Annotated in this window: 83 protein-coding genes, 2 tRNA genes and 1 riboswitch (1 of these 86 cut by a window edge); of the genes, 58 read left to right on the top strand and 27 right to left on the bottom strand. The window is 64.3% G+C overall.

Annotated elements, in window-relative coordinates; genetic code table 11:
* Positions 1 to 129 precede the first annotated feature (129 nt).
* The 11 genes from ACT531_RS14875 (at position 130) to ACT531_RS14825 (ending at position 12,207) form a co-directional block, all read left to right on the top strand.
* A complete protein-coding gene (locus ACT531_RS14875; protein ID WP_476017895.1) occupies positions 130 to 882 on the top strand; it encodes a 16S rRNA pseudouridine(516) synthase in 753 nt (250 codons plus the stop codon).
* A gap of 271 nt (positions 883 to 1,153) precedes the next feature.
* Entirely contained in the window at positions 1,154 to 2,140 is a 987-nt protein-coding gene (locus ACT531_RS14870; RefSeq protein ID WP_476017894.1) for a YncE family protein, read from the top strand.
* Positions 2,141 to 2,163: 23 nt separating this feature from the next.
* A complete protein-coding gene (locus tag ACT531_RS14865) occupies positions 2,164 to 2,985 on the top strand; it encodes a polysaccharide deacetylase family protein (protein WP_291445845.1) in 822 nt (273 codons plus the stop codon).
* A 96-nt stretch (positions 2,986 to 3,081) separates the two neighbouring features.
* The gene (locus tag ACT531_RS14860) at positions 3,082 to 4,095 is read left to right on the top strand and encodes a sterol desaturase family protein (protein WP_291445843.1); all 1,014 of its coding nucleotides are present in this window, start codon (positions 3,082 to 3,084) and stop codon (positions 4,093 to 4,095) included.
* Positions 4,096 to 4,130: 35 nt separating this feature from the next.
* The gene (locus tag ACT531_RS14855; RefSeq protein ID WP_291445841.1) at positions 4,131 to 5,081 is read left to right on the top strand and encodes an EI24 domain-containing protein; all 951 of its coding nucleotides are present in this window, start codon (positions 4,131 to 4,133) and stop codon (positions 5,079 to 5,081) included.
* Complete coding sequence (locus ACT531_RS14850; protein ID WP_476017893.1) at positions 5,078 to 5,899, top strand: competence/damage-inducible protein A; 822 nt, start codon at positions 5,078 to 5,080, stop codon at positions 5,897 to 5,899. The genes ACT531_RS14855 and ACT531_RS14850 overlap by 4 nt, the downstream gene beginning before the upstream one ends.
* Positions 5,900 to 6,071: 172 nt before the next feature.
* Positions 6,072 to 7,487 carry a type I glutamate--ammonia ligase gene (gene glnA, locus ACT531_RS14845; protein ID WP_015013432.1) on the top strand — a complete coding sequence of 472 codons (1,416 nt, stop codon included), beginning with the start codon at positions 6,072 to 6,074 and terminating at the stop codon, positions 7,485 to 7,487.
* A 220-nt stretch (positions 7,488 to 7,707) separates the two neighbouring features.
* Entirely contained in the window at positions 7,708 to 8,235 is a 528-nt protein-coding gene (locus ACT531_RS14840) for a hypothetical protein (protein WP_015013433.1), read from the top strand.
* An 81-nt stretch (positions 8,236 to 8,316) separates the two neighbouring features.
* On the top strand, positions 8,317 to 9,342 hold the full coding sequence (gene glnL, locus ACT531_RS14835) for a nitrogen regulation protein NR(II) (protein ID WP_043566259.1): 1,026 nt from the start codon (positions 8,317 to 8,319) through the stop codon (positions 9,340 to 9,342).
* A gap of 51 nt (positions 9,343 to 9,393) precedes the next feature.
* Positions 9,394 to 11,031, top strand: a complete 1,638-nt coding sequence (ntrC, locus tag ACT531_RS14830; RefSeq protein WP_110959111.1) for a nitrogen regulation protein NR(I) — start codon at positions 9,394 to 9,396, stop codon at positions 11,029 to 11,031.
* 228 nt (positions 11,032 to 11,259) lie between these two features.
* Positions 11,260 to 12,207, top strand: coding sequence for a ferritin-like domain-containing protein (locus ACT531_RS14825; protein ID WP_110959110.1), 948 nt, complete (start codon positions 11,260 to 11,262; stop codon positions 12,205 to 12,207).
* A gap of 167 nt (positions 12,208 to 12,374) precedes the next feature.
* On the opposite strand, the gene xth is transcribed toward ACT531_RS14825, so the two are convergent.
* The 4 genes from xth to ACT531_RS14805 form a co-directional block, all read right to left on the bottom strand.
* Complete coding sequence (gene xth / locus ACT531_RS14820; RefSeq protein WP_015013437.1) at positions 12,375 to 13,154, bottom strand: exodeoxyribonuclease III; 780 nt, start codon at positions 13,152 to 13,154, stop codon at positions 12,375 to 12,377.
* 79 nt (positions 13,155 to 13,233) lie between these two features.
* Positions 13,234 to 13,722 carry a dihydrofolate reductase gene (locus tag ACT531_RS14815; protein ID WP_476017892.1) on the bottom strand — a complete coding sequence of 163 codons (489 nt, stop codon included), beginning with the start codon at positions 13,720 to 13,722 and terminating at the stop codon, positions 13,234 to 13,236.
* Between the two features lie 32 nt (positions 13,723 to 13,754).
* Entirely contained in the window at positions 13,755 to 14,363 is a 609-nt protein-coding gene (locus ACT531_RS14810; protein ID WP_476017891.1) for a DUF4337 domain-containing protein, read from the bottom strand.
* 70 nt (positions 14,364 to 14,433) lie between these two features.
* On the bottom strand, positions 14,434 to 15,303 hold the full coding sequence (locus tag ACT531_RS14805; protein ID WP_309823296.1) for a thymidylate synthase: 870 nt from the start codon (positions 15,301 to 15,303) through the stop codon (positions 14,434 to 14,436).
* A 112-nt stretch (positions 15,304 to 15,415) separates the two neighbouring features.
* Between ACT531_RS14805 and ACT531_RS14800 the strand changes: the two genes are divergently transcribed.
* Complete coding sequence (locus ACT531_RS14800; protein WP_209820338.1) at positions 15,416 to 15,928, top strand: GNAT family N-acetyltransferase; 513 nt, start codon at positions 15,416 to 15,418, stop codon at positions 15,926 to 15,928.
* A 103-nt stretch (positions 15,929 to 16,031) separates the two neighbouring features.
* Here ACT531_RS14800 and ACT531_RS14795 read toward each other — a convergent pair whose 3' ends face one another.
* Positions 16,032 to 16,325 (bottom strand): hypothetical protein, encoded by a 294-nt coding sequence (locus tag ACT531_RS14795; RefSeq protein WP_015013516.1) that lies wholly within the window; start codon positions 16,323 to 16,325, stop codon positions 16,032 to 16,034.
* A 438-nt stretch (positions 16,326 to 16,763) separates the two neighbouring features.
* On the opposite strand from ACT531_RS14795, the gene ACT531_RS14790 reads away from it, so the two are divergent.
* The 11 genes from ACT531_RS14790 to ACT531_RS14740 all read left to right on the top strand — a co-directional run bounded on the left by ACT531_RS14790 (position 16,764) and on the right by ACT531_RS14740 (position 27,670).
* On the top strand, positions 16,764 to 18,095 hold the full coding sequence (locus tag ACT531_RS14790) for an ABC transporter substrate-binding protein (RefSeq protein WP_209820341.1): 1,332 nt from the start codon (positions 16,764 to 16,766) through the stop codon (positions 18,093 to 18,095).
* Between the two features lie 148 nt (positions 18,096 to 18,243).
* Positions 18,244 to 19,107: a carbohydrate ABC transporter permease gene (locus ACT531_RS14785; protein WP_110959103.1), complete on the top strand. Its 864-nt coding sequence runs from the start codon at positions 18,244 to 18,246 to the stop codon at positions 19,105 to 19,107.
* Between the two features lie 13 nt (positions 19,108 to 19,120).
* Positions 19,121 to 19,960 (top strand): carbohydrate ABC transporter permease, encoded by an 840-nt coding sequence (locus ACT531_RS14780; protein ID WP_476017890.1) that lies wholly within the window; start codon positions 19,121 to 19,123, stop codon positions 19,958 to 19,960.
* Positions 19,961 to 20,009: 49 nt separating this feature from the next.
* Entirely contained in the window at positions 20,010 to 21,053 is a 1,044-nt protein-coding gene (locus ACT531_RS14775; RefSeq protein ID WP_476017889.1) for an ABC transporter ATP-binding protein, read from the top strand.
* Positions 21,054 to 21,058: 5 nt separating this feature from the next.
* Positions 21,059 to 21,793, top strand: a complete 735-nt coding sequence (locus ACT531_RS14770; protein WP_476017888.1) for an SDR family oxidoreductase — start codon at positions 21,059 to 21,061, stop codon at positions 21,791 to 21,793.
* A 19-nt stretch (positions 21,794 to 21,812) separates the two neighbouring features.
* Positions 21,813 to 23,204 (top strand): D-arabinitol 4-dehydrogenase, encoded by a 1,392-nt coding sequence (dalD, locus tag ACT531_RS14765; protein WP_476017887.1) that lies wholly within the window; start codon positions 21,813 to 21,815, stop codon positions 23,202 to 23,204.
* A gap of 30 nt (positions 23,205 to 23,234) precedes the next feature.
* The gene (locus tag ACT531_RS14760; protein ID WP_291445812.1) at positions 23,235 to 24,170 is read left to right on the top strand and encodes an AraC family transcriptional regulator; all 936 of its coding nucleotides are present in this window, start codon (positions 23,235 to 23,237) and stop codon (positions 24,168 to 24,170) included.
* Between the two features lie 124 nt (positions 24,171 to 24,294).
* Positions 24,295 to 25,779, top strand: a complete 1,485-nt coding sequence (xylB, locus tag ACT531_RS14755) for a xylulokinase (RefSeq protein WP_476017886.1) — start codon at positions 24,295 to 24,297, stop codon at positions 25,777 to 25,779.
* Between the two features lie 21 nt (positions 25,780 to 25,800).
* Positions 25,801 to 26,835, top strand: a complete 1,035-nt coding sequence (locus ACT531_RS14750) for a PfkB family carbohydrate kinase (RefSeq protein ID WP_476017885.1) — start codon at positions 25,801 to 25,803, stop codon at positions 26,833 to 26,835.
* Positions 26,836 to 26,909: 74 nt separating this feature from the next.
* Positions 26,910 to 27,185 (top strand): hypothetical protein, encoded by a 276-nt coding sequence (locus ACT531_RS14745; RefSeq protein WP_476017884.1) that lies wholly within the window; start codon positions 26,910 to 26,912, stop codon positions 27,183 to 27,185.
* On the top strand, positions 27,182 to 27,670 hold the full coding sequence (locus ACT531_RS14740) for a GNAT family N-acetyltransferase (protein WP_476017883.1): 489 nt from the start codon (positions 27,182 to 27,184) through the stop codon (positions 27,668 to 27,670). Before ACT531_RS14745 ends, ACT531_RS14740 begins: the two co-directional genes overlap by 4 nt.
* A 144-nt stretch (positions 27,671 to 27,814) precedes the next feature.
* On the opposite strand, the gene ACT531_RS14735 is transcribed toward ACT531_RS14740, so the two are convergent.
* From ACT531_RS14735 to ACT531_RS14720, 4 genes are read right to left on the bottom strand one after another with little or no spacing between them, the layout of a single operon-like run.
* Positions 27,815 to 28,435 carry an SMI1/KNR4 family protein gene (locus ACT531_RS14735; protein ID WP_476017882.1) on the bottom strand — a complete coding sequence of 207 codons (621 nt, stop codon included), beginning with the start codon at positions 28,433 to 28,435 and terminating at the stop codon, positions 27,815 to 27,817.
* A gap of 21 nt (positions 28,436 to 28,456) precedes the next feature.
* A complete protein-coding gene (locus tag ACT531_RS14730; RefSeq protein WP_476017881.1) occupies positions 28,457 to 28,924 on the bottom strand; it encodes an N-acetyltransferase family protein in 468 nt (155 codons plus the stop codon).
* A gap of 19 nt (positions 28,925 to 28,943) precedes the next feature.
* Entirely contained in the window at positions 28,944 to 30,359 is a 1,416-nt protein-coding gene (locus ACT531_RS14725) for an FAD-binding oxidoreductase (RefSeq protein WP_295943952.1), read from the bottom strand.
* Positions 30,360 to 30,416: 57 nt separating this feature from the next.
* Positions 30,417 to 30,866: a DUF2069 domain-containing protein gene (locus ACT531_RS14720; protein ID WP_476017880.1), complete on the bottom strand. Its 450-nt coding sequence runs from the start codon at positions 30,864 to 30,866 to the stop codon at positions 30,417 to 30,419.
* Positions 30,867 to 30,887: 21 nt separating this feature from the next.
* On the opposite strand from ACT531_RS14720, the gene ACT531_RS14715 reads away from it, so the two are divergent.
* Positions 30,888 to 32,138, top strand: coding sequence for a YihY family inner membrane protein (locus ACT531_RS14715; protein ID WP_476017879.1), 1,251 nt, complete (start codon positions 30,888 to 30,890; stop codon positions 32,136 to 32,138).
* A gap of 104 nt (positions 32,139 to 32,242) precedes the next feature.
* Here ACT531_RS14715 and ACT531_RS14710 read toward each other — a convergent pair whose 3' ends face one another.
* From ACT531_RS14710 to ACT531_RS14700, 3 genes are all read right to left on the bottom strand, one after another.
* Positions 32,243 to 32,590, bottom strand: a complete 348-nt coding sequence (locus ACT531_RS14710) for an Mpo1-like protein (RefSeq protein ID WP_060987349.1) — start codon at positions 32,588 to 32,590, stop codon at positions 32,243 to 32,245.
* Between the two features lie 161 nt (positions 32,591 to 32,751).
* Positions 32,752 to 33,570: an alpha/beta fold hydrolase gene (locus tag ACT531_RS14705; protein WP_476017878.1), complete on the bottom strand. Its 819-nt coding sequence runs from the start codon at positions 33,568 to 33,570 to the stop codon at positions 32,752 to 32,754.
* Between the two features lie 2 nt (positions 33,571 to 33,572).
* Positions 33,573 to 34,883, bottom strand: a complete 1,311-nt coding sequence (locus ACT531_RS14700) for an O-acetylhomoserine aminocarboxypropyltransferase (protein ID WP_476017877.1) — start codon at positions 34,881 to 34,883, stop codon at positions 33,573 to 33,575.
* 158 nt (positions 34,884 to 35,041) lie between these two features.
* Here ACT531_RS14700 and ACT531_RS14695 point away from each other — a divergent pair, with 158 nt between their 5' ends.
* Positions 35,042 to 35,491, top strand: a complete 450-nt coding sequence (locus ACT531_RS14695; RefSeq protein ID WP_015013536.1) for a CBS domain-containing protein — start codon at positions 35,042 to 35,044, stop codon at positions 35,489 to 35,491.
* A gap of 84 nt (positions 35,492 to 35,575) precedes the next feature.
* Here ACT531_RS14695 and ACT531_RS14690 read toward each other — a convergent pair whose 3' ends face one another.
* Positions 35,576 to 37,759, bottom strand: coding sequence for a sensor domain-containing protein (locus tag ACT531_RS14690; RefSeq protein ID WP_476017876.1), 2,184 nt, complete (start codon positions 37,757 to 37,759; stop codon positions 35,576 to 35,578).
* Positions 37,760 to 38,026: 267 nt separating this feature from the next.
* On the opposite strand from ACT531_RS14690, the gene aroC reads away from it, so the two are divergent.
* Together aroC and ACT531_RS14680 are read left to right on the top strand one after the other, a co-directional pair.
* A complete protein-coding gene (aroC, locus tag ACT531_RS14685; protein WP_309823344.1) occupies positions 38,027 to 39,124 on the top strand; it encodes a chorismate synthase in 1,098 nt (365 codons plus the stop codon).
* 36 nt (positions 39,125 to 39,160) lie between these two features.
* Entirely contained in the window at positions 39,161 to 40,975 is a 1,815-nt protein-coding gene (locus ACT531_RS14680; RefSeq protein ID WP_476017875.1) for a bifunctional metallophosphatase/5'-nucleotidase, read from the top strand.
* A gap of 197 nt (positions 40,976 to 41,172) precedes the next feature.
* Here ACT531_RS14680 and ACT531_RS14675 read toward each other — a convergent pair whose 3' ends face one another.
* The 4 genes from ACT531_RS14675 to ACT531_RS14660 form a co-directional block, all read right to left on the bottom strand.
* Positions 41,173 to 42,075 (bottom strand): DMT family transporter, encoded by a 903-nt coding sequence (locus ACT531_RS14675; protein ID WP_476017874.1) that lies wholly within the window; start codon positions 42,073 to 42,075, stop codon positions 41,173 to 41,175.
* 274 nt (positions 42,076 to 42,349) lie between these two features.
* Entirely contained in the window at positions 42,350 to 42,799 is a 450-nt protein-coding gene (gene nrdR / locus ACT531_RS14670; protein WP_015013541.1) for a transcriptional regulator NrdR, read from the bottom strand.
* A gap of 21 nt (positions 42,800 to 42,820) precedes the next feature.
* A complete protein-coding gene (glyA, locus tag ACT531_RS14665) occupies positions 42,821 to 44,065 on the bottom strand; it encodes a serine hydroxymethyltransferase (RefSeq protein ID WP_110959082.1) in 1,245 nt (414 codons plus the stop codon).
* Positions 44,066 to 44,100: 35 nt separating this feature from the next.
* A riboswitch (ZMP/ZTP riboswitch) is annotated at positions 44,101 to 44,254 on the bottom strand.
* An 80-nt stretch (positions 44,255 to 44,334) separates the two neighbouring features.
* Positions 44,335 to 45,180: a lytic transglycosylase domain-containing protein gene (locus ACT531_RS14660; protein WP_422849245.1), complete on the bottom strand. Its 846-nt coding sequence runs from the start codon at positions 45,178 to 45,180 to the stop codon at positions 44,335 to 44,337.
* Between the two features lie 920 nt (positions 45,181 to 46,100).
* Between ACT531_RS14660 and ACT531_RS14655 the strand changes: the two genes are divergently transcribed.
* Positions 46,101 to 48,857, top strand: a complete 2,757-nt coding sequence (locus ACT531_RS14655) for a DUF349 domain-containing protein (RefSeq protein WP_476017873.1) — start codon at positions 46,101 to 46,103, stop codon at positions 48,855 to 48,857.
* A 152-nt stretch (positions 48,858 to 49,009) separates the two neighbouring features.
* Here ACT531_RS14655 and ACT531_RS14650 read toward each other — a convergent pair.
* Positions 49,010 to 49,094, bottom strand: a tRNA-Leu gene (locus ACT531_RS14650).
* 266 nt (positions 49,095 to 49,360) lie between these two features.
* A tRNA-Leu gene (locus ACT531_RS14645) sits at positions 49,361 to 49,445 on the bottom strand.
* Between the two features lie 19 nt (positions 49,446 to 49,464).
* On the opposite strand from ACT531_RS14645, the gene rnr reads away from it, so the two are divergent.
* The gene (rnr, locus tag ACT531_RS14640) at positions 49,465 to 51,798 is read left to right on the top strand and encodes a ribonuclease R (RefSeq protein WP_476017872.1); all 2,334 of its coding nucleotides are present in this window, start codon (positions 49,465 to 49,467) and stop codon (positions 51,796 to 51,798) included.
* Positions 51,799 to 51,902: 104 nt separating this feature from the next.
* On the opposite strand, the gene ACT531_RS14635 is transcribed toward rnr, so the two are convergent.
* Positions 51,903 to 52,874, bottom strand: a complete 972-nt coding sequence (locus ACT531_RS14635; RefSeq protein ID WP_309823358.1) for an alpha/beta fold hydrolase — start codon at positions 52,872 to 52,874, stop codon at positions 51,903 to 51,905.
* Positions 52,875 to 53,127: 253 nt separating this feature from the next.
* Between ACT531_RS14635 and ACT531_RS14630 the strand changes: the two genes are divergently transcribed.
* Positions 53,128 to 53,727, top strand: a complete 600-nt coding sequence (locus ACT531_RS14630; RefSeq protein ID WP_476017871.1) for a helix-turn-helix transcriptional regulator — start codon at positions 53,128 to 53,130, stop codon at positions 53,725 to 53,727.
* 6 nt (positions 53,728 to 53,733) lie between these two features.
* Here the strand turns inward: ACT531_RS14630 and ACT531_RS14625 are convergent, their stop codons facing one another.
* The 3 genes from ACT531_RS14625 to ACT531_RS14615 all read right to left on the bottom strand — a co-directional run bounded on the left by ACT531_RS14625 (position 53,734) and on the right by ACT531_RS14615 (position 57,997).
* Positions 53,734 to 55,272: an NAD(P)H-hydrate dehydratase gene (locus ACT531_RS14625; RefSeq protein WP_476017870.1), complete on the bottom strand. Its 1,539-nt coding sequence runs from the start codon at positions 55,270 to 55,272 to the stop codon at positions 53,734 to 53,736.
* 84 nt (positions 55,273 to 55,356) lie between these two features.
* Positions 55,357 to 56,589: an FAD-dependent oxidoreductase gene (locus tag ACT531_RS14620; protein WP_476017869.1), complete on the bottom strand. Its 1,233-nt coding sequence runs from the start codon at positions 56,587 to 56,589 to the stop codon at positions 55,357 to 55,359.
* Positions 56,590 to 56,641: 52 nt separating this feature from the next.
* Positions 56,642 to 57,997: an amidase gene (locus tag ACT531_RS14615; protein WP_476017868.1), complete on the bottom strand. Its 1,356-nt coding sequence runs from the start codon at positions 57,995 to 57,997 to the stop codon at positions 56,642 to 56,644.
* A 187-nt stretch (positions 57,998 to 58,184) separates the two neighbouring features.
* On the opposite strand from ACT531_RS14615, the gene rpsB reads away from it, so the two are divergent.
* The 20 genes from rpsB to ACT531_RS14515 all read left to right on the top strand — a co-directional run bounded on the left by rpsB (position 58,185) and on the right by ACT531_RS14515 (position 79,086).
* A complete protein-coding gene (gene rpsB / locus ACT531_RS14610) occupies positions 58,185 to 58,937 on the top strand; it encodes a 30S ribosomal protein S2 (protein ID WP_015013551.1) in 753 nt (250 codons plus the stop codon).
* Positions 58,938 to 59,043: 106 nt separating this feature from the next.
* Complete coding sequence (tsf, locus tag ACT531_RS14605) at positions 59,044 to 59,970, top strand: translation elongation factor Ts (RefSeq protein ID WP_015013552.1); 927 nt, start codon at positions 59,044 to 59,046, stop codon at positions 59,968 to 59,970.
* A 59-nt stretch (positions 59,971 to 60,029) separates the two neighbouring features.
* On the top strand, positions 60,030 to 60,752 hold the full coding sequence (gene pyrH, locus ACT531_RS14600) for a UMP kinase (protein WP_015013553.1): 723 nt from the start codon (positions 60,030 to 60,032) through the stop codon (positions 60,750 to 60,752).
* A 49-nt stretch (positions 60,753 to 60,801) separates the two neighbouring features.
* Positions 60,802 to 61,362: a ribosome recycling factor gene (frr, locus tag ACT531_RS14595; RefSeq protein ID WP_015013554.1), complete on the top strand. Its 561-nt coding sequence runs from the start codon at positions 60,802 to 60,804 to the stop codon at positions 61,360 to 61,362.
* Between the two features lie 23 nt (positions 61,363 to 61,385).
* Entirely contained in the window at positions 61,386 to 62,117 is a 732-nt protein-coding gene (gene uppS / locus ACT531_RS14590; RefSeq protein ID WP_476017867.1) for a polyprenyl diphosphate synthase, read from the top strand.
* 27 nt (positions 62,118 to 62,144) lie between these two features.
* Positions 62,145 to 62,999, top strand: coding sequence for a phosphatidate cytidylyltransferase (locus ACT531_RS14585; RefSeq protein WP_476017866.1), 855 nt, complete (start codon positions 62,145 to 62,147; stop codon positions 62,997 to 62,999).
* Positions 62,996 to 64,177, top strand: coding sequence for a 1-deoxy-D-xylulose-5-phosphate reductoisomerase (gene ispC / locus ACT531_RS14580; protein WP_476017865.1), 1,182 nt, complete (start codon positions 62,996 to 62,998; stop codon positions 64,175 to 64,177). Before ACT531_RS14585 ends, ispC begins: the two co-directional genes overlap by 4 nt.
* Positions 64,178 to 64,206: 29 nt before the next feature.
* Entirely contained in the window at positions 64,207 to 65,571 is a 1,365-nt protein-coding gene (gene rseP / locus ACT531_RS14575) for an RIP metalloprotease RseP (protein WP_476017864.1), read from the top strand.
* Positions 65,572 to 65,616: 45 nt separating this feature from the next.
* Positions 65,617 to 67,914: an outer membrane protein assembly factor BamA gene (gene bamA, locus ACT531_RS14570; RefSeq protein ID WP_015013559.1), complete on the top strand. Its 2,298-nt coding sequence runs from the start codon at positions 65,617 to 65,619 to the stop codon at positions 67,912 to 67,914.
* Positions 67,914 to 68,435 (top strand): OmpH/Skp family outer membrane protein, encoded by a 522-nt coding sequence (locus ACT531_RS14565; protein ID WP_209820379.1) that lies wholly within the window; start codon positions 67,914 to 67,916, stop codon positions 68,433 to 68,435. Before bamA ends, ACT531_RS14565 begins: the two co-directional genes overlap by 1 nt.
* A 24-nt stretch (positions 68,436 to 68,459) precedes the next feature.
* Positions 68,460 to 69,443, top strand: coding sequence for a UDP-3-O-(3-hydroxymyristoyl)glucosamine N-acyltransferase (gene lpxD, locus ACT531_RS14560; protein ID WP_060984097.1), 984 nt, complete (start codon positions 68,460 to 68,462; stop codon positions 69,441 to 69,443).
* Between the two features lie 16 nt (positions 69,444 to 69,459).
* On the top strand, positions 69,460 to 69,900 hold the full coding sequence (fabZ, locus tag ACT531_RS14555; RefSeq protein WP_060984096.1) for a 3-hydroxyacyl-ACP dehydratase FabZ: 441 nt from the start codon (positions 69,460 to 69,462) through the stop codon (positions 69,898 to 69,900).
* Between the two features lie 21 nt (positions 69,901 to 69,921).
* Positions 69,922 to 70,710 (top strand): acyl-ACP--UDP-N-acetylglucosamine O-acyltransferase, encoded by a 789-nt coding sequence (lpxA, locus tag ACT531_RS14550; RefSeq protein ID WP_476017863.1) that lies wholly within the window; start codon positions 69,922 to 69,924, stop codon positions 70,708 to 70,710.
* A 10-nt stretch (positions 70,711 to 70,720) separates the two neighbouring features.
* Entirely contained in the window at positions 70,721 to 71,884 is a 1,164-nt protein-coding gene (gene lpxB, locus ACT531_RS14545; protein ID WP_476017862.1) for a lipid-A-disaccharide synthase, read from the top strand.
* Positions 71,850 to 72,482 carry a ribonuclease HII gene (gene rnhB / locus ACT531_RS14540; protein WP_476017861.1) on the top strand — a complete coding sequence of 211 codons (633 nt, stop codon included), beginning with the start codon at positions 71,850 to 71,852 and terminating at the stop codon, positions 72,480 to 72,482. The genes lpxB and rnhB overlap by 35 nt, the downstream gene beginning before the upstream one ends.
* Before the next feature lie 20 nt (positions 72,483 to 72,502).
* Positions 72,503 to 73,276, top strand: a complete 774-nt coding sequence (locus ACT531_RS14535; RefSeq protein ID WP_209820383.1) for a TrmH family RNA methyltransferase — start codon at positions 72,503 to 72,505, stop codon at positions 73,274 to 73,276.
* A gap of 265 nt (positions 73,277 to 73,541) precedes the next feature.
* Positions 73,542 to 74,705, top strand: a complete 1,164-nt coding sequence (gene carA, locus ACT531_RS14530; RefSeq protein WP_476017860.1) for a glutamine-hydrolyzing carbamoyl-phosphate synthase small subunit — start codon at positions 73,542 to 73,544, stop codon at positions 74,703 to 74,705.
* On the top strand, positions 74,705 to 77,950 hold the full coding sequence (gene carB, locus ACT531_RS14525) for a carbamoyl-phosphate synthase large subunit (RefSeq protein WP_110959065.1): 3,246 nt from the start codon (positions 74,705 to 74,707) through the stop codon (positions 77,948 to 77,950). The genes carA and carB overlap by 1 nt, the downstream gene beginning before the upstream one ends.
* A 201-nt stretch (positions 77,951 to 78,151) precedes the next feature.
* Positions 78,152 to 78,628, top strand: a complete 477-nt coding sequence (gene greA, locus ACT531_RS14520) for a transcription elongation factor GreA (RefSeq protein ID WP_209820385.1) — start codon at positions 78,152 to 78,154, stop codon at positions 78,626 to 78,628.
* Positions 78,629 to 78,639: 11 nt separating this feature from the next.
* Positions 78,640 to 79,086 (top strand): DUF4149 domain-containing protein, encoded by a 447-nt coding sequence (locus ACT531_RS14515; RefSeq protein ID WP_476017859.1) that lies wholly within the window; start codon positions 78,640 to 78,642, stop codon positions 79,084 to 79,086.
* A gap of 76 nt (positions 79,087 to 79,162) precedes the next feature.
* Here ACT531_RS14515 and ACT531_RS14510 read toward each other — a convergent pair whose 3' ends face one another.
* Positions 79,163 to 79,948 (bottom strand): glycosyltransferase, encoded by a 786-nt coding sequence (locus tag ACT531_RS14510; protein ID WP_209820387.1) that lies wholly within the window; start codon positions 79,946 to 79,948, stop codon positions 79,163 to 79,165.
* Positions 79,948 to 80,421, bottom strand: a complete 474-nt coding sequence (locus ACT531_RS14505; protein ID WP_015013572.1) for a YhbY family RNA-binding protein — start codon at positions 80,419 to 80,421, stop codon at positions 79,948 to 79,950. Before ACT531_RS14505 ends, ACT531_RS14510 begins: the two co-directional genes overlap by 1 nt.
* Positions 80,422 to 80,526: 105 nt before the next feature.
* On the opposite strand from ACT531_RS14505, the gene ACT531_RS14500 reads away from it, so the two are divergent.
* The 4 genes from ACT531_RS14500 to glmM all read left to right on the top strand — a co-directional run bounded on the left by ACT531_RS14500 (position 80,527) and on the right by glmM (position 85,665).
* The gene (locus ACT531_RS14500; protein ID WP_476017899.1) at positions 80,527 to 81,219 is read left to right on the top strand and encodes an RlmE family RNA methyltransferase; all 693 of its coding nucleotides are present in this window, start codon (positions 80,527 to 80,529) and stop codon (positions 81,217 to 81,219) included.
* Positions 81,220 to 81,364: 145 nt separating this feature from the next.
* Complete coding sequence (gene ftsH, locus ACT531_RS14495) at positions 81,365 to 83,284, top strand: ATP-dependent zinc metalloprotease FtsH (protein ID WP_015013574.1); 1,920 nt, start codon at positions 81,365 to 81,367, stop codon at positions 83,282 to 83,284.
* A gap of 125 nt (positions 83,285 to 83,409) precedes the next feature.
* A complete protein-coding gene (folP, locus tag ACT531_RS14490) occupies positions 83,410 to 84,240 on the top strand; it encodes a dihydropteroate synthase (RefSeq protein WP_476017858.1) in 831 nt (276 codons plus the stop codon).
* A gap of 90 nt (positions 84,241 to 84,330) precedes the next feature.
* Positions 84,331 to 85,665: a phosphoglucosamine mutase gene (gene glmM, locus ACT531_RS14485; RefSeq protein ID WP_291445732.1), complete on the top strand. Its 1,335-nt coding sequence runs from the start codon at positions 84,331 to 84,333 to the stop codon at positions 85,663 to 85,665.
* Between the two features lie 52 nt (positions 85,666 to 85,717).
* Here the strand turns inward: glmM and ACT531_RS14480 are convergent, their stop codons facing one another.
* Together ACT531_RS14480 and ACT531_RS14475 are read right to left on the bottom strand one after the other, a co-directional pair.
* Positions 85,718 to 87,949 (bottom strand): sensor domain-containing protein, encoded by a 2,232-nt coding sequence (locus tag ACT531_RS14480; RefSeq protein WP_476017857.1) that lies wholly within the window; start codon positions 87,947 to 87,949, stop codon positions 85,718 to 85,720.
* Between the two features lie 199 nt (positions 87,950 to 88,148).
* Positions 88,149 to 91,100: a bifunctional diguanylate cyclase/phosphodiesterase gene (locus tag ACT531_RS14475; protein WP_476017856.1), complete on the bottom strand. Its 2,952-nt coding sequence runs from the start codon at positions 91,098 to 91,100 to the stop codon at positions 88,149 to 88,151.
* 200 nt (positions 91,101 to 91,300) lie between these two features.
* Between ACT531_RS14475 and ACT531_RS14470 the strand changes: the two genes are divergently transcribed.
* From ACT531_RS14470 to ppk1, 4 genes are all read left to right on the top strand, one after another.
* Complete coding sequence (locus ACT531_RS14470) at positions 91,301 to 92,140, top strand: GNAT family N-acetyltransferase (protein WP_209820393.1); 840 nt, start codon at positions 91,301 to 91,303, stop codon at positions 92,138 to 92,140.
* Positions 92,141 to 92,143: 3 nt separating this feature from the next.
* On the top strand, positions 92,144 to 93,013 hold the full coding sequence (locus ACT531_RS14465; protein WP_422849264.1) for a UDP-2,3-diacylglucosamine diphosphatase: 870 nt from the start codon (positions 92,144 to 92,146) through the stop codon (positions 93,011 to 93,013).
* On the top strand, positions 93,010 to 94,101 hold the full coding sequence (locus tag ACT531_RS14460) for a glycosyltransferase family 4 protein (protein WP_476017855.1): 1,092 nt from the start codon (positions 93,010 to 93,012) through the stop codon (positions 94,099 to 94,101). Before ACT531_RS14465 ends, ACT531_RS14460 begins: the two co-directional genes overlap by 4 nt.
* A gap of 174 nt (positions 94,102 to 94,275) precedes the next feature.
* Positions 94,276 to 95,566 carry the 5' portion of a polyphosphate kinase 1 gene (gene ppk1 / locus ACT531_RS14455; RefSeq protein WP_209820396.1) on the top strand. Its footprint extends 770 nt past the window's final position, so only the first 1,291 of its 2,061 coding nucleotides appear in the window; the start codon lies at positions 94,276 to 94,278; its stop codon lies off the right edge, out of view.

Below are 95,566 nucleotides of genomic sequence, written 5' to 3'. Positions count from 1 at the left end.
GTGTGAAAGTAGGTCATCGTCAGGCTCTTACAGCCCAGAAAACCCCAGTCTCATAAAGACTGGGGTTTTTTGCTTTGGAAAGGCGGAAGTTAATCACCGCTGTCACAGCATCTTCTGCAACTATTGGCCATGCAACTGCAAGACATTCTTTATTCTCAGGGCTTTGGTACGCGACGTGTCTGCGCGGGGCTGATTCAGCAGGGATGGGTTTCGGTGTGTGATGCGTCATCGCCCAATGCTGACTACGTGCTTTGTTCGGAGGCAACGGCCGATTTCGAAACCGAAGGACTGCTGCTTCGCGTGCAAGGCGTGGACTGGCCTTTCCACGCCAAGGCTTACGTACTGCTGCACAAGCCCGCCGGTACGGAATGCTCTCAAAAGCCTTCTACCTATCCCAGCATCTACACCCTATTGCCTCCGCCGTTGCGCCAGCGGCCCACAAAGAGTGCCGTGCAAGGCGTGCAGGCAGTGGGGCGTCTTGATCAGGACACCACCGGCATGCTGCTACTGAGCGATGACGGGCAGTTCATCCACCGCTTGAGTTCGCCCAAGAAGCATGTGCCGAAGGTCTATCAAGTCACGACGAAACACCCTGTGGATGAGGCGCAGGTATCGAAACTATTGGCAGGAGTTGTTCTGGACGACGACCCCAAGCCAGTGCGTGCAGCACATTGCACCATGGTGGACACCCATCGCTTGGATATGACACTGACCGAAGGTAAGTACCACCAGGTCAAACGGATGATTGCAGCTGTTGGTAACAGGGTGGAAGGGTTGCACCGCTCTCGCATTGGAGGCATGGACTTGCCGGCTGATTTGGCGCCCGGGCAATGGCGATGGCTCAGTGCGTCGGATCTTGAGCTTCTGAACAGCAACACTTGAGTCGTTCTTTAGGGGGGAATCGTTGTTGTTTGGCGCCAAGCGTGCGGTCGATGCATGGTGCTCCCTATCCTTGAAGGTCCAGTCATCTAAGCGAATTCGGCCCTTCTGGTGTAGTGCGACGGCATCTCTCAGCGCGCCCAGCATCCTTGCTCGTTCCAGTGCCGACATGACTTTGGTCAAAGAGTGCACGATCACCCTGATGTTACGTCTTGTCGCTCAAGACCGCTGCAGGCGCGGCGCTACACTCCAAGGCTGTGTTGAAAGTGGTTTTGTGAAGATTCTCTCGATTGCACGCACCTGCGTTGTGGCCCTCTGTGGGTTGTGGTATTCCGTTGCCAGTGTCGCATCGGGCGCGCCGCCTCTTTTTGTGCTCAATTCGCTGGAGGCCAACGTCAGCGTCATCGACCCGGTGACCTGGGCCGAGACAGCCCGAATTCCCACGGGCAAAGAGCCGCACCATCTGTATCTGACGCCCGATGAAAAATCGATCATCGTGGCCAACGCGCTCGGCGATACCCTGACTTTTGTAGACCCCCGTACCGCCGAGGTGCAGCGTACGGTGCGCGGCATTGTGGACCCCTACCACCTGCGCTTCAGCCCGGACATGAAATGGTTCATCACGGCCGCCAACCGCCTGAACCATGTGGATTTTTACCGCTGGGATGGCAAGGACTTGACGCTGGTGCAGCGTGTGGCCACCTCCCGCACGCCCAGCCATCTGTGGATCGATAGCCGCAGCACCACCGTCTACTCGACCATGCAGGACAGTGACGAACTGGTGGCGATTGACATTGCCACACAGACCATCAAATGGCGCGTCAAAACAGGCCCTATGCCTGCGGATGTGTATGGCAGCCCCGATGGCAAGCACCTGTTTGTGGGCCTCACGGGCGGTGACAGCGTGGAGGTATTCGATATCTCCGGGCGTGAAGCGGTCAGCGTCAAGCGGATCAAGACAGGCAACGGTGCACACGCTTTTCGTGCCGCTGGCGACGGGCGCCACCTGTATGTGAGCAATCGCGTAGCCAATTCGATCAGCAAGATCGACATGAACACCCAGCAGGTCGTCGAGTCGTACCCGGTGCCAGGCGGACCTGATTGCATGGATGTTTCGGCGGACGGACGCTACATCTACGTCAGTTCGCGTTGGGCACGGAAGCTGTCCGTGGTGGACACCCAGGCCAAGAAGGTGGTGCGCCAGGTCAACGTGGGCAAATCGCCCCACGGCGTGTGGACCTTGCAGCACGCGCCGCGTTGAGCACTGTACAGCCGGTCAGAGGTATGTTTCTCAGCGCTCTTCGTGCAACACACGGCAGGCGCCGCAATGCTATTGTATTGATAGCTGCTTGGGCATGTTTCACTAGCGCTACTGCGCAAAATGACTGCAAAAAGCCTCTCTACCTGACCTTTGACACCGGCCACATGGAGGTGGCGCCTTTGGTGGCGGAGGTCCTCAAACGCCAGCAGGTGCACGTGACCTTCTTTGCCGCCAACGAGCGCACGAAGGAAGGCGATGGAAGCCTGGGAGACCATTGGGCTCCGTGGTGGCGTGCGCGCGCTGCGGAGGGGCATGAGTTTGCCTCCCATACCTGGAACCACACCTACTGGCGCGCCGATGCCGGCAACGCGCAACACCTGGCGTTTCGGGTTCGCCCCTCGGCGGGACCGCGTGAGGGGCAGAGTTTTGTGATGTCGGCGGCGGAATACTGCGAAGAAATCACCCATGCAGCGGATCGCTTGAAGGCCATAACCGGCAAGACGCCTTTGCCCCTGTTCCGCGCGCCGGGCGGCAAGATCTCTGCGCAATTGATTGCTAGTGCAAAGGCTTGCGGTTATGCGCATGTGGGTTGGTCGCCCGCCGGCTTTTTGGGCGATGAGCTGCCCAGTGAGACGGCCAGCAACGCCGCGCTGCTGAACAAGGCGCTGCGCGATGTGCGCAGTGGCGACATCCTGCTGGCCCACCTGGGGATCTGGTCGCGCAAGGACGCCTGGGCGCCCGCTGTGCTGGAGCCTTTGATTGAAGGGCTCAAGCAGCGAGGGTTTTGCTTTCGCACCCTGCGGGACCATCCGGACTATGCAGCCGCAGTGGTGCAGGTTCGCTAGAGGGCTGTGGGGGCCAGTGCGACCATGTATGCAGTGGCGCAGGGCACAGGTGCCGGATGGGTGCATGAATAAACGGGTGCCAGGGAGCGCAACACGATGGGATGGCTAGGCGGCGTATTTGACAGCGTGCAGCAATGGCTTTTTGAAAGCGTGCTGCAACCGCTGATGTTCACCACGGGGTTGGCCAGCCTGCTGGAGAACGGCTATGAGGCTTCTGGATGGCTGCTGGTGGGCTTGCTGCAGCTGGTGGTCATCGTGGCCGTGATTGGTCCGATGCAGCGCTGGTGGCCAGTGGAGGAGATCAATGACCGCGCCACCATACGCACCGACATCCTCTACACCCTGATCCACCGGCTGGGGCTGTTTCGTCTGGCGCTGTTCTTCACAGTAGACCCGCTCGCGGATTCGTTGTTTGGTGCGCTGCGTGTGGCAGGTGTCAGTACCTTCCAGCTCGACGGTATCTGGCCGGGTGTGACGGACATCTCCTGGGTCAGCTTGCTGCTGTACCTGGTGGTGTTCGATTTTGTGGACTACTGGATCCACCGGGGGCAGCATCACTTCGAGTGGTGGTGGCGACTGCATTCGCTGCACCATGCGCAGCAGCAGATGACGATGTGGAGCGACAACCGCAACCACCTGCTCGACGACCTGCTGCGCGACGTGATTCTGGTGACGGTGGCGCAGCTGATTGGTGTTGCGCCGGGGCAGTTCATCGCCATTGTGGCCATCACCCAGCTCAGCGAGAGCTTTCAGCACGCCAACGTGCGGCTGTGGTTCGGTCAGGTGGGAGAGCGGCTCTGGATCAGCCCCCGGTTTCACCGCCGGCACCACAGCATTGGTATTGGCCACGAGACGGTCAAACCCTCGACCGAGGCGACATCAGGCCAACCTGCAACGCCACCGCGCGTGGTGCTCGGCGGGCATAACTTCGGGGTGCTGCTGCCCTGGTGGGACATGCTGATGGGTACGGCCAACTTCGAAAAGCGGTTTGACCCGACCGGCGTGCGCGACCAGGTGGAGCCGGGGCCTGATGGCCGGGTGCGCGACTACGGTAGAGGCTTCTGGTCCCAGCAATGGCGGGGCGTACTGAGGTTGCTGGGCAAGGCCTGAGCGACCCGGCGGGCGCTGCCTGTATGCTTGCCGCCATGGGATTACTGCTTGATTCTTTCTGGCGTGCCGCCGCCTACTGCCTGCGTCCGCGTGTGATCGCGCTGTCGCTCCTGCCCCTGGTCTTGATGGCCTTGTTGGCGATGGGCCTGGGCTATTTTTACTGGGACGGGGCAGTGCAGGCAATGCGCACTTTGCTCGACGCCTCCTCGTTGCTGGCCAGCGTCTGGGGCTGGCTCCAGGGCTGGGGGTTGGGGGATGTGACGGCCGTCATGGCGCCGTTGATGGTGGTGCTGGCTGTGGCACCTGTACTGGTGGTGGTGTCGCTGCTGGCCGTGGCGGTGCTGATGACGCCTGCCCTGGTGGCCTTGGTGGCTGCCCGGCGTTTTCCGGACCTGGAGCGCAAAAAAGGCGGGTCTTTCATCGCGAGTGTGGCTTGGTCCGTGGGCTCCACGGTGCTGGCGCTTGTGGCGCTGGTGGTGTCGGTTCCTCTGTGGCTGGTTCCGCCGCTGGTCCTCGTTCTGCCGCCCTTGATTTGGGGATGGCTGACTTACCGGGTGATGGTGTTTGATGCGCTGGCGGACCACGCCAGCAAGGAGGAGCGCCAGGAGATCTTCCGGCGCCATCGCAGCAGCCTGCTGGGTATTGGCATCGTCACGGGTTACCTGGGGGCGGCCCCCAGCATCGTGTGGGCATCGGGTGTGGTGTTTGCCGCCGCGTTTTTTGTGCTGGTGCCACTGGCGATCTGGATCTACACCCTGGTGTTCGCTTTTTCCTCGCTGTGGTTCGCGCACTATGGCTTGGCCGCCTTGCAACGCTTGCGGGCCGAGCGGGGGACGAATATGCCCATGGCCGAGCCCGCCCCTTCGTCGGCCTCGTCTGCATTGACCCCACGCCCTGCTGACACGCCGGCGCTGGAAACTGCGGCCCCTGCTGCGGCCGTGCTACCACCCCCTGCCATTTCGCCCTCTGGAGACAACGCACCATGACACCTACCTTCGGCCTCATCATCGTGGGCGACGAGATCTTGTCAGGCAAACGTGCCGACAAGCACATGCCCAAGGTGATCGAACTGTTGTCGGCACGCGGCCTGTCCCTGGCCTACGCCGACTATCTGGGGGACAACCCGGACCGGATTACGGCCACCTTGCAGCGGGCGTTCGCGTCGGCTGATGCGGTGTTTTCGTGTGGCGGCATTGGTGCAACCCCTGACGACCACACGCGGCAGTGCGCTGGACGAGCCCTGGGCCAGGATCTGGCCCTGCACCCGGAGGCCGAGGCGCTGATCCGCGAACGCATGCAGGATGTGGCGCGAGAGCAGGGCGTGCCTTACGATCCTGATCGCTCTGACAACGTGCACCGCCTCAACATGGGCATGTTCCCGGTGGGCGCGCGCATCATCCCCAATCCTTACAACAAGATCCCCGGCTTCAGCTGCGACGGGCCTGGCGGTGGATCCGTGCACTTCGTTCCAGGGTTTCCTGTGATGGCCTGGCCGATGATCGAGTGGGTGCTGGAGCGCCATTACGCAGCCCATTTCAACCGCGCGCCGCAGACCGAGCAGTCGGTGGTGGTCTTTGGTGCGATGGAGGCCTCGTTGACGCCCCTCATGGAGCAGATTGAAAAATCGCACCCTGACGTGCGGGTGTTCAGTTTGCCCAGCGTAGATCATCCACAATACGGGCGGCATATCGAACTGGGTGTCAAAGGGCCTGCGTCTTCCGTGCCCGCCGCATGGCAGGCACTGAAAACAGGGCTGCACGAATTTGGTGCAAGTTGTGGCCCTGAATTGGTGCGCAACCTCTGAGACCCAGATTGGATAGATGAATTGCACCGTATTGGTGCTTTTGGGCGTGTGCCACGCCGACCTGCCGCCAGTAGCGCTCCTTCATAGTGCGGTGCTGCACTCGGCTGGCACGCAAACTGCTTTTGTTTCAGCAAACTCTTTTTTCAACAAGCGCTTTATCCAGGAGAACCTGATGGCCAAGACCGTTGCAGACGTGATGAAGATGGTGAAGGAGAACGAAGTCAAGTTCGTTGACTTCCGTTTTACCGATACCCGTGGCAAACAACAGCACACCACGGTGCCCGTCTCTCACTTCGACGAAGACAAGTTCACTTCGGGCCACGCCTTTGACGGCTCGTCGATCGCCGGTTGGAAGGGCATCGAAGCCTCCGACATGCAGCTGATCCCCGACCCGAGCACGGCCAACATCGATCCTTTCTTCGAAGAAACGACGCTGATCCTGACCTGCGACGTGATCGAGCCCGCCGACGGCAAGGCCTATGACCGTGACCCGCGCTCCATCGCCAAGCGCGCTGAAGCCTACCTGAAGGCCTCCGGTCTGGGCGACACCGCCTACTTCGGTCCTGAGCCAGAATTCTTCATCTTCGACGGCGTGCGCTGGAGCACCGAGCCCAACAACACCTTCTACGAAATCGAAGAGTACGAAGCCCCCTGGAACACTGGCGCCAAGCTCGAAGGCGGCAACCGCGGCCACCGTCCCACCGTCAAGGGCGGCTACTTCCCCGTGCCTCCCGTTGACAGCACGCAAGACATGCGCGCCGAGATGTCCCTGATCCTTGAATCCCTGGGCATCCCGGTCGAAGTGTTCCACCACGAAGTGGCGGGCGCTGGCCAGAACGAAATCGGCACCAAGTTCAGCACGCTGGTCGAGCGCGCAGACTGGACCATCCTGCAAAAGTACGTGATCCACAACGTGGCCAACGCCTACGGCAAGACCGCCACGTTCATGCCCAAGCCTTACCACGGCGACAATGGCTCCGGCATGCACGTGCACCAGTCCGTGTGGAAGGACGGCAAGAACCTGTTCGCTGGCGACGGCTATGCCGGTCTGTCGGACTTCGCGCTGTACTACATCGGCGGCATCATCAAGCACGCCCGTGCCCTGAACGCCATCACCAACCCCGGCACCAACAGCTACAAGCGCCTGGTGCCTCACTTCGAAGCCCCGGTGAAGCTGGCCTACTCGGCCAAGAACCGTTCTGCCTCGATCCGCATTCCTTATGTGGCCAACCCCAAGGGCCGTCGCGTGGAAGCCCGCTTCCCCGATCCACTGATGAACCCTTACCTGGGCTTCGCTGCACTGCTGATGGCCGGTCTGGACGGCGTGGAAAACAAGATCCATCCGGGCGAAGCCGCCACGAAGGACCTGTACCACCTGCCTCCCGAAGAAGACAAGCTGGTGCCCACCGTGTGCCACAGCCTGGACCAAGCCCTGGAGCACCTGGACAAGGACCGCGCGTTCCTGACCAAGGGTGGCGTGTTCACCGACAGCATGATCGACGCCTACATCGATCTGAAGATGAACGAAGTGACCCGCTTCCGCATGGCCGTGCACCCTGTCGAGTACGACATGTACTACTCGCTGTAATCGTCTGCTTGCAGACCATGGCTCAAAAAGGCGGCGTAAGCCGCCTTTTTTCATGGGCGGGCGAAGCGGGCGGACGCGCTGAGTGCACGTGGTGGAACCAAGGCGTCCGGTGTTGCATCCGTATACACAGCCCTGCAAGGGTCTGTCTTTGTTGGATTGGAGATGTGAGGTGATTGGGGGATACTCCCCCGACCCCTGCATGTCCGTGCGAGGAAACCGAATGAAAAAAACGCTCATCACCCTGCTTCTCATCGCCGCCGCCGTTCCCGCAGTCCAGGCGCAAGACCGCATCTATCGTTGCGGCAACGAATACACCAACAACGCGCAGCAGGCCAAGGAGCGTGGCTGCAAGCTGGTCGAAGGCGGCAATGTCACCGTGGTGCAGGGCACCCGCCCGGCGTCTGCCGCAGCCCCTGCCGCCGGTGGCGGTGGGGCAGCAGCTCCGTCGTCTGCGACCTCGCCCGCCAACGCTCCGCGCGTCAGCAACAATGAACAAAAGTCCCGCGACTCGGATGCCCGCGCCATTCTGGAGTCCGAGCTGCGCAAGGCGGAAACGCGCCATGCCGAACTGCTCAAGGAGTACAACAACGGCGCCCCCGAGCGCAATGCGCTGGATCTGCGCAACCCCCAGCGCTATACCGAGCGCACGGCCGAACTCAAGGCCAGCCTCGCCCGCAGCGAGAGCGACATCGCAGGGATCAAGCGCGAGATTGCCCGCCTGCCCGCGCCCGCTGCGCCCACCAACTGACAACGGCGACAGCGCGTGAGTGCCCCTTCCTTTCCCGACCTGTCCGGCACTGACACCGGGCGTTTTCATTCCCTGGACCTGATGTCCACCCTGGTGGCGGTGCTGCGTGCGGATGATGGTGCCGTGCAGTTTGCCAACGCCGCCCTGGAAAACACGCTGGGCCTGTCGCGCCGCACCCTGGAAGGGGCGGACTTTTCCACCTTCTTCACCGACCCCGCCTTGCTGCAGACTGCCCTGGCGGGCGCCCGGGGCAAAGACTTTGCCGCGCTGCGCTACGAGGCCAGCCTGAAGCGCCTGCACCAGGACCCGGTGCCCGTGCATGTCAACGTGGCCGATGCCGAGCAGGTGGGCGAAATCCTGGTGGAGCTGTGGCCGCTGGAGCAGCAGGCCCGCCAGGACCGCGAAGAGCGCCTGCGCGACCAGGCCCAGGCCAACAAGGAGCTGATCCGTAACCTGGCCCATGAGATCAAGAACCCGCTGGGCGGTATTCGGGGCGCGGCGCAGTTGCTGGAGATGGAACTCGACAACCGCGAGCTCACCGAATACACCCAGGTCATCATCCACGAGGCCGACCGCCTGCAAAGCCTGGTGGACCGGTTGCTAGCCCCCCACCGCCACCCGCATCTGGTGGGCGACGTGAACATCCACGAGGTGTGCGAGCGGGTGCGCTCGCTCGTGCTGGTCGAATACCCGCAGGGCCTCAAGGTACAGCGCGACTACGACACCTCCATCCCCGAGTTCCGGGGGGACCGTGCGCAGCTCATTCAGGCGGTGCTGAACATTGTGCAGAACGCGGCCCAGGCGCTGTCAGAGCGTATCGCCAAGGGCGATGCCGTGATCACGCTGCGCACACGTGTGGCCCGCCAGGTCACGTTCGGCCGGCAACGCTATCGGCTGGCACTGGAATTGCATGTCATCGACAACGGACCGGGCGTACCCGATGCCATCAAGGAGCGGATTTTTTACCCCTTGGTGTCGGGTCGGGACGGCGGATCAGGGCTGGGGCTGACGTTGGCGCAAACCTTCGTGCAGCGACACCACGGGTTGATCGAATGCGACAGCGTACCGGGTCGCACCGACTTCCGAATCCTGATCCCCTTGCCTTGACAGCGCACGACGGTCCCTGACACGCAACCACAGGGAAGGTAAGAAAAACATATGAAGCCGATCTGGATAGTAGATGACGACCCCTCGATCCGCTTCGTCCTGGAAAAGGCGCTGGCCCGCGAGAACCTGCCCACGCGCAGCTTCACGCATCCGCGCGAAGTGCTGGACGCACTGGCCGATGTCACTGCGGGCGACCCCGCCCGCCAGGGCCCCCAGGTCTTGGTGAGCGACATCCGCATGCCCGGAGGCTCGGGCCTGCAACTGCTGGAGAAGGTGCGCGAGCTGCAGCCCGGCCTGCCCGTCATCATCATGACGGCGTACTCCGACCTCGACAGCGCGGTGTCGGCCTTTCAGCGCGGCGCGTTCGAATACCTGCCCAAGCCCTTTGACCTGCCCAAGGCGGTGGAGCTGATCCGCCGCGCGGTCGAAGAGAGCCAGCGCGAAGAAGTCACCGAAGAGCGCCAGACTGCAACCCCCGAAATGCTGGGCCAGGCGCCCGCCATGCAGGACGTGTTCCGCGCCATCGGGCGGCTGTCGCAAAGCCAGGTCACGGTGCTCATCACCGGCGAATCCGGCTCGGGCAAGGAACTGGTGGCGCGCGCGCTGCACAAGCATTCGCCCGTGGCGGACGGCCCCTTTGTGGCCATCAACACCGCCGCCATCCCCAAGGACCTGCTGGAGAGCGAACTCTTCGGCCACGAGCGTGGTGCCTTCACTGGTGCGCAGACGCAGCGGCGCGGCCGCTTCGAGCAGGCCGAGGGCGGCACGCTGTTCCTCGATGAAATCGGCGACATGCCGTTTGACCTGCAGACGCGCCTGCTGCGCGTGCTGTCTGACGGCCAGTTCTACCGGGTGGGCGGCCACGCGGCCGTCAAGGCCCATGTGCGCGTGATTGCCGCCACGCACCAGAACCTGGAGCAGCGCGTCAAGGAAGGTGGCTTCCGCGAGGACTTGTTCCACCGCCTCAACGTGATCCGCCTGCGCCTGCCCGCGCTGCGCGAGCGGCACGAGGACGTGCCCATGCTCACGCGCCACTTCCTGCAGCAAAGCGCGCGGCAGCTGGGCGTGGAGCCCAAGCGCATTGCCGACTCGGCGCTGGCGCGGCTGGAGCAGTTCGCCTTTCCGGGCAATGTGCGCCAGTTGGAGAACATCTGCCACTGGCTCACGGTGATGGCGCCCGCGCAGGTGATCTCGCTGCAGGACCTGCCGCCCGAGGTGCTGGAAGCTCCGGTCTACCAGCCGCCCGTGCGCGCTACGGCTGGAGCTGAGCCTGCAGCAGCGACGGTGACATCCATGCCGGTGGCCCCGCTGGCACCTGTCGCCCCGGTGGCGCAGCCAGCGCCCGATCTGGTGGGTGGTCTGCACCCCGCAGCGCCCGTGTCGATTCCCGTGCCTGCGTCTGCACCTGCGGCCGCTGCGTCCTGGTCGGCCGACGCTGTGGCAGCCCCTGTGGCTGCCGCCCACAGTTGGGAGCAGGCACTCGAAACAGAAGCTCAAAAACTGCTCGCAGGCGGCCAGCCCGAGGTGTGGGACGCGCTCACGCGGCGCTTTGAGTCGCGCCTGATTCGTACGGCCCTGGTGGCCACCCACGGCCGCCGCATGGAGGCCGCGCAGCGCCTGGGCATCGGGCGCAACACCATCACCCGCAAGATCCAGGAGCTGGGCCTGGACGCGCCGGACGAAGCGTGAAAATGGCCGCAGGCGAATGTTGATCATGCCTCTGTAGCTATTGAAATCGTAGCGATGCAAGGTGCCGCCGCTTCGTTGGTGGCATCGCTGTAACTTGGCCCGGATGCGCGCTGCGCATCGCACTGCATGGCGGGCCATGTCCTACATGCAGGCCCTCCCTGGGCCGACCCGGCACTCCGGAGGTGGCTTCAACAATGAAGTCACTGTCAACCAACCGGAGATGTTCCTATGTCGGATTTCAACGATGCCAACCGTGACCCTTTGACCAATGAGCCGGGTGCTCACCCCGTCGGAACGGGCGTGGGTGCTGCCCTGGGGGGCGCTGCCGCCGGGGCTGCTGCCGGTGCTTTCGGCGGCCCGGTCGGCGCTGCCATTGGTGGCGTAGCAGGGGCTGTGGCCGGCGGCCTGGCTGGCAAGGCGGCTGCCGAGGCCGTCAATCCCACCGAAGAAGACGCCTACTGGCGCGAAACCTACCACCGCGAGCCCTACTACGTGGGCGGCCGCACGTACGACCAATACCGTCCCGCCTATGAGCTGGGCTGGTCGTCTGTGGGCCGCTACGAGGGCGATTTTGACGCCATCGAGCCGCGCCTGGCGGACGACTGGCGCGCACGCCACGGCAGCGACGGCCTGGCCTGGACCGATGTGCGCCCCGCCACCCGTGCGGCGTGGGAGCGCGCCGCCAACCGCACTGCGCTCGCCACCGACCGCCCCATGGACGTGATCGACGCCGAAGATGTGGTCGATGTACTTAATGACCTGCTGGAGTCTGCACGCGATGGCGAGTACGGCTTCCATGCCTGTGCAGAGCATGCCGAGTCGGGTCAGCTCAAGGGCATCTTCCAGCGCCACTCGCGTGAATGTGCCGCTGCCGCTGTCGAGCTGGAGCATGAGATCCGCCGCCTGAATGGCGACCCCGCACAGGGCGGCACGGTGGCAGGTGCGCTGCACCGGGGCTGGGTGTCGGTGAAGACGGCACTCTCCACCCGCGACGACAAGGCCGTGCTGGAAGAGTGCGAGCGTGGTGAGGACGCTGCGGTGGCCCGCTACCGCAAGGCGTTGAAAGCCGCGCTGCCTGCCGATGTGCGCGCGCTGGTGGAGCGCCAGGCACAAGGCGCCCAGCGCAACCATGACGAGGTGCGTGCGCTGCGCGACGGGTTCTCGCCACGGCCCTGATCCCAAGGGCCAAGGGCGTCCCTGGGGGAAGCCACGCCTGAGATGGCGCCTGTGCTGCACCTGAGGGTTGCCCCTAGAAAAAAGGCTGCCAGAGGAATACTCTGGCAGCCTTTTTTGCGTCGCATACGGGCAGCCTGAGGGCTGCAGCCCAGCGGTTCTAGGGCGTATCAGGCGCTCATCGTGACCACCACCGGCGCGTGGTCGCTGGGCTGCGGGTTCTTGCGCGGGGCGCGGTCCACCACGCAGGCCGTCACTGTGGGCTTGAGCGCTTCGCTCACCAGGATGTGATCGATGCGCAGGCCCCGGTTTTTCTGAAAGCCCAGCATGCGGTAGTCCCACCACGAGTAGCTTTTTTCGGGCTGCTCGAACATGCGGAAGGCATCGGTCAGCCCCAGCGCCAGCAGCGCCTGGAAGTGGTTGCGCTCTTCGGTCGTGTGGTGGATGGTCTCGCGCAGGCCTTCGGGGTCGTACGAGTCGCGGTCTTCCGGTGCCACGTTGAAGTCGCCCACCAGCACCAGGCGCGGGTGCGCGGCCATCTCAGCGCGCACCATGTCCTGCAATGCCTGCAGCCAGCGCATCTTGTAGGCGAACTTTTCCGAGCCCGGCTCCTGGCCGTTGACGAAGTAGCCGTTGAGTAGGCGCAGCGGGCCTGTGGGCGTGTCCAGCGTGGCGGCAATGACGCGGGCCTGCTCGTCGCCAAAGTCAGGGATGTTGCGCACCACGTCGCGCAACGGGTGGCGGCTCAGGATGGCCACGCCGTTGTAGGTCTTCTGGCCGAAGGCGACGGCTTCGTAGCCCGCCTCTTTCAGCGCGTCGTGCGGAAACTTGTCGTCGGTGAGCTTGAGCTCCTGCAGGCACAGGGCATCGACCGGGTTGGCGGCCAGCCAGGCCAGCACCTGGGGCAGGCGCACCGACAGGGAGTTCACGTTCCAGGTGGCGATTTGCATGGTTTTTGGCCGGTAGCGCTAGTGAATCATGCGCTAGCAGCTATCAAAATGTGAGTAAAAGAGTGGTGGGGCTACGCCGTCAGCTGCGGCGCACACGGGTCACAAAGCTGAACGGCAGCCCGTTGGTGCTGACATGGTGCTCGCGGGCGGTTTCTACCCATTCTGCTCCCAGCACGGGGGCATAGGCATCGCCGTCAAAGTCCTGGGCGATCTCCGTCACCTCCACGCAGTCTGCCAGGGGCAGGGCCTCGGCATAGATCTGCGCGCCGCCAATGATCCACACGGTCTTGCCCGCGTCGCACAGCGCCAAGGCTTCGGCCAGGCTGCCAGCGCGGTGGGCACCCTCGGCCTGCCAGTCGGCCTGGCGCGTCACCACGATGTTGGCGCGGCCGGGCAGGGGGCGAAAGCGCGGGGGCAGCGAGTCCCAGGTCTTGCGGCCCATGACCACCGGGCAACCCTGCGTGAGCTGCTTGAAGTGCGCCATATCCTCGGGGATGTGCCAGGGCAGGCGGTTGTCCTTGCCGATGACGCCGTTGGCCGCGCGGGCGTAGATGAGGTGCAGGGGCATGGGGCTCGCTAGGTGCGTGAGTGGGGAGGGGATCAGATGTGCAGGAACGCCAGCGCGCCCACACCCAGGCCTACGGCGGCCACGCCGTACATGCCGTATTCCAGCCACTTTTTCTTGGTCAGCAGCGCAATGGCGGCCAGGGCAATCGCCACCTGCAGCGCGGTGGTGGCCTGGGCCCAGCGGTGGTGCTGGTGCATTTGGGCTTCGCTTTGCTGGTCGAATGCGTGGGCATCGGCTTCCAGCTTTTCTGCCACGGTCTTGATCTCGTTCTTTTCTTTTTCGTAGCGGTCGATCTTGGCCTGGTACTTGGCCTTTTCGGTCTCGGCCGGGGTCAGGTCACGCGCCAGCTCGGCCAGGCTCTGTTTGGTGCTTTTGGACTGGAAGTAATTCCACTGGTTGGAGGCCTCGGTCTTCTTGATGGCCGCGTCGTTCTTCGTCAGGCCTGCATTGGCCTGCGTGGCGCCGCCCATGTAGGCAAAGATGGCGCCTACCGTGGCCACAATGGCCGTGAACATGGCGATCTTGTTCGTGGACGAGCCGCCGCCATGGTCTGCGCCGTGGTGCGCAGCATCGTGGCCGTGGGTGGCATGTTCGACCGCGTGGTCATGGGGGCCGTGTACGTGGAATCCGCCGGAAGACATGGATAGAAACTCGTTGTATTGGTTGTGGGTGAAAGCGGGGGCAGATGCAGCAGGGGCGTGGGTGCGGTGATTAGACCGCCACGGGCGCCTTGATGGCCGGGTGGCACTGGTAGTTCAGCACCTCAAAGTCTTCGTACTCGTAGTCGAAGATGCTGTCCGGCTTGCGCTTGATGTTCAGCACGGGGTAGGGGTAGGGCGTGCGTGCCAGTTGCGTCTCAACCTGCTCGTGGTGGTTGCTGTAGATGTGGCAGTCGCCGCCCGTCCAGATGAAGTCGCCCACGTCCAGGTCGCATTGCTGCGCCACCATGTGGGTCAGCAGCGCGTAGCTGGCGATGTTGAAGGGCACGCCCAAAAAGATGTCGGCGCTGCGCTGGTACAGCTGGCAGCTCAGCGTGCCGCGCCCACCGGGCTCTTGCGCCGGGGCTACGTAGAACTGAAAGAAAGCGTGGCACGGCATCAGGGCCATCTTGTGCAGCTCGGCCACGTTCCAGGCGCTCACGATGATGCGACGCGAGTCAGGGTTGGTTTTCAATGTCTTGATGACGTCGCTGATCTGGTCGATGTGCCCGCCGTCTGGTGTGGGCCAGCTGCGCCACTGCACGCCATACACGGGGCCCAGGTCGCCGTCCTCGCGTGCCCATTCGTCCCAGATGGTCACGCCGCGCTCTTTCAGCCAGTTGTTGTTGCTGGAGCCGGTCAGGAACCACAGCAGCTCCTGGATGATGGACTTGAGGTGCACCTTCTTGGTCGTGACCAGCGGAAAACCTTCCTTCAGGTCAAACCGCATCTGGTGACCGAAAACGCTCTTGGTGCCGGTGCCCGTGCGGTCCGACTTGTCCACGCCGTGCGTGAACACATGGCGCATGAAGTCTTCGTACTGGGAGCGCACAGGGCGGGCAGGCAGGGCAGAGGCTGCCGGAGCGGCAGAAGGCTGGGTCATGGGATGGATCACTCAGGGTGGGGCGCCGCCATCAAGGGGTGGCCGTTGCCGACGGCGGATTTTATGCGGAGCGGGACAATGCGGGACTCGCCTTCCATCCACTGCAGTTCCCATGACGACTTCCGACACCCCCGTCACCATCCGCCCCCTCCAGGCTGCCGACTGGCCCGCCGTGTGGCCCATCCTGCGCACGACCTTCCAGGCGGGAGACACGTATGCCTTTGCCCCCGACAGCAGCGAGGCCGAGATCCACAAAGCCTGGGTAGAGCTGCCTGCAGCAACCTTTGTCGCCCTCGGTGCGGGCAGGGAGATTCTGGGCACCTACTTCATCAAGCCGAATCAGCCTGGGCAGGGCGCCCATGTGTGCAACTGCGGCTATGTGGTGGCACCGGTTGCGCAGGGGCAGGGTGTGGCGTCGTTGATGTGCGAGCACTCGCAGCAGCAGGCTGTGGCCATGGGCTTTCGGGCCATGCAGTTCAACCTGGTGGTGGCCAGCAATGTGCGCGCCGTGCGGCTGTGGCAGCACCTGGGCTTTGCAATCGTGGGCACGCTGCCCGGGGCCTTCAGGCACCACACGCTGGGCTATGTCGATGCCCATGTGATGTTCAAGACGCTGGTGGCCTGAGCCGGTTGCCCACGCAAAAAGGGCTCCCAAGTGGGAGCCCTTTCAGAGTCCGGGGGGCAGGCCAGCAACCGTGCGAGGCTACCACCGGGGAAGCTCTGCGTTCTCACATCGCGCTGATTTCGCCCGATGGGATCTTGCCGGTGCGCACAGCTTCAGCAGCCTGGGCACGCACCGCAGCGCGGTCGGCCGTGGACTTGTAAGTCACCACACGCGAACCAGCGGGTTCGATGGAGCGGGTCTGTGCCACGGTAGCGGCTTCGGCTTGCACTTCAGCGCGAGTGCGGTTGGTTTGGAATTGGGTGGCAAATTGCGAAGCATCGGCTTCGTCAGCCTGGGCACCAAAAGAAGCGAAAGCAGCGATAGCGGCGATGGAGAGGAAACGTGCGGTGTTGTTCATGATGGATAAGTCCTTGAAGTTAAAAAGCGTCTCAAAAAAGCCGGGTCAAAAACCATTCCTGAACCGGGTTCGGTGAGTCGCCTTGCGGGTTCGGCTCATCGATGGGTTGAACTGTACGCCGATGGTCTTCGGCGAAAAACTACGCAGTCGCAAACTGACTGTTCCAGTTTTGGAAACAGTGACACGTACGAAGCGCGCCCCTGTGCGGAATTTGCTCTGGGCTATTCAGAGCCAAGGCAGGCATCCCGGGGGCGCAATACACATACCCAATTGATGGATCTAGGTATAAATCCTGAGATTCTGGCGAAATTTAGTATGTGTATGGCTTTTCAAAGTATCAACTGAGCATCAGAGCATCGGTATCGTTCAGTCCATCAATGCCGCGATCCGACTGGCGTTGAATGGCAGATCCATACCAACTACGCAGGAGACGTTCCGATGCCCCGTTCCACCCGTCCACACACCCGCCTGGCCCTGGCCGTTGCTGCCCTGGCGGCATCGCTGTGTGGCGCCGCTGCGCACGCGCAGACCGAACTCGTGATTGCCACCGTGAACAACGGCCACATGATCGAGATGCAAAAGCTCAGCAAGAACTTCGAGCAGGCCAACCCCGACATCAAACTCAAGTGGGTGACGCTGGAAGAGGGCGTGCTACGCCAGCGCGTGACGACTGACATCGCCACCAAGGGCGGGCAGTTCGACGTGATGACGATCGGCATGTACGAGGCGCCCATCTGGGGCAAGAAGGGCTGGCTGCAGGAGCTGAAAACCGACGCCGCCTATGACGTGGATGACCTGCTGCCCGCGGTGCGCAATGGCCTGTCCATCGACGGCAAACTGTTTGCCGCGCCCTTCTACGGCGAAAGCTCGATGCTGATGTACCGCAAGGACCTGGCCGACAAGGCCGGTGTGCAGGTGCCCGAGCGCCCCACCTGGCCACAGATCAAGGACCTGGCCGCCAAGATCCACGATCCCAAGAACGGCGTGTATGGCATCTGCCTGCGCGGCAAGCCGGGCTGGGGTGACAACATGGCCTTTTTGACCACGCTGGTCAACACCTTTGGCGGCCAGTGGTTCGACATGCAGTGGAAGCCGCAGCTCGAATCCAAGCCCTGGAAGGACGCGATCACCTTCTACGTCGACCTGCTCAAGAACTATGGCCCTCCCGGCTCGTCCGCTAACAGCTTCAACGAAATTTTGGCGCTGACCAACTCGGGCAAGTGCGGCATGTGGGTGGATGCGACCATCGCCGCGTCGTTCGTGGCCGACCCCAAGCAGTCCAAGGTGGCCGACCAGATGGCCTTTGCCCAGGCGCCCACCATGAACACGCCCAAGGGCGCCAACTGGTTGTGGTCGTGGAATCTGGCGATCCCCGCAGGGTCCAAGAAGGTGGAAGCCGCGCAGAAGTTCATCACCTGGTCCACCAGCAAGGACTACATCCAGCTGGTCGCCAAGACCAACGGCTGGGCCAACGTGCCCACCGGCACGCGCAAGAGCACCTACGCGTCGCCCGAGTTCCAGAAGGCCGCCCGCTTCGCTGCTGCAGAGAAGACCGCGATCGACTCGGCCAATCCCACCGACTCGACCTTGCCCAAGAGCCCGTACGTGGGTGTGCAGTTCGCTGCGATTCCTGAGTTCCAGGCCATCGGCATTGCGGTGGGGCAGCAGATGAGTGCAGCCCTGGCAGGCAAGACAACGGTGGACGCCGCGCTCAAGGCCAGTCAGGTGACGGCGGACCGTGAGATGAAAAAAGCCGGCTACTACAAATAGGCATTCATGCGGCTACTGCGCGGGCCGATCCGGGGCCGGTGTTCCTCGCCGTACGGGAGTACGGCTGCGGTACAGCGACCCCGCCTCGGCCCGCTCGCGACGCCGACTGAACGCCTATTTCGGCTGGACTTTTTTTTCTGAGGCCTCCATGAATCGCCGCCTGCTCCCCCGCCTGCTGCTCACGCCTGCCATGGCCACGCTCTTCCTGTGGATGATCGTGCCGCTGGTGATGACGATCTACTTCTCGCTCATCCGCTACAACCTGATGCAGCCGGACCAGACCGGTTTTGCCGGGCTGGAGAACTTTGAGTATTTCGTCACCGACCCTTCGTTTGGCACGGCAGTGGTCAACACGCTGCTGCTGCTGGGCAGCGTGATCCTCATCACGGTGGTGGCTGGCATTGCGATTGCGCTGCTGATCAACGAGCCGTTTGCGGGGCGGGGCATTGTGCGGGTGCTGCTGATCTCGCCGTTCTTCGTCATGCCCACGGTGAACGCGCTGATGTGGAAGAACATGATGATGAACCCCATCTACGGCGTGCTCGCGCAGGTGTGGATGTTCTTCGGTGCGCAGCCGGTCGATTGGCTCACCGACTACCCGCTGTTCTCCGTCATCGTGATGGTGTCATGGCAATGGCTGCCCTTTGCCACGCTGATCTTCATGACCTCGCTGCAGAGCATGAACCACGAGCAGCTCGAAGCCTCGCGCATGGACGGCGCCAACTACCTGCAGCAGCTGCGCTACCTGTACGTGCCGCACCTCGCGCGCTCGGTGGCCGTGGTGGTGATGATCGAACTCATCTTCCTGCTCAGCATCTTTGCCGAGATCTACACCACCACGGGTGGGGGACCGGGCGATGCAAGTACCAACGTCACCTTTTTGATCTTCAAGCAGGCGCTGCTCAACTTTGATGCGGGCGTGGCCTCGGCCGGAGCACTGTTTGCGGTGGTGCTGGCCAACATTGCGGCCGTATTCCTCATCCGCATGGTCGGCAAGAACCTCGACAAGTAAGGCTCGCATTTTTATGACCGTACGACGCCGTTCCCAATTTCCGCTCGGCATGTTGGCCCTGCGTACCGCTGCGGCCTGGGCTTTGGCCCTGCTGCTGGTGTTTCCGCTGGCCTGGCTGTTTCTCACCGCGTTCAAGACCGAGCTGCAGGCCATTGCCGTGCCGCCACTGTTCGTCTTCACGCCCACACTGGAGAACTTCCACGAAGTGCAAGAGCGCAGCGACTACCTGCTCTACGCCAAGAACTCGGTCATCACCAGCGTGCTGTCCACCGTGCTGGGGCTCATGCTGGCCGCGCCTGCGGCGTATGCCATGGCCTTTTTCAAGGGCAAGTACACCAAGGACATCCTGATGTGGATGCTCTCCACCAAGATGATGCCCGCCGTGGGCGCGCTGGTGCCCATCTACGTGCTGGCGCAGAAGAGCCAACTGCTCGATACGCAGCTTGCGCTCATCATCGTGTTCGCGCTGTCCAACCTGCCCATCATGGTCTGGATGCTGTACTCGCACTTCAAGGACATCCCGCGTGAGATTTTGGAAGCCGCACGCATGGACGGGGCCACGCTGTGGCAAGAGGTGCGCCTGGTGCTGCTGCCGCTGGGCATGGGCGGGCTCGCGTCCACCGGCCTCTTGTGCCTGGTGCTGTCATGGAACGAGGCCTTCTGGAGCCTGAACCTGAGCGCCGCCAAGGCGGGCACGCTGGCCACGCTGATCGCGTCGTACTCCAGCCCCGAGGGTCTGTTTTGGGCCAAGTTGTCTGCGGCATCGCTTATGGCCATTGCGCCCATCGTGGTGTTTGGCTGGTTCAGCCAGAAGCAGCTCGTCCAAGGTCTTACGTTCGGCGCGGTCAAGTAAAGCGCAGCGTTCATCTCCCCAGTTTTCAAGCATTCAGGAACCCGATTCCATGGCCTACCTTCAACTGCGCGGCATCGAGAAATTCTTTGGCGAACACCGCGCCATCAAGGGCATCGACCTCTCCATCCAGAAGGGCGAGTTCATCGTCTTCGTGGGTCCCTCGGGCTGCGGCAAGTCCACGCTGCTGCGGCTGATCGCGGGGCTCGAAAACATTGACGGCGGCACGCTGATGCTGGATGGCCGCGACATCACCGACCAGCCGTCGAGCAAGCGCGACCTGGCCATGGTGTTCCAGAGCTATGCGCTGTACCCGCACATGAGCGTGTACGAGAACATGAGCTTCGCGCTCAAGCTGGCCAAGGTGGACAAGCAGGTGATCGACGAAAAGGTGCAGAACGCTGCGCGCATCCTCAACCTCACGCAGTACCTGCAGCGCACGCCCAAGGAGCTGTCGGGCGGCCAGCGCCAGCGCGTGGCCATCGGCCGCGCCATCGTGCGTGCGCCCAAGGTGTTTTTGTTCGACGAGCCGCTGTCCAACCTCGACGCAGCGCTGCGCGGTCAGACCCGCGTGGAGATCGCGAAGCTGCACCGCGACCTGGGCGCCACCACCATCTACGTGACCCACGACCAGGTCGAGGCCATGACGCTGGCCGACCGTGTGGTGGTGCTGCGCGACGGCATCATCGAGCAGGTGGGCACGCCGCTGAAGCTGTACGACCGGCCCGCCAACCAGTTCGTGGCCCAGTTCATCGGCACGCCGCAGATGAACGTGGTGCCCTTGCCGCAGCTGCCACCGCCCGTGCAGCAGCAGGCGCCGGAAGGCGCGATGGGCGGCGCCATTGGCCTGCGCCCGGAGAACATCACGGTGCGCAACACCGGCGCAACGCCGGTGCCGGGCCAGGTGGACCTGGTGGAAGCGCTGGGCGCCGAAACCCTGATCTACGTCAGCACCCCCGGCGGGGCGCAGTTTGTGGCCCGCCAGAACGACCGCACAGGCCTGCGCGCGGGCGATGCGGTGAGCCTGGACATCGATGCCTCGCAAGCCCACTGGTTCGACCCCCAAGGGCGCGTGGTGGCCCGGCAGGCTGCATGACGGTCATGAGCCTGCAATACCCACTCCAAGGCAAGGTGGCGGCCATCACTGGCGCGGCCTCTGGCATAGGCTTTGCCAGCGCCCAGGCCATGGCCGATGCGGGCGCGCGCGTGGTGCTGATCGACCGCGACGAGGCCGCGCTGGCCGAGGCCTGCACGGTCATTGGCGAACGCGCTTCGCCGCTGGTGCTCGATCTGCTGGATGCCAGGCAGTGCGCCAGTCTGCTGCAGCGCACGCTGAGCATCGCCGGTCCGCTCGACATCTTCCATGCCAACGCGGGGCTTTATGTGGGCGGCGATCTGGTCGATGCCGACCCTGACGCCATCGACCGCATGCTCAACCTGAACGTCAACGTGGTGATGAAGAACGTGCACAACGTGCTGCCTCACATGATCGAGCGCGGCACGGGCGACATCATCGTCACCAGCTCGCTGGCCGCGCATTTCCCCACGCCGTGGGAGCCTGTGTACGCATCGTCCAAGTGGGCCGTCAACTGCTTTGTGCAGACCGTGCGCCGTCAGGTCTTCAAGCACGGCATCCGCGTGGGTTGCATCTCGCCCGGGCCCGTGATCACCTCGCTGCTGGCCGACTGGCCTGCCGAAAAGTTGGCTGAAGCCAAGGCCAGCGGCAGCCTGATCGAGGCCTCTGAAGTGGCCGAGGTGGTGCTGTTCATGCTCACCCGCCCACGCGGCATGACCATCCGCGACGTCGTGATGATGCCCACGAACTTTGATCTCTAGAAACCTGCAGTCACGCACCATGAATTTCATCCTGCACCTGGGCCTGGGCTCCTTTCACCGTGCCCACCAGGCCGTCTACGTTCACCAGCTGCGCCAGCAAGGTGACACGGGGTGGGCCATCGCGGGCGGCAACCTGCGCCCCGACATGGCCGACACCATCGCTGCCCTGCAGGCGCAGGGTGGCCGCTACACGCTGGAGACCGTCACGCCCCAGGGCGAGCGCAGTTACACCGTCATTGAGTCCATTCAGCGCGTGATTCCTTACCAGGACGATCTGGACCCGCTGATTGCCATGGGTGCCGACCCCGCCACACGCATCATCAGCTTCACGGTGACCGAGGCAGGCTACTACCTCGATGCAAAAAACCAGCTCGATTGGCCCACCTTTGCCGACCTGCGCGCTGATCTCGCGGCAGTCAAGGCCGGGCAGGCGGGTCACACCATTTACGGCGGCCTGGTCAGTATCCTGCGCGCGCGCATGGCGGCTGGTGCGGGCGCAGTGACGCTGATGAACTGCGACAACCTGCGACACAACGGCGAGCGCTCGCGCAGCGGGCTGTTGCAGTTCATCGACGCGCTGGGCGATACCCAGTTGAAAACCTGGGTGGAGCAGAACACCACAAGTCCCAACGCCATGGTGGACCGCATCACGCCGCGCCCCACGTCCGATGTGGCTGAGCGCGTGAGGGCCGCGACCGGCTGGGACGACAAGGCGGCTCTGATGGGCGAGAGCTTCATCCAGTGGGTCATCGAAGACAACTTCATCGCCGGCCGGCCCGCTTGGGAAAAGGTCGGCGTCGAGATGGTGCAATCGGTGCAGGCGCACGAAGAGGCCAAGATCCGCCTGCTCAACGCCACCCACAGCTGCATTGCGTGGGCGGGCACGCTGGCGGGTTACCAGTACATCCACGAAGGCACGCACGACGCCGCCATCCGCCAGATGGCCTACGACTACGTGACCGACGACGCGATCCCCGTGCTGCTGCCGTGCCCCATCGACCTGGAGCGCTACCGCGACGTGGTGCTGGACCGCTTCGGCAACCCCGCCATCGCAGACACCAACCAGCGTGTGGCCATGGATGCGTTCTCCAAGATCCCCGGCATGATCGCGCCCACCATCCGCGACAAGCTGGCGCGCAATGCGTCGTTTGACAGCGTGGCCCTGCTGCCCGCACTGTTCCTGGCTTATCTGCAGCGCTGGCATGCCGGGCAGATCCCCTACACCTACCAGGACCAGGCCATGGACCCGGCCGTGGCCCACGCCATCTGCGAGGCCACCGACCCGGTGGCTGCCTTCGCGGCCGACACGACCCTGTGGGGCGAGATGGCCAGCCGCCCCGAGCTGGTGGACACCCTGCGCAAAGCCTATGCCCGCGTGCTGGCCTTTGTGGCGCAGCGGACAGGCGCCTGATGCTGGTGTAACTTCGGCCCACCCACTGCCATGACCGTGAAAACGCCCACCGCCCCGCGCCAGACCAAGCCCGAGCTGGAGCACGACTATGTGCGCTCGCCCGCGCTGGGCTACGAGCCGCCCGAGACGGCGGGGTTCATCCGCTGTCTGTCGCATGGTTTTCCCACGCCGCTGGCGCGCTGGCACTACCACGACGAGTACGAACTGCACCTGATCACCGCCACCTCGGGCAAGGTGTTTGTGGGCGACTGGATCGGGCAGTTCCAGCCCGGTCAGCTGGTGCTGACCGGTCCACGCCTGCCGCACAACTGGATCAGCATGGACTTGCCCGAAGGCGGCGTGCCGCTGCGCGACTTGGTGATCCAGTTCTCGCACGCGCCGCTGGTCGCCAGCAGCGAGAGCATCCCTGAGCTGCGCGAGGTGCTGCCCCTGCTGGAGCGCGCACGCCACGGCATCGAGTTCTTCGGCATGGAGGCGCAGGCGCAGGAGCACTGGCACCGCATCAAGGCGCGCCAGGGCCTGGCACGGTTTGGCGCGTTCTGCGAGTTCTTGAGCGACTTGGCGCGCTGCACCGACTTTCGCCTGCTGTCGAGCACGCAGCTGCAAAGCGAGGACGACGACACGCAGCTCGACCAGATCAACGCCATCGTGAGCCGCATCACCGACCATCTGGCAGAGCCGCTGTCGGCCGCCGACCTGGCGCAGGAGCTGGGCATGACGGAGAGCCGTTTTTCTCGCTTCTTCCGCCGGGCCACGGGCAACACCTTCACCGACTTTGTGAACCTGGTGCGCGTGAACCGCGCGTGCCAGCTGCTGATGGAGACCGAGCGCTACATCACGCACATCGCGTATGACGTGGGGTTCAACAACATGGCCAACTTCAACCGCCGCTTTCTGGACATCAAGGGCATGACGCCCAGCGAGTACCGCAAGCAGGGCGCCGGAAGGTTTGGCAAGACCTCCTGAGTCCAGTAGGGATGGCCTCATGGATGAGGCGTCCCTGCTTGTGGACTCCCGGCCTGCAGCCCGTCAGACGCACTGCGCAGGGCTTGCGCTTTCACTATGAATCACTGACATCGGTCCATCCCCCATGTACCTCGGAATCGATTTGGGCACCTCGGGTGTCAAGCTCCTGCTGCTGGACGACGCGCAAGCGGTGGTCGCCACGGCCGATGCGGCCGTGCCCCAGCACCGCCCCCAGCCCACCTGGAGTGAGCAGCACCCGGCCGACTGGTGGGCGGCAGTGGAAGCCGCCGTGGCGCAGCTGCGCGCAGAGGTGCCTGCTGCGTGGGCGCAGGTGCGGGGCATCGGCCTGTCGGGCCATATGCATGGCGCCGTGGTGCTGGGTGCTCAAGGCCAGGTGCTGCGCCCGGCCATTTTGTGGAACGACGGCCGCGCCAGTGCCGAATGTGCGCAGCTGGAAGGCGCCGTGCCCACATCACGCCAGATCACCGGCAACCTCGCCATGCCCGGCTTCACCGCGCCCAAGCTGCTCTGGCTGCGCACCCACGAGCCTGCCGTGTTTGCGCAGATCCGCACCGTGCTGCTACCCAAGGACTGGCTGCGCCTGCAGCTCACCGGTGATGCCGTGAGTGACATGTCTGACGCATCGGGCACGCTGTGGCTGGACGTGCAGGCTCGCGCCTGGAGCCCGGCAATGCTGCAGGCCTGCGGGCTGGATACATCGCACATGCCCGCGCTGGCCGAGGGCAGCGCTCCCACGGGCACGCTGCGCAGCGATGTGGCAGGCCGCTGGGGGCTTGGTGGCAATATCGTCGTGGCTGCTGGCGCGGGCGACAACGCCGCCAGTGCCGTGGGCGTGGGTGCCCGCACCGCCGGGCAGGGTTTTGTGTCGCTGGGCACTTCGGGCGTGGTCTTTCGTGTGACGGATGCCTTTGCGCCCGCCACCGAGCGTGCCGTGCACGCCTTTGCCCATGCGCTGCCGCAGCGCTGGCACCACATGTCGGTCATGCTCAGCGCAGCCAGTGCGTTTGGCTGGGTCACGCGGCTCACAGGGCGGGGCGACGAGGCGCAACTGTCGGACGCGGTGGGCGCCCTCAGCACCACCCGCCAGGCGCAGGCGCCGCTGTTTTTGCCCTACCTGAGCGGCGAGCGCACGCCGCACAACAACGCGGCTGCCACCGGTGTTTTCATGGGGCTGCGTGCTGAGCACGACGCAGTCGACTTGGCCTATGCGGTGATAGAAGGTGTGGGCTTTGGTTTGCTGGATGGCCTCAATGCGATGCGTGCCGCTGGGGCCGGGCAGGGCAGTGCATCTGGTGATGTTGGCGCAGCCCTGGCCCTGGTCGGTGGCGGTGCCCGCAGCAACCCATGGGCGCAGCTGCTGGCCAGTGCGCTGGGCACTCCACTGCAGCGCCCGCAGGGGGCACATGCTGCTGCGGCTCTGGGCGCCGCGCGCCTGGCGGCCATGGCCTGCAGGGGTGATGAAGCCCACTGGTGCCAACCCCTGCCCGCTGACGCCACCTTCGTGCCACAGCCTGCGCAACAAGCCCTGCTGGCCGAACGCTATGCCCGCTTTGTCGCGCTGTACCCCGCGCTGCAATCGCAGTTCTGATCTGCTGCCTAACAAGCCACCATGACTTCTGCACCCAACACCTCTACCGCTACGACGCCTATCCACGCCGCCATCGCCGGCGAGGCCCTCATCGACCTCATCCGCCGCCCCGATGGCAGCTACCTGCCATGCCTGGGCGGCGCGCTCTACAACCTGTGCCGCGCGCTGGCCCGGCAAGGGGTTGGCACGCAGTACCTCAACCCATTGTCGCGCGACCGCTTTGGCCGTGAACTGGCGGCGCAGTTGGTGGCCGACGGCGTGGTGCTGGCCCAGCCCGAGCCTGTGCAGCAAGTTACGTCCCTGGCCGTGGTTAACCTCGATGCGCAAGGCCACCCCGACTACGCCTTCTACCGCGAGGGCGTGGCAGACCGTGCCGTGTCCGCCGCGGGCCTGGGCGGTAGCTGCGCCGCCTTGCCCGCGCTGCAGCTGGTCTGCACCGGCGCCCTGGCACTCGACGCGCGCGACACGGCTATCTACCTGCCGTGGCTGGCCGCCCAGCGCGCCGCAGGCCGCTGCGTGGTGGTCGATGCCAATCTGCGCCCCTCCGTCATGCCCGACCTGCCGGCCTACCGCACCACGGTGCACGCAGCGCTGGCCCACGCCCACATCATCAAGGCCAGCGACGAAGACCTGGAGCATCTGGCCGTGCCGGGTGTGGATGCCTTGGCCCGTGCGCAGCATTTGCTCGCCACCAACCCGCATGCCCACCTGCTGGCGCTGACGCTGGGCGCGGAAGGCGCCTGGCTGCTGCACCGCAACGGCGCGCAGTGTTTTGCCAAAGAGGCCCAGCCGCTGCAGGTGGTGGACACCGTGGGCGCGGGCGACAGCCTTCTGGCCGGGTTGCTGGCGCATTTGCTGCGGCAGTCGCAGGCCACTGGGGTTGCGAGTTTTGCGCAGTTTGTGGGCGGGCTGACGGCCGACGCCTGCCAGCTGGCACTGCGCCATGCACTGGCCAGTGCCAGCCTGTGTGTGATAGAGCGGGGCTGCGTGCCGCCGGGCTGGGCCGCTGCACGCGCATGGAGCGAGCGACATCCCGCCGACCAAGACCCGCGCTGACATGGGACTTGTGTCCGCCCCCCCTGGGAGCGGCATGTCTATGATCAAACATCGTCAATTCGCCAGGGATGCCCATGACTGATCTTGTGGTTGCGGTGTTGTGGTCGGCAGTGGATGTGCTGCTCATAGCTACCGGTGCACTGCTGGTGCGTGCGCTGAGCCTGGGGCGCTGGCGCACGGAAGATGCGCGCAAAAAGGAAGCCCACATGTTTGCTCCCGCCGGGGCGTTGTCGTTTCGGCGCGATGGTCAACGCGTGGTGACAGCGACCGGGGTGTACATGGCCGGATCAGCGTTTTATGCCGTGCTGGCGGTGTTGCTGCTTGGTCTGTCGCGGGCCGCATCGGCATGACGCCCGCCGACGCTGCCGCCGAATCCCTTTGCATCATGCCTGTGGGGGCAGATGCGGCAGAAGCCGCCTGTACGGTCACCCGCCAGTCCATCACCCACTGCTGCGTGCTCGACCATGCCAATGACGCTGCCATCCTGACAGCCTGGCTGGCCAACAAGACGCCCGAGAACCTGGCCGCGTGGATGGCCGCGCCGGGTGCTGCAGCGTGGGGCGCATACCGGGGCGAAACGATGGTGGGCTTTGCGCTGCGGGCGCAGGCCACGCTTGCGCTGTGCTACGTGGTGCCGGAGGCATTGCATCGGGGGGTAGGGCGTGCGTTGCTGCAGCACGTTGAGGCCCACGCCCGCGATGTGGGGCTCGCCACGCTGGACCTGGAGAGCACGCGCACGGCAGAGCCCTTTTACCGCCGTCATGGCTATGTGCCGCATGGCGTGGTGCAAACGTGGGCCGGGCTGCAGGCGCAGCCCATGCGCAAGCGGTTGTGACGTCACCTTGTTTGCGGTGGCGTCAACCCTCGGGTCACGGGCGAGTTAGCGAGTTTTATAGCTAAAAGAGCCTCTGGCGCTCAATTTGTATGCGCTAGTTGCTCTCAATTTAATAGCAATTGGCGCGCGCACCCCTGACGCACCTCACACATCAGTACGCACCCGGTGGCCCTGGTTGTCGTTCATTTCCAGAATCCACCACTGGGCCCCCGTGTTCTTGTCGATGAAGCGCATGTGCGAGGCGATGTTGGCCAGCATTTGGCTCTCGAGGTGGAGCAGGCGCTGCACATAGTCCACCACGTCGTTGGCCACGTGGGTGAATTCAAAACCGTCGTGGTCAAACTCGAACACCTGGCCGGCGCAATCGCCATCGGTCGCCATCAGGATGTAGTTGCCCGAGTGGGGCGTTTCGCCAATCACCAGGCTGTGCGCAATCCAGTCGGGCAGGATCTCTTCGCGTTCTTCGTCACTCAGATGTTCCGTCCAGCCCTCAAACGCTTCTTGCAGAGTGGGCCATTCAGCGGGCGGGGCGATGTAGCGGGCGGCATCGCCGGTGTTGGCGTCGTGGTACAGCAAAACGCCGCCCATCGTGGCGTAGAACGCTGGCAACTGGCCCACGTCGGGCAGTGGCGCATCCAGCGCTGCAGGTGGCTGGATGTGGTGCTGGAAGTTCACCGTTTTGGTTTCTTGCGGCTTGTTGATGCGTTCGCAGGTGAACGTGCCGGTGTGTTCGGCAATGGCGCGGTGCAGGTCGGGCAGGGTCATCGCAGGTCCTTGGGGCGGCGGTCAGAGTTCTTGGGCGTACACGATGAAGCCATGGTGCTTGGCCAGCTTGTCGTACAGCTGGCGTCCGGCGGTGTTGCTCTCATGGGTTTGCCAGTACACGCGTGACGATTGGGCGGCGCGCGCTGCGCCGTACACCGCTTCGATCAGCGCCCGCCCCACGCCCCGGCCGCGCGCGGCCTCGCGGGTGAACAGGTCGCTCAGGTAGCACACGGGTTCGATGCGCGTCATGCTGCGATGAAACACATAGTGCGTGAGGCCCAGCAGCTCGCCGCTGGCATCGTCTTGCGCCACCAGGCAGAACATGGGCTCTGCCGCGTCATGAAAGCGCTGCCAGGTGGTTTGCGTGATGCGCTCTGGCAGCGCGGTGGCACCAAAGCGGCCGTAGAACGCGTTGTAGCCGTCCCAGAGCGGGCGCCAGGCGGCGTAGTCTTCGGGTTGAGCCGGGCGCACGGTGATGGCAGCGGTCATTGGGCAGCTTTCAGTGGGTTTACTGCAGCACGCGCTTCGGGTTCATGATGCCCTGCGGGTCCAGCGCCTGTTTGATGGCGCGCATCATGGAGAGCGCCACGGGCGACTGGTATTTGGCCAGCTTGTCGGCCTTGAGTTCGCCAATGCCATGCTCGGCCGAGAACGAGCCGCCGAACTCGGCCACCGCCTCGTACACGAGGTGGTTCACATGGTCCTCGTACTCGCGCAGGAAGGCCTTGGGGTCGCCTTCTGCCGGCGCCTGCACGTTGTAGTGCAGGTTGCCGTCGCCCAGGTGGCCGAAGTTGACCAGGCGCACGCCCGGGATCTCGCGCTGCAGCACCGCATCGGTGTGCGCCACGAAGGCGGGGATGCGCGAGATCTGCACCGAGATGTCGTGCTTGATGTTCAAGCCCTCTTCGGCTTGGGCCAGCGGAATGCTCTCGCGGATGTGCCACAGCTGGTGCGCCTGCGTGAGGTTCTCGGCCACCACGGCGTCGGTCACGCAGCCCATTTCAAACGCGGTTTCCAGCAGCGACTCGAATCGTGCACGGGCGTGCTCTTCGGATTCGCTGTCGGAGTTTTCGAGCAGCACACACCACGGCGCGTTGTCGTCTCCCAGAAACGGCACGCGCAGCTGCGGCATGTGTTTGCCCACCAGGCTCAGCGCAAACTGGCCCATCACCTCAAAGCCCGTGAGGCCCGCGCCCAGCTGCTTGTGTGCCAGACCCAGCAAAGCCACAGCGTGTTCCATCGAAGGCACAGCCGCCCACGCGGTGAGGTTGGCGGCGGGCTGGGGGTAGAGCTTCATCGTCGCGGCGGTGATGATGCCCAGCGTGCCTTCGCTGCCGATGAACAGGTCGCGCAGGTCGTAGCCGGTGTTGTCCTTGCGCAGACCCTTGAGGCCGTCCCACACCTCGCCCTGCGGCGTGACTACTTCGAGGCCTAGGCACAGGTCGCGCGCGTTGCCGTAGCGCACCACCTGCGTACCGCCCGCGTTGGTGCCCAGGTTGCCGCCGATGGTGCAGCTGCCTTCGGCCGCGAGGCTCAGGGGGAAGAGCACGCCAGCCTTCTCCGCCTCGTCCTGCAGGTTCTGCAGGATGCAGCCCGCTTCCACGGTCATGGTCAGGTTGTCGGTGTCCACGCTGCGCACCGCGTTCATGCGTGTGAGGCTCAGCACGATCTGCGTCCCGCTGTCATCGGGTGTCGAGCCCACAGCCAGGCCGGTGTTGCCGCCCTGGGGAACGATGGCGGTGCCCGCTGCCGCGCAGGCCTTGACCACGGCGGCCACCTCTTGCGTGTTGGCGGGGCGCACCACGGCCAGGGCTTTGCCGCGCACGCGGCGGCGCCAGTCCTGTTCCCAGGCGGTCAGGTCGCCTTCGTGGAGCACATGGGCGGGGCCGACGATGGTGCGCAGGGTGTCGAGCAAGGTGGTCATGGATGAAGCAGCGTGTTCAGTGGGTGGATCGGGTGGCAGGGGACTGCGCTAAGGGCATCAGGGAGCGGGCGTCGCCGCGCTGGCTTCTGCCACAGCAGCGGCGGCCTTGGCGTTGCGCTGGCGCACGCGCACATGCAGGGTGCAGGCAGTGAACAGCACGAGGCACAAGGCCACTTCGCCCCAGGCCAGCCACTGCGATGGCGGCTTGTCGCCCCAGCCGCGCACCACGCCTTCGGTGAAATACAGCCAGATCACCAGGCTGACCCAACGGTAGGTGTACATGCGGTTTTTCAGGATGCCCGCCAGCGGGATACACAGTGGCAGCGCCTTGATGGCCAGCCACGAGCCGCCAGGCCTGACCGGGGCCAGCACCAGCTCCCAGGCCAGACACAGAACAATCAGGGCGAGCAGGCTGCCGGTGGCAAGCCAGCGGGTGGCGGCCACCCCATGGTCGGACAGTGCGGAGTGGGCGGTGGGTGATGAAGGGGTGGCGGGGGATGCAGTCATTGGAGTGGCATCATATCGGCCATGCCCTTGACCTTACAGACAGCCGCACTGCGCGTGGAGGCGCTGATGACCGAGCTGTCCCACTTCCCCTGGAAGACCACGGCCCAGACGCTGCGTGAGCGCTTCCGCGAGGACCACCTGGGCCTTACGGCCAGCAGCCTGACCTTCACCACCATCCTGGCGCTGGTGCCGTTTTTTACCGTGGCGCTGGCGGTGTTCACCGCATTTCCCATCTTCGGCAAGCTGCAGGATGCGCTGCAGGGCTGGCTGGTCAGTAGCCTGGTGCCCGACAGCATCTCGCGGCAGGTGCTGGGCTACCTCACGCAGTTTGCGGCCAAGGCCAGCAGCCTGGGGGTGGCGGGGTTCAGCATCCTGCTGGCCACGGCGCTGGCGCTGATCCTGACCATCGACCGCACCCTCAACGACATCTGGCGCGTGCAGCGCCTGCGGCCGCTGGGCCAGCGGGTGCTGATCTACTGGGCCGCCATCACGCTGGGCCCGCTGCTGATGGGGGCGAGCCTGGCGCTCACTTCGTATGTGATGTCGGCGTCGGGAGGGCTGGTCAAGCGCCTGCCGGATGGCGTGCAGCTGTTGTTCGACTCGATCCAGTTTGTGGTGCTGGCGGGCGGCATGGCGTCGCTGTACCACTATGTGCCCAACACGCCGGTGAAATGGCGGCACGCCTGGACGGGCGGCTTTTTTGTGGCGGTGTGCATTGAGCTGGCCAAAAAGGTGCTGGCGGTGTATCTGGGCAAGGTGCCCACCTATTCGGTGGTGTACGGCGCGTTTGCCACGCTGCCCATCTTGCTGGTGTGGATCTATGTGGCCTGGGTCATCGTGCTGCTGGGGGCCGTGGTCACTGCCTACCTGCCCAGCCTGCTGGCGGGCGTGGCGCGGCGTGGCACTGTGGCGGGCTGGACGTTCCAGTTGGCGGTGGAGGTGCTGCAGGTGCTGCACCGCGCGCGCCAGCAGCCTGCCAAAGGACTGCGCCCCAGTCAGCTGGCCCAGCTGTTGCGGGTGGATGGATTGCAACTGCAGCCGGTGCTGGAAGCCCTGACCGCGCTGGACTGGGTGGGGCAGGTGAGCGATGCCGCCGTGAGTGCGGCCGACGTGCCCGAGTCCCGCTACGTGTTGCTGGCAGACCCTGAAAGCACCTTGCTGGCACCCCTGGTGCAGCGCTTGCTGCTGCAGCGGGTGGACAGCCTGGGCCCGCTGTGGGCCAACGCGAAGCTGGAAACCTTACGCATGGCGGATGTGCTGCAGGCGCGTTGAGCGGAGCGGGTGGGCGCCTTCAAACAGCAGTCGTTTGCTATATAAGTAATAGCTAGTTAGGCATGCTGCACTAACGCTTCCGGCCTCTGGGGCTTCAAATCAGCTCACAGGGGCACTTTGCCCGTCCAGATGTCCTTGTACATCACCCAGTCGCCCATGAAGCTGTAGAGCGGGCGCTTGAAGCTGGCGGGCTTGTTCTTCTCAAAGCCGAAGTGCCCCACCCAGGCAAAGCCGTAACCGCAGAGCAGGCCGTACAGCAGATACTGGGGCTTGCCTGTGGCTACCAGCATGGCCAGGCAGACCAGGGTGAGCGTGGAGCCCACAAAGTGCAGGCGGCGGCACGTGCGGTTGCTGTGCTCGCTCAGGTAGAACGGGTAGAAGTCCGCAAAGCTTTTGAAGGCCCGAGGGTCGGTGGCGGGCGCGGGTTGCGAGGCGGCAGTCTGGGTGGTCATGGCGTTGTCTCCGGGCGGCGTTGGGGCTCTGCCTGCGTTATACGCCGCAGCGCCAGCGCGCACCAGCGGGGCAGTGCGGGTGTGCTGTCGCCAACGGGTCTGCCACCCTGGACCGGCGATTGAAACCCCGGCAGGCTGCCAGCGCGCCGGGGTGTGGGGTCTCAACTGGCCAGGAAGTCGCGGATGGCGGCCAGTGTTTCTTCCGGCGCCTCGGTCATCTGGTTGTGGCCCACGGGCAGGTGGGCGATCTGCACCTGCTTGCCCGCCGCCTGGGCGGCCTTGACGAGACCTTGTGCCGCCTTGGGCGCCGTCATCTGGTCCTGGCTGCCCAGCGCAAACAGCACGGGGCAGGTGAGGGCTGCCATTGCCGCTTCGCCGCCCGCGTAGCTGTCGCAGGCCACAAACCCTCGGTGGAACACGTTGACCGCCGGATTGCTGCGCAGCACCTTGCGCCCCAGCGCCATGCCCGCGCCAAACACCCAGGTGCCAGGCCCCAGGGCCGACGGGGGGGCAGACAGCGTGCTGCGCGAGAACACATTGACCATGCGCATCGCCTTCTCCGGGTCGGTCTGCGAGGCCTCGATGAGTGCGGGCGACACTTTCATGGGGAACGCCGTGCCCACCAGCACCAGATGGCTGATGCGGTCCTTCAGCCGCGCGGCGGCTTCCATGGCAATGAGCGAACCCCAGCTGTGGCCCACCAGTGCCGCGCGCTGCACGCCTGCTGCATCGAGCAGCGCGCCGATGAAGTCCGCGCCTTGCTCCACCGTAGCAGGGGCATCGCCGCCACTGCGGCAGTGGCCGGGGAGGTCGATGGCCAGCACGTTCCAGCCGTGGTTGGCCATGTAGCGGCTTTGCAGGGCCCACACGCTGTGGTCGTTGAGCACGCCGTGGATGAACACCACGGTAGGCTTGGCGGCATCGAAGGCCTTGCCGCCGGTGTAGGCGTAGATGGCGGCACCGTTGACGTTGATATGCATGGTCAGGCCCCCGCTTTCTCGGCCGCTTTCAGCGCGCGCTTGAGGTCGTCGATGAGGTCGTCGGCATCTTCCAGACCGATGGACAGGCGGATCGTGCCCTGGCTGATGCCAGCGCCCGCCAGCGCATCGTCGCTCATGCGGAAGTGTGTGGTGCTGGCGGGGTGGATCACCAGGCTGCGGCAGTCGCCCACATTGGCCAAGTGGCTGAAGACTTTGAGGGTTTCGATGAACTTCTTGCCCTGCTCGCGGTTGCCCTTGAGGTCAAAGCTGAACACCGAGCCCGCGCCGCGTGGCAGCAGCTTTTGCGCTAGTGCATGGCTGGGGTGCGAGTCGAGCAAGGGGTGGCCTACGCGCGATACAAAGGGCTGCGCGGCCAGAAAATCCACCACCTTCTCGGTGTTGCGCATGTGCTGCGCCATGCGCAGCGGCAGGGTCTCGATGCCTTGCAGAATGAGCCAGGCGGTGTGCGGGCTCATGCAGGCGCCAAAGTCGCGCAGGCCCTCGCGCCGCGCGCGCAGCAGAAAGGCGCCCACGGTGCTCTCTTCAGTGAACACCATGTTGTGAAAGCCATCGTAGGGCTGGGTCAGCTCGGCAAACTTGCCGGCGGATTTGGGGCCGTCCCAGTCAAAGCTGCCGCCATCCACCACGATGCCGCCCACGACGGTGCCGTGGCCCGAGAGGAACTTGGTGGCCGAGTGGTAGACCAGATCGGCGCCGTGTTCAAACGGCTTGATGAGCCAGGGCGAGGTGAGGGTGGAGTCCACTAGCAGCGGTACGCCCGCCTCGTGCGCGATGGCGGAGACGGTGGGGATGTCCAGCACATCCAGGCCGGGGTTGCCCACGGTCTCGCCAAAGCACAGCTTGGTGTTGGGGCGCACCGCAGCGCGCCAGCCGTCGATGTCGCCGGGCTTGACGAAGGTGGTCTCAATGCCGAAGCGCGACAGCGTGTAGTGCAGCAGATTCTGCGATCCGCCATACAGCGCCGTGCTGGCCACGATGTGGCTGCCCGCGCCCATCAGCGTGGCAATCGCCAGGTGCAGTGCGGCCTGGCCGCTGGCGGTGGCAATGGCGCCCACGCCACCTTCCAGGGCAGCCACGCGCTGCTCCAGCACCGCGTTGGTCGGGTTGCTGATGCGGCTGTACACATGGCCGCCGCGCTCCAGGTTGAAGAGGGACGCTGCGTGGTCGCTCGACTCGAAGACGAACGAGGTGGTCAGGTGGATCGGCACGGCGCGCGCGCCGGTGGCGGGGTCGGGGCTGGCGCCTGCGTGCAGTGCCAGCGTGTCAAAGCCGGGGTCGGAGTAACCGGGCATCTGTGTGTCTCCCATGTTGTCAATGCAGGCGGGCATTGTGGGCTATATTTGCTGACAAACAGCCTGCAGCACCTGGGCAGCCCCAGTCGGTGTGCTGGTCGCTGCGGGCCCACACCTACTCTTTCCGATTCTTCCCGATCCCCCGGAGACTCCGCACCATGAAAGTCAGCGACATCCTTCGCGTCAAAGGCAACACCCTGTACACCGCATCGCCGGACGAGCCGCTGGCGGGTGCCGTGAGCTTGATGGCCGAGCGCGACATCGGCTCGCTGGTGGTGATGGAGCATGGTGATCTGGTGGGCATGCTCACCTTCCGCGAAGTGATCCAGGCGCTGGTCAAGAACGGCGGCAGCGTGGGCACGATGCTGGTGCGCACGGCCATGGACGATGCGCCCCTGACCTGCACACTCGAAACCGACATGGACGAAGTGCGCCGCATGATGCTGGACCGCCACGCCCGCTACATGCCCGTGATGGACCGCCGCATGCTGATGGGCGTGATCAGCTTCTATGACGTGGCCAAGGCCGTGGTGGACAGCCAGAACTTCGAGAACAAGATGCTCAAGGCCTACATCCGCGACTGGCCGGAAGAAGAACCCCGCACCTGAGTTTCTGAGGTCATGGCCAGGGCCTGATGCTCAAGGCCCAGGTCCAGGCCCTGGCGGGGCAACGCCGATGTGCCCCGAGCCACTTCAGCGATAGGGGCGCGGCGCCTGGGCGCAGAGCCAGGCTTCGATCTCGTCGGGTGGTAATGGCTTGCCGAACAGATAACCCTGCATCACCGGGCAGCCGTGCGTTTGCAGCCACTGCTGCTGGCCGATGGTCTCCACCCCCTCGGCCACCACCACCATGCCCAGGCTGTGGGCAATGCTCAGCACCGACACTGTGAGGGCGCGCGCCGTGGCGCTGGTGGTGAGGTCCTGTACAAAAGCCATGTCGAGCTTGAGCTCGCTGATGGGCAGGCGGTGCAGGTAGCTCAGGCTGGAGTAGCCGGTGCCAAAGTCATCGAGCGACAGCTTGAAGCCCTGGTGGTGCAGGGCCTCGATGTTCTGCAGCGTGACGGGCCGCGCATCCATCATCACGCTCTCCGTGATCTCCAGCAGCACATCGCTGGCGCGCAGGCCGTGGCGCTGCAGTGCGTCGCTGATCTCCTGCGCAAACTCCGGCCGGTGAAAGCTGCGGCCCGAGAGGTTGACGGCGACGCAAGGCACATCGTGGCCTGCAGCGCGCCAGGCCGCCAGCTGGCGGCAGGCTTCGTCCAGCAGCCACAGGGTCAGCTCATGGATCAGCCCGGCGTCCTCGGCCACAGGGATGAACTGCGACGGCGGCACCATGCCCCACTGCGGGTGGTTCCAGCGCGCCAACGCCTCCACCCCGTGCAACGTGCCGGGAGAACTGCTGAGCACCTGCGGCTGGTAGTGCAGCATGAGGCTGCGGTCGGACAGCGCCTGCTGCAGCGCGCGCTCCAGCGAGGCGCGCTCCTGGGCACGGCGGTTCATCTCGGCGCTGAACAGCTGCAGGCTGTGGCGATGGTCGCTCTTGGCCTGGTGCATGGCCTGGTCGGCATGGCGCAGCAGGGTGTCGATGGTGTCCCCATCGTTCGGAAACATCGCAATGCCGAGGCTCGCGTGCGGCACATGGGTCTGCCCAAAAATGTCCAGCGGCTGGGCAATGTCGTGCAGCACGCGGTGGGCACTTTGCACGGCCTGTTCGGTGGTGCATTCGGAGAGCAGCAGCACAAATTCGTCGCCCGACAGGCGCGCGATCAGGTCACGGGCGCGCAGGCCTTGCGTGAGGCGCTGGGCCACCTCGCTCAGCAGCGCATCGCCGGCGGCATGCCCCTGGGTGTCGTTGACCTGTTTGAACCGGTCGAGGTCCAGGAACAGCAGGGCGCCTGTGTGGTTGCCCCGGCGCAGGTCACCCAACGCGCGCTCTGCGCTGGTGCGAAACAGGGCGCGGTTGGGCAAGCCCGTGAGTACATCAAAAAACGCCAGCTGGTGGATGCGCTGGTGCGTGCTGTCGCGCTCAATGGCCAATGCGCACAGGTGCAGGCACACATCGACCAGGCGCTGGTGCAACGCGTCGGGCGCGCGTGGCTCGCGGAAGTAGAACGCAAAGGTGCCAATCGGCTGGCCCCGGTGGTCCCGGATCGGGCTGGACCAGCAGGCGCGCATTCCGCTCCGGGCAAACAGTTCCCGGTAGTCGTCCCAGAGTGGGTCCGTGGCCATGTCGGTGACCACTACGGGCTCGTTGCGGAACGCTGCGGTGCCACATGACCCTGCGGTAGGGCCAATGGCCAGCCCGTCCAGTGCACGGCTGATGCTGGCGGGCAGGCTGGGGGCTGCCAGTGGGTGCAGTCGGCCCTGGGCATCCACCGCCAGGATGGTGGCGGTGACCTCGGGCGCGATACGTTCCACCTCGCGGCAGACCAGGGCCATCAGCTCGTGCAGGGGCAACTCGTTGACCATGCCCTCCAGCACATGCGTCTGCAGCACCTCGTGCATTTTGGTGAGCGTGATGTCGGTCAGGATCGAGATGCTGCCCCCCGGTCCGCCCGAGCTTTCGTCGGACGCATTGATGACCAGCGACACCCAGCGGGGTTGCCCCGCCTTGCTGTACAGCAGGGTGTCTCCATGAAAGCTGCCTTGCGCCAGCACATTGCCCCGGATGCTTTCGAGCAGGTCCGGGTCAGAGTGGGGGCCCAGCAAGACCTCGCTCAACAGCTTGCCCAGCACCTCAGCGGGCTGGTAGCCAAACAGGCGTGTAAACCCTTCGTTGACATACACCACGCGCTTGGAACTGTTGGTCATCACCACGGCGTTGTCGCTGGCATCCAGCGCCCGGCGAAGAGGCGCGTCTGCCAGGGTGGCAGTCAAAAGGGTGCGGGACGGAGATGTTGGACCCGGAGAGGGGGGCGCGAGGGCGGGCATGTAGATCCCAGAAATCGATGGTTACATGCTAACAAGCGCTCAGGGGCCTGCCAAGCGAGATATGTCCTGCCCGTGCCTCGGCGCCACGCCCCCGATATTCGGCCCCTGCGTACCTTGGCGCAGCGGAATATGCCTGTGGTGCGTGGTGGTGCGCCGCAGCAAACCGGTGTTGCTGCTCGGGGCTCCCCGGGAGCTCTGGGATAATCCGGCCCCATGAGCGGCAACACCATCGGTACCCTATTCGCAGTCACCAACTTTGGTGAATCCCACGGCCCGGCCATTGGCTGCGTGATTGACGGCTGCCCGCCCGGCATGCCCCTCACCGAGGCTGACATCCAGACCGACCTGGACCGGCGCCGCCCTGGCACCAGCCGCCACGTCACGCAGCGCAACGAGCCGGACGCGGTGGAGATCCTGTCGGGCGTGTACGAGGGCAAGACCACCGGCACCCCCATTGCCCTGCTGATCCGCAACACCGATCAGCGCAGCAAGGACTACAGCAATATTGCCGAGAGCTTCCGCCCGGGCCATGCTGATTACACCTACTGGCACAAGTACGGCATCCGCGACCCGCGCGGCGGCGGCCGGTCTTCCGCCCGCCTGACGGCGCCCACGGTGGCCGCAGGTGCCGTGGCCAAGAAGTGGCTGGCGCAGCAATATGGCGCCGATTTCCGCGCCTGCATGACCCAGCTGGGCGAACTGCCCATCCCGTTCGAGAGCTGGGACCATGTGCGCAGCAACCCCTTCTTCGCCCCCGTGGCCGACGTGCAGCAGTACGAGGATTACATGGACGCCCTGCGCAAGGCCGGTGACTCTTGCGGCGCGCGCATCCGGGTGCAGGCCACGGGCGTGCCGGTGGGCCTGGGCGAGCCGCTGTACGACAAGCTCGACGCCGACATTGCCCACGCCATGATGGGTTTGAATGCCGTGAAGGGCGTGGAGATTGGTGCAGGCTTTGCCAGCGTGGCCCACCGGGGCACCATGCACGGCGACTCGATGACGCCGCAGGGCTTTCGCACCAACAACGCCGGGGGTGTGCTGGGCGGTATCAGCACCGGGCAGGATCTGGAGGTGAGCATCGCCATCAAGCCCACCAGTTCCATCATCAGCCCGCGCGAGTCCATCGACATCCACGGCAAGAGCACCGAAGTGATCACCAAGGGCCGCCACGACCCCTGCGTGGGCATCCGCGCCGCGCCGATCGCCGAAGCGCTGCTGGCGCTGGTGGTGATGGAGCACGCACTGCGCCACCGTGCCCAGTGTGGCGACGTGGTGCCCCCTGTGCCACCGATCCAGGCCTCGTTTCTGTAACACCAACTCCCACCGTCCCAGGGGCGGTCCCTCCGTATGAGCAACCGCTTGTTCCGGGCCTTCCGTCGCCGGGCGTTGGCCGCCCTGACCGTGCCGCTGTGGCTGGCTGGCTGTGGCGGCATGGCACCCATCTCGCCCACCGCTCCTGCGGCGGGCAACGCGCCGGCCCACATCGACATCACCCTCATCGGCTTCAACGACCTCCACGGCAACCTGGAGCCGCCCCACATGGCGCACCGGGTGCAAGGGCCCACAGGCCCGGTGCTGGCGCCTGCCGGGGGCATGGCCTACTTCGCCAGCGCCATGGCCGCCCTCAAGGCCCAGTCGCCGCACCATGCCGTCGTGTCTGCGGGTGACATGGTGGGCGCATCACCGCTGGTGTCGTCGCTGTTCCTGGACGAGCCCACCATCGAAGCGGTCAACCGCATGCAGATCGACTTCAATGCGGTCGGCAACCACGAGTTTGACCGGGGCTGGCGCGAGCTGCTGCGGCTGCAGAACGGCGGCTGCGAAAAATTCACCTCGCGCGAGCCCTGCCGCATCAGCAAACCGTTCGAGGGTGCAAAGTTCGGCCTGCTGGCCGCCAACACGGTGCGCGAGGACGGGCGCACTCTGCTGCCCGCCACGGGGCTCAAGCGGTTCACCGAAGGCGGTGTCACCGTCACCATGGGGTTCATCGGTCTCACGCTGCAGGCCACACCTACCATGGTCAGCCCATCGGGCGTGGCCGGGCTGCGTTTTGAGGATGAAGCGGCCACGGCCAATGCGCTGATTCCCCAGCTCAAGGCCCAGGGCGCCGATGTGATCGTGGTGGCCATCCATGAAGGTGGTGGCACCACGGCGGGCTTGCAGGAGACCAGCTGCGCGGGCCTGTCTGGAGACATCGTGCCCATCCTGGAGCGGCTGGACCCGGCCGTGGATGTGGTGGTTTCGGGCCACACGCACCAAGCCTATGTGTGCGATTACAGCCGTGTGAACCCCGCGAAGCCCTTCTTGCTGACCAGCGCGGGCCAGTACGGCACGCTACTCACCGACATTCAGCTGCGCGTGGACACGCAGACCCGCCGCGTGATCCGCAAGACGGCGCGCAATGTAGTGGTGCAGGGCGAGGCCTTCACGGGCGCCCAGCGGCCTGTGCCGCTGACCACTGCCGTGCCGACGTTTCCTGCGGACCCTGGCGTGCAGAAGATCATCGACACCTACCGCGCCGCCGCCATCCCGCTGGCCCAGCGCCCGGTGGGCCAGGCCCAGGGGGCCATGCGCCGCCAGCCCAACGCGGCGCTGGAAAGCGGATTGGGCAATCTGGTGGCAGACGCCCAGTTGCTGGCCACGCGGGCGCCCGAAGACGGTGGCGCTCAGTTGTCGTTCATGAACCCGGGCGGCCTGCGTGCGGACCTGGTGCCGGATGAACAAGGGCTGGTGCGTTACGGCCAGCTGTATGCCGTACAACCTTTTGGCAACCAGCTGGTGATCAAGACCTTCACGGGTGCGCAGATCCGCGCCGTGCTGGAGCAGCAGTTTGCCAGCGGCGGCAACACAGTGCAGCGGCCCCGGGTGCTGTCGGTGTCCAGCGGCTTCAGCTACCGCTACGACCTGAGCCAGCCCGCCGGGGCGCGTATCAGCCACATGGTGCTGAATGGTGCGCCGGTGACCGATACGCAGTCAGTGCGCGTGGTGATGAGCAGTTTTCTGGACAGCGGTGGTGACAACTTCACGGTGCTGACGCAGGGCCAGGACCGGCGCGTGGGCGAACTGGACCTGGATGCGCTGGAGGCGTACTTCCGGCTGCAGAGTCCGGTGGCACCGCCTGCTACCAACCGCATCACCCGTGTTGCGCCCGCTGCGCGCTGAGCCGTGTCCACCGGGCACCCTTGCTCGGAGGGGCCTAGTGTGGTGTTGCACGCTATCTGGCACTTAAAAACCGCGTCTTTTCGGCCAGGGCTGCGTTGCAAATCCTCGCGATACCTCCGGGTATCGCTGCGGTTTGCGCCTTGCCCTGACCAAAAATCCATCGGTTTTCAATGTGCCATCCAGCGCGCAACACCACACTAGTCGGCTGTGCGGCGCAGCGCACCCAGCCAATGCAGCGGGTTGAAGCTGGTGACCAGCCCGGTCGCCACCAGCACCAGCGCGCCGCCCCAGAGCATGCCCGGCCCCAGGGCCTCGCCCAGAAAGATATGCCCCCAGGCCACACCAAACAGCGGGATCATGAAGGCAGAGCTCATGGCGGCGACCGGGGACACCTGTGTCAACACCCGCAGGTTGAGCCAATAGGCCAGCCCCGAGGTCACCACGCCCATCACGGCCACAGCGGCCAGTGCCCCTGGGGTGAAGTGTGCGGCGGGCATGGTCCATGCGGCGCCCGGCAGCAACAGCACCAGCGCTGCGGCGTGGATGCCTGCTGCGATCGACAGCGGTGACATGCGCTGTGTTGCACGCTTCATCCAGGTGGTGGAGATGCCGTAGCAAGCCGAAGCCGTCACGCAGGCTGCAGCAGCAGTCAGCAGCGCGGGCGTGGGCTCCACGGGCCCTAGCTGCACGATAAGCGCCACCCCGGCAAAGCCGCAGAGGCAGCCGGCCCATTTGCGTGCGCTCAGCGTGTCTTCCTTCATCCACGCGGCAGCGATCACGCCAAACGGCACGGCCATGGTGTTAAGCAGCGAGCTGTAGCCCGCTGGCAGGTGCAGCGCCGCCCAGGCGTACAGCAGAAAAGGTGCTGCCACCGTCAGCGTGCCCAGCCCCAGCAGCTCTCGCCAGTGGCGCCAGGGCCAGGGCTCACCTGCCCAGCGCATGATGCCCATCAGCGTGAGGGTGGCCAGGCCAATGCGCAGCGCGGCCATCACATTGGGGCCCAGCACCGGACTGGCAACGTGAATGAAAAGAAAGGAAGCGCCCCACAGGGCAGACAGCAGCACCAGCTGCAGGAAATGACGGGTTTTCACCGCGCGCATTGTCAGGCACCTTCGTGGTGCTTGCCGGCGTGTGGTAGAGCCGTTTTGATACAAAAAACGCCTGAAGCGCAAGTGCATCATGCCGTGATAGCTATGAAATTAATAGCTGCTGCAAAGTAGCTTGCGCGACATGTGCAGAGGCTACGGCCGAAGCGGTGAGGATACACAGCGGACCGGTGGCTGCATAACCGCATCGCACAGACCAAATAGCCGCGTGGGGCTCATGACGGGAAAGGGCAGGCGTTACCGCGAGGGCTGGCCCAACGTGCGCGCGCTACTTGCGCACTTCATCGACCATGGCACGGAAGTCGTCGATGTCTTCAAAGCTGCGGTACACGCTGGCAAAGCGGATGTAGGCCACCTTGTCGAGCTTCTTGAGCTCGCGCATCACCAGCTCGCCAATGCGGCTGGAGATCACTTCACGCTGCCCCAGGTTGAGCAGTTTCTCTTCGATGCGCTCGATGGCGCTGTCGATCTGGTCGGTGCTCACGGGCCGCTTGCGCAATGCCAGGTTAAACGAGCCCAGCAGCTTGCTGCGGTCGTATTCAATGCGCCGGCCGTCCTTCTTGACGATGGCCGGGAAGTTCACTTCCGGCCGCTCGTAGGTGGTGAAGCGCTTGTCGCACGCGCCGCACTGGCGGCGGCGGCGGATGAAGACCCCATCCTCAGACACCCGCGTTTCAACGACTTGCGTTTCGAGGTGGCTGCAGAAGGGGCACTTCATGGGCGCAGAGAACCGGCTTGCTTAGCGGTAGACCGGGAAACGTGCGGTCAGGGCGTTGACCTTGGCGCGCACGGCGGCGATGTTGGCTTCGTCGCGAGGGTTGTCCAGCACATCGGCGATCAGGTTGGCCGTGATGCGGGCTTCTTCTTCCTTGAAGCCGCGCGTGGTCATGGCGGGGGTGCCAATGCGCACGCCGCTGGTCACCATCGGCTTTTCAGGGTCGTTGGGGATGGCGTTCTTGTTGATGGTCATGTGGGCGGCGCCCAGCACGGCCTCGGCTTCCTTGCCGGTGATGCCCTTGGCGCGCAGGTCCACCAGCATCACGTGGCTTTGGGTGCCGCCGGACACGATGCGCAGGCCGCGTGCGGTCAGCGTCTCGGCCACGACCTTGGCGTTCTTGGCCACTTGTTCCTGGTAGGCCTTGAACTCGGGCTGCATCGCTTCCTTGAAGGCCACGGCCTTGGCTGCGATCACGTGCATCAGCGGGCCGCCTTGCAGGCCGGGGAAGATGGCGCTGTTGATGGCTTTCTCGTGTTCGGCCTTCATCAGGATGATGCCGCCACGGGGGCCGCGCAGGCTCTTGTGGGTGGTCGATGTCACCACGTCAGCGTGGGGCACGGGGTTGGGGTACACGCCCGCAGCGATCAGGCCGGCGTAGTGGGCCATGTCCACCATGAAGATCGCGCCAATTTCCTTGGCGACCTTGGCAAAGCGGGCGAAATCGATGTGCAGGCTGTAGGCAGAGGCACCGGCCACGATCAGCTTTGGCTTGTGTTCGCGGGCCTTGGCTTCCATCGCGTCGTAGTCGATGGCTTCGTTCTTGTCCAGGCCGTAGCTGACCACGTTGAACCACTTGCCCGACATGTTCAGCGGCATGCCGTGGGTCAGGTGACCGCCTTCGGCCAGGCTCATGCCCATAATGGTGTCGCCGGGCTTGAGGAAGGCCAGGAACACGGCCTCATTGGCAGATGCGCCGCAGTGGGGCTGCACGTTGGCGGCGTCGGCGCCGAAGATCTTCTTCACGCGGTCGATGGCCAGCTGCTCGGCCACGTCCACATGCTCGCAGCCACCGTAGTAGCGCTTGCCGGGGTAGCCTTCGGCGTATTTGTTGGTGAGCTGGGTGCCTTGCGCCCACATCACGGCGGGGGAGGCGTAGTTCTCGCTGGCGATCAGCTCGATGTGGTGTTCTTGGCGGGCGTTTTCGGCCTGGATGGCGGCAAACAGCTCGGGGTCGGTTTGTTCGACAAGAATTTTGCGGTCGTACATGATTGGCAGTCCTATGAACTTGTGTCCCTTGAAACAAGGGCTGCCCAGGCGAACGGCTGAACGCACGGGGCAGGGCCCCTGCGGCACGCTTCCCAGTGGTTCACAAGAAGTAGGTTCTTGCTGGTTTCCACGTCAGCGGCTACATCCAGTGACTGAATGCAGCGCCTATCGCCAGTCGCGTACCTCATTAGTGTAGCCGACACGGCACTGCTACACCGCCGAAACCGCCGGGGGCCAAGGTTGTTACCCGGGCGCCGGGAGCCTGCCTGTTACAGGCCCGGTGTCAGCAAAGCCACCTTGTCGCTGACCGCAGCCGGTGCTGGGGTGCGAGGTGCCGCTGCAGGGATGCTCTGCACAGGAGCCTGGGTAGACAGGGAGGGAGGGGGATTGAAGGGCACTGCGCGACCACCGGCCACCTGGCGCAGGCGGAAATGTTCCGCCATCACCTTGGCGGCGTAGCCACCATCGTCGGCCATGTTGCCCGCGCCCACATAAAAGCGCAGGCCACCTTCCAGCGATCCTGCGCGGGCGATGCACTCTTGCAGCACCTTCACGCCAACCCGCAGGTTGCTCACCGGGTCAAAGGCGGCAAAGTGGCCGCCAAAGTTCTGGTACTTGTCGGTGTGCACGCGGGTCATCACCTGCATCAGCCCTTGGGCGCCCACAGCGCTTTCGGCAAACGGGTTGAAGCTGGACTCGATGGCCATGATGGCCAGGATCAGCGTGGGGTCGATCTTGGCGCGGGTGCCAATCTCGTAGGCCTCGGCCACCAGGGCGCTGAGGGGCTCTGGCGCCACACGGTACTTCTTGCTGAGCCAGAAGGCCACGGCAGCCTGCTCTTTGGGCAGGTCTTTGGGGTTCACTGCCGTAGCGCGCTCGCTGGCTTCGGGTTCGATGGGCATGCCCAACATTTCTACCTGGCGGGCTTGCAGCCAGTTCATCAGTTGCTCTTCACCTGCCTGGCGCAGATCGGGCCGTGCTGTGAGTGCAATGACGACAAAGGCAACGGCCAGGCCTATGAGGGCAAAGCTGTTGTGGGTGATTTCAAGAAAACCTTCGGTCACATCGGCCGCGAAAGTTCGCACGCCGGAGAGTATTTTTCCTGACGCTGTCATAGCTCTTCCTTTCTGAGGCGGGCCAGCGGAGTGGAGCCGTCGCGGTGGACGGTGCTTTGCTGGCAGATCGCCTGGATTGGTACGCCATCAAATCCGGGCTGCACGTCTGTGGAGTGCTTGGCGCCCTGGATTGACTTAGCCGGGTTCGGCAGCGATTGGGGTTTGTACTAGCCCCGTTTTTGGGGCTGGCGGATTCTAGAAGCTCACTAAATGCATAGTCAATACTAACAATTCAATATTTAAGACATATAAATTATGAAAAATCTGTAAAAAATCACAGTTTTTCTGAGCCAAGCGCTGTTTTTCGTTGGGAGCGGCCGTGCAGCGGCTGACATCCGCATATCAAATTCAATCGGGCTTTTCGCCGCCATTGAGAATCCGATTTGAGTTGGCGAAGCGAGTTTGATAAGGTGGGGGCGCCTGTAGATTTCAGGCATCGCCAGACGAAGCGAAGTCTCCCTCCGAGGGCATTCAGTGCCAAGGTGCAGCAGATGCCGCTTCCATGGCAACCCCTGGAGGCAATACCTTGCCTCCGCGCCATGCGGACCTTTCTCTCCGCATCGCGACCGATGGCAAAGACCGTTGTGTCAGCCGTCAAGCCCGGCGGGCAGGCCCTTCAGGCACTGCTCGTCGGGCTTTCTTATTGGTGTGTCGCCTTGTGGGTGGGCGGCACAGTCTTATATATAGATAATGGGGGCTGTTCCCTAGAGCGGCGACCCTTCGCCCGGATTGCCGGGCGACATCCTCGCCGGATGCCTTGCTCCAGATCACCCTGCAGGTGTTGAGGAGGCAAGCCGCTACGGCCTCGGGCCCAATCCGGTGAAAATAGCCCTTTTGTTGCCCTGGCGCGCGATTGGCGCGGTCGTTCGGGCACGGCCCCGGGCTCTGCGCCTGGGATGCCTTCGTAATCCATTGGATCCATGTTTCCATTTTTTTCCCGCAGCAAAATGTCCGACGCACCTGAAGTGAATCCGGCCCCGGCCAAAACCCATGAGCCGCATCCGCTCGATGCGCTGACTGGTGGCGCTTTCTCTGCCGCCACCTCGGGCGAGCGTGCCTCCCGCATCCGCGACTGGCTGGCCACGCAGCCATCACCTGAACAACTGCAAGAGGTGTTCAAGGAGCTGAGCGGGCGCGACAAGGGCGCGGCCCGTGCAGTGCGCGAACGCCTGGACGAAATCCGTCGCGCCAAGGGGCAGGAAGCCATTGCGGCCGAATGGGCTGAAAAAGCCCAGGCCCTCTTGGCGGCCCCCAAGCTCAATATTGCAGATGCCCTGGCCTGGCAGCGGGATGCCGCCAAGGCTGGTGCCCCGTTGTCGCGCGAGCCGTTGTCCCTGCTCAAGGTACAGCTGGCCGACCGCGTGAAGGTCATCGAAGACCTGCAGCACCGGGTTCAGGTGCAGCGCGAGGCCGCTGTGTTGCTGGCACAGCGCATCGAAGTGCTCTCGACCAAGCCCTGGCGCGATGCGCAGGCTGCGCTCGAACTGCTGCGCGCCGATGTGGCGCGCTGGCAGGAACAGGCCCAGGAGCTGACGGGTGATGCCAGCTGGGCGAGTGTGGAAGCCAGGTTCCCGCCGTTGCTCGATGCCTCGCGCACCCAGCTGCTGGTGGTGTGGGAGGCTTTCCAGCCTGCCGTAGCGCAAGCTGCTGCAGCCGCAGAAGATGCTGCTGCACCCCTGCCACCTGTGCCGGTGTGGGCGGACGAACTGCGCGCTGCACGTGGCTTGCCCACTGCTGCCTCGGAGGCGGCTGCCGCTTCTGCCGCTGCCGGCAAGCCCGCGCGTGCTGCCAAGCCCAAGGTGGCGCCGGAGGTGATTGAAAAAGCCCACCAACTGGTGCGCGATGCCTTGGCAACGCTGGAGAAAGAAACGGCCGAAGGCCACGGCAAGGCCAGTGCCGGCGCTGCCGCTGCGCTGCGCGCCGTGCTCAAGGTGCATGGCAAGCACATTGACAACGCGCTGGAGCAACAGGTGCACACGGCGCTGGTGGCTGCCGGTGAGCTGGAAGGCTGGCAACGCTGGAGTGCCGACCAGGTGCGTGAAGAGCTGGTGGCCAAGGCCGAAGCGCTGCTCAACCGCCCTGAAGGTCAGGCCTTGGGTGGTCGCAAGATGCAAGAGACTCTGCGCAGCCTGCGTGAGCAGTGGAAGCAAGCGGATCAGGGCGGTGCGCCCAACCACGCGCTGTGGAAGAAATTTGACGAGGCCTGCAACGCAGCGCACAAGGTGGTCGAGGCCTGGCTGGACAAGATCCGCGCTGAAGCGGCTGAGCACAAGGCCCAGCGCCTCGCGCTGATCGAAGAGGTCAAGGCCTGGGCGCAGGAGCATGCTGCGTCGGGCGACTGGAAGGCCATCAACCGCGCGCTGTACCAGTTCGGCGACCGCTGGCGCGAAGGCGGCCATGTGGGTGAAAAAATCTTTGCCGAACTTCAGCCCCTGTGGAAGCAGGCAATCGCTCTGGCCGCAGCGCCGCTGGAGGCAGCGCAGAAAGAAAGCCTGGCACGTCGCCACGCAATGATCGAAGAAGCCACGGCACTGGGCGCTGCGCCTTCGCTGCGCATCGATGCCGTCAAGGCGCTGCAGCAGCGCTGGCAGGCAGAAGCTCAGACGGTGCCTCTGGATCGCAAGCACGAACAGAAGTTGTGGGATGCCTTCCGCAAGCCCATTGATGAGGCGTTCAACCGCAAGTCTGCGGACCGCGAGCGCGCTGTCACTGAACTGAGTGCGCGGGACCGCGTGGTGCTGGACGCGTCCAAGGCCCTGGAGGCTGCCAACGCCACCGGTGATGCGCAGCAGATTCGCGCTGCCATGCAGGCACTGGAAGCCGCGTTGCGCGGCCAGGCCCAGGCGGCGGAAGCGGTTGCCACGGCCAACAAAGACGCTCAGTCGCAGGCTGAAGCGCAGTCGGTTGCGGCGCCAGCCGCGGCTGAAGGGGGGGTGGAGGCGGTGGAGGGTGGCGATGCAGCGGCTGCGGCCCCCGCAACACCTGCTGCTCCCAAGCCTGCCGCGCGGCCCGTGGTGGCGGTGCGCGGGGATGACCGCCCCGGCATGAAGAAGGATGCTCCGGCGGCTCCTGGCCGAGGTGCTCGACCCGGTGATCGTCGCGATGGCCGTCCGGGCGACCGTGACGGTGCCCGCGGCCCGCGTACGGATGGCCGTATGGGGGATCGCGGTGACCGGGGAGGCCGCTTTGGTGATCGCCCTGCGTTTGAGGACCGTGGCCCGCGCCTGGGTGACACGGCATTCCGTGCCCAGCGCGAGGCGATGGAGCATGCGCAGCTGGCGCTGAAGAAACTGGCGGCCCAGGCCCACGGCGAAGCGCTGACCCAGTTGCTGACCGCCTGGGAAAAGCGCGATGCAGCGCTGGTGCCCGGTGCGCAAGAACTGGGCTCGGGTGTGACGGCATCGGTGCGCAGCGCCTGGACCCAGGCGTTGTCTGCGGCGTCCAAGGGCGATGCCGCGGAAGCCATGTTGCGGTTGGAGATGGCGGCAGAGGCGCCAACGCCGGCGGAGCACATTGCTGCACGGCGCATGCTGCAGCTGCAACTGCTGACACGCCGTAATGATCCCGCACCAGCCCAGACCTGGGGGCAGGATGTGGCGCGCGTGTTGGCAGGCCCCAGCGATGCGGCCAGCGCACGCCGTTTGCAGAACGTCCTCAAGACGCTGTTGCGCAAATAAACGAAACGCAGGGAGTGTGCGCACTGCGGTGCGCATGCCGCCACGGCATCCGACAGAAAAACGAGATCGCGCGCGGTCTCGTTTTTTCTTTTGGTGTGCGTGGGCCTGGAAAACAAAAAAGCCGTTGCGAATGCAACGGCTTTTTATGTGTTTGGTGCCCAGGAGAGGACTCGAACCTCCACGATGTTACTCGCTAGTACCTGAAACTAGTGCGTCTACCAATTCCGCCACCTGGGCTTTCAGATCAGCTTCGAATTATAGGATGTTTTTTGGGGCATCCGGAGAACTTGCTCATTTTTTTGAAAATTTTGTGCGAAGGTCCAGGCGCGGTGGCTGGCTTGTCGCGGTCACCACAACCTCCCGCATGGCCCGACCGCCGCGCCGGGTCTGGCCCGGCAGGGCTGGGTGTTTTTGCGTGTGCATGACGCGCCGGAAAATAAAAAAGCCGCTGTATGTGCAGCGGCTTCGATATTTTGAAAACCTTGGCTGGTTCTCGTTAAACTTGGTGCCCAGGAGAGGACTCGAACCTCCACGATGTTACTCGCTAGTACCTGAAACTAGTGCGTCTACCAATTCCGCCACCTGGGCATTTCAGGAAAGACTAAGATTGTATAACAAAAAATCCACCCCCGGCACGCAGCCCGCTCCACATTTGTCGCAAGAGATCGAAGGCAGCGTGCAAGGGCACCGTGATGGACACGGTTTCGTCATCCGCGACGATGGCGAAGGCGATATCTATATTCCCCCGAATGAAATGCGCGCCGTCCTGCACAAGGACCGCGTGCGTGTGCGCATCGTGCGCCAGGACCGCCGTGGCCGGCCCGAAGGCCGCGTTGTGGAAATCATCGAGCGCCCGCCACAGCCCATCATCGGCCGCCTGCTGCAGGAAAGCGGTGTCTGGCTGGTGGCGCCGGAGGACAAGCGCTACGGCCAGGATGTGCTGATCCCCAAGGGGGCCACCGGCGCCGCCAAGCCGGGACAGGTCGTGGTGGTCGAGCTGACCGAGCCGCCCGCGCTGTTTGGCCAGCCTGTGGGCCGCATCACCGAGGTGCTGGGTGAAGTCGACGACCCGGGCATGGAGATCGAGATTGCCGTGCGCAAGTACGGCGTGCCACACGAATTCTCAGAGGAATGCTTGGCCCAGGCCAAAGCCCTGCCCGACAAGGTGCGTGCGCAGGACAAGAAACGCCGCGTAGACCTGACCGACGTGCCCCTGGTCACCATCGACGGCGAAGACGCGCGCGACTTCGACGATGCCGTGTACTGCGAGCCCGCCAAGGTCGGCCGCAGCAAGGGCTGGCGCCTGCTGGTGGCCATTGCCGACGTGAGCCACTACGTGGAGACCGGCAGCGCCATCGACATCGACGCCTACGACCGCGCTACCAGCGTCTACTTCCCGCGCCGCGTGATCCCCATGTTGCCCGAGAAGTTGTCCAACGGCCTGTGTTCGCTCAACCCCGAGGTGGAGCGCCTGTGCATGGTCTGCGACATGTTGGTCACGGCCAAGGGCGAGGTGCACGCCTACCAGTTCTACCCGGCCGTGATGTTCAGCCACGCGCGCTTCACCTACACCGAGGTGGCCGCGATCCTGGCCAATACGCGCGGCCCCGAGGCCAGCAAACGCAAGGACCGGGTCAAGGATCTGCTCAACCTGCACGATGTGTACCGCGCGTTGCTGGTGGCACGCCAGGCGCGCGGCGCGGTGGACTTCGAAACCACCGAGACACAGATCGTCTGCGACGAAAACGGCCGCATCGAGAAGATCGTTCCCCGCACCCGCAACGATGCGCACAAGCTCATCGAAGAAGCCATGCTGGCGGCCAACGTGTGCAGCGCCGACTTCATCGCCCAGGGCGGCCAGCCCGGCCTGTTCCGCGTGCACGAAGGCCCCACGCCCGAGAAGCAGGAGATCCTGCGCAACTACCTCAAGGCCATGGCTGTGGGCATGACGATTGGCGACGACCCCAAGCCGGGTGACTTCCAGGCGATTGCCGAGGCGACCAAGGAGCGGCCCGACGCGCAGCAGATCCACACCATGCTGCTGCGCTCCATGCAGCAGGCCATCTACACGCCCATCAACAGCGGCCACTTCGGGCTGGCCTTTGATGCCTACACCCACTTCACCAGCCCCATCCGTCGCTACCCCGACCTGCTGGTGCACCGGGTCATCAAGGCCATCCTGAACAAGACGCAGTACAAGCTGCCCGCACTGCCCACACCGGGCGAGGCACATGCCAAGCTGGCCAAGCGCCTGGCTGCGCGTGTGGCCGCACCAGGCACCGAGCCGCGCAAGGATGTGAAGCCCCCGAGCCGCGATACGCAGGCCTGGGAGGCCGCAGGCCTGCACTGCAGCGCCAACGAGCGCCGCGCCGACGAGGCCAGCCGCGACGTGGAAGCCTGGCTCAAGTGCAAGTACATGCGCGAGCACCTGGGTGAGGAATACAGCGGCGTGGTCAGTGCCGCGACCAGCTTCGGCATCTTCGTGACGCTGGACGCGATGTACGTCGAAGGCCTGGTGCACATCACCGAGTTGGGCGGCGAGTACTTCAAGTTCGACGAGGCGCGCCAGGAGCTGCGTGGCGAGCGCACCGGCATCCGCTATGCCATCGGTGCCCGCGTGCGGGTGCAGGTGAGCCGTGTGGACCTGGATGGCCGCAAGATCGACTTCCGCCTGGTGCGCGAAGGCGAAGAGCTGCTGGGCCGTGCGCTCAAGGACAAGGGTGTGGGCGCTGACGGGGCGGGTGGCGGTGCGCGCAAGGCCGGTGGCCGTGCGGGTGGCCGCAAAGCAGACAAGGGTGCTGCGATGTCAGCCACCGAAAAGGCGGGCCTGACCCGCGAGCGCGCGGCGCGTTCGCCCATGCAGTCGCTGAAGGCGTCGGTCAAGAAGGCGGTGGCGGGCAAGTCCAGCAAGGGCAAGGCGCGCAAGCCACGCCGGGGCTGACGGGGCTGTGCTGGTGGGCCTGAGGCCTTCCAGTTCAGATCGCAAATTGCTACTTAATTGATAGCTGCTAGCGCTTATTCAACAGGCGCTAGCAGCTATTTTTGTTAATGAATGGGCCTCGCTTGGTCCAGAAAGCGTGCATATCTGTGCGCCGTGTCGGCGGGCGCTTCCATCATGGGCAGATGGCCGATGCCGGGCAGGGCCTCCAGTTGCGCTTGGGGCAACAGCTTTTGCAAAGGCTGAAGGCCCGAACGGTCAAACACGCGGTCTTTATCGCCCCACAGCACGAGCACGGGGTGCTTTTGCAGGCTGCCCAGCCGCTGCTCCAGCAGGTAGCGGTCTTTGAGCTGCGCATCCCACAGGCGGGCGTTGGACTGGGCATTGCGCAGTGCTGCCTGTTCCGTGGCGTGCAGGATGGGATACGGCAGGAACGGGCGTTTTTCAAACACCAGGTCCATCATGGCGCGGAAGGCTGCGGCGTCGTGGGCCACCAGCGGGCGCTGCCCGGCATCGATGAGCCGGTCCATCGTGCTGGGCTGTGGTGAGCGGATGCCATGGGGCGCGCCGATGAAAGCCACGCTGGCCACGCGCTCGGGGTGCTGCAGTGCAAACAGCGCGGCAATGGTGCCGCCCATGGAGTTGCCTGCGAGGTGGGCCTTCTCAATGCCCAGCGCGTCCAGCAGTGCGCCCAGGCGTTGGGTATGCGCGGCGTAGTCATAAGGCTGGTCTTCCAGCCGGGTGCTCTCGCCAAAGCCGGGGAAGTCTGGGGCAATCACCCGGTATTGGCCAGTGAGGGGGCGCGCAAAATCCACCCAATGGTCCTTCTCCGCAAAAATGCCGTGCAGCAGTACCAGGGGCGTGGCGCCCGGGTTGTCGGGTGCCGGTTGGGGTGGTGCACCGCTGTCCAGGTAGTGGATGGTGTGCAGCGCGGCGGTGGTGGTTTTTTCTTCCATGCCCGAGAGGCTGCGATTGAGGTGGAGCAGGGGCTCCTTCAGCAGCGAAGGGGCGCCGTAGTAGAGGCCTACCCAGCCCAGGGCCAGAGTGGCGGCAACAGAATAGAAGGCAATGCGTTTCAAGAACCAGTCTCCAAAAGAACGATGGGATGCGTGGCGCTGCGAGGGCGCGCCGGCGCCGGGCAAGGCTACCGACAACCGTGCCGCAAGGCTTGTAGGTTTGGGCTATGCCGCAGCGCACGAACACCCTGACGCTGGGCATTGACCGCGCGCTGTACGTGGGCGAGATCCCGGCCACGGGCTGGCACTGCCATGCGTCGCCCGTGCTGCTGATGGGGCTCTCGGGCCGGTTTGCGCTGCACTGGGGGCGGGGCTGGTGGAGACCTGCCACAGCGCGCTGGTGGATGCCGGGGTGGAGCATCTGTTCGACCCCGGCGGTGAAGTGGTGGCGCTGGTGTACCTGGAGCCCGACTCGCCGGAGGCGCGCAGCCTGCGCAGTGTGTTCCTGCAGCAGGGTGGCGTGTTGTTGGATGTGGCGGCGCCGGTGGGGGCGCGTGCGGCCATGGAAGGCCATTTGCGCACCTTCGATCTGCCGGCCCTGCTGCACCGCCACCTGCTGCAGGCGGCGCCCCCGCTGGACCTGCGCGTGGCCCGTAGCCTGCATGCCCTGCGCCGCCCGCAGCACGAGCAGGGGCGCCTGGCGCGGGCGGGGCTCGCGTCCGAGGCACAGCTGTCGGCCTCGCGCTTCAACCATTTGTTCCGCGCCGAAATGGGTGTGAGCCTGCGCAGCTACCGCGTATGGTCGCAAGTGCGGCTGGCCATGGCCGGGCTGGCGGTCAGCCCGCGCCTGACGGATGCGGCGCTGCACGGCGACTTTGTGGACTCGGCGCATTTCAGCCGCATGTTCCGCCAGACCTTTGGCATGACACCGTCGAGCGTGCTCAAGCCGCTCAAGCAGGTCACGCTGTTGGATTGACCCCTGTCACCCGCCCACGCGCCGCGCCAGTGCGCTGGCGGTAAGGGCCAGGCCTGCGGGCCACACATCTGCAGCCTGTCCGTGCTGGTACACCGCTTCGCTCGCTGCACGCAATGCGCTGGCGCCAGCGGCCAGGTGCGCGCCCACCATGCCCGCCAGCACATCGCCCGTGCCCGCCGTGGCCAGCCGCGCGTTGCCCGTAGGGTTGATGGCGGGGACGCGGTCGGGCGCGGCAATCACGGTGCCCGAACCCTTGAGCACGGCCACGCAGTTGAATTGGTCTGCAAGTTGTTGCGCCGCATCCAGCCGGTTGGCCTGGACCTCGGCGGTGGTCAGGCCCAGCAGGCGCGCTGCCTCCAGTGGGTGGGGGGTGATGACCGTGGGCTGCCCGTGCTGCCCACGCGCCACCACCAGCGCATGCAATGCGGCCTGGGTGGCGATGGTGTTGAGTGCGTCGGCGTCCAGCACCAGGCGCGTTGCGCGGGTGATGACTTCGGGCAGCACGTGTGCGATGGCCTGGCCGCCGCCACAGCCGCAGACCACGGTGAGCTGCTCCAGCGCCAGCGCGTCAAAGCGGCGCAGCATCAGTTCAGGCTGCTGCGGGTCCAGTTGCAGATGCCCGTCGTCCAGCAGCGCCACCAGCACCCGGCCCGCACCGCTGTGCAGGGCAGCCGATGCGGCCAGCAAGGCGGCGCCCGCCATGCCCATGCCGCGTGCTGCCAAACCCTCGCCACCCACCACGGCGACATCGCCATAGCTGCCCTTGTGGCTGGCATGGGCGCGGGGGGCGGGCAGGGCGGGGCCGGATAGCCAGGCGTTGGGCGGCTCATGCCCGGGTTCTACGCCCAGGTCGTCCAGCCAGACATGGCCTGCTGCGTCCCGCCCGGTGGCGGTGAAAAGGCCGGGCTTGAGGGTGAGCAGGCTCAGCGTGTGGCGTGGCGGGGGCGTGCGGTGGTGGAGGAGGTAGTGCGGGTGGGGTGCGGTATCGGGCGCGAGGCCTGCAGCAAACTGGCCTGTGTCTGCGTCCAGCCCGCTGGGCAGGTCCACGGCCAGCACGGGCGCCGAGCAGCGGTGCAGAGCTTGCAGACAGGCCTGGAGTCGGGCATCGGGTGCGCGTGCAGGGCTGTGGGGTGAGGACGAGACGCCAATGCCCAGCAGTGCATCGATGCACAAGTCGTTGGCATCCAGGTCGTCGGGTGCTGTGTCTGCCCAGGCCACGCCTGCATCCCGCGCGCGCTGCCACGATGCCTTGGCGTCGGCCGGGGCCGTATCGGGCTGGCCCAGCCAGGTCACGACCACTTTGCGGCCACTGCGTTGCAGGTGCATCGCGGCCTCCAGCCCGTCACCACCGTTGTTGCCGGGGCCGCAGGCAATCCACACGGTGCGTGCGTGCGGTGCCAACGCCTGGGCCAGTTGTGCGACGGCCAGGCCGGCACGTTGCATGAGGGTGTGTGGGGGCAGGGTGGCCGCCGCCGCTTTCTCCAGGCGGCGTGTGGCGGCTGTGTTGAACAGGGGATGAGGCTGGTGGGGGGCGATGCGGTGCATGGGGCGAGGGCAGGGGCGCTGCAAACGGCAGGCGCCTGCCATTGTGCGCCGCCGCTTCCCGCTTTGAAAATATCCCAGGTGGGGTCAGAACCGCCGCATGCCCAGCCCGTCTAGCGGCACCTCGGGTTCGCGCTGCGCGATCAGGTCGGCCAGTGCCCGCGCACTGCCGCAGGCCAGGGCCCAGCCCCCTGCGCCGTGGCCGGTGTTGAGCCACAGGCCCGGCACGCCGCTGGCGCCCACCACCGGGGCACCGTCGGGCAGCATGGTTCGCGCGCCGCGCCAGATCTGCAGGTTGGATGACAGCTGGGCGCCACCGGGGAACCAGTCGTTCAGCGTGCGGTACAGACGCTGCAACGTGGGGGTGTGGTGCTCGGCCTCGGCCCCCGCCAGTTCGGCGCCGCCGGCAATGCGCACGCGCTGGCCCAGGCGGGTGATGGAGATTTGCTGGCCCGCATCGACCACGCTGGCGCGCGGGGCGTGGGTGGATTCGCGCAGCGGGGCGCTCACGGAGTAGCCATAGACGGCTGCCATGGGCAGGCCCAGGCCCAGTGCGGGCAGCAGCGTGGCCGATGCCATGCCCGCGCACAGCACCACGGCATCAAAGCGGCGCAGGTCTGTTTCGCCCTGCAGCACCACGCCGGTGGGGCTGGTGCCGACGCGGTCCACCCGGGTGTTGAACACAAACTGCACCCCCGCACCCTGGATGCCCTGGCGCAGCAGCTGCGCGAACAGGCGGCAGTTGCCCGCGCGCGCATCGGGCAGGTGGATGGCGCCCGCCAGCGGCGCCTCGGGCGACAGGCCGGGTTCGATCTGGCGCGCCGCATCGGCGTCGATCTCGCGCAGGGCCACGCCACTGTCGCGCAGCACTTGCAGCGCGGGCTGCAGGCGGGCGCGGTCTTCTTCGGTGCGCAGCAGCACCAGGCGGCCGTCGCTGGCTTCAAAGTCCAGCTCGTGCTGGCTGGCGATGGCTTGCAGGCGCGCCTGGCTGTATTGCGCCAGGCGCTCGACAGCAGCGGCCGGGGCGCTGTTGCTGCGCGCCGTGCTGCGCCAACGCCGCAGCCAGGACCAGTTGGCACGGGTCAGGCCGCCTGCCACGCGCAGGGTGGCCTGTGCGCCCATCAGCCGCAGCGGCTGGCCGAAGCCCGGCAGCGCCCAGGGGCTGAGCAGGTGGGGCGCCAGGAGCCCGGCAGTGGCAAAGCTGGCCTCCTCGGCGGCCGCACTGCGCTGTTCAAACACCGTGACTTCGTGGCCGTCGCTGGCCAGTTCGTACGCGGTGGTGACGCCGACAATGCCGGCGCCCACTATGGCAATCTTCATGAATTTGGGTGTTTTTGGCTTCAAGCGCAAGTGGATCATGCGCTGGTAGCTATTATTTTTGTAGTGTTTGCTCGATCTGCAGGCTGATGTTGAGCACCGTGTCATCCCGGAGTGCCCCGTGCCAGACCATCAGCCCGACCGGGAGTTCCCCTTGCACATGGCAGGGCAGGGACAGCGCGCAGCCGTCCAGCAGGTTGACCACGCTGGTGTTGCGCAGCAGCAGGTTGTTCACGCGGAAGAACTCGGCATCGCGGGCTGCGTCCTGGGCCTTGTCCACACCATCTGCGGGGGCAACATCGGCCAGCAGTGGCGCCACGATGGGCACGGTGGGGGAGAGCAGGGCGTCGTAGGGCTCCATGTCAGCGAGCATGCGCGCAATCCATTGCTGGCGCGCCTGCAGCAGGTCGATGTACTCCCAGGCCATCAGCGTGGCGCCTTTTTCGATGCGCATGCGCACCCGGGGGTCGTAGCGGTCGCCTGCGCGCTGCAGCAGCGCGCGGTGCCACGCGTAGGCTTCGGGGGCGGCGAAGCCGTAGGCGGGCTGCTCCAGCACAGCGGGCAGGGCGATGGTGTCGATCTGGGCACCCGCCTGGCGCAAGGTTTCCACACTGCGCTCAAAGGCGCGGGCCACGGGGGCGTCCAGCCCGTCGAGGAGGAGGGTGGATGGGACGGCCAGCCGGTATTGCGACAGCGGCGCCAGGCTGCGCGTCACGCGCCGGGCGGCCAGCACCTCGTGCGCCACGATGGCGTCGCGCACGGTGCGCGTCATGGCGCAGGCAGTGTCCAGGGTGGTGGACAGCGGCACGGCGCCTGCGGTAGGCACCAGCCGGGCCGTGTTCTTGAAACCCACAATGCCATTGAGCGCTGCGGGAATGCGGATGGAACCACCGGTGTCCGACCCCAGCCCGATGAACGCCGCGCCGGTGGCCACCGAGACCCCGGCGCCGGACGAAGACCCGCCGGGCACACGCGGCGCGCCGGGCAGGGCGCCGAAACGGGCGTCCCAGGCAGCGGGCGTACCGTAGTGGGGATTGACGCCCACGCCAGAGAAAGCGAACTCCACCATGTTGGTGCGGCCGATCAGGCTGGCGCCCGCTGCGCGCAGTCGGGCTACGGCTGGGCAATCCTCGGCGGCTGCGGGAGCATCGGCCAGCGCAGTGGAGCCCGCTGGGGTAGGTTGCCCGGCGATGTCAAACAAGTCCTTCACCGACACGGCCAGTCCGGCCAGAGGCAACTGGGCCACACCCGGCTGCACCGCCGTGGTGCGTGCTTCGTCAAACAGCGTGCGGACAAAGCTGTGGGCGTTGGGGGTGGCCTGGGCGGCGTCGATGCAGCGCTCCAGCTCGGCGGGCGCGGTGGTGGCGCCGTCCCGCAGTTGCTCACGGGTGGCGATCAGGTCAGGGAGCATGGGTGTGCTAGAATCTTTGGGTTTTGCTGGGAGCAGTAGCGCAGTGGTGCAAAGTTTGCACAACCCGCGTGGCCGCTGCGGCAAGACCAATCGCAAAGCAGCCCTGTCAAGGTGTTGCGGTGTTCGTGAGGATCACGGCACTGCAAATATTGGGGCTGATTTTAGACCTAACCTTTGGAGTATTTTTATGTCCGTTACCATGCGCGAAATGCTGGAAGCCGGTGTCCACTTCGGTCACCAAACCCGCTTCTGGAACCCCAAGATGGCTCCCTACATCTTCGGCCATCGCAACAAGATTCACATCATCAACCTGGAAAAGTCGCTGCCACTGTTCCAGGAAGCCCAAAAGTTCGCCAAGCAACTGGCTGCCAACCGCGGCACGATCCTGATGGTCGGCACGAAGCGCCAAGCCCGTGAAATCCTGGCCACCGAAGCGCAACGCGCTGGCGTGCCTTTCGTGGACCAGCGCTGGCTGGGCGGCATGCTGACGAACTTCAAGACCGTGAAGACTTCGATCAAGCGCCTGAAGGACATGAAGGCCCAGCAAGAAGCTGGCCTCGAAAACCTGAGCAAGAAGGAGCAACTGACGTTCTCCCGCGAAATCGAAAAGCTCGAAAAGGACATCGGCGGCATCCAGGACATGGCTGCTCTGCCCGACGCCATCTTCATCATCGACGTGGGCTTCCACAAGATCGCCGTGGCCGAAGCCAAGAAGCTGGGCATTCCGCTGATCGGTGTGGTGGATACCAACCATTCGCCCGAAGGCATCGACTATGTGATCCCCGGTAACGACGACTCGGCCAAGGCTGTGACGCTGTACGCCCGTGGCATCGCTGACGCGATCATCGAAGGCCGCGCCAACGCCGTGAACGAAGTCGTGAAGGCCGCCGCTGGCGAGAGCACCGACGAATTCGTGGAAGTGCAAGAAGCCGCTGCCTGATAGCCCGGCTGCGCGATCCGTCGCGAACAAAAGCGGGGCCCCTGGTGAGCCCCCTTTTTTTTAGCCCGAATTTGAACTGACTGAACTGAACACTGAAGGAATAAAGATGGCTGCAATTACCGCAAGCATGGTGGCTGAACTGCGTGGCAAGACCGATGCCCCCATGATGGAATGCAAGAAGGCACTGACCGAAGCCGACGGCGACATGGCCAAGGCGGAAGAGCTGCTGCGCGTCAAGCTGGGCACCAAGGCTGGCAAGGCCGCATCGCGCGTCACGGCGGAAGGCGTGGTCGCCAGCTACATCGACGGCACCACCGGTGCTCTGGTCGAAGTCAACAGCGAAACCGACTTCGTTTCCAAGAACGACAGCTTCATCGCCATGGCCAACGCCGCTGCCAAGCTGGTGGCGCTGCACAACCCCGCCACGGTGGAAGCCCTGGGTGCACTGCCCTACGAGCAAGACAGCTTCGGCCCCACGCTGGAAGATGTGCGCAAGGGCCTGATCGGCAAGATCGGCGAGAACATGTCGTTCCGCCGCTTCAAGCGCTTCAGCGGCTCCAACCTGGCTGCCTACCTGCATGGCTCGCGCATTGGTGTAGTCGTCGAGTTCGACGGTGACGCCACCGCCGCCAAGGACGTCGCCATGCACGTGGCCGCCATGAAGCCCGTGGCCCTGACCAGCGCCGACGTGCCTGCCGACCTGATCGCCAAAGAGCGCTCGGTGGCTGAAGGCAAGGCCGACGAAGCCAACAAGGAACTCGTGGCCGCTGGCAAGCCCGCACAAAGCGCCGAAATCACGGCCAAGCGCATCGACGGCGCTGTGCAGAAGTACCTCAAGGAAGTCTCGCTGGCCGACCAGGTCTTCGTGAAGGCTGCCGACGGCAAGCAAACCGTGGCCCAGATGCTCAAGGCCGCCAACACCAACGTGAAGGGCTTCACCCTGTACGTGGTGGGCGAAGGCATTGAGAAGAAGGTCGACGACTTCGCTGCTGAAGTGGCTGCCCAGGTGGCTGCCGCCAAGGCCGCTGCCTGATCGTTCCCTGCAGTAACCACCCCACCCAAGCCTCGCACCACTTACCGGAGAAATTTCCCATGTCCCACGCCGCACCAGCCCACAAGCGCATTTTGCTCAAGCTGTCTGGTGAGGCGCTGATGGGGGATGACTCCTTCGGTATCAACCGCGCCACCATCGTGCGCATGGTCGAGGAGATCGCCGAAGTGACCCGCCTGGGTGTCCAGGTGGCCGTGGTGATCGGTGGGGGCAATATCTTCCGTGGCGTCGCCGGGGGCTCGGTCGGTATGGACCGTGCCACTGCCGACTACATGGGCATGCTGGCCACTGTGATGAACGCCCTGGCCCTGGCCGATGCCATGGACAAGCAGGGCCTGGTGGCCCGCGTGATGTCCGCCATCGCCATCGAGCAGGTGGTTGAGCCCTATGTGCGCCCCAAGGCCTTGCAATACCTCGAAGAGGGCAAGGTCGTTGTGTTTGCCGCAGGCACGGGCAATCCCTTTTTCACCACGGACACCGCCGCAGCGTTGCGCGGTGCGGAGATCGGGGCCGAGCTGGTGCTCAAGGCCACCAAGGTGGACGGCGTTTATACTGCCGACCCCCAGAAGGACCCTACGGCCACGCGCTACACCAAGCTGAGTTTTGATGAGGCCATGTCCCGCAACCTGGGCATCATGGATGCGACCGCTTTTGCCTTGTGCCGCGACCAGAAGCTGCCGGTGAAGGTGTTCTCAATCATCAAGCATGGCGCCCTGAAGCGCGTGGTGATGGGCGAGGACGAGGGTACGCTGGTTTACGCTTGATCACGATGGATGGACCTGCACGGGATGCAGGTCGGCCCCAGGAGAAAACATGACGATTGCCGACATCAAGAAAACCGCTGAAACCAAGATGGATCAGTCCATCACAGCGTTCAAGAACAACCTGCAGAAGATCCGCACGGGCCGTGCCAACCCAGCACTGCTCGACACGGTGCAAGTGGAGTACTACGGCTCCATGGTGCCTCTGAGCCAGGTGGCCAACGTGGCACTGATCGACTCGCGCACCATCAGCGTGCAGCCCTGGGAAAAGGGCATGGGCGCCAAGATTGAAAAGGCCATCCGCGAAAGCGACCTGGGTTTGAACCCGGCCTCTATGGGCGACCTGATCCGCGTGCCCATGCCCCCGATGAGCGAAGAGCGCCGCAAGGAAATGACCAAGCTCGCTCGCAACGAGGGCGAGAGCGCCAAGATCGCCGTGCGCAACCTGCGCCGCGATGCCAACGAGTCCGTCAAGAAACTGGTCAAGGACAAGCTCGCGTCCGAAGATGATCAGAAGCGCGCCGAAACCGACGTGCAAAAGTTCACCGACAAGCACATCGCCGAGATCGATGCGCTGGTGGCCGCCAAAGAGCAGGAAATCATGGCGGTTTGAGCCCCCAGGGCTTGAACATTTCCATGTCTGCATCTCCGGTGGTGCCACACCACATTGCCATCGTCATGGATGGCAACGGCCGATGGGCCACGCGCCGCTTTTTGCCGCGCCTGGCGGGCCATAAGCAAGGGGTTGATTCACTGCGCCGCTGCGCACGCGCTTGCGTGCAGCGCGGCGTGCGTGTGCTCACCGTTTTTGCGTTCTCTTCTGAAAATTGGAATCGCCCTGCCGACGAGGTCTCCGGCCTCATGGAACTGCTGGCGATGGCCCTGGCGCGCGAGGTGCCGCAGCTCAAGAAGGACGGTGTGCGTCTTCATTTTGTGGGCGAGCGGGACAGCCTTTCGCCCAAGGTACGAGACGGTCTGGGTCAGGCCGAAGCGGCCACGGCGGACAACACACGCCTGGTGCTCAACGTCTGCTTCAACTACGGAGGCCGTTGGGACATCGCCCAGGCGGCTGCGTCGCTGGCTGCGCGGGGTGAGCCCATCACGGAGGCCAGTCTGCATAGCGCGATGGGCCTAGCCCACGTGCCAGACCCCGACTTGGTGATCCGCACCGGGGGCGAAATGCGGATCAGCAACTTTTTGCTCTGGCAGTCGGCATACTCCGAGTTCTTCTTCAGCGACCGGTTGTGGCCCGATTTCGATGAGTCCGCTCTGGACGAAGCCATCGGCGCCTTCAGCCGCCGCGAGCGCCGTTTTGGCAAAACCTCTGAACAGATTCTGTCCGCGCATCCTGATCCGATGCCGGGTTGAGAACCTGAACAGGTTCTGAAAGCCCCCATGCTTCAACAGCGCGTCATCACCGCCCTTGTTCTGCTGGCCATTTTGCTGCCGGCGCTTTTCTATGCCAACACCGTTCCGTTCACGCTGGTTGTGCTGGTTCTGATGGCTGCCGGCGCCTGGGAGTGGGGCCGTCTGAGCGGTTTTGGCCAGGCGGGCTCCGTGGCCGTGGGCGTGGCCTGTGTGGCCTTGTGTGCCGGATCGTGGGTGTTGGGCTGGGTGGATCGTCCGTTGACAGCCCTCTGGGTGGTGGGCGGCGGGCTGTGGGTCCTGGCGACTGCCTGGCTGCTCAAGGCCGGAGTGCCTGGCTGGCCCCGCATACCAGCCGGTGTGCGTCTGGTGGCTGGCGTGCTCGCCTTGTGGCTCGCGTGGCTGGCTGTGGTGCAGGCCCGCAATGTGGGCATCAACTTTTTGCTGTCGGTGCTGCTGCTGGTGTGGGTGGCGGACATCTTTGCCTACTTTGCGGGGCGCGCTTTTGGGTTGCGATTTACCAAGGGCAAGCTGGCGCCCTCGATCAGTCCCGGCAAGAGCTGGGAAGGTGTGTGGGGCGGTCTGGCAGGGGTGATGGTCATGGCCTTCGTTTGGGTATTGGCGGATGCCCACTGGCAGGCGTCGGTGCCCAGTTTTTACAGCCGCATGGCGCAGCAGGGCTGGTGGTTGCTGGTGATTGCGGCGTTGTTCATGGTGGCCATGAGCGTGTCGGGTGACCTGGTGGAGTCGCTCATCAAGCGCAGCGCCGGAGTCAAGGACAGCAGTGGCCTGTTGCCTGGGCACGGCGGCGTGCTCGACCGCGTGGATGCCTTGTTGCCCACACTGCCCCTGGCCATGATGCTCACGAGCCTGACAACCCTATGAAGAAACAACGACTCACCGTTCTCGGTTCCACCGGCTCCATCGGGACCAGCACGCTGGATGTGGTGGCGCGCCACCCCGAGCGCTTCGAGGTGTTTGCCCTGAGTGCGGCGACGCAAGTGGATCTTTTGCTGGCGCAGTGCGCGCAGTTTCGCCCGCGTTATGCGGTGATGGCCAGCGCCCCGCACGCTGCTGTCTTGGCTGAAAAATTGCAGGTAAATGGCCTTCCAACGCAAGTCATTCAAGCGCAAGGCGCTCTTGAAATGATAGCGTCACACGATGATGTGGATGCCGTGATGGCTGCCATCGTGGGGGCGGCCGGTCTTGCGCCCTGTCTGGCTGCGGCCCGCGCAGGCAAGCGATTGCTGCTGGCCAACAAGGAGGCCCTGGTGGTGGGCGGCGGGTTGTTCATGCAAGCCGTGCGCGACGGTGGCGCCACGTTGCTGCCCATTGACAGCGAACACTCGGCCATCTTTCAGTGCCTGCCAGAAGACCCTGCCACCTGGTCGGACCGTGTGGACAGCATCCTGCTCACGGCTTCGGGCGGCCCGTTCCGCCAGCGGGACCCGTCCACGCTGTCACAGATCACCCCTGACCAGGCCTGTGCGCACCCCAACTTCTCGATGGGGCGCAAGATTTCCGTAGATTCGGCCACGATGATGAACAAGGCGCTGGAGGTTATCGAGGCCCGCTGGCTGTTTGACCTGCACCCAGACCAGATCAAGGTGGTCATCCACCCGCAGCAGATCATCCACTCCATGGTGCAGTTCAAGGATGCCTCCATCCTGGCGCAGCTGGGGACCCCTGACATGCGTGTGCCGATTGCCTGCGGCCTGTCCTGGCCCGAGCGCATCACCAGCGGCGCCAGCAAGCTGGATTTCTCGACCCTGAGCGCCCTCGCGTTTGAAGACGCGGACGCCGTTCGCTTTCCTGGCCTGCATCTGTCCTGGCAGGCGCTGAAGGCGGCCGAGGGAACAACGGCCGTGCTGAATGCGGCCAACGAGGTGGCTGTGGGCGCCTTTTTGTCCGGACGGCTGCGTTTTGACCATATTCACGCGGTCAACCTTGCAACTTTGGACGCCGTTTCGCCCTCCAAGCCTGATTCGCTGGCTGCATTGCTGGATCTGGATACCCAGGCCCGCCATGCGGCAGAACATGTGGCGGGCCGTCTGGCTGCCTGATTGCCGTCCCGTTCAGGAACTCTCCATCCATGCTGCTCACCATCGCTGCCTTCATTGTGGCCCTCGGTCTGTTGATTGCGGTGCACGAATATGGGCACTACCGCGTGGCGGTGGCCTGTGGGGTCAAGGTGCTGCGGTTTTCGGTGGGCTTTGGCAAGCCGTTGCTGCGCTGGCAGCCGCAGGGGTCTCCTACGGAGTTCGTGATCGGTGCGTTTCCCCTGGGGGGCTATGTGCGCATGCTGGACGAGCGTGAAGCGCCTGTCGCCGCAGAGGAGCGACACCTGGCCTTCAACACCCAGCCCCTGCGGTCGCGTGCAGCCATCGTTGCCGCCGGACCCATTGCCAATTTGTTGCTGGCTGTGCTGCTGTATTCGGTGGTGAACTGGAACGGGGTGGAAGAACCCCGGGCCATTCTGGCAAGCCCGGTCGCGGGTTCGGTGGCGCAAAGTGCCGGCTTGCGGGGCGGTGAACTGGTAGAGCGCGCCGCATTAGGGGCAGAAGACCTGGAGCCGGTGCGTTCGTTTGAAGACCTGCGGTGGCTGCTGACCCGTGGTGCACTCGAGGGGCTCAATGTTCGCCTTGATGTGCAATCTGCCCAGGGTGCAGGCCACCGTGAGTTGGTTCTCGATATGTCCCGCATCGACAGCCGCGAGGCTGACGCCCAGCTGTTCCGCAAGGTCGGCATCCTGGGTCCCTGGACCCGTCCCGTGCTGGGCGAGGTCATGGCGCAAAGTGCTGCCGATCGTTCCGGCCTGCGTTCCGGCGATCTGGTGCTCAAGGTGGGCCAGACCGATGTCGTTGACGGCCAGCAGTTGCGTGAGCTGATCCGGCAATCGGTGCGTGGCAATGAGCCGGTGGCGCAGCCCTGGCGCGTGCAGCGCGGCGGCCAGGTGATCACTCTGGACGTGTTGCCCGACGCCGTGATCGAACCTGGCAACACGGTAGGGCGCATTGGTGCCTACGTAGGGGCTGCGCCGGAGCTCGTGACGGTGGACTACGGCTTGGTCGATGGCCTGTGGGGCGGCGTGGTGAAGACCTGGGACGTGTCGTTGCTCACCTTGCGCATGATGGGGCGCATGGTGATCGGCGAGGCGTCGCTCAAGAACCTGAGTGGGCCCTTGACCATCGCTGACTATGCAGGCCGCTCGGCCAGCATGGGGCTCACGCAATACCTCATTTTTCTGGCCCTGATCAGCGTGAGCCTGGGGGTGCTGAACCTGCTGCCGCTGCCTGTCTTGGACGGTGGGCACCTGATGTATTATCTTTGGGAGGGTGTCACGGGCAGGGGCGTGTCGGACGCATGGATGGAGCGGCTGCAGCGTGGAGGCGTTGCAGTCCTGCTGGTCATGATGTCCATAGCCCTGTTCAACGATATCACCCGGCTCTTTGGCTAACACTTTTGCCGCGCTTGCCCTGCAACTGCGGCTCCCGCTTCATTCATGAAAAAACACATCAATCGCCTGGGCGTGCGTACTGCATCGGCCGTTGCAGCCATGATTTTTGTCGCCAATGCGGCATGGGCTCTGGAGCCATTCAAGGTGCAGGACATTCGCGTGGAAGGCTTGCAGCGTGTGGAGCCCGGCACCGTGTTTGCATCCATGCCCCTGCGGGTCGGTGACGACTATAACGACGAAAAAGGCGCTGCGGCGATCCGTGCGTTGTTCGGTCTGGGACTCTTCAAGGATGTGCGCCTGGAGGCCAGCGGCAACGTGCTGGTGGTGGTTGTCGAAGAGCGCCCCACTGTCGCCGATGTGGACTTTGCCGGTGCCCGTGAATTCGACAAAGATGCGCTCAAAAAAGCCATGCGCGAAGTGGGCCTGACGGAAGGCCGCCCGTATGACAAGGCGCTGACCGACCGCGCTGAACAAGAGCTCAAGCGCCAGTACATCAACAAGAGCCTGTATGGCGCCGAGGTGGTGACCACGGTCACACCCATCGAGCGCAACCGGGTGAACCTGACCTTCACGATCACGGAAGGTGAGCCAGCACGCATCAAGGAAGTGCGCATCGTGGGCAACAAGGCGTTCAGCGAATCGACGCTCAAGGGCCTGTTCGACCAGGATACGGGGGGCTGGCTGAGCTGGTACACCAAGTCCGATCGCTACTCGCGCACCAAGCTCAATGCCGACCTCGAAACCCTGCGCTCGTATTACCTGCAGCGCGGCTACCTGGAGTTCCGTGTGGACTCGACGCAGGTCGCCATCTCTCCAGACAAGCAGGACATCTCCATCACCGTCAACGTGACGGAAGGCGAGCGGTATGTGGTGTCGGGTGTCAAACTCGAAGGCAACTACCTGGACCGTGAGGACGAGTTCAAGTCGCTGGTGACCATTCGCCCCGGCGAGCCCTACAACGCCGACCAGGTGACCGAAACCACCAAGGCCTTCTCCGAGTATTTCGCCCGTTTTGGTTTTGCATTTGCCCGCGTAGAGGCTGTGCCCGAAATCGACCGCGAGAACAATCGCGTCAATTTTGTGCTGCAAGCCGAACCAGCACGCCGCGCCTATGTGCGCCGCATCAACGTCAGTGGCAACAACCGCACGCGTGACGAAGTCATTCGCCGTGAGTTCCGCCAATACGAGGCCTCCTGGTACGACGGCGACAAGATCCGCCTGTCCCGCGACCGCGTGGACCGCCTGGGTTTCTTCACGGAAGTGAATGTGGAAACGCAGGAAGTGCCTGGTTCTCCCGACCAGGTCGATCTGGTGATCAACGTGGCTGAAAAGCCCACCGGCTCGCTGCAACTGGGCGTGGGTTTCTCCAGCGCCGAAAAGGCGTCCCTCTCCTTCGGCATCAAGCAGGAGAACATCTTTGGCTCGGGCAACTATCTGGGCATCGATGTCAATACCAGCAAGTACCGGCGTACGCTGGTGTTCAGCACCACCAACCCGTACTTCACACCAGAAGGCATCTCGCGCACGCTCGATGTGTACTACCGCACTGACAAGCCGTATGAAGACCAGGGGGGCAACTACCAACTGGTTACCACCGGGACCTCCGTGCGTTTTGGCGTGCCCTTTAGCGAGACGGATACGGTGTTCTTTGGCGGCGGGCTGGAGCAGACCCGCATCAAGCCCGGCACGAACATCCCGGCCACCTACCTGTTCTATGCCGACAAGTTCGGCTACAGCAGCACGTCGATTCCATTGACCGTGGGCTGGTCCCGCGACGATCGGGACAGCGCTCTGGCGCCCAACTCCGGTCGCTATCAGCGCCTCAATTCCGAATGGTCTGTGGCGGGCGACGCGCGCTATGTGCGGGCCAATTACCAGTACCAGCAATACATTCCGCTCAACAAGCGCTTCACCATTGCCTTCAATGGCGAAGCCGGTTATGGCAAGGGCTTGAACGGCCGCCCATTCCCGGTGTTCAAGAATTTCTACTCGGGCGGTCTGGGCTCGGTGCGTGGTTTCGACCAGGGCACCCTCGGCCCGCGTGATGTGACCGGTGCTTCCTTGGGCGGCCCCAAGAAGATCACGCTGAACACCGAGCTGATTGCTCCGTTCCCAGGTGCTGGCAATGACCGGACCCTGCGTGTGTTCACGTTCCTGGACGTGGGCAATGTGTACGGCGAAAACGACAAAGTTACCTTCAGTGACATGCGTGCCTCCGTGGGCTTGGGTCTGAGCTGGATTTCGCCACTCGGCCCCTTGCGTTTGGCGTTTGCGCAGCCAGTGCGCAAGTTCGCCGGCGATAGAATCCAGAAACTGCAATTCCAGATTGGAACGTCTTTCTAATGAAATCCTTTTCTCGCCATCTCTCCGTGGCCTTGCTGCTCGGCACCGTTGCCTTCGCAGCCCCTGCACAAGCGCAAGAGTTCAAAGCCGGTTTCGTCAACACCGATCGCATCTTCCGGGAAGCCACCACAGCCAAGGCTGCGCAGGCCAAGCTGGAGCAGGAGTTCTCCCGCCGCGAGAAAGAACTGGTGGACATGGGCAACACCCTGAAGACCGCCAGCGACAAGTTTGAACGTGAAGCGCCCACCATGGCCGAGAGCCAGCGCACTGCGCGCCAGCGCCAGCTGGTGGACCAGGACCGCGACTTCCAACGCAAGCGCCGTGAATTCCAAGAAGACCTGAGCGCCCGCAAGAACGAAGAGCTGTCGCAAGTGCTGGAGCGTGCCAACAAGGTGGTCAAGCAGGTGGCCGAAGCTGAAAAGTACGACGTGATCCTGCAAGAGGCCGTCTACATCAACCCCAAGCACGACATCACCGACAAGGTGATCAAGGCCCTGAATGCCGCTGCTGCAACCAAGTAAGCCGCTGCGCAGGACAGGTGGCGCGTGAGCAGCTTGCTTCTCGGGCACATCGTTGATGCGCTCGGTGGTTCGCTGGAAGGGGGAGCGCGGGAAACCGCCATTGCCCGCATCGCGCCACTGGAGGTTGCAGGCCCGGGAGACCTCAGTTTTCTGAGCAACCCGCGCTACCAACAGCAACTGGCCGCCTCCCGGGCGGCCTGTGTCATTGTGGCGCCTGCCATGCGTGATGCCGCACTGGCGCGCGGCGCATGCATCGTGGCCGACAACCCGTATGTGTACTTTGCCCGCGCCACCCAGTTGTGGCGCCAGCGCAATGCGCCCGCGCGGCCATCGGGTGTGCACCCCAGTGCGGTGGTCGATCCCACGGCGCAGGTGCACCCTTCGGCCACCATTGGTCCGCTGTGCGTGGTCGAGCGCGGGGCGAGCATCGGTGCGGACACTGTGCTCAAGTCCCGCGTCACCGTGGGCGAGGATTGCCATGTGGGTGCGCGTTGCATCGTCCATGCGGGCGTGGTCATCGGGGCCGATGGTTTTGGTTTTGCGCCGGAGAACGGGCAATGGGTCAAGATCGAGCAACTCGGTGCCGTGCGCATCGGAGACGATGTCGAGATCGGGGCCAACACCTGCATTGATCGGGGTGCGCTGCAAGACACGGTGATCGAAGACGGCGTGAAGCTCGACAACCTGATCCAGATCGGCCACAACGTGCGCATCGGCAAGCACTCGGCCATGGCCGGGTGCGTGGGTGTCGCGGGCAGTGCCACCATCGGGGCGCATTGCACCGTGGGCGGCGGCGCCATCGTGTTGGGGCACCTGGAGCTGGCCGACAACGTGCACATCTCGGCTGCGACGGTGGTCACCCGCTCTCTCACCCGGCCTGGCCAGTACACCGGCATGTTCCCCATCGACGACAATGCGCGCTGGGAAAAAAACGCTGCCACACTCAAACAATTGCACAGCCTGCGCGAGCGCATCAAGGCGCTGGAGCTGGCCCTCAAGGCAGCATGAACGGAAGAACAACTCGATGATGGATATTCACGCAATTCTCAAGCAACTGCCCCACCGCTACCCGTTTTTGCTGGTGGACAAGGTGATCGAGTTGGAGAGCAACACCCGCATCAAGGCCATCAAGAACGTCACGTTCAACGAGCCTTATTTCATGGGGCATTTCCCCGGCCGTCCGGTGATGCCGGGTGTGTTGATCCTGGAAGCATTGGCCCAGGCCGCAGGTTTGCTGGCTTTTGACGCCATGGGCAAGGTGCCCGATGAGAACAACATCTACTACTTTGTCGGTATCGATGGCGCGCGTTTCAAGCGCCCGGTGGAGCCCGGTGACCAGCTGATCCTGACCATCACCATCGACCGTGTGCGCGGTGGCATCTGGAAGTTCAAGGGCGTGGCCAGCGTGGGCGAAGAGGTGGCTTGCGAGGCCGAACTCATGTGCACCATGCGCGCTGTGGGTTGACCCGCGCAGGCCTGTTGGATCGTGAGCAATATCCACCCTACAGCCCTTGTTGCGGACGGTGCCCGCCTGGACCCTACGGTCACGGTGGGGCCTTACACGGTCATTGGTGCACACGTGACCATTGGTGCGGGCACCACGGTCGGCGCGCACTGCGTGATCGATGGGCACACCACGATTGGTGTTGACAACCGCATCTTCCAGTTCAATTCCATCGGCACCATCCCGCAGGACAAGAAGTACGCGGGCGAGCCGACCGAACTGGTCATCGGCGACCGCAACACCATCCGCGAGTTCTGCACACTGAACCTGGGAGTGCCCCAGGCTGGTGGCATCACCACCGTGGGCCATGACAACTGGATCATGGCGTACACCCACATCGCCCACGATTGCCATGTGGGCAACCACACCACACTGGCCAACAACACCACGTTGGCAGGTCATGTGCACCTGGGCGATTGGGTGACGGTGGGCGGGCTCACCGGCATTCACCAGTTCGTCAAGATTGGTGCCCATGCGATGGTGGGCTTTGCCAGCGCCGTGTCGCAGGACGTGCCACCTTTCATGCTGGTGGATGGCAACCCCTTGGCCGTGCGCGGCTACAACGTGGTGGGGCTGCGCCGGCGTGGCTTTTCGGCCGAGCGCATTGCGGCGGTCAAGCAGATGCACAAGCTGATCTATCGCCAGGGCCTCACGCTGGAGGCCGCGCGCGCCGCCATTGCAGAGCTGGCGCAGTCCGCGCCGCAGGCCAGCGACGACGCGGCGATGATGGAGCAGTTCCTGGCCGACGCCACGCGCGGCATTGCGCGCTGAGGGCTGGGCGATGGCAGATTCCCCCCGCGTCGCGATGGTGGCGGGCGAGACGTCGGGCGACTTGCTGGCGGGCTTGCTGATCGACGGCATGCAGGCGCATTGGCCGGGGCTGCAATCCAGCGGCATTGGCGGGCCGCAGATGGCGCGTCGCGGCTTTGCTGCCTGGTGGCCCAGCGACAACCTGGCGGTGCATGGCTACAGCATGGAGGTGCTGCGCCGGCTGCGCGAGTTGCTGCGCATCCGCAAGCAGCTGCGCGAACGCTTGCTCAAGGACCGCCCCGATGTATTCATCGGCGTGGATGCGCCGGATTTCAACCTGGGCCTGGAGGCCGATTTGCGCGCTGCGGGCATCAAGACCGTGCATTTTGTGTGTCCGTCCATCTGGGCCTGGCGTGCAGACCGCGTCGAAAAGATCCGCCGCAGCGCAGACCATGTGCTCTGCATCTTCCCGTTCGAGCCAGAGTTGCTCGCGCAGCACGGCATAGCCGCCACCTACGTGGGCCACCCCCTGGCGGGCGTGATTCCCATGGTGCCGGACCGTACGGCCGCGCGCGCGCAACTGGGCCTGAGGGATGAGGACGAAGTTCTGGCCATCCTGCCGGGAAGCCGCTCTTCCGAGATCCAGTACATCGCGCGGCCCTTCTTTGAGGCGGCAGCGCTGGTGCTTAAAGCGCGACCAGCTATTAAATTGATAGTGCCTGCGGTGCCTGCACTGCGCGACCGCATCGAGCAGGTGGCGCGCGCGTGTGGTCTGGGTGATGCCCTGCAGATCACCACAGGCCAGTCGCACACGGTGCTCGCGGCCTGTGATGCCACCTTGATCGCCAGCGGCACCGCGACGCTGGAGGCCGCGCTGTTCAAGCGGCCCATGGTCATCGGCTACCACATGCACCCCCTGAGCTGGTGGCTCATGCGCCGCAAGCAGCTGCAGCCCTGGGTGGGCCTGCCCAACATCTTGTGCCGTGAGTTTGTGGTGCCCGAGCTGATCCAGGACGCCGCCACGCCCCAGGCCCTCTGTGCCGCCACGTTGGACTGGCTGGATGCAAAGCGTCAAGATCCCCCAAAAATTGCGGCCCTGGAGCAGCGCTTTACGGCGCTGCACGAGAGCCTGCTGCGCAACACTCCACAACTGGCTGCCGATGCGATCCAGAAAATCCTCGCTCCCGCAGCCTGAGCAGGCCTGCCTGCCCTGGCATCCGCCCGGCCTGGTGGCTGGGGTGGACGAGGCTGGGCGTGGTCCCCTGGCCGGGCCCGTGGTGGCAGCGGCTGTGATCCTGGACGACCTGCATCCGATTGCGGGCTTGGCCGACTCCAAGAAACTCACGGCCGCGCGGCGTGAAAAGCTTTACGACGAGATCCGCGCCAAGGCCCTGTGCTGCAGTATCGCCGAGGCCAGTGTCGAAGAGATCGACCAGCTCAACATCCTGCAGGCCACGCTGCTGGCCATGCGCCGTGCCGTCATGGGGCTGCGGCTCAAACCGGCGATGGTGCTGGTGGATGGCAACCGGCTGCCGGTGCTGGATGTTCCGGCGGAGGCCATCGTCAAGGGCGATGCGCTGGTGCCGGTCATCTCGGCGGCCTCCATCCTTGCCAAGGTGCACCGCGACCGCTGGTGCGCGCAGGTGCATGACGAGTTTCCCCAATACGGCTTTGCCGGACACAAGGGGTACGGCACGGCCGTGCACATGGCAGCCTTGCGCGAGCACGGTGCCTGCATTCACCACCGGCGCTCGTTTGCACCAGTGGCCCAAAACCTGCGCGCCGGATCCTGACCGGGCGCTGAAAACTAGCCATGACCTCCTCGTCCGTCACCGCCATCCATTCCCGCGATAACGCCTTCGTCAAGGACTTGCGCCGTTTGGCGCAGGACACGACGGCGTACCGCAAGCAGGGCCGTGTCTGGCTCGAAGGAGACCATCTGTGCCGCGCCGCGCTGGCGCGGGGGCTGCGGGCATCGGTGGCGGTGTTTTCTGAGTCTTTTTGGCCGCAGGCGCAAGTGGAATATGCCCGGGCAGCTACAAAATTCATAGTTCTTGCGGATGCACTGTTTGCAGACGTGAGCGGGCTGGAGTCGCCCGCCGCGATGGGCTTCATCCTGGACCTGCCTGCACCGGCGTCACTCCGGCCCGATGCCGCCACCGTGGTGCTGGACAGGGTGCAGGACGCGGGCAATGTGGGCTCCATCCTGCGCAGCGCCTCTGCGTTCGGGTTTCGCCAGGTGGCCGCCATCAAGGGCAGTGCCGCGCTGTGGTCGCCCAAGGTCTTGCGGGCCGGCATGGGGGCGCATTTCGCACTCGACCTGATCGAGGGGCTGGCACTGGACGACCTCGCCGCCCTTCAGGTACCGCTGCTGGTCACCAGCTCCCACGCGGGTGACTTTCTGCATCGCGCTGCCTTGCCCTGGCCCTGCGCCTGGGTGATGGGCCACGAAGGGCAGGGCGTCAGCCCGGCCCTGGAAGATAGGGCTTCTTTGCGCATCCGCATTGCCCAGCCCGGCGGCGAGGAGTCGCTGAATGTGGCGGCGGCTGCGGCCATCTGCCTGCACGCGAGCGGAGCAGGGCGCTGACGCTGTCTGCGCCCGCAGCGGTGCTGTGGGCGTCCAAGGCGAGCTTGGGGCTCGCAGGTCATAGACGCTGGTATCAGGGTTATGCAAGGCGTGCATTGCGGAGGTGTCAGCGACGGAGGGTATAATCGGGAGCTTTTCTCGCAACAGCGTCGCCCGACCGCACCCAAAGCAACAACCCATCTGAGAGCAGCCATTGGCACCATCGCGCTTCGAGTGTGCGAGTGGTCTGCAGGCGCCGGGCGACCGTAACCATCCGGAGAACCCAGTGCTTTTGTCTCTCAAGGGAAACTTCCCGCCCGCCATCCTGGCGCTCGCAGACGGCACGGTCTTTATCGGTAACTCGATCGGTGCCACCGGCACCACGGTCGGTGAAGTGGTGTTCAACACCGCCATCACCGGCTACCAGGAAATCCTCACCGACCCCAGCTACTGCCAGCAGATCGTCACCCTGACGTATCCGCACATCGGCAATTACGGCGTCAATGCGGAAGACATCGAAGCCGACAAGGTCCATGCAGCAGGTCTGATCATCAAAGACCTGCCCCTTCTGGCCAGCAACTTCCGATCCACCGAAACGCTTTCGCAGTACCTCGTGCGCGAAAAGACGGTGGCCATTGCCAACATCGACACCCGCAAGCTCACCCGCCTGCTGCGTGACAAGGGTGCGCAGAACGGCGCCATCCTGGGCCTCGCAGCCGGTGAGGCTGTGACGCAGGCGCGCATCGACGAAGCCCTGGCGGCTGCCCAGGCTGCGCCCAGCATGAAGGGCCTGGACCTCGCCCAAGTGGTGACCACCCCTGCGACCTACACCTGGGACCAGACGGAGTGGAAGCTGGGTGAAGGCTATGGCACACAGGCTGCGCCGCGCTTTCATGTGGTGGCGTACGACTTTGGCGTCAAGAAAAACATCCTGCGCATGCTGGCCGAGCGTGGCTGCAAGCTGACCGTGGTGCCTGCCAAGACGCCTGCGGCCGACGTGCTGGCCATGAAGCCGGACGGCGTGTTCCTGTCCAACGGCCCTGGCGACCCGGAGCCCTGCGACTACGCCATCGAAGCCACCCGCCAGATCGTTGAAGCGGGCGTGCCCACCTTCGGCATCTGCCTCGGCCACCAGATCATGGCCCTGGCCAGCGGCGCCAAGACCTTCAAGATGGACAACAGCCACCACGGTGCCAACCACCCGGTGAAGGACCTGGACAACGGCCGCGTGAGCATCACCAGCCAGAACCACGGCTTTGCCGTGGACATGGCCTCGCTGCCCGCCACGCTACGCCCTACGCACATCAGCCTGTTCGACGGCACGCTGCAAGGCCTGGAGCGCACCGACAAGCCTGCGTTCTGCTTCCAGGGCCATCCCGAGGCATCGCCCGGCCCGCACGACATCGCCTACCTGTTTGACCGCTTCACCGCGCTGATGGAGAAGAAATAATGCCAAAGCGCACAGACCTCAAATCGATCCTCATCATCGGCGCCGGCCCGATCATCATCGGCCAGGCCTGCGAGTTCGACTACTCCGGCGTGCAGGCCTGCAAGGCCCTGCGCGAAGAGGGCTACAAGGTCATCCTGATCAACAGCAACCCTGCAACGATCATGACCGACCCGGCCACCGCCGACGTCACGTACATCGAGCCCATCACCTGGCAGACGGTCGAGAAGATCATCGCCAAGGAACGCCCCGATGCCATCCTGCCCACCATGGGTGGTCAGACCGCACTGAACTGCGCGCTGGACCTGTGGCGCAACGGCGTGCTCGACAAGTACAAGGTCGAGCTGATCGGCGCCACGCCCGAAGCCATCGACAAGGCCGAAGACCGCCTGAAGTTCAAGGACGCCATGACCAAGATCGGTCTGGGCTCCGCGCGCTCGGGCATCGCCCACAGCATGGATGAAGCCTGGGCCGTGCAAAAGAGCGTGGGCTTCCCCACGGTGATCCGCCCCAGCTTCACGCTGGGCGGCACGGGCGGTGGCATTGCTTACAACCCCGAAGAGTTCGAGACCATCTGCAAGCGCGGCCTGGAAGCCTCGCCCACCAACGAGCTGCTGATTGAAGAGTCGCTGCTCGGCTGGAAGGAGTACGAGATGGAAGTGGTCCGTGACAAGGCGGACAACTGCATCATAATCTGCTCCATCGAAAACCTGGACCCGATGGGCGTGCACACGGGCGACTCGATCACCGTGGCCCCGGCCCAGACGCTGACCGACAAGGAATACCAGATCATGCGCAATGCCAGCTTGGCGGTGCTGCGCGAGATCGGCGTGGACACGGGCGGCTCCAACGTGCAGTTCTCGGTGAATCCGAAGGACGGCCGCATGATCGTCATCGAGATGAACCCGCGCGTGTCGCGTTCGTCGGCACTGGCGTCCAAGGCCACGGGTTTCCCCATTGCCAAGGTCGCCGCCAAGCTGGCCGTGGGCTACACGCTCGATGAGCTCAAGAACGAAATCACGGGTGGCGCCACGCCCGCATCGTTCGAGCCTTCCATCGACTACGTGGTCACCAAGATCCCACGTTTTGCGTTCGAAAAATTCCCTACGGCCGACAGCCGCCTGACCACGCAGATGAAGTCTGTGGGCGAGGTCATGGCCATGGGCCGCACCTTCCAGGAATCCTTCCAGAAAGCCCTGCGCGGCCTGGAAGTGGGCGTGGACGGCATGAACGAAAAGACCCAGGACCGCGAAGTGCTCGAAAAAGAACTGGGCGAGCCCGGCCCCGAGCGCATCTGGTACGTGGGCGACGCGTTTGCCATGGGCCTGTCGGTGGACGAGGTGTACGACCTCACCAAGATCGACAAGTGGTTCCTGGTGCAGATCGAAGAGATCGTGAAGATCGAGCTGGAGCTGGACAAGATCGCTGCAGAAAAGGGCGACGCTGCATTGGCATCGCTGGACGCTGACACGCTGCGCACGCTCAAGAAGAAGGGCTTCTCCGACCGCCGACTGGCCAAGCTGCTCAAGACCACCGAGAAGTCGGTGCGCGAAGCACGCCGCGCCCTCAACGTGCGCCCGGTCTACAAGCGCGTGGACACCTGCGCTGCCGAGTTCGCCACCAACACGGCCTACATGTACTCGACCTACGAGGAAGAGTGCGAAGCCGCGCCCACCGATAAGAAAAAGATCATGGTGCTGGGCGGTGGTCCGAACCGCATCGGCCAGGGCATCGAGTTCGACTACTGCTGCGTGCATGCCGCACTCGCCATGCGCGAGGATGGCTACGAAACCATCATGGTCAACTGCAACCCTGAGACGGTTTCGACCGACTACGACACGTCGGACCGCCTGTACTTTGAGCCGCTCACGCTCGAAGACGTGCTCGAAATCGTGGACAAGGAAAAGCCACACGGCGTGATCGTGCAGTACGGCGGCCAGACGCCTTTGAAGCTTGCACTGGGGCTGGAAGCCGAAGGCGTGCCGATCATCGGCACCAGCCCCGACATGATCGACGCAGCAGAAGACCGCGAGCGCTTCCAGAAACTGCTGGGCGATCTGGGCCTGCGCCAGCCGCCCAATGCCACCGCACGCACCGAAGCCGAGGCCCTGGAAAAGGCCGCCACGCTGGGTTACCCCCTGGTGGTGCGCCCCAGCTACGTGCTGGGCGGTCGTGCGATGGAAATCGTGCACGAACAACGCGACCTGGAGCGTTACATGCGCGAGGCCGTGAAGGTGAGCAACGACTCGCCCGTGCTGCTAGACCGCTTCCTGAACGACGCCATCGAGTGCGATGTGGACTGCTTGCGCGACCCCGAGGGCAAGACCTTCATCGGTGGTGTGATGGAACATATCGAGCAAGCCGGTGTGCACTCGGGTGACTCGGCCTGCTCGCTGCCGCCGTACTACCTCAAGCAAGCCACGGTGGACGAGCTCAAGCGCCAGTCGGCTGCCATGGCCGAAGGCCTGAACGTGGTGGGCCTGATGAACGTGCAGTTTGCCATTCAGGAAGTGGATGGCAAGGATGTGATCTACGTGCTGGAAGTGAACCCCCGCGCCTCGCGCACGGTGCCGTTTGTGTCCAAGGCCACCGGCATCCAGCTGGCCAAGGTCGCGGCACGCTGCATGGCAGGCCAGACGCTGGCTTCGCAGGGCATCACCAAGGAAGTCACACCACCTTACTTCAGCGTGAAGGAAGCGGTGTTCCCGTTCGTCAAGTTCCCTGGCGTGGACACCATCCTCGGCCCCGAGATGAAGTCCACCGGCGAAGTGATGGGCGTGGGCAAGACCTTCGGCGAAGCCTTCGTGAAGAGCCAACTGGGCGCGGGCACGAAGCTACCCACTTCTGGCAAGGTGTTCCTCACCGTGAAGAACAACGACAAGCCCCGCGCGGTGGACATTGCCCGCCAGCTGGTGGCGCTGGGCTTCGACCTAGTTGCTACCAAGGGCACGGCTGCAGCCATTGCCGAAGCGGGTGTCCCTGTGGTGGTGGTCAACAAGGTCACCGAAGGCCGTCCGCACATCGTGGACATGATCAAGAACAATGAGATTGTCATGGTCATCAACACGGTGGAAGAACGCCGCAACGCGATTGCCGATTCGCGTGCGATTCGTACCTCGTCGCTGCTGGCCCGCGTGACCACGTTCACCACCATCTTTGGTGCGGAGGCGGCCGTGGAAGGCATGAAGTACCTGGACAAGCTCGACGTGTATTCCGTGCAGGAACTGCACGCTCAGCTGGCGGCCTGACCGGGTTTTTGCGGTGGCTTTGGCCGCCGCAAACACGGCATAATCGCCACTAAACCAACACCGCCGCGCGGCAACGTGCGGCGGTTTCCTTTTGTAGATGTGCCACGTGCACCCCTCAATGTTTTGCGGGGAGCAGCGTGGCGAAAGATCGGTGGAAGTGCCTTGCACTTTCACCGTTTTGACTTGTGGAGACTCAATCGCATGGCCACCATTCCCATTACCAAGCGCGGCGCTGAAATGCTCAAGGAAGAGCTGCACCGCCTCAAGACCGTGGAGCGTCCTGCGGTGATCGCTGCCATTGCCGAAGCGCGCGCGCAGGGTGACCTGAGCGAAAACGCCGACTACGACGCAGCCAAGGACCGCCAGGGTTTCATCGAAGGCCGCATTCAGGAGATCGAGGGCAAGCTCTCGGTAGCCCAGGTCATTGACCCCAGTGCGGTCGACGGTGGCGGCAAGGTGGTGTTTGGTGCCACGGTCGAACTGGAGGACGAAGACTCTGGTGACACGGTGAAGTACCAGATCGTGGGCGAAGACGAGGCGGACCTCAAGCGAGGCTTGATCAATATTTCCAGCCCCATCGCGCGTGCGCTGATTGGCAAGGAAGAGGGCGATACCGCCGAGGTGCAGGCCCCCGGCGGCATTCGTCGCTATGAAGTGGTGGCGGTCAGCTACCAGTGAGCGTGCACGGCATGTCCCGCCGCCTCCCTGCCCTGGTCGCTGCACTTTGGTGGGGCAGTTTGACCACCATCGGGTTTCTGGTCGTGCCCATGCTGTTTGCCCATCTGCCTTCGCCCACGATGGCGGGCAACATGGCGGCCAAGCTGTTTGCGGCGCAGACCTGGGTGGCGGTGGTGTGTTGTGTGGTGCTGCTGCTCTTGTCCAGGCCTCGGCATGGACTGGCCCAATATCCTTGGGCACGCGCTGTCATGCTGTTCGTTCTCGGTGGCCTGCTGCTGGCGTTGCTCAACCAGTTTGGCGTTGCGCCCCGCATTGTGGCCCGGCAGGACTTGCGTCTGTGGCACAGCGTGGGGACGGTGATGTATGCAGCGCAATGGGGCTGCGCCTTGGCAGTGTTGTGGCAAACGCTGCGGCCGGGAGCGCACGCGGCAGAGGAAGAGCGGTCCGCCAGCGATTGACGGTCAAGCGAGCGATTCGCTGACAAATCTACTGCGGCATAGACTTTTTTTAGAACAAGCCGGCCCGCCGCCGCGCCTATTCGTGCCAGTGTTCCGCCACCCAGGTGGCTGGGCGGATGTAGCGAAACCGCCGGTTGCGCCGGCCCGCCAGGGCATCCGGGGGGTTGCATTCCCCATGAAAAATCACGATGCGTGCACCTTCCGGCACAAACGGCGCGCGCCAGTAGTTGGTAGGCCAGGGGGGGATTCCGTGGTACTTGAAACTGGGGCACCACGCGGCGGGCCAGTATTGCAGCTTGCCCTGCTTGTGCAAGAAGTCTGACAGGTAGGCTTGCTCATTGCGGAACTGTGCCCGGATTTCGGCGAAGTGCTCGCGAAAATACGCCAGCACATCGGGGTGCGCACCCAGTTCAAAGCGGTACACGGACGAGTTGCCGGTGATGCGCCACGGACGCTTGTAGTCGTGAATGATCAGAAATTCGCCGGGTTGGGTGAAAAAATCATCCAGGCTGCCGGTGATGACCACATCCACGTCCAGAAACAGGGCCGTGCCGCGCAGCCCGTGCAAATCTGCGCTGAAGGTGGCCAGCTTGGTCCAGCCCCGCTCGGGAATGCCGGGCGGCAGATCCAGTGCGGGAATGGGCAGGCATTGCACTTCGCTGCGGATGCCGGTGCTGTCATCGGTGAGGCAGACAAAACGGAAATCGCCGCTCAGATGCCGACGCACCATGGCATACAGCCGGTTGACGTATTCGGGGCCGTATTTCGTGCCCCATTTCATGCAGAGGATGTGGCGCGTGGGCGCCTTGCCGGCAGGTGCTGCAACGGTTGCAGGCACTGCCGAGCCTGCATCGTGGCTCATCAGTCGGCCTGACGCTTCTTGATGGATTTTTGCTTGGGCTTCGCCCGCTTGATCTGGCCGCCCGAGGTGAGGCGCTGGTTACCGAGCACGCGCAACTGCTTGATCTCGGGGCGTTGGCCACCCCGCTTGCTGTACTTGAGCACCTTGACGTCGCGGGGGCCGGGCATCCGGTCTTCATCGACAGCGCGCTCCTTGACGGGCTGAGGCCGCCACAGCACCAGCAGCTTGCCGATGTGCTGGATGGGAGCAGCGTTGAGTTCAGCGGTCAGCTCTTGGTACATCAGTTCGCGCGCGGTGCGGTCATCGTTGAAAACACGCACCTTGATCAGGCCATGGGCGTTGAGGGCGGCGTCAATTTCCTTCTTGACGGCGGGGGTGAGGCCATCGCCGCCAATCAGGACCACGGGGTCCAGGTGGTGGGCAGCGGCGCGTTGTTCCCGGCGCTCGGCAGGAGTCAGTTGAATTTGGGGCATCCCCGTATTATGTCTGCGGCCCGGCTGGACGTGATTCCGGCTGCCGTGCGCAGCGCTGGGGGCAGGTCGGCCACTGCAGCGATTGTCGAGAGACAATACCGCCATATGAAAGTCAAAACCCAGAGCAAAAAGGTGAACAAGGCGTGGCTCAACGACCACGTGAACGACACCTATGTCAAATTGGCACAGAAGGAGGGTTACCGCGCCCGTGCCGCCTACAAGCTCAAGGAGATTGACGAGCAACTGGGCCTTATCAAGCCGGGATATACGGTCGTCGATCTGGGCTCTACCCCGGGGGCATGGAGCCAGTATCTGCGCCGGCGCCTGTCACCCTCGGGTGCTGCAGCGGGGCAGCTCAACGGGGCGATCATTGCCTTGGACATCTTGCCCATGGAGCCGATTGAAGGTGTCACCTACCTGAACGGAGATTTTCGAGAGCCTGACGTGCTGGAGCGCCTGGAGCAGGCGCTCGACGGCCGGGTGGTGGATGTGGTGGTGTCGGACATGGCGCCCAACCTGTCGGGCATCGAGTCGGCCGATGCGGCGCGGATTGCGCACCTGGTGGAGTTGGCTGTGGATTTTGCTTGCAACCATTTGAAACCGGAGGGTGCCCTGGTGGTCAAGTTGTTCCATGGCAGTGGATACAGTGATCTGGTCACCTTGTTCAAGCAGACTTTCAAGGTCGTCAAGCCCCTGAAACCCAAGGCTTCGCGCGACAAGTCCTCCGAAACGTTCCTGGTGGGGATGGGGCTTAAAAAAGTAGCCTGTTCAGGCTTGCCTCAGGTCAAGAATCCGTGAACTTTGGCGCCAAAGCCCGCGCTGATTCCATGGGCGTGAGGGGGAATAGGGCTGGCCCCGTGGCTTGAAAGACCTAAAATGGGCCGCACATGCGTGCCATGACGGCAGTGTGTCCGTTTTCTGTTCCCCGCAACTGGAGCCCCGCTTGAACAATCAGTGGTTTTCAAAAATTGCCGTATGGCTGGTCATCGCCATGGTGCTGTTCACGGTGTTCAAACAGTTTGACACCCGCAGCGGCGCCAGTGCGGGCCACGTCGGGTATTCCGAGTTTCTGGACGAAGTCCGCAACAACCGCATCAAAAGCGCCACCATTCCTGAAGGGCTGAGCGGCGGCGAGATTGTGGCGGTCACGACCGATGACCGCAAGATCCGCACGAATGCCTCGGTGTTGGACCGTGGTCTGGTGGGCGACCTGCTGAACCATAACGTCAAGTTCGACGTGAAGCCCCGTGAGGAAGGTTCCCTGCTCATGACCCTTCTGGTCAGCTGGGGCCCCATGCTGCTGCTGATTGGCGTATGGGTGTACTTCATGCGCCAGATGCAGGGCGGCGGCAAGGGCGGCGCCTTCAGCTTCGGCAAGAGCAAGGCGCGCATGCTGGACGAGAACAACAACCAGGTCACGTTCGCGGACGTGGCCGGCTGTGACGAGGCCAAGGAAGAAGTCAAGGAAGTCGTGGACTTCCTGAAGGACCCGCAGAAGTTCCAGAAGCTGGGTGGCCGTATTCCCCGTGGCCTGCTGCTGGTCGGCCCTCCCGGTACTGGTAAGACTTTGCTGGCCAAGTCCATTGCGGGCGAAGCCAAGGTGCCGTTCTTCAGCATCTCGGGCTCGGATTTTGTGGAAATGTTCGTTGGCGTGGGTGCGGCCCGCGTGCGCGACATGTTCGACAACGCCAAGAAGAACGCCCCCTGCATCATCTTCATCGATGAAATCGACGCCGTGGGCCGCCAGCGCGGTGCTGGACTGGGCGGCGGCAATGATGAGCGCGAGCAGACCCTGAACCAGATGCTGGTTGAGATGGACGGCTTTGAGACCAATCTGGGTGTGATCGTGGTGGCTGCCACCAACCGTCCCGACATCCTGGACGCAGCCCTGCTGCGCCCTGGTCGTTTTGACCGCCAGGTGTATGTGACGCTGCCCGACATCCGCGGCCGCGAGCAGATCCTGAATGTGCACATGCGCAAGATCCCGATCGGCCAGGACGTAGCCCCTGCGATCATCGCCCGTGGCACGCCCGGCATGAGCGGCGCCGACCTGGCTAACCTGTGCAACGAAGCTGCCCTGATGGCTGCGCGCCGCAATGCGCGCACCGTCGAGATGCAGGACTTTGAGAAGGCCAAGGACAAGATCCTCATGGGCCCCGAGCGCAAGAGCATGGTCATGCCCGAGGAAGAGCGCCGCAACACGGCCTACCACGAAGCTGGCCACGCCCTGATCGGCAAGCTGCTGCCCAAGTGCGACCCGGTGCACAAGGTCACCATCATCCCCCGTGGCCGTGCCTTGGGCGTGACGATGAGCCTGCCTGCGCAGGACCGCTACAGCTACGACCGCGAATACATGCTCAACCAGATCAGCATGCTGTTCGGTGGCCGTATCGCTGAAGAAGTGTTCATGAACCAGATGACCACTGGCGCCAGCAATGACTTTGAGCGCGCCACGCACATCGCCCGTGACATGGTCACCCGCTACGGCATGACGGATGCATTGGGCCCCATGGTCTATGCCGAGAACGAAGGCGAAGTGTTCTTGGGCCGCTCGGTCACCAAGACCACCACCATGAGTGAGCAGACCATGGAAAAGGTGGACATGGAGGTGCGCCGCATCATCGATGACCAGTACAACCTGGCACGTCGTCTGATTGAAGAGAACAGCGACAAGATGCACGCCATGGCCAAGGCCTTGCTCGAATGGGAAACCATCGATACCGAGCAACTGGATGACATCATGGCCGGCAAGGAGCCCCGTCCTCCCAAGGACTGGACACCGCGCACTCCGCCCTCGGGTGGCGACAACTCCAGCGGCGGTACTCCTGCAGTAGCTACGGACACCGCGCCGACAGCAGCCTGACCAGGCTCTCGGTACAGTCGTTCAGACGGGGCCTTGTGCCCCGTTTTTTGTGGCGTTCCATTTTTTCACTGCGAATTTGTTGGCTTGGCCTCTCTTTTGCAAATCTGCATGGGTTCGATCGACACATGATCTGGCAAACCTCTCGCTTCGCCATTGATCTGGCCCGTCCCCAGATCATGGGTATCGTCAATGTGACGCCCGACTCTTTCTCCGACGGGGGGCGGCACGACTCCACGGCTGCTGCGCTGCGGCATTGCGAGCAGCTGCTGAAGGAGGGGGCCGACATCCTGGACATCGGTGGCGAGTCCACCCGGCCGGGCAGCCCCGCTGTGCCCTTGGACGAGGAGTTGTCTCGTGTGGTGCCTCTGGTGCGTGAGGCGGTCACCCTGGGTGTCCCGATCTCGGTGGACACCTACAAGCCCGAGGTCATGCGCGCGGTGCTGGACCTGGGGGCCGACATCGTCAACGACATTTGGGCCTTGCGGCAGCCAGGCGCTGCGGCGGCGGTGGCTGCGCACCCGCTGTGCGGCGTGTGCCTGATGCACATGCACCGCGACCCGCAGACCATGCAGCAGGCGCCCATGGACGGGGATGTGGTGCCCCAGGTGCTATCATTTTTGAAGCTGCAGGCGCAAAATCTACTAGCGCTTGGGGTCGAAAAGACTCGTATCCTGCTGGATGCGGGCATTGGCTTCGGCAAAACGGTGGAACAAAACTTTGCCTTGCTGGCGCGGCATTCTGAATTGCTGGCTGCTGGCTATCCGCTGCTGGCAGGGTGGTCACGCAAGTCGTCGCTGGGCGCGGTGACCGGGCTGGAGGTGGATCAGCGCATGGTGCCCAGCGTGGCCGCCGCCGTGCTGGCGGTCGAGCGGGGCGCTGCGGTAGTGCGTGTGCACGACGTGCGCGAGACGGTGGCGGCACTGGCCGTGTGGTCTGCGATGCAGCGATCTGGCTGAGGGGCCAGTGATTTGAGAGCAGGTTGTGGGACGCCAAGCCCTCGCCTGTGAGAACAACATACAGAGATCCGTACGAGGAGACGCCAGAACATGACACGCCAATACTTTGGAACCGACGGCATCCGTGGAACCGTCGGACAGCCGCCCATCACGCCGGATTTTGTGCTGCGCCTGGCCCATGCGGTGGGCCGCGTGTTGCGCCGTACGGAAGAGCGCCCTACGGTGCTCATTGGCAAGGACACGCGCATCTCGGGCTACATGCTTGAAAGCGCGCTGGAGTCTGGCTTCAACTCGGCAGGGGTGGATGTGGTGCTGCTGGGGCCGTTGCCTACGCCTGGCGTGGCGTATCTGACCCGTGCCCAGCGCGCCAGTCTGGGTGTGGTCATCAGCGCCAGTCACAACGCCTATCCCGACAACGGCATCAAGTTTTTCAGTGCGCAAGGCACCAAGCTGTCGGACGCTTGGGAGCTGGCGGTGGAGGCCGCGCTGGCTGAGCCCCCTGTTTGGGTGGACTCCGCCAGCCTGGGCAAGGCACGACGCCTGGATGACGCTGCTGGGCGCTACATCGAGTTCTGCAAAAGCACCTTTCCCCAGGACCTGACGCTCAAGGGGCTGAAGATCGTGGTGGATGCAGCGCACGGAGCTGCGTACCAAGTGGCGCCCAAGGTCTTCCACGAGCTGGGTGCAGAAGTGCTGTCGATTGGCTGCGCGCCCGACGGCCTCAACATCAACCACGAAGTGGGCGCGACACATCCCGACGCCTTGGTCCGCGCCGTACGCGCGAACCGTGCCGACTATGGCATCGCGCTGGATGGCGACGCAGACCGGCTGCAGATCGTGGACGCCACAGGGCGGCTGTACAACGGCGACGAGCTGCTGTATCTGATGGCCGCAGACCGCATGGGCCGTGACGAGCATGTGCCGGGTGTGGTGGGTACCCTGATGACCAACATGGCGGTGGAAGTGGCACTGCAGGCCAAGGGCGTGAAATTTGTGCGCGCCAAGGTCGGTGACCGGTATGTACTGGAAGAACTGGCGCGCCACCACTGGGTGCTGGGCGGGGAGGGCTCGGGCCACCTGCTGGCCCTGGACCGGCACACCACCGGCGATGGTTTGGTGAGTGCGCTGCAGGTGCTGCAGGCCTGTGTGCGCAGCGGCCGCACGCTGGCACAGTTGCTGGCAGACATCACGCTCTACCCGCAGGTGTTGCTCAATGTTCGCCTGGCGCCCGGGCAGGACTGGAAGGCCAACCGCCTCCTGGCTGAGACCACGCAGGCGGTGGAGCAGCAACTGGGCTCCTCGGGCCGGGTCTTGATCCGTGCCAGTGGCACCGAGCCTTTGCTGCGTGTGATGGTAGAGGCGCGCGACGCGCAAGTGGCCAGCTCCTGTGCGCAGCGGCTGGCAGATGCCGCTCGCGCGGGCTGAGTTCCTGGTCTCTCAGCGGCGTCCGTTGCGTCCTGAGTGGTATTGGGTCGGCTCAGTGCGCGGCGGTGTGCTGCCGCATGAAGCGCTCCAACTGCTCTGCGGGCAGCGGTGTGCTGAAGTGGTAGCCCTGTGCCTCGTCGCAACCCTGTTCGTGCAGAAAGGCCAGTTGGCTTTCGGTTTCCACGCCCTCGGCGGTGGTGCGCATCCCCAGCGCCTGCGCCATGCGGATGATGGCGCTGACGATGGCGCGGTCGTTGCTGTCGTTGCCCAGGTCGCGCACAAAGGATTGATCGATCTTCAGCTTGAAGATCTGGAACCGCTTGAGCTGGCTGAGTGACGAGTAGCCTGTGCCAAAGTCATCCATCGACATCCGCACCCCGCGCGCGTGTAACTGGTCCATGGTCGCCACTGCCGCATGGGGATCGTCCACGGCCACACCTTCCGTGAGCTCCAGTTCCAGCGAATCGGGGGGGAGGTCAAACTCCACGAGCACGCGGCTCACCAGTTCAGGCAGCTGAGGCTGGCGAAACTGGATCGCCGACAGGTTCACAGCCATCGTGAGTTCGGGAAACCCGCAGCTGCGCCATGCCTTGAGCTGGGCCAGCGCCGTGCGCAGCACCCACTCGCCAATCTGCAGAATCTGCCCGCTGTCTTCAGCAATCGGGATGAACTCTCCAGGAGAGATGGGACCAAGCTGGGGGTGTTGCCACCGCAGCAGGGCTTCCACACTGCGCACGGTTCCCGTGGCCAGGTTCATCTGCGGCTGGTAGTGCAGGTGGAACTGCTCTCGTTCCAGGGCGCGGCGCAATGCGTTTTCGAGCTGCAAGGCGCGCACCGACTGGGCCTGCATCTCGGGGGTGAAGAAGCGGAAGGTATTGCGCCCATCCAGCTTGGCGCGGTACATGGCCACATCGGCCGACTGGGTCAGCGTGTCGAAGTCGTGTCCGTCTTGCGGAAACAGCGCAATGCCCATGGACGGGGCCATTGTGAGCTCGTGGTGATCGATCTGGTACGGCTGGCGCGACGCCTCCTGCAACTTGCTGGCGACCCGGGCTGCGCCCCGCGCATCTGCTCCGGGCAGAAGCAGGATGAACTCGTCACCGCCCAGGCGAGAGACCGTGTCCTTGTCGCGCACCACGGCGCGCAGCCTTTTTGCAATTTCGACCAGCAGTACATCGCCCACCCGGTGGCCTAGAGAGTCGTTCACATGTTTGAAGTGATCCAGGTCCAGGAAGATGACGGCCAGGGGTGTCTGGTTGTCCTGCGCCAGCCGAATGGCCTGCTGCGCGCGTTCTGCCAGCAGGGCCCGGTTGGGCAGTCCCGTGAGTGCATCGTAGTGGGCCAGCCAGTAAATGCGCTCCTGGTCGGCCTTGCGGTCATTGATTTCACGGTGCAGGTTGGCCACGGTTTCGCGCAGCTCGCGCGTGCGGTCTTGCACCTGTCGCTCAAGCTCCTCATGGGCCTGGGCCAGCATCGCCTGTGCGCGTTTGCGGTCGGTGATGTCCATGGTGATCCAGATGGTGCCCTGGGCAGGGTCCGCCGGATCGATGCATTTGCTGCGGACTTCACAGATGACCGGGGTGCCGTCCTTGCGGCACAGCTCCACTTCGCCCTCGTATGACTGCCCTGCCACCAGCGTGGGGTAGCAGCGGTCACCCACTTCTTGCCACGCGGCATCGCTGGCATACCAGCGGCGGGACGAACAGCCCATGAGTTCGCCCGGCTCAAAGCCTAGCATCTGCTCAAAGTGGTGGTTGCAGCGGGTCAAGTGCCGGTCGCGCAAAAAAACGATGCCCACCATTGCGCTGTCAAACAGCAACTGCTTTTCGCGCACTGCGGCATTCAGCGCGGCCTGGGCACGCTTTTGCTCGTCAATGTCGTCCACGATCCAGATCGAGCCCTCGCCGGTGTCGTGCGGATTGATCAGGCGCCCAGTGAGGCTGCCCCAGAACAGCGTGCCGTCCTCGCGACGCAGCTGGCGTTCAATCCGGAAGGATTGCCCCTGGGCCAGCGCAGGATAGGCAGTGCGCCCGAGGTCCCGGAAGGCATCCCGGTCTGGGTAGAAGGCTTCGGTGTTGAGCCCTACCAGGTGGGCTGGGCTGGCGTAGCCAAAAATTTCAGCATACCGCTGGTTGCAGCGCACCACACTGCGCTGGCGAAGAAACACGATGCCCACGCCCGCGCTATCCAACAGGATCTGTTGTTCGCGCAGAGTGCGTTGCAGTGGGGTGTCGGTAGGCACTCCGGCGCGCTGCGAGGGCGGAGTGCTGAACAGCGAATACATAAGACCAGTACAGGCGGCAGGGCCAGACGGCCTCAAAAATTGTGCCAAAGTGTAGCAGTGGCGGCTTACATGCCGTTTGAGGGTATGCCTCAGGTACTGCGTTGCAGGTTCTGCCGTACGACTGACGCCGGTGCAGTTGTCTGGAGCCCTGGGCCGAGAAGGGGCTGATACACGTCGCCCGGTTTCTTTGGACAGGTTCCTAGCGTCCCAGGTGTTCCCGCAGGTAGGCCTCAAACGCATCGGCCGCCAGGGGGCGACTGAACAGGTAACCCTGCCCCTCATCGCAGCCCTGCGCGCGCAGAAACTCCAGCTGGCCATCCGTCTCCACCCCTTCGGCAGTCGTCTGCATGCCCAAGGCCTGCGCCATGCGGATGATGGCGCTGACGATGGCCCGGTCGTTGGCGTCATCGTCGAGGTCGCGCACAAACGACTGGTCGATCTTGAGCTTGTAGATCTGAAAGCGTTTGAGATAGCTCAGCGACGAATATCCGGTGCCAAAGTCATCCATCGACAGCCGAACACCCCGGTCATGCAATTGGTCCATCATGGCCAGTGCAGCCGCGGGGTCGTCTACCGCAGCCCCCTCGGTCAGCTCCAGCTCCAGCCGGCGCGCAGGCAGTCCGGCTTGTTGCAGGCAGCGCGTCACCATCTCGGGCAACTGGGGGTGGCGGAACTGCACCGCCGACAGGTTGACCGACACCGCCCGAAGGGGCAACTGCAGGTCCAGCCAGCGCTTGGCGTCGTGCACGGCGGTGTTCAGCACCCACTCGCCAATCGCCACGATCATGCCGCTGCTCTCTGCGACGGGGATGAACTCCGCCGGAGACACCATGCCCAGTTCGGGATGCTTCCAGCGCAGCAGCGCTTCAGCCCCGACCACCTGGCGCGTGGTGAGTGATACCTGGGGTTGGTAGTGCAGCTCGAACTGGTTGCGTTCCAACGCGCGGCGCAGCGCATTCTCGATCTGCAAGGCCCGGGCGGTGCGCGCCTCCAGATCGGCAGTGAAAAAGCCAAAGCGGTTGCGCCCGCTTTGCTTGGCGCGGTACATGGCGGCATCGGCACGCTGGTACAGGGTGTCGAACGAGTCTCCGTCCGCCGGATACATGGCGATGCCCACGGACAGGGTGGTGGTGAGTTCATAAGGCTCTACCTGAAAAGGCTGGGCCACCGCAATCAGCAGGCGCTGTGCTAAGTCGGCCGCCTGCATCGCGGAGGCGGCGGGTAACAGCAGCAGAAACTCATCGCCCCCCAGGCGCGACACAGTGTCCTGCGTGCCCAGCAGCGACTCCAGCCGCCGCGCCACGGCCACCAGCAGGATGTCGCCGATGCGATGTCCCAGCGAGTCGTTGACGTTCTTGAAATGGTCCAGGTCCAGGAACAGCATGGCCAGCGTACCGCCCCGCGCTTTCTCTTGTTCAATGTGGCGCTGGGCGCGCTCGGCCAGGAGCGCACGATTGGGCAGATCGGTGAGGGGGTCAAAATGCGCGAGCCGCTGGATGCGGTCCTGCGCCTCGCGCTGGAGCGTGATGTCACGGAACAGCGTGATGGAGTGGGTGGTGCTGCCGTTGCCGTCGCGCACACGGCTCACAGACAGCCACTGGGGGTAGGTCGATCCGTCCTTGCGGCGACCCCAGGCTTCACCTTCCCAGTGTCCGTCCTTGGAGAGGTGGGTGTACACCAGCTCGGCATCGAAGTCCCGGGTGGACTCTGCCACCGTCAGCAGGCGCATTGACTGCCCCACCGCCTCTGCTTCGGAGTAGCCGGTGATGCGGCTGAATGCCCGGTTGATGCGCACGATGGTTTGGGCTGCATCGGCAATCACGATGGCCTCGCCGCTCTGGTCAAACACCTGGGCTGTCAGCTGCAACTGTTCCTGGGACCGCTTGCGTTCGGAGATGTCGCGGGACAGCACAATGAACCGGGGTTTTCCTCCTGCGGATCCTGCCTTGCGGGCTGCAGAAAGCTCGAACCAGGTGGGCCCCAGGCCGGGCAGGTCCAACATGATCTGGCGCCCTGTGGACCACCCCTGGGACTGTGCTTCGTTGAGCACGTCCATCACGGTCAGCGCAGCCAGTGCAGGCAGCACGTCTGTGACATTGCGGCCGATCAATTGATCCGCAGGGCCCATGAGCAACTCGGCGCGCGGGCTGTGTACGCTGCAATAGCGGCCGTCCTGATCGATTTCAAACAGCGGATCGGGAATCGCGTCGATGGTGGCACGCAACTGTTGCTGTGTGGCCTGGATCTCGGACGTGCGCTGTGCCACTTGCGTCGCGAGACCGCGTTCATGCGCCTTCAGTTCGACCAGCAAGCGTGCGAGGTAGCCCATCAGCAATGCAAACAGCAAGCCCAACGCACAGCGCAGGGCCAGCACGCCGGGCGCTCCCCATCCTTGGGCAGGGGACAGGCTGAGCGTCCACTGGCCATTGGGCAGGGTGAGTGAGCGACCCACAGCGTCCTCAGCGGGCGGGGGGGCAGACGCCGCGATAGTTTGCTCTTGATGGTTGTCCGGGCGAACACGCCACAGTCGATAGTGGAAGCCCCGCTCGGTGAGCTGTGGCAGGCGCGCAGTCGCCAGCACCTCTGGAAGGCGGATGGTGACGTAAGTGAACCCCCAGAAGTTGCGGCGCCCCAGGTCATCTTCCAGATACACCGGCTGGCGCCCCACGACACCCAGGCCGCCCTGCACCAACTCCATGGGGCCCGCCAGCGTCAGCAGACCGGATTCGCGGGCGCGGGCGGCTTCTACCCCTTGGTGGGGGTCGTTGAGCTGGTCAAAACCAATCGAATTTTCGTTACCCGCGCGGGGAACGACTTGCTGCACCACCCCACCTGGGGACAGACCCATGGCCGCGATGCCCGGGTAGAACGGCAGCATCTGCATGCCGATTTCTTCGAACTGGGGAACGTTGCCATGGCCCTGCCGCACCAGGGCCACCAGGGTGTTGTTGGCCGACAAGGCCAACTCGATGGCGCGCTGCAGGGCCTGTACGTGGTCGCCCGCCACATCTGCCGCCTGGGTGCGCTGCTGCGCGCGTTCCTGCCGCTCCAAGGTCCAGACCAGTGCTCCAGCGCAGGCCGCTGCCAGCAAAAAAACAGCGGCAAAGGCGGCAAGAGGGCTGCGGGTGGAGGGCGGGGCGGCTGAAGACACGACGAAGTTCCTCAATCCATTATGCAGGCCCTCGGTGGGCGGGAGGGCCCCAGGGGCGAGGGAAAAACATGTCACGACGCTGACATGCGGTGGACACGGGCATGTCACGCGCGGCTTTCACACTCCCGGCCAGGGAAGCGGATTCCCGCCTCGGTTGGAGATGCCAGCTGAGCCCGTTTTAACCGAAGGAGACGTTGTCCATGAACGACCTGCCCACTCTGATGCAGTTGTCCACATCGCCTGAGGCGGCCGGCACCGGCATTGTTCAACGCCCTGCCGTTGTCCCGGGCGCGGCGCAGGTTGCCCCGGCGCGTGGCGCCATTGAGGTGACCTGGGCCAGGCATCTGGATGAAGTCCGCGAGGCGCAGCGCCTGCGCTTTGAGGTGTTTGCGGCAGAGATGGGCGCTCGATTGACGACCCCCGTTCCTGGCCACGACGTGGACCTCTTCGACGACTACTGCGAGCACCTTCTGGTGCGCGACGCCCAGAGCCTGCAAGTCATTGGGACTTACCGGGTGCTGACGCCTGCGCAGGCCAAGCGGGTGGGCGGAACCTACAGCGATACCGAATTTGACTTGACGCGCCTGCGCACCTTACGCCCCCGGATGGTGGAACTGGGCCGTAGCTGTGTGCACCCCGATCACCGCCACGGCGGCGTGATCATGGCGTTGTGGAGTGCACTCGCAGACTTTATGGTGCGCAACGAACTCGACACGATGATCGGCTGTGCCAGCATTCCCATGCTTCACAACGGCGTGGTCAGTGGCGATGCGGCCGCCAGCATCTGGCAGCAAGTGCGCAAGACCCATCTGGCGCCTATCGAGTACCACGTGCTGCCGCGCTTGCCGCTGCCCGTGGAGCATCTGGACGGCTCGATTGCCGTGGACCCGCCGGCCCTGATCAAAGGCTATCTGCGACTGGGCGCCCGTGTGCTGGGCGCGCCGGCCTGGGATCCAGACTTCAATACCGCCGACCTGCCGATGCTGATGCGGCTGGCCGACCTACATCCCCGCTACCGCAAGCATTTTCTGGGGGCTTGACCGGTGCGTGCCGCGTTCGACGCTCTGGGCCCTTGGTTGAACGAGTCTCCGGTGGCTCAGGATGCCGAGCCTGACGCACCTGCAGCACTCGCGGGTCAGCGGCGGTTTCGTGCGGTGTTCATTTCGGACTTGCACCTTGGCACGCCGGGGTGCCAGGCTGACGCGTTGCTGGATTTTCTGAAACACCATCCCAGCGACCATCTGTACCTGGTGGGGGACATCGTGGACGGATGGCAGTTGCGCCGCCGCTGGTTTTGGCCACAGGCCCACAACGACGTGGTGCAAAAGCTGCTGCGCCGCGCGCGCAAAGGGTGCCGTGTGGTGTTTGTTCCTGGCAACCACGACGAGTTTGCCAGGGCGTTTGTGGGGCATTCCTTTGGGGGCATTGAGGTAGTGTCCGATGCGGTGCACACCACTGCCGATGGGCGCAGCCTCTGGGTCACCCACGGCGACCACTTTGACGGCGTGATCCAGTGCGCCAAATGGCTGGCCTACGTGGGTGACAACCTGTATGAATTCACGCTCAAGCTCAATCGCCATCTGAACACCTGGCGAGCCCGCATGGGGCTGCCGTACTGGTCGCTGTCTGCTTACCTGAAGGGCAAAGTGAAAAAAGCGCTCAACTATGTCACCGACTTCGAGGTGGCCGTGGCCGCCGAGGCCCGCCGCCGTGGGCACGACGGGGTAGTCTGCGGACATATCCACCGCGCGGAGATGCGCGAGATCAACGGGACCTTATATTGCAACGATGGCGACTGGGTGGAGAGCCACACAGCGCTGGTCGAACACCTGGATGGCCGACTAGAGCTGTTGTACTGGCCCGCCACTCCTGCGACCCATGTGTCCCACCAGACCGAACAGGTGCCCGCATGAGGATCGCGTTGCTGACCGATGCATGGCTGCCCCAGGTCAATGGCGTGGTGACCACGCTGGTGGAGTTGGTTCGCGAGCTGGAGGATGCCGGGCACGATGTGCACGTGTTCCACCCCGGACAGTTTGCGACCCGTCCATGCCCCGGTTACGCGGGCATTGACCTGGCTGTGCGCCCCTACAAGGTGCTTGCCCAGAAGCTGGATGCCTTGCAGCCAGATGCCATTCATCTGGCGACCGAGGGGCCTCTGGGGTGGGCGGGTCGCCGCTACTGCCTCAAGCGTGGCCTGGCTTTCACCACGGCCTTTCATACGCGCTTTCCTGAGATCCTGCAGGCCGCCCTGCGTATACCGCTGGGTTGGGGGTATGCGCTTTTCAGGCATTTTCATCGTCCCTCATCAGGGGTCATGGTGCCCACACAGGGTGTCTTGCAAATGCTGCAGCAGCGGGGCTTCAGCCACCTGCGCTTGTGGACGCATGGTGTGGATACCCAGGCGTTCCGATTCCATGGCGAGGTCTGCCAGAGCCCGCTCACGGGCGTGCTGGCCCATCCGGTGGCCCTGTACGTGGGCCGTATCTCGTATGAAAAGAACATTGACGCCTTTTTGCAGTTAGATATGCCAGGCACCAAGGTCGTATGTGGTGTGGGCCCGCTCGAAGCACGGCTGAAAGCCAAGTACCCGCAAGTGCGGTGGCTTGGCATCCTGGACCGGGATTCGCTGGCACAGGTCTATGCCTCGGCCGATGTCTTTGTGTTTCCAAGCCGCTCCGAAACCTTTGGGCTGGTCATGCTGGAGGCCATGGCTTGCGGCACGCCGGTGGCGGCATTTCCTGAAGATGGGCCGCGGGAAGTGTTGGGGGCTGGGGAGGGTGGGGCGCCCCTGGGCGGCGTTTTGCATGACAGCCTTTTGGCGGCCACGCAGCAAGCGTTGTCTATACCGAGGTCCGAGGCACGAACCCGGGCACTGGAATTCACTTGGGCACATGCAGCCCGGCTGTTTCAACAGTATTTGGTGCCTGCCCGCTCCAGCTCACAGGGAGCGCCTGTGTCTGTCACAAAGTCTGTCACGCAGTTGTCATCTGGGCGTTAAATACTGCAGCGATTCCGCAATTGCTGCACCCGCGTATCCATGCCGCCCCTGCCTACCGCCGATTCCATCCCTTTGCAGCGCGAGCACCCCGATGCCGCCGGAAACTCCTTGCACTCCGTGTCACATGACAGCGATACTGGGGTGGCAGAGCCTGTCACAGGCGGTGCTCCCCATATGTTTCTGGATCGTGACCACAGCATTCTCGCGTTCAATGAACGCGTGTTCGACTGGGCGGCCCGTACGGATGTGCCGCTGCTGGAGCGGCTGCGCTATCTGTGCATCGTCTCGTCCAATCTCGACGAATTCTTTGAGGTGCGTGCGGCAGCGCACATCACGGCGGCGAAGAAAGGCGAGACCAAGGGCATCTATACCGCAGCGTCTTTTGAGGCGCTGTCCGCTCAGGTTCATGACTTGGTCGAGCGTCAATATGCGCTGTACAACGAAGTGCTGGTCCCTGCGTTTGGGCAGCATGGCATCCATATCGTGGCGCATGGTGACCGGTCCGCAGAGCAGAGGCGCTGGGTGCATGAATATTTTGCCCGCGAGGTCCGCCCCCTGTTGATCCCGGTGGGACTCGATCCGGCCCACCCGTTTCCGCAGGTGGCCAATAAATCGTTGAACTTCATTGTGCGTCTCAAGGGACATGATGCCTTTGGCCGCGAGAATGAAATCGCCATCGTCAAGGTACCGCGTGCCTTGCCCCGTCTGATCCGCATGCCGAAGAAGGTGGCGCCCGACGGGATGTTGTTCGTCAGCTTGTCCAGCATCGTGCGTGCGCATCTGGAGGATCTGTTTCCTGGCCGAGAGGTGACGGAGTTCTCGCAGTTCCGGGTGACGCGCCACTCCGACCTGGCCCTGGACGAGGAGGATGTGCGGAATCTGCGCACCGCCTTGCGGCAAGGCCTTCAGCAACGCCATTACGGACAGGCGGTGCGCCTGGAAGTCTCAGCAGGCTGTTCTCGCTTTCTGTCTGACTTTCTGCTGCAGCAGTTCGATCTGCCCAACGCGGCCCTGTACCGTGTGCATGGTCCTGTGAACCTGGTGCGCCTGAATCAGCTGGTGGATTTGGTGAACGATCCCGCATTGCTCTTTCCGCCGTGGAGTTCCGCCTGGCCGCGTCAGCTCCAGCCTGGGGTGTCGATCATGGGGCAACTGCGCGAGCGCGACGTGTTGATCCATCAGCCCTTCGAGAGCTTTGATGGGTTGCTGGCCTTTTTGCGGGAGGCCGTGAACGACCCGCAGGTGCTGGTCATCAAGCAGACCATCTACCGCACCGGTTCCGACTCGGAGCTCATGGACCTGCTCAGCGAGGCAGTGCGCCGGGGCAAAGAGGTGATGGCCGTGGTGGAGCTGAAGGCACGCTTTGACGAAGAGGCCAATATCAACTGGGCCGAGGCGCTGGAGTCGATTGGGGCGCAGGTGGTCTATGGCGTGGTGGGCCTCAAGACCCACGCCAAGATGCTGC

It is taken from the genome of Acidovorax sp. DMC1 (assembly GCF_056314325.1).
The sequence above is the reverse complement of the archived record's forward strand: the minus strand, read 5'-3'. Positions and strand labels throughout refer to the sequence as shown.

Excerpts from the sequence above, each read along its gene's own strand:
- ACT531_RS14730 (WP_476017881.1), bottom strand. The coding sequence starts at position 28,924 with ATGACCGCTGCCATCACCGTGCGCCCGGCTCAACCCGAAGACTACGCC.
- ACT531_RS14855 (WP_291445841.1), top strand. The coding sequence starts at position 4,131 with ATGGGATTACTGCTTGATTCTTTCTGGCGTGCCGCCGCCTACTGCCTG.
- xylB (WP_476017886.1), top strand. The coding sequence starts at position 24,295 with ATGTACCTCGGAATCGATTTGGGCACCTCGGGTGTCAAGCTCCTGCTG.
- ispC (WP_476017865.1), top strand. The coding sequence starts at position 62,996 with ATGAAGAAACAACGACTCACCGTTCTCGGTTCCACCGGCTCCATCGGG.
- greA (WP_209820385.1), top strand. The coding sequence starts at position 78,152 with ATGGCCACCATTCCCATTACCAAGCGCGGCGCTGAAATGCTCAAGGAA.
- folP (WP_476017858.1), top strand. The coding sequence starts at position 83,410 with ATGATCTGGCAAACCTCTCGCTTCGCCATTGATCTGGCCCGTCCCCAG.
- ACT531_RS14725 (WP_295943952.1), bottom strand. The coding sequence starts at position 30,359 with ATGACCACCTTGCTCGACACCCTGCGCACCATCGTCGGCCCCGCCCAT.
- rseP (WP_476017864.1), top strand. The coding sequence starts at position 64,207 with ATGCTGCTCACCATCGCTGCCTTCATTGTGGCCCTCGGTCTGTTGATT.
- ACT531_RS14740 (WP_476017883.1), top strand. The coding sequence starts at position 27,182 with ATGACGCCCGCCGACGCTGCCGCCGAATCCCTTTGCATCATGCCTGTG.
- ACT531_RS14700 (WP_476017877.1), bottom strand. The coding sequence starts at position 34,883 with ATGCCCGGTTACTCCGACCCCGGCTTTGACACGCTGGCACTGCACGCA.
- ACT531_RS14865 (WP_291445845.1), top strand. The coding sequence starts at position 2,164 with ATGTTTCTCAGCGCTCTTCGTGCAACACACGGCAGGCGCCGCAATGCT.
- ACT531_RS14515 (WP_476017859.1), top strand. The coding sequence starts at position 78,640 with ATGTCCCGCCGCCTCCCTGCCCTGGTCGCTGCACTTTGGTGGGGCAGT.
- uppS (WP_476017867.1), top strand. The coding sequence starts at position 61,386 with ATGTCTGCATCTCCGGTGGTGCCACACCACATTGCCATCGTCATGGAT.
- ACT531_RS14660 (WP_422849245.1), bottom strand. The coding sequence starts at position 45,180 with ATGACAGCGTCAGGAAAAATACTCTCCGGCGTGCGAACTTTCGCGGCC.
- ACT531_RS14825 (WP_110959110.1), top strand. The coding sequence starts at position 11,260 with ATGTCGGATTTCAACGATGCCAACCGTGACCCTTTGACCAATGAGCCG.
- lpxB (WP_476017862.1), top strand. The coding sequence starts at position 70,721 with ATGGCAGATTCCCCCCGCGTCGCGATGGTGGCGGGCGAGACGTCGGGC.
- ACT531_RS14470 (WP_209820393.1), top strand. The coding sequence starts at position 91,301 with ATGAACGACCTGCCCACTCTGATGCAGTTGTCCACATCGCCTGAGGCG.
- dalD (WP_476017887.1), top strand. The coding sequence starts at position 21,813 with ATGAATTTCATCCTGCACCTGGGCCTGGGCTCCTTTCACCGTGCCCAC.
- ACT531_RS14875 (WP_476017895.1), top strand. The coding sequence starts at position 130 with ATGCAACTGCAAGACATTCTTTATTCTCAGGGCTTTGGTACGCGACGT.
- ACT531_RS14715 (WP_476017879.1), top strand. The coding sequence starts at position 30,888 with ATGCCCTTGACCTTACAGACAGCCGCACTGCGCGTGGAGGCGCTGATG.
- ACT531_RS14775 (WP_476017889.1), top strand. The coding sequence starts at position 20,010 with ATGGCCTACCTTCAACTGCGCGGCATCGAGAAATTCTTTGGCGAACAC.
- glmM (WP_291445732.1), top strand. The coding sequence starts at position 84,331 with ATGACACGCCAATACTTTGGAACCGACGGCATCCGTGGAACCGTCGGA.
- ACT531_RS14750 (WP_476017885.1), top strand. The coding sequence starts at position 25,801 with ATGACTTCTGCACCCAACACCTCTACCGCTACGACGCCTATCCACGCC.
- ACT531_RS14810 (WP_476017891.1), bottom strand. The coding sequence starts at position 14,363 with ATGTCTTCCGGCGGATTCCACGTACACGGCCCCCATGACCACGCGGTC.
- ACT531_RS14505 (WP_015013572.1), bottom strand. The coding sequence starts at position 80,421 with ATGCCCCAAATTCAACTGACTCCTGCCGAGCGCCGGGAACAACGCGCC.
- ACT531_RS14655 (WP_476017873.1), top strand. The coding sequence starts at position 46,101 with ATGTTTCCATTTTTTTCCCGCAGCAAAATGTCCGACGCACCTGAAGTG.
- ACT531_RS14615 (WP_476017868.1), bottom strand. The coding sequence starts at position 57,997 with ATGCTCCCTGACCTGATCGCCACCCGTGAGCAACTGCGGGACGGCGCC.
- rnhB (WP_476017861.1), top strand. The coding sequence starts at position 71,850 with ATGCGATCCAGAAAATCCTCGCTCCCGCAGCCTGAGCAGGCCTGCCTG.
- ACT531_RS14850 (WP_476017893.1), top strand. The coding sequence starts at position 5,078 with ATGACACCTACCTTCGGCCTCATCATCGTGGGCGACGAGATCTTGTCA.
- ACT531_RS14675 (WP_476017874.1), bottom strand. The coding sequence starts at position 42,075 with ATGCGCGCGGTGAAAACCCGTCATTTCCTGCAGCTGGTGCTGCTGTCT.
- frr (WP_015013554.1), top strand. The coding sequence starts at position 60,802 with ATGACGATTGCCGACATCAAGAAAACCGCTGAAACCAAGATGGATCAG.
- ACT531_RS14695 (WP_015013536.1), top strand. The coding sequence starts at position 35,042 with ATGAAAGTCAGCGACATCCTTCGCGTCAAAGGCAACACCCTGTACACC.
- ACT531_RS14510 (WP_209820387.1), bottom strand. The coding sequence starts at position 79,948 with ATGAGCCACGATGCAGGCTCGGCAGTGCCTGCAACCGTTGCAGCACCT.
- ACT531_RS14535 (WP_209820383.1), top strand. The coding sequence starts at position 72,503 with ATGACCTCCTCGTCCGTCACCGCCATCCATTCCCGCGATAACGCCTTC.
- ACT531_RS14620 (WP_476017869.1), bottom strand. The coding sequence starts at position 56,589 with ATGAAGATTGCCATAGTGGGCGCCGGCATTGTCGGCGTCACCACCGCG.
- ACT531_RS14720 (WP_476017880.1), bottom strand. The coding sequence starts at position 30,866 with ATGACTGCATCCCCCGCCACCCCTTCATCACCCACCGCCCACTCCGCA.
- ACT531_RS14625 (WP_476017870.1), bottom strand. The coding sequence starts at position 55,272 with ATGCACCGCATCGCCCCCCACCAGCCTCATCCCCTGTTCAACACAGCC.
- ACT531_RS14790 (WP_209820341.1), top strand. The coding sequence starts at position 16,764 with ATGCCCCGTTCCACCCGTCCACACACCCGCCTGGCCCTGGCCGTTGCT.
- ACT531_RS14565 (WP_209820379.1), top strand. The coding sequence starts at position 67,914 with ATGAAATCCTTTTCTCGCCATCTCTCCGTGGCCTTGCTGCTCGGCACC.
- ACT531_RS14680 (WP_476017875.1), top strand. The coding sequence starts at position 39,161 with ATGAGCAACCGCTTGTTCCGGGCCTTCCGTCGCCGGGCGTTGGCCGCC.
- bamA (WP_015013559.1), top strand. The coding sequence starts at position 65,617 with ATGAAAAAACACATCAATCGCCTGGGCGTGCGTACTGCATCGGCCGTT.
- ACT531_RS14745 (WP_476017884.1), top strand. The coding sequence starts at position 26,910 with ATGACTGATCTTGTGGTTGCGGTGTTGTGGTCGGCAGTGGATGTGCTG.
- aroC (WP_309823344.1), top strand. The coding sequence starts at position 38,027 with ATGAGCGGCAACACCATCGGTACCCTATTCGCAGTCACCAACTTTGGT.
- glnL (WP_043566259.1), top strand. The coding sequence starts at position 8,317 with ATGTCCACCCTGGTGGCGGTGCTGCGTGCGGATGATGGTGCCGTGCAG.
- ACT531_RS14805 (WP_309823296.1), bottom strand. The coding sequence starts at position 15,303 with ATGACCCAGCCTTCTGCCGCTCCGGCAGCCTCTGCCCTGCCTGCCCGC.
- ACT531_RS14815 (WP_476017892.1), bottom strand. The coding sequence starts at position 13,722 with ATGCCCCTGCACCTCATCTACGCCCGCGCGGCCAACGGCGTCATCGGC.
- ntrC (WP_110959111.1), top strand. The coding sequence starts at position 9,394 with ATGAAGCCGATCTGGATAGTAGATGACGACCCCTCGATCCGCTTCGTC.
- nrdR (WP_015013541.1), bottom strand. The coding sequence starts at position 42,799 with ATGAAGTGCCCCTTCTGCAGCCACCTCGAAACGCAAGTCGTTGAAACG.
- ACT531_RS14500 (WP_476017899.1), top strand. The coding sequence starts at position 80,527 with ATGAAAGTCAAAACCCAGAGCAAAAAGGTGAACAAGGCGTGGCTCAAC.
- ACT531_RS14780 (WP_476017890.1), top strand. The coding sequence starts at position 19,121 with ATGACCGTACGACGCCGTTCCCAATTTCCGCTCGGCATGTTGGCCCTG.
- ACT531_RS14770 (WP_476017888.1), top strand. The coding sequence starts at position 21,059 with ATGAGCCTGCAATACCCACTCCAAGGCAAGGTGGCGGCCATCACTGGC.
- ACT531_RS14795 (WP_015013516.1), bottom strand. The coding sequence starts at position 16,325 with ATGAACAACACCGCACGTTTCCTCTCCATCGCCGCTATCGCTGCTTTC.
- ACT531_RS14710 (WP_060987349.1), bottom strand. The coding sequence starts at position 32,590 with ATGACCACCCAGACTGCCGCCTCGCAACCCGCGCCCGCCACCGACCCT.
- glnA (WP_015013432.1), top strand. The coding sequence starts at position 6,072 with ATGGCCAAGACCGTTGCAGACGTGATGAAGATGGTGAAGGAGAACGAA.
- rpsB (WP_015013551.1), top strand. The coding sequence starts at position 58,185 with ATGTCCGTTACCATGCGCGAAATGCTGGAAGCCGGTGTCCACTTCGGT.
- glyA (WP_110959082.1), bottom strand. The coding sequence starts at position 44,065 with ATGTACGACCGCAAAATTCTTGTCGAACAAACCGACCCCGAGCTGTTT.
- carB (WP_110959065.1), top strand. The coding sequence starts at position 74,705 with ATGCCAAAGCGCACAGACCTCAAATCGATCCTCATCATCGGCGCCGGC.
- ACT531_RS14585 (WP_476017866.1), top strand. The coding sequence starts at position 62,145 with ATGCTTCAACAGCGCGTCATCACCGCCCTTGTTCTGCTGGCCATTTTG.
- xth (WP_015013437.1), bottom strand. The coding sequence starts at position 13,154 with ATGCAAATCGCCACCTGGAACGTGAACTCCCTGTCGGTGCGCCTGCCC.
- ACT531_RS14735 (WP_476017882.1), bottom strand. The coding sequence starts at position 28,435 with ATGACCCTGCCCGACCTGCACCGCGCCATTGCCGAACACACCGGCACG.
- ACT531_RS14800 (WP_209820338.1), top strand. The coding sequence starts at position 15,416 with ATGACGACTTCCGACACCCCCGTCACCATCCGCCCCCTCCAGGCTGCC.
- ACT531_RS14785 (WP_110959103.1), top strand. The coding sequence starts at position 18,244 with ATGAATCGCCGCCTGCTCCCCCGCCTGCTGCTCACGCCTGCCATGGCC.
- ACT531_RS14860 (WP_291445843.1), top strand. The coding sequence starts at position 3,082 with ATGGGATGGCTAGGCGGCGTATTTGACAGCGTGCAGCAATGGCTTTTT.
- ACT531_RS14705 (WP_476017878.1), bottom strand. The coding sequence starts at position 33,570 with ATGCATATCAACGTCAACGGTGCCGCCATCTACGCCTACACCGGCGGC.
- ACT531_RS14460 (WP_476017855.1), top strand. The coding sequence starts at position 93,010 with ATGAGGATCGCGTTGCTGACCGATGCATGGCTGCCCCAGGTCAATGGC.
- tsf (WP_015013552.1), top strand. The coding sequence starts at position 59,044 with ATGGCTGCAATTACCGCAAGCATGGTGGCTGAACTGCGTGGCAAGACC.
- ACT531_RS14480 (WP_476017857.1), bottom strand. The coding sequence starts at position 87,949 with ATGTATTCGCTGTTCAGCACTCCGCCCTCGCAGCGCGCCGGAGTGCCT.
- fabZ (WP_060984096.1), top strand. The coding sequence starts at position 69,460 with ATGATGGATATTCACGCAATTCTCAAGCAACTGCCCCACCGCTACCCG.
- ACT531_RS14760 (WP_291445812.1), top strand. The coding sequence starts at position 23,235 with ATGACCGTGAAAACGCCCACCGCCCCGCGCCAGACCAAGCCCGAGCTG.
- ACT531_RS14840 (WP_015013433.1), top strand. The coding sequence starts at position 7,708 with ATGAAAAAAACGCTCATCACCCTGCTTCTCATCGCCGCCGCCGTTCCC.
- pyrH (WP_015013553.1), top strand. The coding sequence starts at position 60,030 with ATGTCCCACGCCGCACCAGCCCACAAGCGCATTTTGCTCAAGCTGTCT.